This window comes from Planotetraspora thailandica, from assembly GCF_016863335.1.
Classification (GTDB): Bacteria; Actinomycetota; Actinomycetes; order Streptosporangiales; family Streptosporangiaceae; genus Planotetraspora; species Planotetraspora thailandica.
The window spans coordinates 115,344-230,686 of record NZ_BOOR01000007.1; the positions used below are offsets into that span (position 1 = coordinate 115,344).

Sequence of the window (115,343 nt, forward strand, 5' to 3'; positions counted from 1 at the left end):
CGTGGGCGACGGGGGGCGTGCAGGTCAACTTCCTGTCGGCGTACGACGTGGCGCCGGAGCGGGTCAGCGCCGCCTACGAGCCCGCCGCCTACGAGCGGCTGGCGATGCTGAAGCGGCGGTACGACCCGAAGAACCTGTTCCGCGTCAACCACAACATCCCGCCGCAGGCCTGACCACCACATGCGGCCGTGAGGGGGTCCGGCCACGCAGGCCGGGCCCCTTCACCGTGCGGGGGAGCCCGGCCGTCGACCCGAGAGAGGAAGTCTTGTCATGTTCGGATCCTTGGCGCTGGCCGCCGTCGCCGCGCTGGGGTGGGGTGTCTCGGACTTCGTCGCAGGGCTGTGGTCGCGGCGGCTGCCGGTCGTCACGGTGCTGGGCTGGTCGAAGGTCGCCGGCATGGCGGCGGCGGTGGCGGTGGCGGTCGTGGTGGTCGGCCGTGGCGAGGATGTGCCGCGTGACGGGCGGCTGTGGTGGGCGGTGGTCGCCGGGCTGACCAGTGTGCCGGCGATGGGGCTGCTCTATCTCGCCCTGCGCAAGGGGACCATGTCGGTGGTGGCGCCGGTCGCCGCGACGTCCGCGGCGGTGCCCCTGCTGTGGGGGGTGGCGCACGGCGAGCGGTTCTCCGCCGGGGACGTCGTCGGGATGGCCGCGGTGCTGACCGGGGTCACGTTGGTGAGCTGGCCGCGGCGGAGCAGGCGCCACGCCGTCGCGAGGCCGATGACCGCCTCCCTGTACGCGTTCGGCGCGGCCCTCGGGTTCGGCGCGTTCTACGTCATGCTGCACCAGGCCAGCACGGTGGATCCGGGCTGGTCGGCCGTCATCGTCCGCATGGTGGCCGGCGTCGTCGGCGCCGGCCTGCTCGTCGTGTTCGCCGTGGGGCGTTACGTCGCACGGCGCCGAGCAGCGGCGCCCGATCCGGGGGTCGCGACGCCCGTGCACCCTGGGCTGCCCGTGCACCCTGCGCTGAACGTGCGCCCGGGGCCGGAGCCGGCCCGCCGCGGCATCACCGCGGCGGTCGTCGCCGTCGCCGGTGTCGGCCTCGCCGACGCGTCGGCCGACGGAGCGTTCGCCTTCGCCTCGACGCTCGGATCGCTCGGATCGGCGGCGGTGCTGTCCTCGCTGTATCCCGCGGTGACCGTCGTCCTCAGCGTGTGGCTGCTCCGCGAGCGAATCGCGGGCGTGCACGCGTGGGGTGTCATGGTCGCCCTCTTCGGCGGTGCGTTCCTGGCCGCCGGGTGAACCGTACGTTCTGTGTTACGCGGCCCGGCCAGCGAGGTCCGCTCGGCGCCGGACGGCCGTCGAACGCTGTCCGGCTCCCGGAGTGGGGCCAGGGGCTTCGCCGTCGAGGATCTCGCGGTGGATGCGCTGGAGCTCGGGACCCGGTTCGACGCCGAACTCGTCGGCGAGGAGCCGGTGGGCGTCCCGGAACACCGCAAGGGCATCGGCCCGTCGGCCGGACCCGGCCAGCGCCAGCATGAGCAGTTGCCGTGCCCGCTCCCGGAACGGGTGCTCGCCGACCAGCGCCGTCAGTTCCGGTACGGCGTCGCGGTGGTGACCCAGGGCGATCGCGATCTCCTGCCGCCGTTCCATGGTCGTGAGCCGCACCTCGGCCAGCCGTGCGCGTTGCGCCTCGGCGTACCTGCCCGGCACACCGGCCAGTGCCGGCCCGTTCCACATGGCCAGTGCCTGGTCCAGCTCCTCCGCGGCCTGTGCCGCCCGGCCGGCATGCTCGGCGACCGCCGCGGCGTCGAGCCGCTGCTGGAAATCGTGGAGATCGACCGTACGGCTGTTGATCGCGTAGCCCCCGCCGGCTGAACGCAGCAGCGTCGGCTTCCCGGGATCGCGCTCCAGGACGCGCCGGAGCCGGTGGACGTAGGTACGGGTCGTGCCGACCGCCGTGCGCGGTGGCTCGTCGTCCCAGATGGCGGCGACCAGTTCGTCGAGGGTCACCAGGGCGCCGCCGTGGAACAGGAGCACGGCGAGGACCGCACGCTGCTGCGGTGAACCGAGGTCGAGCTCGGCGCCCTCGCGCCAGGCACGCACGGGGCCGAGGACGTTGAACCGGACCGTGTTCGTCATGACAGCCAGTGTTCGCAGCCGCCGACGTACGAGACATCGGCGACATGACGGCGGTTTTGGCGGCAGGCCATTCGGCGCCGCCGTCGGTGGGCGTCCCACCGGCCATTACCCTTGACCCACGTGGGTGGCGTGAGATCGCAACGACTGGTCGGCCGTGAGCGGGAGCTCGCCGTTCTCTGGTCACTCGCCGACGACCTGGCCGCCGGTAAAGGGCGGGCGCTGTGGATCGAGGGTGAGGCCGGCATCGGGAAATCGGCCCTCTGCGACGCCCTCGCCTCCGAGGTCGCCCAAGCCGGCATCCCGGTGGTGCGTGCGGTCGCGCAGGAGCTGCTCCAGCCGTTCCCGCTGCGGCCGGTGATCCAGGCGCTGTCCATCACGACGAGTTCCGCGGATCCGCTGCGCCGGGAGATCGCCGAGCTGCTCAGCGGCGGCGACGACCGGGTGTTCGACGCCGGACTGGCCGCCGCGGAACGCACTCTGGAGCTCATCGATCGGCACTGCGCGGCCGGACCGATGATGCTGGCGTTCGAGGATCTGCATTGGGCGGACCCGCCCACCGCGATGCTGTGGGAACGGCTGGCCGAGACGGTCGACCAGATGCCGCTGCTGCTCGTCGGTTCGTGCCGGCCGTACGCACAGCGACCGGAGCTGCAACGGCTGCGTGACGCCGTCGACTTCGGTGCGGCGACCGTGGTCAGGCCGCAGCCGCTCGACATGGACGACGTTCTCGAGCTTGCCGCATCCCTGCTCGGACGGGCGCCCGACGAGGCGCTCGCCGCCGGGCTCGCGGACACGGGCGGCAACCCGTTGTACGCCCAGGAACTCGTGGCGGGCTGGAATCCGGAGGCGCCGGACGCCCGGCCCGGCTCCTTGACCGCGGCGATCACGCGGCGGCTCGCCCTGCTCGGCGCGCCGACCCGGGAGGTGCTGCGCTCCGCGGCGTTGCTCGGCGAGGAGTTCGCCGTGCCGCAGCTCGCGGCGGTGATCGACCGCCGGCCCGCCGAGTTGGTCGACACCCTGGCCGAGGCGCTGGCCGACGGCACGCTGATCGCGGTAGACGACCGGCTGGCATTCCGCCACGAACTCGTACGCAGCGTGCTCGAGGAACAGCTGGCGCCGCCGCTGCGGGCGGGTCTGCACGCACAGTTCGCCGCCGTGCTCGCCGGTTCCGGCGCCGACGTCGATGTCGTCGCCCGGCATCTGCTCGCCGGTGGCGGCACCCTGGACCGGTGGGCCGTGCAGTGGCTGGCCGAGTTGCCGGAGGCGGCCCTGCTCGCGGCACCCGGGGCGGCGTTGGAGCTCCTCGGCCGCGCGCTGCGCAGTCCGGCCGCCGCCGGGTGGCTCACACCTCTGGGCGTACGGCTGGCCGTCGTGTCCTTCGCGGTCGGTCAGGACGACGAGTGCGAGGCCGCGGCGGCTGAGGTCGCCTCGGCCGACGACCCGGAGGTCCGTGGGCGGATGCTGCTGTACCGGGTCCGGGCGGCCAGCCGGCAGGGACGCACCGCCCAGGCTCTGGACGTCGCCGCGGCCGCGGTGAACGACCCGCGGATCCCCGCCCTGTGGTCCACCCGCATCCGCTCCCGGGCGGCCGGTGTGCTGGCCAAGGAGGGCCGGCACACGGAGGCGCAGGCCGCCGCGGTCCGGGCGCTGAGCGACGCCACCGCACTGGCCGACAGGATCGCAGTGGCGTACAGCCGGCTGGTGCTCGCCCACACCAGCGGCCCTGAAGAGGCGCTTTCACACCTCGAGGACGGGCTGACCGGTCTCGGGTGGGACGCCGAGTCCAACGATCTGCGGATGCTCCTGCTGAACAACAAACTGGCCTGCCTGAACAATCTGGGCCGGCCGGAGGCGTTCCGCGCGGCGGTCCACGAGAGCCTGATCGTGGGCGGCCGGGTCGGTGCGGGCCGGATCGGCCGCGTGGAGACGGCCGCGGCGATGGGTTCGTTCGACTTCGGTGACTGGGACGAAGCGATGGTGCACCTCGATGCCATGCCGCCGGCGCAGCAGCCTGGTGTGACGATGGTCCGGCACGGGCTCACCGCACTGATCGCCGCGCACCGAGAGGATTGGGTACAAGCGCGCCATCACATCGCCGCGGTCGCCGGATTGCCCATCACCGCCGGAGACGTCCGAATACTTAGCGGGTATCTCGTTGCCGCCCGTGCCATACGCGCCGAGGCCGACGGAGATCTGCCGGGTGCCGTCGCCGAGCTGTCGGTCTGGCTCGACCCGGACATGAGTTACGACGCGAAAGAACGGTACATGTGGCTGCCTGACCTGGTGCGGCTGGCGCTCGCCGTGGCGGACGCCGACACCGCCCGGGCGGCTGCCGACAGCGCCGACGCGGACGCGTCCGCATCGTCAGCCCTGCCACGCCAGATCACCGCTGCCGAACTCTGCCGCGCCCTGCTGGACGACGACGTCCCCGCGATCCGACGGACCGCGGAGGTCGCCGCCCAGCGCGGCTGGCTGCTGCTTGCGGCCGCGGCCCACGAGGAGGCGGCGGTGAGGCTGGCGGCCACCGGGGACCTGTCGCCCACCGGAGATCTGGCGGCCGCGCGGGAGACGCTGAACGAGGCCGCCAGGATCTATGCGTCGCTCGGGGCCACCTGGGATCTGCGCCGCGCCGACGCCCGGCTGCGCACCCACGGGATCCGCCGCGGTCCGCGCAGCCTGCACCGGCGGTCCGCCACCGGCTGGGACGCGCTCACACCGACCGAGCAACGCGTCGCGTCCCTCGTCGCGGACGGCCTGTCGAATCCCGAGATCGCCAACGAGCTGTACATGTCGCGGCGTACGGCGCAGACCCACGTCTCCCGTGTGTTGCGCAAACTCGACGTCTCGTCCCGGATGGATCTCATGCGCAGCGTGCACCGCACCAGGTAGCGAGAACCCCGCGCGAACGGTGGCTTGGCTAACCGGCCCGTCGGCGGGTCACGCGCTGTGGCGGTGCGCCAGGGTCGTCAGCCGCGAGCGGCCCAGGACCAGGCGTCTCGCCGGCACCGCGGGATGAAGCGCGTCCAGGCTCGCCTCGGCGATGGTGCGGCCCAGCTGGAGCGCTGCCTTGCGGCGGGCGAACCAGCGGATCAGGGAGTGGTACCTGTAGCGCCGGTAAGCCACCGGCTCCACGAAGTGGGCGTCCACGAGCTCCTCCATGAGGCGCTCGGCTTCCGGCAGCGGGAGCCCGGCGAGCCCGGCCACGTCGGCCGCCGTCACGTCGGCGCCGTCGGCCAGGGAGGCGAGGCAGAACGCCTGCGCGGTCTGCGGGTCGAGGTCGTCGTAGCGGCGTTCGAGGGGCGCCTCCACCAGGTCGCAGTCGGCGTGCAGCGGCACCGGCTGGCGGATCTCCACCCGGAGCCGGTCTTCGATCTCGGCGACACTCCACATCGGACGCGCCAGCAGCCGCTCCGCCGCGACCCGCACCGCGACCGGCACGTGCGAGCACGCCGCGGCGAACCTGCGGGCGGCGTCCAGTTCGGCGGCGATGCGCTCATCGCCGGCGACGCGGCGCAGCAGGTCGAGCGACTCGTCGGCGTCGAAGACGGGCACGGTGCGCCACGCGACGCCGGCGACGCCGGGCAGCCGCCGGTCGGCGGTGAGAACGGTCGCGCATCGAGACCCGACTGGGACGAGGTGGCGCACCTGGTCGGCGCTTTGCACGTGATCGAGCACGACGAGGACGCGCCGGCCGTCGGCGATGCTGCGCCACAGCGCGGCCCGCTCGTGCAGGTCTTCGGGGACGGCAGCGGGCTCGACGCCGAACGCCCGCAGAAACCGGCCGAGGACTGCGGCCGGGTCGACCTGCGCGCCACGGCCGCCGCGCAGGTCCGCGTACAGCTGCCCGTCGGGGAAGCGGTCGCGCAATCGGTGCGCCACGTGGATGGCGAGTGCGCTGGTACCGACACCGGGGAGGCCGGTCAGGCCGATCGCCGGAGCCGACCCGGTGTCGCGCTCGGCGCCGAGTGCGTCCGTCAGCTCCGCAAGAAGTGCCGCCCGGCCGGTGAAGTCGGTGATGTCCGCAGGCAGCTGGTGCGGCGGTGCGGCCACGACGGCAGGCGCGGTGACGGCCGGTGGTGCCGTTGCCGCCGGCGCCGCCGGCGCGGCCAGGGTCGGGTCGGCGACGAGCACCTGCTGGTACAGCTCCTGCAACGCCGCGCCGGGGTCGAGCCCCAACTCGTCGGCGAGCAGCGTGCGGATCTCGTGGTACTGCGCGATCGCCGCCGAGGGCCGGCCGGCCTGGTACAACGCGAGCATGAGCAGCCGCCGCAGCCCCTCGTCGAACGGTTGCTCCTCGACGAGCGCGGTCAGCTCCGCCATCGCCGCCGTGTGCCGCCCGATCTCGATGTCGAGTGTGAGCCGCTCCTCGGCGGCGAGTTGCCGTACGCGTTCCAGACGGGCGCGTTGCACCTCGGCGTACGGCCCCGGCACGCCGTTGAGCGGCTCACCTTGCCACATGGCGGCGGCCGCGCGCAGCCGGTCGGCGGCGGTGGCCGCGTCGCCCTGCTGCCGCACCTCCCGGGCCTGCGCGACGAGGTCGGCGAAGGCAGCGACGTCGAGCGCGCCTGGCTCGACCCGCAGCCGGTAGAGGCCCGCCGTAGACCCCAGCAGCGGCTCGCCGTCGGCCACGAGCACCTGCCGCAGTCGCGACACGTACGTGCGGACCGTCGCCCGCGCAGCCGGCGGCGGCTCGGCTCCCCACACCGCGTCGATGAGCTGGTCGACCGTCGCGGCGCCGCCCTCACGCAGCAGCAGCGCCGCCAGGACCGCGCGCTGCTGCGGCGAGCCCAGCGGCAGTTCGTCCTCGCCGTGCCAAGCCCTGACCGGGCCGAGCACCGCGAAGCGGAGCGCCCGCGTCATCGCCACCCCCTCCCAACCGGCGAAGCCTGCACGCGTAACAGAGCGCACACTGCGTCCCGGGTCACACACGGACATGCGGTTCGTGACACGACGTCAGGTAACAACTCACACCTTTCACGATCTTGGGTTGCCGGGATCGAGCCGGCATGATTGCCGCCCACGTGCGGGCAGCACGGCTCTTCGATGGAGGAGTTCGCCCTCACGGATGCCGGCCCCTTATAAGGCGCCGGACGAGGGTCCAGGGTGTTCCCGCGGGCTCAGGAGCCGTAGACGTGGACCAGTTCGGCGTCAGGGGAGTGCATGAAGGGGCTGTAGTGCTCGCCGAACAGCTTGGCCACCAATGCGCCGCGGCTGCTGACGTCCACCTTGGCGAAGACCGCCTTGAGGTGGTCGCGTACGGTGTGGGGAGACAGGTGGAGCCGTCTGGCGATCTCCGTCGTGCTGTGCCCGCGAGCCACGCATTCGGTGACCTCTCGCTCGCGCGGCGTCAGCGAGTACGCCTCCACGATGATGGGGACGATCTGTCCCGAGGTCGCCGGTTCGATCACCACCGAGACCGGCCCCGGCTGTTTCCGCCGGTCGTGCAACACCGAGGCGTGGATGCTGAACCAGCGTCCGCTGTCGCCGCGGAGCCGTACGACGGCGGGGCCGGACTCGCGTTCGGCGGCGACGGCCCGTGCGCGGGCCACCACCGAGTAGATGGCCGCCGTCCACAGCGAGTTCGAGGGCTTGTCCCAGAGGGAGCCGCACAACTCGCGGAACCAGCGCTCCGCGTGCGAGTCGGCGAGGGTGACCCGGTCGTCGTCGTCGAACAGAGCGGTTCCCGGCGGCTCGGTGGCTTCGCCTGGCCTTCCGCGCTTGCTGGTGACGGCAAGGCCGGCCAGGCTCGGGGCGACCTCGCGGGTCAAGCCTGTGACGTGCCGCAGGTCGCGTTCGTCGAAGGGCGGACGGTCGGCGAAGCGGTACAGATCCACCACGCCCCATGCGCCCTCGCCGATGCGGAATGCGGCGCGCAGGTTGTCGGCGTAGCCCTGCGGACGCATGAATTCCTGGTAGCGGGCGCTGCGGCCGAGGCGCCCGCCGGTGGCCTGGCGGAGCGTGCCCGCGGCGTCGGCTGAGCGCGCCACGTCCCGGAACGTGAGAACGTCCTCCATGCGGAATTCGCGGTGCCAGTAGGACTCGCAGTGCACCGGCTCGATGTTCTCCGCCCGGATCGGCGTGGTCGGTAGCACGGTGGCCGGATCGGTGCCGAACCACGCCGCCGCGTCGTAGGGCACCACCCGGCGCAGTCTGCGCGCGGTCGCCGCGAAAACCTCAACCCCCGTGCCCGCGACCATGTACCCCGGTGCGGACGGGCCCCCCTTGCCCTCCATGCCTCTAGGTTCTCACGCGGTTTTTGTACGGCGCATCCCCTCATTTGTGGGGGGTGGGCGGGGCGGAGAACCCCTTACGCGTGGGATGGGACCGAATGACGTCTCCCGGCACCCTCGATCGGTACGACGAACCCGATCTGGAAGGTCTATCGCGGTGCCTGTCACCTCCTCCGACGATTTGGTGTACCTCACCTCGCTTTTGGACGGCACGCTGATCCTGCCGGGCGATCCGGGCTGGAACGCCGGGCGATCCGCCTGGCAACTGGCCGTGGACCAGCGCCCGGCTGCGGTGGTGCGGGCCAGGTCCGCCGCCGACGTGGCCGTCACACTGGAGGCGGCCCGGGCGTACGGGCTGCGTGTGGCACCACAGGGCAGCGGGCACAACGCCGCCCCGCTCGGCCCGCTGGACGACACGATCCTGCTGCGCACGTCCGAGATGTCGACGGTGCACATCGACGCCGTCCGGCGGCGGGCGCGCGTGGGCGCCGGCGCGGTGTGGGCGGAGGTCACCGAGGCCGCCGCCAAGCACGGGCTGGCCGGCCTTAGCGGCACCGCGGCCGACGTCGGCGTGGTCGGCTACACCCTGGGCGGCGGCCTGTCATGGTTCGCCCGCTCCCACGGGCTGGCCGCCAACCACGTCACCGCCGCCACGGTGGTGACCGCGGACGGCCGCATCCTGCACGTGGACGCCGAACACGAGCCGGAGCTGTTCTGGGCGATACGCGGCGGCGGGGGCGGGTTCGGCGTGGTCACCGAGCTGGAGTTCGCCCTGTTCCCCATCACCGAGGTGCACGCCGGGGCGATGTACTGGCCCATGGAACAGGCCGAGGCCGTGCTGAGGCGGTGGCGCGACTGGACGGCGACCGTCCCCGACTCGGTCACCTCGATCGGCCGGCTCCTCCGCTTTCCGCCGCTGGAGGAGATTCCGCAGCCGTTTCGCGCCCGCGCCCTCGTGGCGGTCGAAGCGGTGGCGCAACTCGACCGGCAGGCCGCCGACGAAGTGCTCGCACCGCTGCGCGAGCTCGGCCCGGAGATCGACACCTTCGCGCCGACCCCGGTCACCAATCTGAACATGCTTCATCTCGACCCGCCCGGTCCCACTCCGGCGACGGGGGACGGGTTCCAGGTCACCGGACTGCCCGACGAAGCCCTGGCCGCGCTGCTGGCGGTGGCCGGCCCCGGCAACGACGTCCCGCTGCTGACGATCGAGGCGCGGCATCTCGGCGGCGCCCTCGCCCCGAACGCGCGCAAGGGCGGCGCGGTGTCCTCGTTGGACGCCGCTTTCGGCCTGTTCTCCGGCGGCATCACGGTCGACGCAGGCTCCGCCGCCGCGGTGCACGCCGCCCTCGACGCCCTTTCCGCGGCCATGGCCCCCTGGCGGGCACCCACCTCGTACCGCAACTTCACCGAACGGCGTACCGCGGGGCTCGCCTTCGAACCCGCGCACGTGCACCGCAGGCTGCGGGAGATCAAGAAGACCTACGACCCGTTGGACGTCATCCGGGCCAATCACCCGGTCCGGCCCTCCTGACGTGCCATCTGACCGAATGACCTTTGTTCTTTTTGGAGTGTGGAATGACGCATCATCAGGTGATCCACGAGGAATGGCTCGCCGGGCGCGAGGGCGACTGGACGGAGCACAAGTCCAAGGTCACCTACCCGTCGAGGGCGCAGGTCCTGGAGCTCGCGGTTGCGCTGGCGCGGCCGATCCCCGGCCACATCATCGAGTTCGGCACCTGGAAGGGCTACTCCACCAGGGTCATCCGGGATGAGCTCTTCCGGTCACGGGTCTGGGATCCGGCACAGTGGAAGAAGCGGATTTACGCCTGTGACTCGTTCGAGGGCCTGCCGGAGTCTTATGAGCACCTGTCCGCCGGCACCTTCGCCACCCCCGTTCCCCGGCTCCGGGGTGTCCGGATCGTCAAGGGCTTCTTCGAGGACTCCCTCACGCACGTGCTCGCCGCCGAAGTCGGCAGGGTCAGCTTCGCGCACCTCGACGCGGACCTGGAGTCGGCGACCACGTGCGCGCTCGACTGGCTGACGCCGCTGCTGGGCGGGGGCAGCCTGCTGTTGTTCGACGAGTTCTTCGGCGAGGACCCGGCCGAGTGCCGGGCCTTCGTCGACTGGACCGAACGCACGGGCATCCGCACGGCACTCGTCGCGGTCTTCGGCAGGGAGCCGAGCGGCAAGGGCGAGATGACGGACCGGCGAGCCCTGTTCCAGGTGATCGGCGACGAACGGTACACCAAGGCGCCGCCCCTGCTCCCCGTACGGCTCCGCCGCAGGCTCGCCTCGACCTGGTGAGCCGGAGCCTCCGCAGCAGGCCGTACGCACCGACCTGCGGGCCTCATGGAACGGCTGCGTTTTACCGCAGGTCAAAGGCCGCGGCGAATAGCGCCGCGGCTGCGCGGTGTCCGTATTTTCTGAAAATCCTTACTTGCGGTGGAGTGTCACGAGGGTTTAATCTCGCGGGAGCATCGAGATCATCCTGTACGGCGATTCAATTCTGAGCGTCTATGTAAGCCGAAGAGTGACGGGGGCGACATCCTCTTGGGGCGGAAGACACTTCTACAAGCACGTCGACGTACGGGGATGTCGCTGAAGAGCGGGTCCCTAAGGGAAAATCGGATCGTTGTCAACGGCGAATTCGCCATAAAAATCGACACGTAGATCCTGAATCTCGTCACCGCCGGATCGGATATGTCCGCCGGCGTGGTGAACGTTTCCTGAAAATAGGCAGTCGCCCCGCGCCGAGTCAAACGCATTCCACTAATTGCGATGACGGACGCCAGGTGGCCCGAGCAGGCTGTGCGATTCCCCCGGACCGCTCGACGAGGCCAGTACGGAAGGTCAGAACAGATGACGCTCGTCCCGATCAGTTCCCATGGCTGAGGTCGTTCTCACAGGCGGCCGGGTGTTCGGCCGCGACGATGCCGACACGGTCGTGTTGCGCGGTGGCCGGGTGCTCTCAGTGGGGGCCGTCGACGACCTGCGGAGCTTGATCACGCCCGCGACCACGGTGATCCGTACTAAGGGCCGGCTGGTCATGCCGGGGTTCCAGGACGGACACGTGCATCCGCTGGCGGGCGGCCTGCTCGAATCCTGGTGCGACCTCCGGGACGCGTCCGACGCCGCGGACACCCTGACCAGGGTCCGGGACTATGCCCTGCGCAACCCGGACCTGCCGTGGATCGTGGGAGGCGGCTGGACGTCGGCGTTCTTTCCCGACAGGTCTCCGACGGCGGTGTTGCTCGATTCAGCGGTCTCCGACAGGCCCGTCTATCTCATGGGTTCCGATCTGCACGACGCGTGGGTGAACACCGCAGCCCTGAGGCGCGCCGGCATCGGCTCGCATACCGCCGATCCGCCACGCGGGACCATCGCGAGAGACCACAGGGGCGATCCGGCGGGCACATTGCACGAGGCCGCAGCGGACCTCGTGGGGCGGCACCTTCCTCCACTGGACCAGACGATTCTGGAAGAGGCCCTGTGCGCGGCCCAGCGTCTGCTCCACCGTGAGGGCATCATCGCGTGGCAGGACGCCCTGGTGGGCCCGTATCTCGGGCTGCCCGATCCTTTGCCCGCCTATTTGGCCGTCGCCGAGCGGGGCGGCCTGACGGGCCGGGTGTCGCTCGCCCTGTGGTGGGACCCGGACCGGGGGCTCGAACAGCTGGAGGAGCTGCGCGAGCGACGTGAGCTGGCCCGCGCCGCGGGTCTGCCCGCCGACCACGTGAAGATCATGCAGGACGGGATCTGTGAGAACGGCTGGGCGGCGCTTCTGACGCCGTACCTGGACAGATCCGCTTCCCTGCCCAGCAGGCTGGACCCCGAACGGCTGCGCGAGGCCGTGACGGCACTCGACCAGGCAGGATTCTCCGTGCACTTCCACGCGGTCGGGGACCGCGCCGTACGCGAATGCCTGGACGCGGTGGAGGCGGCGGTCAGTGCCTCGGCCGATCACGGCAGGCGACGGCATCACATCGCCCACGTGCAGCTCGTCGCGGACGACGACCTTCCCCGGTTCGCGGAGCTCGACGTGACGGCCACCGTGCAGCCTCTGTGGGCGGCCGAGATCCCGGGGATGCGGAAGACGTACGAGCCGCTGCTCGGCGGTTCCCGCGTGGACCGCCAGTATCCGTTCGGCGGTCTGCTGCGCGCCGGCGCCCGGCTCGCGGCCGGCAGCGACTGGCCCGTCAGCAGCCCGAACCCGCTCTGGGGCTCCTATGTGGCCGCGACGCGGCTGCCCGCCCTGGCCAGTGCGCCCTGGCTGGGCCCCGACTTCCGACCGGCGCCGTTCAACCCATCCGAGATCATCGCAGTCCCGGAAATCCTGCACGCCTACACCGCGGGGACGGCCCATCTGCACGACCACCCGGCCACCCTCACCGAGGGCGCGCCCGCCGACATCGCGATCCTCGACCGCGACGTCCTCGGGGGGGATCCCGAATCGCTGAGCGAAGCGCAGGTCGACCTCACGATCGCCGGTGGGCGATGTGTCCACGACCGACACGGTGAGTGGGAGTGAACGATCCGCTCAGCGACCGCCGCGGCCCGTCGAGGCGGCGGCCACGCCATGCCGCATGAAGGAAATCCGAACCAGAACCGGTGAGAGGAAGCAGGCTATGTCGGACACCAAGGTGACGATAGTGAAGACTCCCGACTCGGCTGAAAGCACCCGGATCGAAAAGTGGGATTGCGCGGCGGTCACCCCGGAGAAGGTCTGGAAGGGCGTCATGGGCGCGGTGCGCGCGGTGCTCGCCGGAGACGATCAGCGTGAACTGGTGAAAATCACCGTGGGCGCGCAGGTACTCGCCGACACGTCTCTGATGCCCGCCCCTGAGGGTACGGAGACGCCCGAGATGTGGCTGAAGCGTCTCCAGGAGAAATACGGCGCCGGCACCCCGATCCTGCTTTACGCGCGCGAGTTGTCCGTGCACGACCGGGACATGTTCGAGCTGTTGCTCTCCGCGTTCGGAGAGGTGTTCGAGCAGCACGGCCTGGTCGCGGGGAACATCGATATCGAGGTCTTTCTCGGCGAATACAAGGCGACCCCGGGCGGCATCCATCGGGAGCAGTGCGGCAACAGCCATTTCGTGCTCCAGGGCAAGAAGTTCATGCATTTCTGGCACGGAGAGGACTGGATCCCCTCCTCGGTCGACCGGCGTGTGGCGGAGGGGATGACCGCCATCGACCCCGAGGAATATCTCCCCTCGTTGTCCGTGCCTTCCGTGGTTGATCGGGGTACGTCGTTCATCGCCTCAGCGGGCGAGTTCTTCACCTGGGATCCCGGCACCTGGCACGTGGCGGAGACCGTCGGGCCCGCTTTCGCGGTCAACATCGCGCGATACACGAAGTCGTTCGTCTCCGGTGAAGGCACCTATCCGTTCAGTGTGGGAACCGACGGCCAGGTGAGCGAAGAATGGCTCACCGGCTACCGGGACTTCCTCGGGGCCGGGGTCGACGAGGCCGACGCTCTGGCACGCGCCTCCGCGTATGGTCTGGACGGGCCGGATCCGGAGCGGTCGCCGGCGGACGACCCGAGCGCCGTCGTGGTCAGGAGCCACGCTCCCCGGCTCTGGTACGAGACCGACGGTGCCGTCCTGGTCGCGACGCACGGCAGAAGCCGCCGTTTCCCTCGTACGGTGCTTCCCTGGTTCGTCGAGCTCTCCGGCCTTCCCCTCGGAGTGCCGCGTGACACGCCCGCCGACGAGGACGCGCGTGACCTGACCCGGTTCCTGGTGGAGAACGGGGCCCTGGCGGCCGCCTAGCGGCGAAAGGATTTCCGTCAGGGATGAGAATGGCAAGCTGGTCGAGCTTCCGGCACCCGCCGGAGGGCTCGACCTTCTTGCTGCCGGACGTGAACGCCGGCGTCGTGGGCGTCGGAACGGATGTGGAGAGCGCGTTGGATGATCTGGTCGCGGCCCGCCGCAGCCGCTGGTGGTGTGACGGCCCCCCGTTGCGGGACATCGAGGAGGCGAAGGAATTCGTCGAAGACGTCGGGTTCTGCTTGTTGTTCGGCGGCAGGGAGGCGCGATATCCCTCGCTGCGGGAGGCGTCCCGGGACGATTCGCGTCCGCGGCTGCCGTCGGGGTGGGGGGACGACCTCGAGGCGATGTGGACGTGGAAGGACGAACTGCCGGTCCGCGGCGAGGCATGGCTGGGCAAGTACCTGTCCGGCAAGCAGACGCTGATCGCACCGGGTCTGCTGGCCGACCTGTACGAGTACGCGGGAGTTCCGGAGGACTTCCACGCGGCGCACGACCTGGGGCCGGTGGCCGTGAAGGTGGCGACACACCTGCTCCATGAGGGGCCCACCCCGACCCGGACCCTGCGGGCGATATTCGGTGAGTCTGCCAAGACGGTCGACAAGGCCGTCGCGGACCTGGGCCGCAAGCTGCTGGTGACCAACTACGGGGTCGAGGAGACCGGGAGCGGCTGGGCCAGCTGTGTGCTGGAGCTGACGGCGCGGGCATTCACGGTCCCGTCGCAGGGCAGCCGCGCGGAACGTGACGCCGGCGCGGCTGCCTGCTTCCTCGACACGATGATCACTACCAGGCCGGGCGACCTTCGCCGTGCCTTCGGGTGGCCGCGAGAGCGGGCCGACGCGGCGTTGCCGGCCCTCAGCCGGGAAGCGCCTCGAGCAACGCCGAGCGCGGCCCGCGCACCAGGCCGCTCAGGCTGAAGCCTCCACCGGCGAGCAGTTCCCGCCAGTCCTTCTCGGTGCGTTCCCTGCCGCCGAGCAGCACCAGCATGTGCAGGTCGAGGAGGGTCGCCGGGTCCGGCTCCGACGTCTCCGGCAGCACCTGTTCCAGGATGAGCAGCCGTCCCCCGGACGGCATGGCCTCCCGGAGGCGCCGCAGGATGGCCGTGGCCTGCTCGTCGTTCCAGTCATGCAGGATCTGCGACAGCACGTACACGTCGCCCCCGGCGGGCACGCTCGTGAAGAAGTCGCCGCCGTGCAGCCGCACCCGATCCGCGACTCCTGCCTTCTCGAGCACCGGCTCGGATCCGGCGAGCACGTGCGGCAGGTCGAAGACCACACCGGTGAGCTCCGGGAACTTCTCCAGCAACGTGGCCATGAGCACCCCGTTGCCGCCGCCCACGTCGACGACGGTGCGCACCCCGCTCCAGTCGCGGTCGAGGAGGGGGAGAAGCCGCAGCCGGACCAGACCGGCCTGAGCCCGGTCGAAGCGCTCGGCCGCTTCGGCGTTCTCGGCCAGCCAGGAGAAGTACGGCATGCCGTAGACCTGGTCGAACCCTGGTTCGCCGGTCCCCAGCGAGTGAACCGCGCCGCTCCAGGCCTGGTACGCCTCACCGTCCATCAGTTCCGCGAGGTGGGAAAGCGACCCGGGGACGTCGGTACGGAGCAGCTCGCCCATCGGGGTGAGCCCGAAGACGTCCGGCGTGGTCTCGGCGAAGACTCCTTCCGCGGCCAGGACCCGGAGGAACCGGCCGAGCGCGCCCATGTCCACGCCTGCTTCCGCGGCGAGCTCCGGGAGCGGTCGCGGGCCGTCGGCCAGCAGGTCAGGCACCCCTACCCGGCTCACCGAGAAGATCGCCTGGCTGACGATATAGCCCATGATCTTGCGGCGGAGCAGGGCGTTCATATTTGTTTCAGCAGACATCCAACGCCCCCTAGGCGGTCAGATCGGGGAACAACGAGATGTCGGCCCGTTCGCGGAGGTAGGCGGCACCGGTCGTGCCGCCCGTCCCGGGCACCGACCCAATGATCTTCAGGGTGATCCCCCAATGGCTGATCTTCATTGTCCGCCAGGCCTGGTTCAGGCGGTCCATGGCCTGGGTGAGTCGTGCCATCGCGTCGGAGGAGACGCCCAGTGTCTCGACGTTCTTCAACAGGTCCGGTCCCGCCGCCTCCACCCGCCGGAACTGGCGAGACTGGACGGCGCTGCGGCCGTGCGTGTAGTCGCGGATCACAGCGAACACCTCCTTGGGCATCGTGGTGAGGACGCGGTAGAGGACCGGCGTGGCCTCCAGCCTGGCGGAGGCCCGGTCGAACTCGGCGCACGCCAGGTCGGTCTTCCCGGCCGACACCGCGTCTCCCGCCCGGATCAGTGCCTCGGCGATCTGCGCATAGATGCCCTCGAAGATCTGGATGCACCGTATGAACATCTGCTCGTCGTGGAGGCGTGTGGTGGGCAACAGGGTGAACTGGACGGTCGCCCTGATCGGCTGTCGCACGTCCCTGAGGATCGCCGAAAGCGCCTGCCTGACTTCCTCCGGCGGCTCGCCGTCGTGGCTGAGGGCTTCGCGGAGTACGGTCAGCCCGCCCTCGGGCAGAGGGCAGCCGGGAGCCATCTCCGGCATTCGGGCCAGCACGCGGACGGCGGCTCTGGTCCGGACGAGCTGCGCCCGGTCAGGAGAGGCCGAGAGCGCGGTCAACTCCAGGATCGCGAGATCCGCGGCGGCCGCGACGATGAGCGCGTCGACGGCCGCATCGGGGTCGGCCGCGTGCTCCACCACGGCGGCCAGGGCCCGCGAACCGATGTACGAGTCGTAGTCACCTTCCCGCTGGTCGTAGGTGAGGGGGAGCCATTCCCGCAGGACCGGCGGCCAGCCGACCCGGTCGGAGTGGATGCCGCGGAGCAGCGACACCAGCATCGGGTTGGCCCGCAGCCGGCCGACGGCCTGGAAGTGCAGGAGCGTCTCCTCGTAGGGGAACAGACGGGTGTGCCCGAGAGGCGTCGCCTCCGACTGCCAGCCGGCCACCGCGTCGTAGGCCGCGGCACCGGAACGCTGGGCCGCGTCGGAGGTGTTGGCCTGGAGGTTCGCGCCGCCGACGCCGAGCCGGCCGCTGTCCACGATGGCGGCTTCCGCCGCGATCATCTCGGTCGTGCTCATTTCGGCACACCCACCGGGGCGCCCGCGCGTACGGGGACACCTCGGCCGACGATGCTGATGCGGTGTTCACACGGGCCGAGCGCGCGGATCAGCGTCTCCACGATGCGTTCGGGCTGACATCTGGTCCCGCACGTGAAGGCGTCGATGAACATCGAGCCGAATTCGGGATAGGTGTGCACGGAGACATGAGACTCGGAGAGCAGATACACCGCCGTCATGCCGGCCGGCGTGAACTCCTTGCTCTGCATGTCGCACAGCGTCGCGCCGGATTCGTCGATGCCGCGGCGGATGGCTTCCAGGATGAGTGCGTTGTCGGTGATGTAGGCATGCGACACGGCGGTTATGTCACAGAGAACGTGCGTGCCGGTGAAGGTGAATTCAGTCACGAAGTAGTCCACCTCAGTGCTTCTGCGGCCCAGCGGATACACGACCGCAGACTCCGCTCAACATGCTGGGAGGATTCGCCGCCCACGACGAAGGAGACGACGGCGTCGGTGCTCGCGTGTGCTCCGTCGAAGCTGTGCGGGGGCTGGAAATTGGCGCGATATTGGACGACGCCCTCGGGAAGGGGCAGGTCGTGGATCGCATCCAGGGTGCCGGCCTGCGGCGGGACGAGGAGCCAGCCGTATCGGTCGGTGCCGTGCCGGAACCTCGGCTCCTCCACCAGGCCGACCTGGTGCCTGTACCACGTCCTGACGGGGTTCACCCCGGTGACCTGGGTGAGCGTCTCGAAGACGTGGGCGCCGCCCAGCCGCGCGGCGATCTCGCAGAAGTACAGCTCGCCTGTGGCCTCGTGGAGGAACGCCTCCAGGTGGAAGGGCGTGAGTTCCGTCGGCGGCAGCGCCCCGATGACGGCCGGCACGAACGTCTCGAATGCGCGTGCGACCGGGTCGTCGGCGTCGAGCTGCACGCTGCCCAGGGGCCTTCCCTCCTGGAATGCCAGGCAGCCGTTGAGGTAGCGGGACGGTTGGGAGAGGACGACCTCGCCGTCGCGCATGAAGCCGTCCACGTGGTAGACATCGCCCGGAACGAACTCCTCGAGCAGCACGTCGTCGGCCGGTCGCGCCTCCACCTCCGCCCGCAGCATCGCCTCCGAGGTCGCGACGACCACGCCGCGCGAGCCGTACCCGAGACGCGGCTTCACCACGACGGGCCAGCCGGTCCGGGCGGCGAACGAGGCGGCCTCGTCCGGTCCCGGGGGAACGAGGTACGAAGGGGTGCGGACCGCCTCCCTGACGGCATCCTTCATCAGCGCCTTGTCCCGGTACGGAAGCGCTTGGGCCTCGCCGAGCCCCGCGATGCCGTACCGCGTCCTGACCCTGGCCAGGCGCAGGATGTCGTCCTCCGTGCCGTACACGATGCGGGTGACGTTCCGGGTACGGCACAGCTCGTCCAGGCGTTCGACGACCTCGTCGCTGCCGGAGTAGTCGGCGACCCCGATGACCTCGGGGAAAGCCCGGGCGTATTCGTCGGCGGCCTCCTTGCTGGTGATGAGCACCACCCGGTCGGCCACCTCGCCCAGCCATTCGCCGAGAGGGGTGACGGCCGAGGGGATGCGATGCGCCACGACGATGGTGTTGTCAGTCATCGGCCATCACCGGTCGCAAAGTCTGCTGGCGCACGTCGGACGGCGCGGAGAACTGGTGGATGAGCAGAGGGGCGCAGACGAAGATGAACAGCGCCATGACCCAGAAATAGAGCGGGATGCCGGCGCCGAGCAGGGTGCCCCCGACCACCGGACCGACGAAGAAACCGAGGTAGCGGATGTCGGCGAAACCAAAGTAAGCCCCCTTGCGTTCGTCGTCCGCGATCGAGTGCACCGCGATGTCGGGCGTGGGCAGCAGGATGCCCTCGCCGATGGTCCAGAAGACGATTCCGACGAAGAGCAGCGCGATGCTGGCCGAACCGGCCCAGAAGCAGAAGAACGCGATGGCGAAGTTCACGCAGCCCAACAGGATCAGCTGGTCACGGCTGAGCTTCGTGGAGATACGGTCGATCGGTATCTGGAAGGCCAGCGCGAGCACGGCGTTCGTCATGAAGAGGGCTGCGAAGTACGAATGCGCCTGCGTTTCGTACAGGCCCTTCATGTACAGCGGGATCATCGACTCCAGCTGGGAGAAGACGAAATAGATGGCGAGGCCCGCCGCGGTCGCCGCGAGCAGTCGCCGGTCGCGCATGGTCTTGCTGAGCGGAAAACGAACCGTGGAATGGGCGCCCGGCGACTCCAGTTCGGCCAGGAATCGCCGGCGGACGGCGAAGAGGATCAGGTAGGCGAAGTAGGTCACCGCCGGAACGCCGAAGAACCACACGGGGCTGATGCTGTACAACGCACCGCCGATGAGCGGCCCGAGTATTCCACCCAGGCACAGCGTCATGTAACGGAGCCGGAACACGCGCCCGCTCTCGTCGGCCGCCAGCGACAGGAGTTTTCTGGCGCCGGGGTTGACCAGGAAACCGGGCACGCCCAGGGCCAGAATCAGCACGACGATCAGCACGTCGCCACGCACGGTGGCGAGTAGGGCGTAGTCGACCGTGAAGAGCGTGAGGCCGACCAGCATGATGCGCACGGCACCGAAACGGTCGACGAGCATCCCGCCCAGAATGCCGCCGAAGGCTGCCGAGAAGGCGATGCCCCCGACGACCGCACCGATCGCCGGCTTGCTCAGGGAGGTCTCGTCGGCGAGGTAGAGCGAGGCGAACGGCAGCGCAGCGAAGAATGCGATCGCGTTGAGCAGGGCACCCGATTCGAGGACCTTCTGGTGGCTGTTCAACCTCCAGAGCGGTGGTGGCTTCTCTTCCGTCCCGGTCATCGCGCCGTCACTTGCAGCAGAGGAAGCATCCTGTTGTCGCCGTCGGTCAGCCCCTTCGTCCGCCTCTTCAGCGCGACGAAATCGTCGAGGATGGCCTGGTCGGTGGCCGGCGAAAGGTGGTACATCATGTTCACGTACCAGATCCACCCGAGCTCGGTGATTCGGTACTCCTTCTCATCTTCGATGAGCATTTTCTCGTCGACGAGTCGTCCGAGCTTGTCGACGATCTCCGAATCGATGTGCTCCCACCGGATTCGGCTCTTGTCCAGCCAGCCGAAGTACGGCAGGGCCAAGACGATGCCCCGCTCGTAAGGGATGTCGTCGCCGACGCTCAGGTTGATCTTGACGTCGTTGTTCTCCATGAGGTTCTTCACGTACGTGACGCGATTGTCGTCGTTCATCACGGTGTATTTGCCGACCTGCGAGACCGCGCTGTTCCCCAGCCCGATGAGCTCGTCGTCGTGATAGGACCACGTGTGGGTGTTGTAGATGTTGAGGTAATCGCGCGAGATGAAATCCGGCCCCGGCTGGGCGCCCTCGGGCAGGCGCAGGAAACCGTGCCCGTTGTGCTGCTGGAATCCCGAGGCCCGCAGATATTGGTTCAGATAGATGGTCATCGCCATCTTGTCGATGAAGCCGAGAGGCTGCAGCCCTCGTTTGGCGTAGCCCGCATGCAGCGGAGCCTGGGTCACGATGTTCGTGATCGGATAGAGCTCGATGGTCGGGGTGCCCATGCCGGTGGCGTACTCGATGTCACGGGAGAACTGCTCGAACGTCTGCCCGTGCATGCCGTAGATCATGTCGAAGCTGGTGTAGTCGAAGTAGCGCCGGAACAGTTCGACGGCCGCGTACTCCTGCTCGATCGTGGCGGTCACGTTGAACAGTTCGCGATAAAGCGGGTCGAAGCTCTGCAGGCCGAAACGCACCTTGTTGACGCCGATCTCCCGCATCGCCGCGCACTTCTCGTCGTCGACGCTCTTCACCTCGGCTTCGAAGGTGAACTCCTGGAGCGCGGACAGGTCGAAGTTCTCGCGGATGGCATGGCCGATCCGCAGAATCTGGTCCGCGGTGAGCGTTGTGGGTGTGCCGCCGCCGAAGAAGATCGCCCGGATGGGGATCCCGGTGACCGAGGCATACCGGCCCTTCAGCTCGATCTCGCGGAGCAGGGCCTGCACATAGGTCTCGATCTGCTCGTCCCCGGTGTTGCCCAGGCCGCGGTTCAGCGTGCAGAACGTGCAGATCGTCTCGCAGAAGGGGATGTGGAAGTACAGCGCTCTGGTCCGGACGCCCTCCGTGCCCACCCCCGAGTGGAACTCGTGGTGGGACACGGTGTCGAGCTCCTGCCCCTTCATGGGATAGAGCCAGTTGTAGAAGGGGAGCTGTCGGTCGAACTTCATGAGGGACTTGCCGGGAAGGAAGTTGATCACATCAGTTCCAATCGGACAGTGGATCGAACCTGAGAAAGAAGCCGGTCGACGGCCTCCAGATCCGGCCCCGAGACAAGGACGAACGCGACCAGTGAGCCCAGGTCGCGGGTCAGCGGCACGAAGTCGCCGGGAACGAGATCGGTGTAGACGTCGCCCACGCCCGGAATCCGCTTCACTTCGTCGAGTCCGCGGATGGACCGGAGCGTTCCCGGGCGGTCGTCGTTGCGTATGCAGCAGATCCCGAGCGCCGCATCGAATGCCAGGTCCCGGTCGAGCAAGCCGGGATCTTCGCCGAGAAAGACCGCGAGAGTGTCGTCGTAGGGACGGATGGCGCTGTGCGCCGCCCACTGGTCGACCATGTGAGCGCCGGGGAGCCGGGTCGCCATCTCGATGAGGCAGGGGCCGGCGGCGTCCACCTTGATCTCCGTGTGCCCGGGCCCGAGCTGAACCCGAAACGCGTCCAGGACGTCGACCACGAACTCGGCGGCCCGCGCCCAGTCCGGATCGGCGCGGGGGACCTGCACCACATCCCAGTACGGCTGGTCGTAGTCGGCCGAGGACGGCTGGCGGTACTCCCAGATGTCCAGGACCCGATGGCGGCCGTCCACGCTGAAGGTGTTCACGGCCAGCTCGCGGCCGCGGACGTACTGCTCGATCGTCCAGTTCTCCAGCCGATTGCCGAACAGGTCGAACGCGTCGAGCCGCTGTGTGGCCGCGACCAGGGCGGAGGCGTCCGGCAGCACCGTCACACCGTGCGACCCGGCGCCGGTGGCCGGCTTGAGGATCGCCGGATAGCCGATCCTCTCCGCCGCGGCGGCGAATCCGTCGGCCCCGACGACCTCGAACGCGGGCACTCGCAGCCCGTGCGCGGTGGCGTGCCGGCGCATCGCCGTCTTGTCGCGCCGCGCGCCGGACGTTTCCACCGGGTTGCCGGGCAGATCGAGCGCCGCGCCGAGCTGGTCGCCGACCAGCACCGAGGGTTCGGTGGTCGGGATGACGGCGCGGACCGGTCGGGGCAGGGCGTCCCGGGCGGCTTCCACGCTGCTCAGGTAGAAGGTGAGGGCGTCCCCACTCTCGTAGAAGGGATCGACGCTGGACAGGAAGTCGGGTGTGAGGGTGTAGAGGGCGATGACGCGCAAGCCGCGGCGTGCGCACGCGTTCTTGAACCCGCGACCCGTCATGGCGGGATCGACGAGCACAACGTCACCGCATGAATCCAGAGCGTGACCGGCGTTGCCCGCCGGAGGCACAGAGAGATCCATGGTGGTCTTCTCAGGAAGAGGACGGCTGGACCGAGATCACCAGTTCGTCGTGGATCCTCTTCCGCAGGCTTTCGAGGGCGACCCGATCGGCGGCACGGTAGATGACCATGCCGATCCGGTCCATCGAAGAGCGCAGGGGGTGGATCACGGACCCGGCGGCGACATCGATCTCGATGTTCACCACACCCTCAAGGGCCTGCACCCGGTCGACTCCGCTGACGGACGTGACCGTTCCAGGCTCGGGGGCCGGGAACCAGACCGAGGCGATGTGGTCGTCGGTGGCCGTGACCGAAGGGGTGTCGTCGCAGGCGACGGCGATGACGGCGTCGTAGAGATCGACGCCGGTGGCCGCCTGGACCACGTCCATGATGTAGTCGCCGGGAGTGCGGACCGCCACCTCCATGATGTGCGGGCCCGCGGGCTCCAATCGCAGTTCGAGATGCATGATGCCGCTGCGCATCCCCAATGCGCCGGCCACTTCGCCGAGGACGCTCCTGATGGCCGACTTTTCCTCGCCGCCGACCTGAGCGGGAACATGATGTTCGAGCTCAACAAAGTGAGGAGCCTCGGTAGTAATCTTCTCGGTGACGCTCCAGAAGACGATTTCCCCGGCTGACGCGACCGCTTCGACGCTGTATTCGGGCCCGCTCAGATAACCTTCCACAAGGAAGGATTTCGGAGAGTCATTCTCCTGACACCACGTGTGAAGCTCATTTTCATCGGTGACGATTTGCACACCCATGCTGCCCGAGCTGGACAACGGTTTCGCCACCACCGGGTATCGGCCCTCGGCCCAGGCCGCGGCGTCCTCCGCCGAGCGTGCGAGGTGGTATTCCGGCTGAGCCAGATTCCGCCGGCCGAACAGTTCACGCTGGACGAGCTTGTTCCGTGATGTGAGAACCGCCCGAAGACCCGGGCCCGGCAGGCCGAGTTCGTCGGCGAGCAGTGCGGCAGCCCTGACGTGCTGCTCGGAGAAGGCGACGACCCCGCACACGGGACCGTCGCGCAGGGCCGCGGCCGCGGCTACCAGCCATCCTTCGTCGTCGGCGCCGGCCACCGCATAACCTTGATCGTCTGGGCCCAACGCCGCCCGCGTCTCCGGCCAGGACAGCGCCTCCGCTGAGTCGAGAACGGCGACCCGTAACCCCCGAGCATGGGCCCGAGCCAGATACGGACGCCCCATCCATCCGCATCCAACCATGAGCAGTCTTGACATACGTGCGGCCCCCAGTCCGTCGATGTCCATAACTCACCATGACCAACGGTCCCGAATCGTCTCATGTGGCCTTTTTTACAGCAAGCCTTGACATTCCCGATTTGACTGGCAGACTCACTCGGGGGTGATCATTGCGTTCGGATCTCCGGGCGCGTTTCTGCCGAGTCGGCAGTCTGCAGAAAAGGGGGACGGGGCGCTTTTCTCCATATTTCCTGGGAGTGTGACAGGGGATTTCCCGGGGTTTCTTCATATGGCCGCGTCGTGACACGTTCGCGGACCATTCTCGACGGGTTCGTGCGTCTCGTACGGCTCAGCATTGCGCCGATCGGTGAGCGGTTCCGCTTCGCGAACGGTCGCCGGCGGTCGCGTACTACGCCGGGAGGGCGGCGACATGCCGCTCGGCGGTCGGGTGTCGAAGATGGTCCAGGTTGCCACCCACGGCTGGGCCGACGTCGGCACGGTGTTCAGCGGCTGCGCAGGTGATGGGGTCGGCACCGCTGCCGGGACGCACCCATGGAGAGTCGCGCCGATGGCTTCGACCAGCCCGACATGGGCGTGGAAGATGACCAGCGCCAGGTTCGCCCCCGGCAGGATTGGACCTGCGGCACCCGCCTTAGGAGAGTGTGGGCGGCACTGCTTATTCACTAGGAATGACCTGCAGAAACGCTAAGTGCGACACTCGCCATTTGTATGATCATCCCGCTCATGTCCCGCATCCGCCAAGACGACTACGAGACAACGGAACCAGCCGTCCCTGCACCGCCAGCTCACCAAGCTGCCCTGGCGTCAGGTCGACATGCACTACCGCAGCAAAGACCGCGGTCACGGCCGCGAGGAACGACGCACGCTGAAGATCGTCAGCGTCAAAGTCCGGGCTCCTGTTTCCCCATGCTGTTCAGGCGGTCCAGATCAAACGCCAAGTCCGAAGCATCGCCGCAGGAATTGAATGGCGGACCAACTCCGTCTACGCCATCACCAGCCTGCCCGAATTCCAAGCCGTCCCGCCGATCTCGCCGCCCTGGAGCCGCGGACGCTGGACCATCGAAAACAGGCTGCACTGGGTCCGTGACGTTACCTACGGCCAAGACCTCTCCCAGACCCGTACGTCAACCGACCCCGTGCCATGGCCACCCTGCGCAACATCGCGATCGGCGCCCTGCGTCTGACCGGCACCGACGGCAGTCGTGTCCACGACCGCTACCGCCTGATCACCACTTTGCTGGACCATCGCCGCTACCCGGCCCTGGAGGTGGTCAGTCTGTACCACGAACGCTGGGAAATCGAGATCGCCTATCTCGCGCTGCGGCACACGCTTCTCAACGGCCATGTCCTGCACTCCGGCGACCGGCCTGGCCTGGAGCAGGAGATATGGGCCCTGCTCACGCTCTACCAACTGCCGCGCATGGCCATGGTCACCGCCGTCGAAACCTGCCCCGGCACCAACCCCGACCGGGCCAGCTTCACCACCGCATTGGAGACCGCTCGCGATCAGCTCGCCGCAGCCCGCGGCATCTGCCCCGACGGTCCTGTCGACCTGCTCGGCGCCATCGGCCGAGGGATCCTGCACGCTCTCCTGTCGGCCCGCCGTCCCCGCTACAGCGCCCGCAAGGTCAAATGCGCCACCTCCCGCTTTCTGAACCGCGATGATGGCCGCCCCCACAACTCCACCACGATCACCGCGATCGACATCGCTCTCCACACCCCACCGCTCGAGCTTTCGGCCCACCGCCGCATCCGCAGTCGCGGCACGTCCAGCCCACCCCCAGTCCCCGACCCGCCGGCAGCGCGTCATGGAGATCGTGATCACCGACCCGCACGGGAGTTGGCAGGGCAGTCAGCTTGCCGAACAACTCGGGATCAAGCCCCGGAACCTCCTGACTCAGCTGGCCGAATGGGCCCGCCTGGGCTTCCTCATCCGGACAGGCGCCGGGACCTACACGCTTACCGCGCCGCTGTAGACCCTGGACAGCCCTGCCAAAGCCCTAACTACGAGGCATTGGATCGTGAAGCGACGCAGTAGGCGCCCTTGACTCGGTGTGCACGGTCGGGAGACTCAAGCACGAGGAGGACCGAGAGCATCGGATTGTGGGCACTCCTCGGCTCGCAGTAGCCCGAGACGCAAACATGACCAGGGAGACCCAATACTTCCCCCTAAAGGCCAATGCCGAGGTGCCCCACTCGTCGAGCCCAACGAAACCACCAGCCTCAATATGAAGGACGCGGACGTCCGTCGCGCCCTGGCTTCCTTGGCGGGCCAGCATTCCCCGTACTTTCAGTTCCAGGACACCACGAACTTCGACTCCCACGAACGCGAGATCGATGCTATTCACAGCCCCACCGGCGAAGCAGGCCGCGCGATCAACGCTTAGCCCGCAGAAAACGATGCCCTGTGGATCGTCCCCGACTCGAATTGGCGGTCGAAGCCGAGCCCGACGAGATGAAGTGCAGCCGGCTTGAGAAGTGCTGACTGGGTGGCGCAAAGTGGGGCGTCCTACTCGACATCGTTGGCTATACCCTCTCTAAGGAGATCGGACTGTGAGGGTCGAGTTGACACCAGTACCAAGCCCAGGGCAGCAGTTACCTATGCCCACCGTGACCGTGACGACGACGGTTACCATCACCCCTGTTCCCAAGCCGGACGATGTGCCGCTGACCGATCAGCTCCAAGGCTGGGGCACTGTTGCGGCTGTGCTCGTAGCCTTAATCATCGCCCTTGTTGGCTGGAAACGAGAAAAAAGTCAGAGAGAGCAAGGCGTGAGAGATGCCGATCATCAGCGTGCAGAGGATCGGGCTGACGCCGATCGGCGACTTCATGAGGAGCGAACTGCTGCAGATAGACGACTAAACCAACAGCTCAATGAGCAGCATGATAGAGATCGGCGAGTATTCCTAGTTGAACAGTTGTTACGGGTGGGCGAGTTGTATTCCGGCGCCGCATTTCTGAAAGGGCAAGACAGGACACAGGTGGTTCGGCAGCTTATAATTCATTTGCACGTTCTTCCGGACCCGTACGCATCACTTCTTAAGGTAATCCATGAAGTGCCTATTGGTGTAAAAGGAATGCGCATAACCAAGGTCAGATTGGCACAGGGTAACACTGATGTCCATGGCATAAATTCGCAAATGGTGCAAGACGAATTGGCGGATAACGTCAATGAGCTACTCGGCATAAAAGGAGTCAAACCGCTTGGGGGGCGGTCCATCTGGATGCCTGGCGATGACTAACCACCGCATGGGCCCGCCTTTACGAGGACACCGTCGTCCCCGTCTACCTTGACGCGACCGCCCGAGCGCTGCTCAGGGAGGGCCGGGCTGCCTATCGCAGGTTTGGGCTCAGCCGGAACTCGCTAGTCGGCTGGGGTGCGGACACGGTTCTCCTTCCGTTCCGTGGTGACGTCATCATGAACACAATCGCGCTGTCCCTGCTGGCCCAGGACGTCGCCGTGGAGCGGCAAGGCATCGGACTCCTGCTGGTCGGCGTCGGGGCGGGCGAGGCGCGCGATCTGCTGGAGAAGATGGCGGCCGGACCGCCTCCTGACGCTGGCGAGTTGGCACGCCTGGTGCCGGACAAGAGGGTGGAGAAGGACGACGGCTATCTGGGCGAGAGCCTGCTATCCCTGGCGTATGCCGCCCGCAGCCTCGATGTGGCCGCCGCCTGGCGGGCCCTGCGTGAGTTGCCCCGGTAGCACGTCTCGCCGCCGATCGCTGGCCACATGATCTCGTCAGCAGGGATCGCGCGAGGGGACGTCACCCCGCGCCGGAGCCTTGATGGTTCAGTCCCGCAGTAGGAGAGCACGGATTGAGTGCGTCCATAACTCGCTCGACCTGCATAGACGATAATCGTGGTCCTACGTCCTTCATGATCGTCCCGAGAATATCCCGCGTCGACGCTCTGCGCGAGGTCATGCTGCTGTGCTCCCAGTTCGCTAGAACTCTTATCAGGAGTTCGGGCTCAACCGTACGGCACCGAAGACGGTTCGAATGAGCGAATTCGTTCTGGGTAGTCATCACCAGTCGGAGAAAAGAGAGACCTGTATCCTCTATCCAGGAATGGGTCTTGGGTGGCGTCCGTTGGCAAACTCGAGAGGTATCACTTGCCAATATCTGGCTCCCGGATCGAGTCGCTAGACAATTTGGCTAGTGGACATCGAGTCCCAAATGAATCGGTCGCGCCGTTCGGCCAGGCAGTGCTAAGAATTTTATGATTACACAAGTTTAGATCAGGCCTCGGAGTGCAGCTATCGCGCTCGCTTGCCCAAGGTTCTCAAATCCCTCCGGGGTTAACATGAATCGATTCAAGGGCCTATCTCCGTCTGGATATGAGGCGGGCCTGAAAATCCTGCCGTCGGGTCGACGATTTGCTCCTATTTGCACGTCTATAAGACCGAATATCTTCAGGACTTCGTGTGCACCGTATGCATCACGACCGATGCCAAAGTGTGCGAGCCTTTCGTAAGTTTCCGCCTTTACCCAGAATTGGGTGGATATTGTCTTGTGTAAGTGAAACAGCATCAGGAGGAATGCTATTTCAGAGTCCTCTAGTACATAGATCCAGCCGTTCTCGAAGAACGATGTGGGTAACGCTATATGATGCTCGCCGCTTCTCGGGACAAGGTAAGGTACGGTCTCCCCGGCAGGCCTTGCTCCTCCTTCGTCTAGAATCTGGAACTGCTCGTACTTTGCATAAGACTCGTTATGTCGCATGAGAGTCGCAAGTTCAACATCTCGAGCGGAGAGGCGTGATAGGGCAGATACAATTGCGCGCCGTTTTCTCTCTTTAGTGTTATGCGGCCCTCTCTCTTGAGGTGTTGCCGGAGGGACTGTAACAAGATCGGTCCATCCGATTTGGGAGCCGCCAACGATTAGGGGTCGCCTATTTATAGGACGACCGCCTCCCCGATGGTACATCTGAGCTTCGTAAAGAGCAATAAGATATAGTTGTAGGGCTATACCGCGTGGCGACATAATTCGAGTCATAGGTGGCCGCTCATTAACGGGAGGAAGTCGCCGGTCGTCAGCATCAATGCTTGCGGTTATGTCCGAATAGACGAACCGTTGTCGTATCCGTATTGTGCTAGGTCGCCTGTCTGGACTACCTAGTCTCCTCAACTGCTCCTGGGCGCGGACCACCGTCTCAGCTGCTTCCATCGCCTCTAGGCGCTCAAGACGCTTCTGCAATGTCTGCCGCTGCTTACTTCTCATCCTTGCCCTCTCTCTGGCTGACTGCGCGAAGGAACTAGTCGGCTGTCGAGTACTGCGCCTTGACCCGCCCTCATTCCCTAGGGCCGTCATTACATGATGAGGCCATGATCAACCGGGGCAGGCTGGCGGGTCAAGGCGTTGATCGGTGGTCCGCAGAGATGGGGCGTCGGTGGCGCATGATGGTGGGCGACCTCAGCCGTGCGGGGCTCCGGATGCCGCCGGAGCCCCGCTTACGGCGATCTCTCTCGAGCGAAGCAGGAGAATGCCGTATGGGTAAGCCTAGTAAGACCCCCAACCCTCCCGAAGAGCCGCCACGGCTGTCTGTGCGGTGGGTTGTGATCCTTGCTCTTTCCGGGGCTTCGGCCATCTCTACGTACTCAGCAGGCGGTCCGGCCGTAGCTATCGGTACGGCGACTGCCGTTCTCCTTGCTATGCACGCCGCCGTTAAGTAGTAGCTGGAGCGATATGGGTCACGGGCGGAGGCTTGTCAGTCACCGGCACTACTTGTGGTGGCTTGCAATCCTCCGCTCGATCTCATCTCTGAAGTACTGATCGGCGCCGCCCCGCACCAACGCTCCAAGGCGCGCTCCACTCGCCGCAACGGCCACGGCGACCGGAGTTGCCCGGGCTTGACATGCCGATGTCGATTGCGTGAAGACTCGAGAGGGGAGAAGCGGCCTGCAGTCTTTGACGAAGATCAGGAGTAGGCACTTCTCAGGGTCGCCTCGCAGCGGACGACGGCGGTTGATCGCCACTGGTTGCAACTTCCGCCCGGTAGCCGTCTGCTACCTGCGGCGACGGTCCATCAGTCGTTAACTGACGGTCCTCGTGGACACCACTGGCGTGCAGTTTCGACATCCACTGATTGTGCTGAGCGTCGAGCGCTCCGCCATCTGCGGCTCTAGCCTGGTGTGTCACAACCCGTGGAGTGCGGTGCTGAAGGCTCCCAGAGTTCGAGGTGCCTGTGTGTCGGGAGGGCCGCTAGCTACGAGGTTGGCATCTGGTTCTCGCAGTAACTACGCTCATCTTGTCGGATGACAGTGCTGTAATTTCCCTGGACGCGCAGGCGAGCAGAGGGTGGAGAAGTGACTACAACCCAGCGCAAGGCCGTGGTGCTGCTAAGTGGCGGCCTCGACTCGACCACTGTTTTGGCGATCGCGCGCGAACAAGGCTACGAGACCTACGCCCTGAGCTTCCGGTATGGGCAGCGCCACACGGAGGAACTTGAGGCCGCCACGCGGGTTGCGGCTGAGTTGGGCGCAGCAAAGCATGTGATCGCTGATATCAATCTCGCGGTGTTCGGCGGGTCCGCGCTCACCGACGACGCCCTCGATGTGCCCCATCACGAAAGCGTCGATGACCTCGGTAGTGAGATCCCGATCACGTACGTCCCCGCACGGAACACAGTGTTCCTGTCCTTCGCTCTGGCCTGGGCGGAGACGCTGGGCTCTTCTGATGTGTTCATCGGCGTGAACGCTCTGGATTACAGCGGCTATCCGGATTGCCGGCCCGAGTACATCGAGGCCTACGAACGTATGGCGAACCTGGCGACGAAGGCTGGGGTCGAAGGCACACAGAAGTTGAAGATCCACACTCCTCTCATCGAGCTGACCAAGGCCCAGACGATCGAGCGTGGGCTGGAGTTGGGTGTCGATTACTCCTGGACCCACAGCTGCTACGACCCCATCGACGGGCGAGCCTGTGGGACCTGCGACTCTTGCCTGCTGCGCGGGAGGGGCTTCAAAGAGCTCGGTTTGGTCGACCCAGCCCTCAGCCCTGCAAAGAATTGATCCCGGCATGTACCGGGTGAAGGAAATCTTCTACACGCTTCAAGGTGAAGGTAGCCACGCGGGGCGGCCGTCTGTCTTCTGCCGCTTTACGAGCTGCAATCTATGGACGGGCCGGGAGAAGGATCGGCACCGGGCGATCTGCAAGTTCTGTGACACGGATTTCGTCGGAACCGACGGTCCGGGCGGAGGACGGTTCCAGACTGCCGCCGATCTGGCCGCAGCGGTAGCGAAGACCTGGCAGGGGCGTGCGCATGCTCGAAGCAGACCGTACGTGGTCTGCACCGGGGGAGAGCCGCTGCTGCAACTAGATGCGGAAGCGGTCGACGCTCTGCACGCCGAGGGCTTTGAGATCGCCATCGAGACCAACGGCACACGGCCTGCACCTGACGGTATCGACTGGATCTGCGTGAGTCCGAAGGCCGGCGCCGAACTGGTTCTGAAGGCCGGGCACGACCTGAAGTTGGTCTATCCGCAGGTCGGCGCTGAGCCTGAACGTTTTGAAGACCTTGATTTTGATCGCTTCATGCTGCAACCGATGGACGGCCCGGACGTCGCCGCTAATACACAGGCGGCGATCGCATACTGCCTCGAACATCCTCAGTGGCACTTGAGCATCCAGACCCACAAGACGCTGGGGATCCGTTGATGGAAATCTTTCGTGAGTTCATATTCGAGGCCGCGCACCGACTCCCGAACGTCCCGCCTGGCCATAAGTGCGCTCGACTTCATGGGCACAGCTTCCGCGTTGAGGTCCATGTGCAGGGCGACGTGGACCCGGCGACTGGGTGGGTCATGGACTTCGCAGAGATCAAGGCTGCGTTCAAGCCGCTCCTGGACCAACTTGACCACTACTACCTCAACGAAGTCCCGGGACTGGAGAACCCGACCAGCGAGGTACTCGCTAAGTGGGTGTGGGATCGACTGATCGGCGACCTGCCCTTATCGGCGATCCACGTACGCGAGACGTGCACCTCCGGCTGCATCTACCGGGGAGAGAACTGATGCTTGAGGACGTACAGGCAGCACCTGACACTCGTGGCATCCCTCTTGATGAAGTGGGGATTGAGGGCCTTCGCTACCCAGTGCTGGTCGCTGACGGCCAAGGAGCTAAGCGCGAGACCGTGGCCACGGCCTCCATGTCAGTCAGTCTGGGCCCTGAGGTCAAAGGCGCCCATCTGAGTCGCTTCATTGAGGTGCTGCACAACGCGCGAGAGCAACTCACCCCACACAGCGCTGCCAGCTTGGCCGACGACCTGCGGCAACATATGGGGAGCCCTTCCGCGCGTGTGCACCTGACCTTCCCCTATTTCCTCGAGCGCGAGGCACCCGTCACGCGGGCCCGGGCGTATGTCGAATACACCTGCGCCGTGTCCGCGGTGAGCAACGGCAACGGCACGGCAGTGACCTTGAGCGTTGAGGTGCCTGTCACCAGCGTGTGCCCATGTAGCAAGGCGATCAGTGATCGCGGCGCCCACAATCAACGTGGCCACATCACGATTGACATCAAGCCCGCCGATCATGCGACTGATCTATGGTTCGATGAGTTGATCAGCATCGCGGAAGATGCTGCTTCTTCTCCGGTCTATGCGCTGCTGAAGCGACCCGATGAACGCCATGTCACGATGGCGGGCTACGACAATCCTGTTTTTGTTGAGGACATGGTCCGCAACGTATGCCTGGCCTTGGATGCAGCCGAGCACGTCGCCTCCTATCGCGTTCGTGCCGTCAACGACGAGAGCATCCATAATCACGCGGCCTACGCCGCGGTCTCGTGGACCTCGCCGCGTGTAGCACCGTGAATGACATTGCGGGCCAGCACGGGCAGACCGTGCACGTCGTGGTCACCTGTACCAACCGCAAGCGTGGTGTCGCGCCTGAGCATCTGCGTGTCCGGAGTCTGGGCACTGGGAGCGTTGATGTGCGTTGCGAGGAGTGGGTGCAGCGTCTGTCTGCTGCGTCAGCGGCGAGGCCGGCCAGCGACATGTATGCCGGTGAGCATTGGCTGATTGCACGTGGGCTTGCTGAGATCGCCGGCGAGGATGCGACCTTGTGGGTATGTTCGGCAGGCTACGGACTAATCAGGGTCGATGCGCGTATCGCGCCCTACGCGGCTACTTTCGCAGCGGGTCATGAAGACTCTGTGGCGCCTGACATGGCTGGGGCACGCCGATGGTGGGAGCAGTTGGCTGCCTGGGACGGGCTCCAAGCAGGTCAGCCGCGTTCCTTCACCGCTCTGGCTCGCAGAGATCCGGATGCGGCAATCGTGGCGGTCTTGTCGGAGCCGTACCTTCGCGCGTGTGCAACTGACCTGCGCGATGCTGCAAAAGCGTTGACCAGCGAGGACAGTCTGTCCATCATCGGGCCAGGCGGACGAAGCTCCGAGGTCGACGAGTTCGTCATCCCGGTTACTGCTGCACTCACCCCCGTGCTGGGGGGGAGTCTGCTGTCGCTCAATGCTCGAGCAGCAGCCCATGTCTTGGAGGCGGGTCGGGCTAGCGGGGAGCCCGTTAGCCGGTCCATGCTCGCCAAACTCATGGCAGATGCCACCGCTGGAGCACCCCAGACAGCACCGAAGGCTCCGGGCATTCGCATGGCGGACGAGGAGGTCCGTGCCTTCATCCGCAAGCATCTTGTGTACGGCCCCACGTCGGCGACGGCGCTGTTGCGTGAGCTGCGTAGGTCGGGTCGGTCGTGTGAGCAGGCCCGCTTTCGAGAGCTCTTCCTGGCAGAGGCTCGCTCCGGAGGTTGGCGGTGACGCCCATGCCAAGGAAGCCCGCCACAACTGAAGTACGCGCGCTGCGGATTGTTCAAGCCAAGGACTATCCGCTGTATGTGTTCATGTTGCGGGCCGAGGAGGTCCTGCAGTTCGCGGATATTTCTCGGGTGAGCCGGGACGAGGCTGGCAAGCTGATTGGCTACCAGCGGCCTCAGGTGAAAAAGCACATCCAAGAGATTGTTGAGTACTTGGATAGCGACGTCCCGATTTTCCCGAATCCGATCATTATGGCTCTGTCGCCCAACGTGCAGTTCCGTAGTACGCGGGGTGGCAACAGGCACCCTTCTGATGGGATCTCCGATACGGGGAGGCTCACGATCCCTGTCCCGCAGGAGGGTAAGCCCAAGCCGGCGTGGATCGTCGATGGTCAGCAGCGAGCGTTGGCGCTCGCACAGACCCGTCGGAATGATTTTCCCGTCCCCGTCACGGCGTTCGTGGCGGACACGGTGAACCTGCAGCGCGACCAGTTCGTTCGGATCAACAACACCAAGCCGTTGCCTCGGGGCCTTGTCACAGAGCTTCTGCCAGAGGTCGACAGCCCTCTACCACCGCGCCTGGCGATCAGGAAGGCTCCGTCGCATCTGTGCGATGTCTTGAACGCTGACAAGAACTCGCCGTTCTACGGGTTGATCAGGCGGGCGTCGACCGCCGGCACCAAACAGCCTGATGCTGTGGTGACCGACACGGGCATCGTCGACATGATCCAAGAAAGCCTCCTGTCCTCCTCTGGATGCCTGTACCCGTATCGGCATATTGGCCGTGGTGAGACGGACTTCGATGGCATCATCCAGGCACTTTTCATCTACTGGACGGCGGTGCGCGACACCTTCCCCGTCGCATGGGGCAAACCGCCGGAGAAGAGTCGGCTCATGCACGGGGCGGGGATTCGGGCGATGGGCCGCCTGATGGATCGGATTCTTGGCGTAGTCGATCCCGCACGATCGGATGCCCCGGAGAGCGTGCGACAGCATCTCGAGTTGATCGCCCCCTATTGCAGGTGGACGGAGGGCTCATGGGAAGAACTCGGGCACCGGTGGAATGAGATAGAGAACGTAGGTAAGCACGTTCAAGAGCTCTCTAACTACCTCATCCGTGTCCACCAGATTGCCCGTAGGGAGCTCACATGAAGTTCTACTTTCCCGACAGCCAAGATCTTGTTAGCCCGACCTATGACTTCATCACCGAAGAGTACTCGCCGTATCGAGTCCGGCAACGCGATGACAAGTATGCACACGAGGTTCTCCAGCCGAACCCGTACGACGGCATTCTTGTCAGTAAGGCGATTGTGGACGGCTCCCTGAAGGGTGCCGGTAAATACAGCATGCCGCAGCGAGAGCGCCTCTACCGGCTTGGCGTGACGAAATTCTTCCGTCTTCCAGACAATGTCGCCACGCTTGGAGATTGCGGCGCCTTCAATTACGTCGATGAAGAGCTTCCCCCGTATACGGTGGATGAGGTTCTGAACTTCTATGAAGGTTGCGGGTTTGATTTAGGAATCAGCATCGACCATGTGATCTTCGGCTACGACGCGAAGGTCTCTGATGCGGATGTGAACCCAGCCTGGGCAGAAAGACGGAAGATCTCGCTCCACTATGCGGAGGAGTTCCTAGCCGGGGTCCAGAAGCGTGGAGACCAGATCGAACCCGTCGGGGCGGCGCAAGGCTGGAGTCCGGCGAGTTACGCCGATAGCGTCTATCGCCTGCAGGAGATGGGGTATCAGCGGATCGCTCTGGGGGGCATGGTGCCGCTGAAGACGCACGAGATCCTTGCTTGCCTCCAAGTAATCGATGAGGTTCGTAGGCCAGAAACGGAACTCCACCTCCTGGGCATCACCCGCGTCGGCTCGATGGAAGAGTTTGCCGGCCATGGTGTCACCAGCTTCGACAGTACGTCTCCCTTCCGGCAATCCTTCATGGATGATCGCAACAACTATCACACTGCTACTGAGTCTTTTACAGCGATTCGCGTCCCACAGGTAGATGCTAACCCGGCACTTAAGCGTCGAGTTCTCGCAGGTGAAGTTTCTCAAGCGAAAGCGAAGACGCTAGAGCGTGAGTGTCTTAAGCGGTTGCGTGCCTACGATCGAGGTGAAGAGACCGTAGACCGGGTCATCGAGGCGGTCTCAGAGTATGACCAGTTGGTTGACCCCAACAAAAAGAGTAAGGTTTCCGCCTACCGAGAGATTCTTGAAGCACAGCCATGGAAGTCGTGTTTGTGCACGCTGTGTGGCACGCATGGCATCGAGATGGTGATCTTTCGGGGCACTGAGCGGAACAAAAGGCGCGGATTCCACAATCTTGCTGTCTTCGCTGATAATATTCGGCACATCACGCGCCCCCTTGAACAGGAGAACTAATGGCCGACCGCCACACGCTTCGTCTTCCAGCGCTGGAGGTTCGGCAGGGAGCGCGCCGCATCTACTGCTTCGCCGTCGATGGGAAGAAACTGCATGAATTCGCCGCAGTCTCCCGGATTCGACGTGATCCGGAGGAGCAACTTCAGGGCTACCAGCGGCCAGAAGTTGCAAGTCACATCCGAGCGATTCAGCGTTACCTCGAGTCTGACAATGCCATGCTGCCCAATGCATTGGTGCTTGCGTTCGACAAGCGTGTCCGGTTCGAAGCTCTTGCATCTACGCAGGACAACGGCGTGCACTACTCCGTCCCTGGGGAGTTGGTGGTGCCGATCGACGAGACGTTGTCTGAGGATGAGAAGCCGGCGTGGTTAGTCGACGGCCAGCAACGCAGTGCCGCGATCAGGGAAGCAGACATCGGGGAGTTTCCCGTGGCAGCCGTCGGCTTCATCGCGGACGAGGCCGAGCAGCGGGCCCAGTTCATTCTGGTGAACAACACCAAGCCCCTCCCGAAGGGGTTGATTCACGAGTTGCTGCCTGACACCGCGGGGCATCTGCCGCCCGCCTACGCTCGCCGTCAACTTCCTGCGGCCCTCATGACTCGCCTCAACGGTACGTTCGGGGGGCCATTCTACGGCGTCATAGCCACTCCGACTTCGCCGGATGGATACATCAAAGACAACAGCATCCTGCGAATGATCGAGCACAGTCTCTTCGAAGGAGCGCTCTACCAGTACCGCAATCCGGATGACGGTAGCGGCGATGTTGAGCAGATGCTGCTGCATCTGAACACCTTCTGGAGTCTCGTTCGGGGCAGGTTCCCGGAAGCGTGGGCTCTGCCACCACGCCTCTCCCGCCTCACGCATGGCGTCGGCATCCAGGCCATGGGCTTTGTCATGGACGCTCTCACCGAAGATCGCCGTCCGCATGAGATCGAGGCCGCAGTCAGCAAGGCCCTCAGCAAGATCGCGCAGGGAGTTGCCTGGACCTCGGGTAGCTGGAACTTCGCCGGCGGCGAGTCTCGAAAGTGGAACAGCCTCCAGAACACTCCCAACGATGTACGGCTACTCACCACCGGACTGCTCCGCTTGATCGGTCAGGAACTCCTCTTTTGATATACAGAGGTGCCCGGTCGCGACAGTGACCGGGCCACCCGTGCCCCATCTAGACGAAATGCGTTCAAATCTGTTCTTGATCTAGTTCTGGCATGGACAGATTCTCGTAGAGCGTGCCGTACGTGGGACACGGAGTGTCTCAGTGAAGGTCGGGCACTTGAGCCCAGTGCTCTGCCAGGTACCGACCCGGGGCAGGGCAGGGCAGGTACGGACGACCTCGTCGGAGCGTTCGCGTTCGGCGTCTGCTAGTGGCCCCACAGGAGCAAATACACCCTCTGGCAGTCGGTCCTGTCTTAACCTCTCCGGCCAACTCCATTGAATCGTCATTGTGTCGGCGCAGGATCCGCGAGACGGTCCTGGCTGGTACCCCGGTGTGTTCGGCGACGGCGGCCGGGGCTTGCTGCATGATCTTGCGGCAGGCCAGCACGCCTTGTTCTGCCGCGGGTGTCGACGACGGCTGAATTCACCCGTCGTCGACAGAAGCATCAAACGCGGTGTGTCACCAACCCGTTGACTGAGTACAACTAGTCGGCCAAGACGTTGACTGCTGCGCGCAGGAGGGACGCAGAACCGCTGCCGTCGGCGAAGGCGATCTTGGCTTTCGTCCTGGCGGTGATTGCGCCGGTCGCTGCGTGCGTGGCGCACCTGGTGGCGAGGACGATCCTGGTGGCGTGCTGGGCCTTCTGTTTCAAGGAGGTCGTGGAGGTCTTGTCGCTGCTGATCAAGACTTTGATACCCGGGGCAAGGTTTTCGAGGGCCTCGGTGACGCGCATAAGGACCTGCTCGTCGAGGGAGTAAAGCAGGATGACCTCGCCTTTGCCGTTGATCTGTTCCTCCGCTGCCGAAGGCGAAGGGCTTTCAGCGGATGTCCATGGTAGAGGAACGTCAAGTTCTTTTGCGAGTTGCTTGGAAAAAGCTAGCGTGGAAGAGTCAAGCCGAGTTGAACGCCTTGAGAGGGGTTCGAGCAGGGCAATCGCAAGATTGAATCTCGCGCTCTCATCGGGGCACGGTGCCAAGACAAGTCGATCCGCGAAATCCAGCACGATTCGCGAATTGTCGATCGACACCCACTGAGAGGAAGTATCCCTTAGTTCGTCCAGTAGTTGGCGGTATTCGTTCGTTGAAGGCGATGAGCGGAGATATCCTTCTGTTAGCGCGTAAACTGCATTGAGATCCCCGGGAGCCAAGCGATTTCCACTGAGAGCATAGTTAATGAACTCTCTTGTGGATCGCGGCGCAACGTGCGTGTACTCGTCTGCCTCGATAAAGGGTCCCGTTAGTCTCCAACACCGATCCCATTCTTGGTCCGTCAGGTCAATCAGGAGTTCGGCAACCTCGTTATCCGAGTCTGCCGGGGGTGGCCACTCACGCCAGGTCGAATCGGTGAGAACTGCGCTCGGATCGGTGCCCTCCTTCGCCACAGCCTTGAACAGACCCATCCACGAGTTGATCGATCCCTGGAGTGATGCCTCGACCGCCGACGACTCTGCCGGTTGGGATTCGTCCGTTGCGTCGACTGCGCTGGCAACACGCTTCCGTGCAGCATCCAACAGAGTTACCGGGATCGACTCTGCCTGTCTCTGCTCATCAAGCGTGTGGAGCAAGACTCCGAGGTAGTCGTCGTCGCCTCGTCCAAGCGCCGCGGTGAGCAGGACGGTGAGCGCCTGTGGACCAAGGCGATGAGCATCCACTTTCACCGGCAGCGGAAGATCGAGCGTTCGAAGCCGCTCGTAGGCAGCCTCGAGGTCGCCCACGCTCAGCGACTCTTCGAGTACCGCCGACCGTACGGCGTTGAGCACGGCTTCACCAACCGGGAGGGGCGGATTCTGCTGGAGTACGTCAGAGAGATCCTGCATTTCAAGTAGTTGTGCACTGAGTCCGAGTCGGTCGAGACGTTTGATCTGTAGATGCGCGAGATTGGTGGGCGTCATACCGCCACGTGCCTGAATCTCTTGGAGAACCTGCAGCGAGCCGGCCTCGCCGCCGGCCGCGAGTTCCGCATCGAACTGGGCAATCAGGCGGCCCAAGGGCCTGGCTACGCTCCACGACCTGCGTGGACGTGCACTCAAGGTCGCCTGCATCAGTGCAAGGGATTCGCGAAGTTTCCTCCTCTTCTCCCGATTCTTACCGGCACGGAGAATGAAGGTCGTGTCTTCCGAGAAGAAGTCGATGACCGCTTTGTCGACCGGGTCGTTTCGATCTAGTACTGCCGGCGCTAGGTCTCCGGACACACAATAGGATGGTCCTGCGAAGGAAACGATCAAGCTTCGCGTTGCCGCGACCTCAGAGCGCTCCCTTGCGATGACGTACATCGCGAATTCGTCGTTAAATGCCTGGTATCGAGGGAGTGCGACAGGGAGGTCGCTTCTTGTGAGGGCATAGTCGACAAATGGGGCAACGTGGGGGGAGAGTTTCGGGTTGTCGACATCATTGCCCTCCCCCATGAACCTCGTAAGGAACTTCTGGATGAAGGAACCATTGGTCTCAGGCACTTCCGTGCTCACTCAGACTCCTTCCACCGTGCACGAAAGTCGATGTGTGCCTGGGCTACGCTTGGGTCCCCCGTGCGGTAGGTGACAGATTCTTCGTTGTTGCCCATGCCCGACTTCGTAAAATTCATCGAACCTGTCATGATCCAGCCGTTCCCACACAGTGTCTTCTCGTGCATGTTTGGGTCACGAATGATCCGGAGTCGGTTCTCTTTCCTGATCGCTTCGCTGATGTGCTCGAGGAATACTGTGTTGTGGGGGTTAGGCCTCGTAGCAATACAGACTCTCGTACCCGTGGCGGCTACGAGTGCGAGCATGTGTGAGAGCCTGCAGACGCTCGGTGGATCATCGCCGAGGATCGAGTCGAAGGCGCCCTGGCTGTTGTCGAGTACCTTGACGTCCGAGATCCACCCGGACACGATCCACAGAGTCTTGCCCGGATCGAGGAGTTCGCCGATCAGGGCGGTGCCAACAATGTTGTCGGCTCGGAGGCCGAGGTTGTTTCCGGTACGGACGGTGCGCTCCAACGGCATCACCGAGCGACCTCCTGCAGTTCGATCCTGACGATGAAGAGGCTGCCCGCACGCCGCACACCGGTCACTTCGCCGTACGTGCGCAGGACGTCGCGGTCCACGGGCAGTGCCGGTACTCGACGCAACGCTTCGCCGAGGCGTCGGGAATCGCTCGCCGGGCAGGTGAGCTCGACAGCACCAACGGGATCGCTCCCAAGCGAGCTTTGATACGTCCGTTCCCACTCAGGGTGCGTGAGGTCGATCTGCGGAAGGTGCTCGTCGACGATCCTCTCCAGGAGGACACGATCGAGAACAGGCGGATGCTCGTAGTCTACGTAGGGCTGGTAGTGCCTCAGGTGGTGGGATCGCGCGTCGAATCCCCGCGGCCAGAGCATGCCGAAGACCTGGTCCGCGCTGAGCCCGGACCGTCCCACGTCCATCTTGCCGGCGCCGACCGCATAGGCGATCACTCGTGCGTCCACCTCGATGCCCAGACGTGATTCCAGGTGGCTCCAAGCATCGAGGAGGCGCAAGGTGGTCATGTCTGTGTCCGGACTACTGCCAGGTCGGAGCAACCGGGTGGACAGAGTGGCGACCGCACTGTGGCGTGGAGTTCCATCAAGATCTGTCCACGCATCACGCAGGTTGCGTAAGGCACCTGCGGCCTTGTCAGCCGAGCCCGCGGACCGCAGTTCAGCTATCGCGGTAGCCCCCGGTCCGTGCGGAGCGTCCTCCACGATGTTCTTCAACAACCTGGTGACCGTGCCGTCGGTGTACTCGTATTCGTTCGGCCTCATCGCATTGAGGACCAGCGACCAGAAGGCTCCCGGGGCCGCGGCGTATTCGGTCACCAACTTCTCGATGATTCCCAAGCCACCGATCGACGTTTCCGTGATCCAGACGATGTCCGAATCCATCCCGGTCCCGGGCAGGACGTCAATGATCAGATCCTGTTCCTGAGCATCGGGACACGCGCGCAGGGTTGCGGCGAGGATCGCCGCCGCCAGAGTGTCCCGATAGGAGCGGCGTGCGAGGTCCGCGGTCATCGTAGCCACGTCATCTTCTGTGAGGAGATGAGAGGCCCGCTCCAGTGTTGCGATGACCGTTGGGTCGTGGCTCAGCTCGATAAGTTCGGCGACGAGTTTGCTGCTGACTTCGGCCGGGTTCTCGAGTTCATCCTCACGGTAGAGGACGCCGAAGATCTTCGATAGGTCGTTTCGCCAGGTTCCATCTGCGAGCGCGGCACGTACCTCCTTCGGAGTCCTGGTTTCGTCGAGGCCTGCGAGGGAGAAGGCCGTGATGTAAATGAGGGAGAGCCATGCCCGTTTGAAGGAGTTGGTGACCGTGGCCAGTTCTTGGTCCTCGGCGACGGCCCGGAAGAAGGCTTGGGATCGCCATGCTGGCGACGTCAGGTGCTTCCTGATGCTGTCCGTGTGCAAATCGATCGGTTCGAGTTCGATACGGACACCGTCAACCTCGAGTTGGAAGCCCAACGCCGCGGGCTCTCCGTCGAGGGTGTACCGCACCGTCCGCCGATCCGTCCCAGCACGGCTCTCCAGGGCGATATCGCATTTCGCGCCATAAGTCATGCGTCGGATCCCAACCGGGTTGCCGGCGGCATGGGTACTGAACGCGATACTTCTGATGCGATTGCGCCACGTCGCTGCGAGGGGAACGTCACCTGGGTATGGGTTCCTGCCTTCTGGCACCCTCACCTCGGTCGCCCACTGGGGGACGCCTTGCGAACGGTCGGCGATCTTGTTCGGTGGTTCACTCAGCTTCAACCGGTACGGGCGGACCACCGCTACGCCATCGGGGAAGACGTGGTCCTGAGGCTGCCAGATGCCCTCGTTGACGCGGGCAGGCACCAGAACTTCGGCCAGTTCGAGGGCGTCGCCGCTCTCTGGCACGGGAATCCATGTACGGTGCTCGTCCCGTTTTACTCCGTAGCGTCGGCTGACTCTCCCGGGGACCGCTTCCCTAAGCGCCTTTGCGATCGGCAGACGTTCCTCCGCTGATCCGGTGTCGAAGGGCAGATCGAACTCGACTTCGGGAGCGTTGAGAGGATCGAATAGAGAGCGAGTGACGAACTCCGGCAGCATGGAGCGGGGCGCTGTCCCTGGATCATGACGAAGGCCATCCCACCCGGTCTTGAGTCGCCGAAGAGAGGTAGGGACAACTGAGAGAAGCAGCGAGCGTGGTTCTTCCCAAAGCACTGCCTGGACCTCCTCATCCGTGATGTTCAACGCTGCCGCAAGGTGCTTGGCCAGACTGTCTTGTAGCCCTTGCTCGTGGAGGAGATTTTCGAGCAGATTGGCTAATTGCTCGACGGTGAGGGGGCTACGAACATCGCCTCGCTGTATCGGTGCAGTGAGGAGATACCTGGGGTCGTCCCAACAACTTTGCTTCCGAAGAGTGAAGGCAAGCCAGTCGAGCAGCGACTGCGTCGCCTGAATCTTGAGGACGTAGCGGTTGTTGATCGGAAGGCGGCGCGCGCTCAGTTCGGGGGCGAAGAGCGTCTCGTACCCTTGGTAGCTCAGGCGGTCCCGCCCGTAGTCGGATAGCGTGACGATGGTGATCGGCCGTGTCCCCCGAGTTCTGCCCGCGCGGCCTCGCCTCTGGATGAACGCCGCTGCGTCGTAAGGCGCCTTGTGCTGAAGTACAAGACCAACTCGCGGATCGTCGAAACCCACCTCAAGCGATGCCGTGGCGACCGTCAGGTTGGCGTTGAGATCCATGCCGGCGTCCTGGCTCGAGGTACGTCCGATCCTGAGGTCGCCTACATTCAGGTCTGCGTCGAGTGTGTGGCCGATCTTCTCGATCAGGTCCCACGATTGGCCGTCGCGTAGACGCTCGCTCCACTGCGGAATGTTGGGTGCTCTGAGCCCGGCGAGAACCGGCTTTCTACGGTTGCGGAACCCTGACCTGGTCTGGCCGCCTTCCGCATCACGGAGACTGTTGTAGAACCGGTTCGTCACGTCCAGGTCGTCTGTGAAAAGGAAGCCCGTGGAGCCGTAGAGTAGCGACTGTCCTTCCGTATCGAGTATTCGACCGAGCAGCATGGCGGTCTGAATCGAAGTTGAGAGATGGCTTGCTCCCGAGGTGGGGTCGCTCCGCAGCGCGATGGAGTATTCCCTGCCCTCCTCTTCCAGTTCGTCGTCGGCGGGTTCGACGTACTCGACCACGTGGTCGTGGAGGCCGGTCAGTTCCGAAAAGAACCGACCGGCGTCTTTCAGGGTCGCGCTTAAACCAACGAACGTGACGGGGCGCCTGATGGCGTGCCGCCATCGCCGCAGCAGCAGGGCGACCTGGGCGCCCTGGGTTCCCGCATAGGTGTGGACCTCATCGAGAAGGACGAACCGTGGGACGTCATGGCCGGTCCAACCTAGGAGTTTGCCGAGGCCGGCGTTTGAACTATTGCGGTTCAACTGTTCGGTGGTCGTGAAGAGCAAGTCCGGGGGTTGCTCCCGTAGCGACTTCCGGGTGAGCGCGAGAGTTCCGTGTGGAATCACATAAGCGCACTTCATGCACTTGAGGAGTTCGCGGCCGACCTTCCGGTCGGCATGGGCCCACAGGAGATCACCTTTCGGGCACTTTGGGCAACTTAAGTACGGGCAGACCAGGCCGGCGTCGCGTTGCTTCCAGGCTCTCCGCGCCATGTTGTCGGGCATGTCGAGAGCGTCCGCGTCCTTGGGGGTGTCCGCGTATAGGGCACCGAGCCTCAGGGGGCGGCGTTTCATCCGGGAAAGCGTCGATGTGAGGTCCAAAGCGGTGACAACCGCTGTACGGAGTTGGTCCCGGAGCAGTTCCTTGCGCGGGTAGAGAGCCAGAGTGTGGAGACGCCACGTATTCGGTCGCGCCGCATCAGCCATCGCCGCGAAGGCAGGGAGGTAGAACGACAGGGTTTTACCGCTACCGGTTCCCGCGCCAACGATGATGCCCGAGGACTGACCGTGGCTGAGGGAGGAGTAAACGGAGGATGTCGCTGCGACCTGGAAGCGGCTCAGTTGCCGGTTCCCAATTTGCGCAATCGCGATCGCGTCCTGCAACGCACCCCAGTTGGTGACCGAACGAAAGCGTTCGAGTGCCTGGCTTACCGGGACGTCGCGTCTCGGGTAGCGACGTTTGGCGGTGTGGATGCGGTAATCGGCGACGAGGGGACGCCCGCGACTCCACCAGTTGTGCGGGAATGATCCATCGCGCTGACGCCAGTCGAACAACTGGCGCAGGTTGGCCGTGAGCCGGAGCGCCTCGGCGAAGCGGCTGCGGTAGCGCGGGGGCGAGGTCGTGGGGAGCTTGAAGAGCAGGGCGCGGTCGACGAGTTCGTCGAGAACGTCGTCGACGTCCGCCTCCAGTGGTGGCTGCTGCTCGGCGAGAACCGTGAAGATGACGTCCCGCACTTCTCCTTCGGAAAGCGCCCGATCGGTGACTCCCCAGGCCAGGAGAGGGAGTTCTCGATCCTCCAGGGCGTTGAGAAGCTGCCCTGCGAACTCTCGGCTCAGGGCACCCTTCACGAGGTCTTCCTCCGAACTTCGATCTCATGGTCGATTGAGAACCTTCGTAGGAGGTGGATCTCCTCGTCCGCGAGGTCCTTAAGAGTCAGAGTCCGGCCGGTCAGCCGATCCAAGACTGACAACAACTCGGTTGGTACGTCGGACGCTTGTTGAAGATCGTCTGAGAGCTGCTGAAACTTGTTCGTGAAGATCCCGACGTCGGATGCCGTGAGGCTGGTGCTGGAACCGATCTTCCGCAGTTCGGTTAGGCGCTCTCTGGCCTGTGTCAGTTCCGTTTGCTTCAGCATGGGCAGTCTGTGGGTAGGCAGAGCATCGAGTTGTTCGGTGGCCCATGCATGCCAGGCCTCGTGCGTGGCCTCCCTGATGCTCGCCGTGGCCTTTTCAATCTTCTGCTTGGCCGCGTTGAACGCTGAGTCGGACGGGAGTGCACCACCCTCGGCCCTGCGAGCGAGGTCGTTGAGTCCGGCCGGGGCGCTGGAGAGATCGATCTCGCGGTCGGTCTCTTTCATTACTGCGCGGGCAACTCGGAGTTGGTTATCCAATTGGCCTAAGGAAGTCCTGACAGCCTGGAGGCGCTGCCGCACTCGCTGTGCTTGCTGCTCGCCTTGCTGGCCGAGTTCGAGGCGCCGGACTTCACCGCGCAAGGTGTTCGCCTTGTCCAAGACGGAGATCGGCTGTGTCATTCCTTTGTGCCCTCCGCCCCGATCAGAGCCGCCCACTCCTGGAGAAGCCTCTGCACTTCGTTGGTGACCGAATCGCCCATGGCGTCCTTCCGCTCACTGGCATCGGCGAGTGCTCGTGTCAGCCAGGCATCCGAAGCCACCAGGAAGTTGCGGATCGCCTGGAGACTTGTCCCGTGGTCACGAGCGGCTGCTACGAACGCCTTCTCGAACCGGCCCTCTGCCGATGTGGAGGCGATGGCTTCGAGATCCCGTTCAGCAATGGTTACTGCACGCCAGTCCGCGCTCTCGGCGGCTGCGGCCAGTTGAAGAATCCTTTGCCGCTCCACGAGGTTCGGCGACAGGCCGACGGTGTCAGCGGCTCCGAGACTGGCTCGGACAGCATCCACCGTGGCCTTGCCTTCAGCGCCACGCGGCGCGCGCGTTCTGATCTCCGCGACAGTCTCTTTGAGTTGGCTGGTCTGTTGGCCGACCACGCTATCGAGGCCGCTGAGTCCTGAGACGGTGGTGTTGCCAACCCATTTCGGCACTCCGCCCGAGGCGTCCCAACGCCAAGACCGCGCAGCTTCCAGGACGAGTGGTAGCGCCCGGGCAGCATCGATCATGCGTACGGCACCTGTCGCCCCTTGGCTGATCCCCAGGCGTGATCGGAGAGCCACCACCAGCGTTGGGCGTTCACGCAAGTGCTTTTCAAGTAGTTGGCGCCAGGCTGGAACCCGAGACTCCAGGTCCCTGCGGTTCCAAGTGCTGCCATCGTCGAAAGCAGCATCCGTGAGATCGGTATCGCTCATTCCGGGCCAGACTCGGCCGGCCAGGGCTGCACCCATTAGCGAAACCCTTAGACCCATGACGAGGCTCTCGTCAGAACTCTCGAGGGATTCTACAAGCGCTTTGGAGAAGCTTTCAGCGTAGCGTTCGGCGATGCTCGCCAGTCGCCAGGTCGCCTCCGAACGCGCGCCAGGGGCACCGGCTTGCGACAACAGCAGCGACTGGAAGAACTGGCTGTTGGTCGCATTTTTGGAGAAGGAGATTGGCGCCTTTTCAGCTCCAGCGACGTTCTCCGTTGCTCCCTTGATCGAAACAGTGGTCGCCCTGGCAGGCCAGACCTTATCGATCTCGCCCTTGCCTAACTCCTTCATGAGAGGAGAGGACCAAAGGTAACGGCGGGTGACCGCATCCACCACCATGGTGCGCAACTCCCGAGAGAGGTTTGAATCAAGTACCTTGTCGCGCGACGCCCAATCTTCGAGCGACTGAATTTTTCTCTTGAGCGAAGCCGAAACCGGGTCGCTAGGAGGCGACGGCGGCATGATCTTATTGATCGTCCCTGTGCCTCGACTAGTATCACCATCGCCACTCGTTGGGAGCGAATCCTCTCCGAAAGCAGGCAAACCGAACGCTTGCCGGATACCCTCCTCGATACGCCCGGGATTGGCTGGTGCATCCGCCCAGAACTCGAGAACAAGTCGGTGCCTGTCCGGGTCGACATGGTTATGGTTGCCGATGAACTCATCGACGCTTGTCGGCAGAGCAGGGTCGACCTCTGCCGTCTGGAACCGCTCGCGGAAGCGTTTGGTGGGGAAGGCGCCGTCTCGAATCTCGTCGGCCGAGTCGATCAGGACCGGTCGAATGACGTTGCCAAGGAAAGTGCGGGGTACGAACGCCCAGGGCCGGTCGGGTGGAGCAACCGAATGGACCATGCGGAGAAGCGAGGAACGGTTGAACGGGTAGAGGCCATACCCCTCGCTCGTCTGGCCGAATGACTCGTGGCATTCGGTCTTGAAGGAGCAACTCTCGCAGGCGTTCGAGAAGTCCTGTCCGCCAGTTCTTTCGAGCGCCTCCCGGCCGACGCGTGCGGCGTTGAGGTATCGGCCTGCGAACGAGGCGATCTCTTCTATCCCGGTGTTTGCCTTATCGAATACTCGATCGAGGTCATAGACGTAACCCGTGGTAGAGGCAGCTACCCGACTCATCACGGTTTCTGGAAGGTCCCGGAAGTAACCGGTAGTCACCGCCATCAACGTACGCATACTCGCATAACGTTGACGTCCCTCTCGGGTTGCCGCTTCGGTCAGTGCTTCCAGGAGTTCGCGCTGCACACCCTGAATAAGCGCGAAGTCCTCCACCAGGAGGATGATCTCCTTGCCCTGCTTTGCATAGGTCTCTCGAACCTCGAGCATCGCCTTGACAAGTCGACCAACCCCGATATTGGAAGCACTCTTTACGGCGCTTTCCATATGCTCATTTAGCATGTCGACGGCGTCCTGCTGAAGGCTCGGCGTGGACAGCAGTTTCGCCAGGAGTCGCTGTGCAATCACCGAGGCCTGCTTCACCTCTTGGACCTCCAGTGGAAGGTCTTCGACCGAGAAGCCCGGGGGACGCTCAGGATTTTCCAGATTACGATTGTTCAGAAGTTGGGCCGCGTACTGTGGGATGTATTTTCCGGACGCAAGGAGGTATTGCTGGATGTAAGGGTCTTGAAGGACTGCCGCGAGTCCTTTCGGGCCGGAAAGGATACGCGCCTGCTTGGATGGCACCTCATCTGGCCCGGTCTTCGCGAGTGCCTCATTCAGCGCATTGACAAGACGGCGCGACAAACTCTCCTCGGTCATCCCCTCGCTGAAAGATCGGACGTCCTTGCGGAGTTGATCGAGAGAATCTCCTTCGGCGCCCTCGAGAAGTTTCTCCACGACGGATTTGAGACTGGTCTCCGACTTCTCGAGGTAGATCATTCGCCGTCGCGCAGAGGGGGGAATATGTTCCCGCACCCACCGGACCAAGTGCGATTTTCCGGATCCGGAGTCACCGACCACTGGCATCAAGAGAGTGCCTGTGTTCGATTTGGCGTCCAGGAAGTCTTGCAGAACGGTTCGCTCGTCGACTGTCGCGTCCGTTGGCGTCAGAGAACGACCATTGATAAGCGAACGCCTGATTCTCAGTGGGGCGTGTGTCGCTAGGAAGACCCCAGCGGACGGGTTGACTGCCTCTGTGCTGACCGTCGCAGATGCAGTTCCGGGCACCCAGCAGAGGTAGTTGCGAAGGTCAGCCATTGTAGTCCTTGAAAACGGTGACCGAACTGAAGGTGTGCGGGGTCGATGGGCGTTCCGGGTCATTTATGCTCAGCAGCTGCTTGGCGTCGGCCTCTCGTCCGAACTTGAGCCATTCCTCATAGCCTCCACGCAGTAGAGCGAAGGAGAGGGCAGGACCGGCGGTCGTGTCACCGGGGGCTTCAACTCCAAGAGTTCGTGAATAGGCTCCACCCGGCAAGACCGGAAGTTGGTCACGCAGCGAGCGCACGAACTCCACTGCGTTGACGTTCGCTTTGTGCTCCCAGGTCTCCATCACGGTCTGCCTGATAGCCACGGTGCAGTCAGGTACGCAATGGTTGGGATCTCCCATGGTGGGAAGTGCCGGCGCGGCCAGGCCGATGGTGGTGGCCCATGACGTGAACCTGTTCCAGCGTGTGGGATTGGGGATGGCAGGACGAGCCTCGGCTATCAAGGCGCCGTCCTGCATGGCTTCGAAATTGTTCGCCCCGACCGTGACCGCTGTCGGGTCCAAGCTGAGGAACCAGCAAAGCGCTCGGTTGAGGTCAGCCGCACCGGTAGTCTTGTCGCCGTTCATGATTACTTCGTTCAGCTCAGGTTTGAATACTGATTTCCGCAGAACGGCGCAAAAATCTTCCCAGTTGGTGCCGTCGAGGGTCGCCGCTCGCCCCGCGAGCGAGACCCGTTCGTCCTCGGTCTTCTGAATAACGCCCAGGCCCAGCAGTGTGCCAATAGCCTGATCGAACATCTTATGATCATCGCCAGTAAGCGACGATGGGCTAAGCAACTTGCGTGCTCGGTCCAGGGTCATTGGCCGCTTCTCATGAACAAGAAGTCGCACTACAGTCCACATGGGCACGGGAAGGGAAGCATCGACATTGATCAGAGTCATCTAAAGCGCCCCCAACGCGCTTTGAATGGAGAAAGTGCTGCTATGAATGTCAACAAGACGGTGTCCCGGCTTCTTGGGGTGCGGCAGATCCTGATGGTGAAGTAAATAGGTTAAGTCGGTACTCCAGAAGCGATCCTTTACGTCATCTTCTATATTGTGTTGATTGGAGCCGAGTACCCAGACAACAGGACCTTGATAACTGTTGAGGAGATCCTCATCCCGATCTGCGATGACAACGCTAGGGCGGACCGACTTCTGAATCTTGCGAAAGATGCGGTCATCGATACCCGGACCCCCGATCACCCTGATACCTCGACGACATAGCGCCTCGAGGAGATCAGGAACAAGGCTTCTAGCTTCCCCCTCGTCCTTCCACCAGATGCTCACGTTCCTATCGCCCTCGGCCATATAGTTCCGCAGTGGAAGATTTGCGTCAGTCTGCCATTGAGCAAGTGGCGGGTGTGGTTGCCACCCGGTCCTATAAAAACCCCCTGGAGGCGGAAGCGCCCTCTTCTGGCGGCAATGATTGCATCCTCTGCAGTTCGGCGAAGTGCGGAGTGGGCCGTCACTAGTCGGCAAGGTGTAGTAGTCGACGAGCACGTCTGCCATGCACACGTCGCCGGCGACTGCGCTCTCAAGTTTCGCAAGTGCTTTCCTCTGGCTCGTAAGCATTCCACTCCGCGCATCCTCGATAGCTTTATTGAAGTATTTCCGGTTGTTAGTCGCGCCGTCGAGGATCACGACATCTACGCGGGTGGGCAGTGTCTCGTAGTAGGCCGCGAGTCGCTCCGCCCATTCATCTTCCAGTTCGTCTGCACTGCGGTCCGGTAACGCCGGAGTCCTCACCTCAACCAGTTTGGCCCGCACCATGAGGTTGAGTGTGCGGATGTTCCAGGTGCGGTTCGTCTCGGTGCTGATGGAGATGTTCGGCGGTCGCGTGTCCAAGTTGATCAGATAGCCGTTCTCTGTCTTGGCCACCTTGTTGTTGAACATGCTGATCCACCTAGGCCATGCCTGGCCCTTGATGATGACCGGATTGTTTAGGCTCTTGGCGATTTCACTGTCTCGCCGGGTCCTGGCCATGTAGGCAATGGACGGAGATCCGTCGCGTCCTCCGCGGCCAACCTCCTGGTAATACCGGTCTACGGTCTCCGGCAGGCAGGCGTGAACCACGCTCTTCACATCTGCCAGGTCGATCCCCAAGCCAAAGGCGGACGTCCCGACGATCACGTCGTAGCGCGTGGGGAGCGGCCCGGATGCTCCGTCACCGCTCCATCCCTCCATCCGTTCGCGCCGTTCGTTGGCGCTGGAGTCGCCCGTGACGGACGCCGTGCGGAGGAACCCTTCCTCCTTGATCCGAACCTCCCAGTTGTGGGCATCCTCGACCCTGGACACGTACAAGATCAGCGGTCGCGGCAACTTTGCCACCGCTTCCAGCACTACCTCTTCCCGTTCGTGCTCTGGCAAGGACTCGATGTAGTAACTCGGTTCACTCCTCAACTCGGAGGCCCAGACAACCTGGGTTGTCTCTGGTTCACCGTAGAGATCCTTAATTGCGTCGACCTGCTGTGCCGTAAGGGTGGCACTCATCGCGATCGTTCGCGGTTCCCGTCCCTTCGGTGAGCGACGGATCCATGCACGGCGCTGGCCCGCCATCGCCTGGAAGTCCGGCCGGAATTCATTGCCCCACTGCTCGATGAGATGTGCCTCGTCGATGACGAAATAGCGCAAGAACCCTGCTTCGGCCGCGTCGTCCAACGCCTTTTGGAGGCCGGTGGTAACTGACTCCGGAGCAGCGTAGATGACCGGTTGTCGGCCAGTGCGGATGTCTTCGCGAAGTTCACGCTTCAAATCGGTCGGAAGTTCCCCTATGTAGGCGTAGCGCCCACTCGGTGCAGCACGCCTACTCTCGCCCAGGAGTTGCTTCGTCCGCCGTTCCATGTCTAGTGCCAGTACGACAGTAGGCACGACGACGACTGATACGCCAACTCCCTTCTCGTTGAGCAGGATCGGGGCGAGTGCGACAGGGGTCTTACCGTGCCCTGTCGGGAGGCACAGGATGGTCGTGCTTCCCGGAGGTGCCATTGCGACTGAGCGGGCGACCTGACGCTGGCCTACCGAGTAGTAAGTGTCGTATCCAAGGGACGCGGCCCAGAACGGGTCAGCCGGCAGACCATCGAGAGTGCGTCGTTGCGGCGAATCCTGACCCCGGTAGACATCGCGAAAGTCGGCTTCGGCCGCCTCCTTCGCCACACCATCAGGAGTGGACGGGTGCCAGGGCACCGCGCTAACCACCAAGTGCTTCGGGCCTGTCTGCGCAGCCTGGCATCCGCTTTCCCACCACTGGTCGAAGGTCGGGAGGAGCGGATCAATCGGCACGGTGAGGGGCGAGCGATTTTCACGCGCGACGGACTCCAGGAGGATCTGGCGGGTGAGGGCAGCCACGTCACGACATCCTGCGGCCCCGAGGGGCAAGGCAGCTAGTGCATCCGCAAGTCGACGTACAGTCCCACTGGCCCCGTCAGGAACCATGACGTTCGGCCACTCGGCATAGATTTGTTTAGCTTGAACCCAGCTACTCGCGGTCATCGCATGCCGATCTGCTGGCCGAATCGGACGATGCAGGTCGCCGCAACAACCTTGACCGTTGGGCGCGTAAGGCTGTCGATCAGCGTCTGTGTAACGGTCACGTCCGTGAGCAAGCTCTCGGCGTCGCCCACGAGGTGCCCTGCTAGTTGGCGGGTGTGCGCCTGCGCCACGGTGACAGCGACGCGCTGCCTTGCCTCGTCCTGTGCTCGCGCACACCGCTCGGACAGTTCCTTCGTTTCAATCAAATGGGCTCTTGCGGCCGACTCCGAGGAGGAGCCCGAGGCCTGGTAGCCATCCCATCCGTTGAAGACCTCGAGTAAACCCGGTAGGCGCGTCGCGTTGAAGTTCTGGTCCGTCTTCTTGTCGTAGGGTTGGTCCAGCCACGCCCGGGCTTTCCCGTCGGTGACTGGCTTGCCAGATCCCGCGTCAACCCAGACCTTGAGCGTGAACGGAGCGAGAAGTTTGTCGGCCTGGCGCCGCAGTGCGCGAACCGCGTCGGGATGATCGCCCACAAGGGTGAGAGCATCGGTGAGATCTGCCTCGACCAGGTAGTCGAAGCCGAAGTACGCGCGCGGGTCCCCTCGGTACCCCCTGTCGAGTCGCCGGAAAGCGGCTGCCTGGCCACGGTCCTCCCGGTACACGGCTTCGGCCAGAACATTGACAAGGGGGTTACCGATGCGGAGCAGTCGCGTGCCTGGGTGCCTGAGGGCGACGTTGCGGTTGAATGTTCCTCGCGAAACCTCGGGCGTGAGCCACGGGCGCGCGGCACGCCACAGACGTGGCTCAACCTTCGGCGTCGGCCCGGATACGTCAAAGATCATATTCGGGGAACCGTCGACGGTCCTCTCCTCGTAGCGGAGTCCGATCCCACCCGAGGTGTCGACGTAGCCGGACAGGGCCTGGCCGGTGTCGCGCCAACCGGCTTCCATTTCCAACAGGGAGGTGGCGATGTCACGGCCCTCGATTGAGGTCTCGTGGATCGATTCGAGCATGTCCATCTTGTCGATCTCTCGTCGGGCCTCGGCGAGGTCGGCCTTGACCCGCGCAGCCATGGCCGGTAGGCCTTCGAGGCCATGCTCAAGTCCCGAAGCCCAGACGCCGTTCAGCCCTTCGGCGATGGCATCTTGAAGCGTCGAGACGGACACCGAGAACAACTCGTACCCGTTCACCAACAGTTCAGCCCATGCCTCGAGGTAGGAGGCACCGGTTTCCTCATCGGCCAATCGGTACTGCGGAGCGGGGGTCCGCTGGTCGGATGATCCGGGGTACCTGTCCACGCGGCCGAGTCGCTGCTCGAGTTGGTTCGGCGACCAGGGCAACCGTAGATGGATTACCGCGTCCGCCTCCTGGAGGTTGAGCCCTTCCTCTGCGGTGTCGTCTGCGATTAGTACGCGAGTCTTGGGGCCTTCCTTGGCAGACCACTTCACCAGCGAGCGCTCTGACGTCTCGGTTCCCACCCTGTCGGAGTGTTCAAGGGCGGCGATGTTTGGGAAGCGTCTGCTCATGCAGTCCGTGATCGCCCCTGCAAGCATCCCGGGTCCGCAGAAGATCACCGTCCGGCGACTCTTCTTCAGGGCTGGCAGCAGATCAGTCACTAGTGCGTTGACGATTTGAGACGGGTCGGCTTCCTGCCCCGCCGCCTGCCATTTGGTAAGCAAGGGGCGTTCCACGTCGAGGACTTCGGGCTCGGCCAGTAGAGCGCGCTCCTGGGCACTCAGCCCCGCCCGAACGGCTGCTCCTTCGTCTTGGTTGATACGCCAGGCGAGCGCGTCGCTCAGGTCGTTGGTCCAACCGCTCGCTCGGGGAGAGAGGACGGCGAGCACCATCGCGTACTTCGCCTTCTGGTCCTCCAGGTCATGGTCGAGAAGGTAATCCCAGATCATGGATCGCCAGTCCATGAGCATGGTCTGGGCGGCCTCGAGCGCATTGTTCGTCGTCGGAAGACTGACGGGAGATTGCCGTCCGCGGACCTCGTAGGGGAGGTACATGGCTTCGGGATCATCGACGGTGACGCTCAACCTGCGGTGTCTGATGACGCGGCGGTGGAGTCTGTAGGCCTCGCTGATGTGCGCCCGTAGCGCCTCGGTTCGCGCCTTGAGGTCGGCTTCGTCGACGCCTTCGCGGAGTTCGTCCTCCTCATCCAACAGGGCGAGGACCTCTTGGCTCAGTTCGCGGAACCGCTCGTCGGAGTCGGGGATGAGCTTTTCGATGTCTGCGATCGCGTCGGGAAGCAGGTAGGTGAACTCGCTGTCCAGGGCGTGAACGTAGCTCGCGAGTTCGGAGCGCAGTTGGTACTTGTGCTCGAACGCAGCGAGATCGGACCACTTGTAGAGGTTCGGGTCGAGGAGATGTAGCAGCGCAAGTTGGGTCACGTGGTTCGACATGACCGGAGTCGCGGTCATCAGGAGAACACGCGTCGAGGTGTGGACGATGTGCGCGAGTTGCCTATAGGGACTGGCCTCCTCAGTCGTGACCTGGACAAGGCGGTGCGCCTCGTCCACAACGACCAGGTCGCTGCCCTCCCAGCCCGACCATCGTTCAGGGGATTCGTGAGAGAGAATCTGGATTTTCGCGTAGGGGAAGTCCTCGATGAAGAACTTGTCGACAAGTTCCCGTCGCCACTGGCGTCGCAGGACGTCAGGAGCGATGACGCTGACCTTGGCGCGGGGGTTATCGATCAAAGTCTGGCGGATCACATAGCCAGCCTCGATCGTCTTACCTAAGCCGACCTCGTCGGCGAGTAGGTAGCGCTGCACGGGATCGGACAGCACGGTAAGTGCCGCGTGCACCTGATGCGGGAAGAACTCGACAGCCGAAGACAGCAGCGCCGAGGTGCTGGCGGAGGCTGCGCGCTGGGCGACGAGGTTACGGAGGAACGGCAAGCGAGCGTTGCGGAAGTAGCCAGACTCGTTGCCACCCGAGGTCAGGACCTGGACGGGGTCCGCGACAGGCCGGTCCCACCGTACCCGCAGTTCGTCCTCCCGGACAGGGAAGTCAAAGTCGGCGTTCGGAAACCGAACGAAGTACTCGCCGGGATCAGTCTGGTCCTTGACCCTGCCGGCCATCCACACCCCGGTGTCCGGGTTGCGCCGATACACCCGCGTCTCAGGGGCGAGGGTCACGTACTGGCATTCAGTTTCCGGAACACTGACGGAGTGGGCTACGGGTTTGGCCACGGATTCGAAGAAGTCGATTTGAACCTGCGAGCCAGAGACATGGCTAACTCGTCCGACACCGGGGGAACCGACGTACTCGACCAGGTGACCGACGGCAAATCGTTTCGGCAAGTGGGCGGCCTCTCTTCGCCTGCGCAAGGGACCATCGAAGTGGAACGGTCCCGCGTTTCTGCTGGTGCAAAGCTAACGGGTAGGGCTGACAAAATGCCGTAACCAGCCAGGATTTCGCGCAAGAACGGATACATATCACAATCCGCACACATCCTATTACGTATCGTTACTCACATCCTATTACGTATCGTTACTCATGGCAGACTCCTTGTTGATCTCCAGACCCTGCCGCAGCCCCCGCTCGTGACAGTTGGGTCTGACCCGAGAGAAGTTGGTGTAACTCGACCTTGACGACGCCGGTGTTGCTCATCAGGTGAGAACGCGGTGGTTGGATAGGTGGGCGAGTACGGCGTGGTTGGCTTCCCAGCCGTCGGGGAATTTGACGGGCACGTTGAGCTGGACGCGCCCCGTGGGCGGATGGTTGTCGAGCAGTTCGGCGATTCCCGCGCGGGCGACCACGACGAAGGCGTGGCGATGACGTGAGGTGAGCACGCACAAGCGGCCGGATTCGAGGTGGGACGCGGTGGCGTCGCGCCGTCCGGACAACGGGTGCAAGACGATCGTGAGTCGTATTCGTGGCCTTGGAGCCGGTTGGCGGTGTCGACCGTGATACCGGCTGGCACGCCGGCGGTGCGGATGGCGGCGACCTGGTCGTTGTGGGCGCAGCCGATGGCGATTCGGTCGGGCGTCACGTTGTGGGTGCCGTTCTCGTCGTGTGCGACGGCTCCGCGCTGCAGGAGGTATGGACAGCATGATCGTGACCCCACGCTCGCCCTTCTGGGGAACTCCACAGATGGTCGGCCCGGCGGCCTACAAGCCCGAAGATGCAGACAGAGCTCAACTACTACTGGTCAACGGCTTCTGCACCTGTACCTATAGGGGAAGGGGGACGCTCGCAGCCGCACATCCCGAGGCGGACGAGCGCTGCAGTAAGCAGCATGGCGTGCGGCGTCGTCCCACCCTGCTGCTCATGGAGCTTCTCCCAGTGGCGAAGTACTAACACAAGTCTGCGAACGCAGCCCCCGGTGGCGTCGGCCCGTGAAGCGGAGCGGGCTTCTGGAGCCGTACACGAGCACGGCTGAGCAATAGCAGGATCCCATGTGCCGAGGTCGCAAAAACGCTTTGCAACGCAATCCCCGAAGAAACGAGCAACAATCTGAGGATATCCGCGAAGGGTTTCATTCAGCCGTTCGGCATCCCAGAGTTCCAGGACGAGATCAGGATTCTGCTTCTGGTAAGCAGCGAGTTCCTTTTGTACCTGCGTCCCAATCGAGCACGCAGTGACGATGACTAGTCGCTTCACCCCGAATGGGCGTGACCCATCGATGAAGGTGTCCAATGCCTTGATGAGGTCTTTCTTTTGGAACTTGCCCACCTTCTTGGCCTGATATCCATGCCATGCACCGGCGGACTCGCCGATTACATCCAGACCATCCTGTCGTTGACCCGATATGCCGTAGAGCTGAGCGCCGCGGAGCTTGTCGACTTCTCGGGCAATGGATCGAACGAGCCTTTCGAAGTTCTTCGGGGACAGGCTCTGAAAGGGCAGCTCGTCAAGCTTCGGTAGTGCTACATATGGATTTATCGGCGGGTCGTCGCCGTCGTCACTTGCCGTGTATGTGGACATGGAGTTGAAGCCTTCTCTCGTCCCCCGACGTTTTCTTGGCTTGTGCTACAGAAGGGTGTCTGTGTCACACGACGTCCGTCTGACGGGTCTCCTTTCTGCGCGTCCTCGGAGGTCAACGGCCATAGACTTCGGGCGATGTCGCTTCAGCGACGCGATTAACACTGGAATGCGCCCTGACCAGATCAGACCTTTGAGTGAGGCACCATGAGCGCTCCTCGGTTGATGTCTGAGTTTCTCTCTTCTGGCGCATGTGCGCCCTAGCGCCGTGTGGATCCTCTTGGTGTCGACTCGTCAACACTAGCGCCTTCTTTCGCCTGAAGGAAAGAGAAGGGCTTGTGTATATATATCTATTATGGAGAAGGTCCGATTTGCGGCTATATGGTCCCCGGCGGGCGAGTTGTCAGTCGAATTTGCAACGTGTAGCATGCGAAACTCGCCAGAGCTGTCGGCTGCAGCTGAAATTATCTGGGAGACTTTCTGAATATACACAGAGTAGCGATAAATGTGCGGAGAGCGACGACCCGTATTGACTTGGTAGATGTATTTGCTACTTCGGTTGAAAGAAGTGCATCAGGTGCAGGGGAATGTTGGATCGGAACCGGCGCGTCGTGCTAGTCTCCCGTACTAGGAATGGCCGCGCGCCAGGAAAAGAAGCCGACCGAGTTATTCTCGTGTAGGCCCGTCAGCAGTGCTCTGTCCAGCAAGGTGTTGTATTCTTCGCAGCTTGTTTCCGGGAGTAGCACACAGGCGTGGCAGGCTGCGCGGTTGAGGTTGTCGACGCCCGAGGTCTGGGTCTCGATGCAAAGCGGGTCTGCGGAACACCATGAGACGCGCTCAATGGCCCGTCGGATCGATCCGTCGAGGTCGCCCGATTCGACTTGAGCGACGATTCCGCCGAGGCTTCCAGCTGAGTCGCTTGTCGCCGTATAGATCAGCAGTCCGGCCATGCTGTTCGAGGTGTACAGGCGTTCCCGCAGTGCCGCGGCCGGATAGCCGGAGTCGAGACTCCACTCGTTGATGATGGCATGGGCAAGGGTGTGAATGAGGACCAGACGCGGGGTGATCACTCGGTCTGGCTCGGTGCCCCTATCCCAGAAGCGTTGACGATACCCTCGGTCTAGAGGAGCCACGCGCTCCGTCACTTCGGGACGCGACTCCCATTCGGCCAGCCGTTCCTGGTCAAGACGGAGGAATACTCCTTCCCCGATGACCTCGATGGCCGGCAACCAGTCGGGCCGTTCGTCCTCGCGGTACAGCGAGGCCAGCCGCTTCCTGTCATCCGCTGGGCTTGGGGGCTCGATGCGGGTGAACGCTTCCAGTACACGAACCTCGCGAAGGCGCTTGACGCGCATCGTCTGGGCTACGGCGAGAGCTGGATCCATCTCCAGGTTCTCCGCGGGAACACATACGAAATCTTGGTCGCGTGCCGTCTCTGGCGTGGTGCGGATGAGAGCCTCGTACTCTTCCGCCTTGAGATCGGCATTGGCATAGTCCTCAAGTCCCGCCTCGATGCGGCGTCGCTGTTCGACAGCCTTCATGATCTCGTCGATGCCGAATGATTTGCCCCTGGCCAGGTCCATGTCTTCGATCGTGTCCCGAAGGTGGCGAGTCTTGCCAAGAGCCTTCCAGTGCTTCTCGATCAGCTTGTGGATCGCCTCGGACCACGGTGGGATGGAGATGGCGGACCGGACCTCGGAGAACCAGACTCCGGAGGCACCTCGTTGCATCCCGCGGGGGACCTCGTTGCACTCCTGGTTCTGGTCGCTGCCGAGCCAAGGGCGTCGGCCGGTGCACCTGGCGATGCCCTTCAACGCGCCCCTGCTGAGTGCCCCTTCCATGGAGACTCTCTTGCCGCAGCTGCAGGCGATGACGATGTCTCGGAGCGCGGCACTGCGGCCGGCGGACTCGATCGTCATCTCGTGCTCGCTCGCTGATCCAGGGGGCGATCCTGCGTGGACCCAGCGGAAGTAAGGGAAGTCATCGATGTGACCATTTGTGCAACACACCACAAAGCGAGAAGGAACGAGTTCTCGGTCATGGACCTTGCACTTCGCGGTGCCCCGGTGGTTCCCCCACTTCCAGTGCTCCTTGAGGGTGCCGGATTCTGGGCAGGAATGGAAGACAGGGAAGCGAATCACCGGCACGTCGCCGCGCCCGTCGTACTGCGACGAGGGAGGCAGCCGGAACCCGCTGACCCGGAGTTGCTGCTGGAGCCGCGGTTCGTGGACAACGTTCTCGTTACCGTCCATCGCATCAGGCCAGCGGTCGATTCCGGCGATCATGTATGAGTTGCTCTCGACCGCGATCAGAGCGCCGACGCCGTACGTGGTGATCAGTTGGGCGCGTCGGACACCGCCGATGGAATTGCCGCTCATCGCAGTCCCCTGTCTAGGTAGAGCTTGGATTCGACATCGACGTCCCGCAGACTCCAGAGAGTCGGCATGGTGTCAGCGACCTCATCGTTTGATTCGTCGTAGCGCCCCGCGTCCATCAGCAGGCCGTTGCCAGGCCGTTTGAAGTCGTCGTAGACGAGGTCCGGCTCATTCTCCGCGCGATCAACCCATTGTTGGATGATCTCGTCGATCTGCTTCTCCGCAGCGGTGCGCTCAGCCTCGCCCGCGATCTCCTGCACCCGATCTAGGACGGTTTCGCAGATGCCTCGAAGGCGGTCTTCGAAATCAAGGATTAAGGCAGCGGCATGCTTGGGGCGCGCTTCCGGGATGAGCAGTCGCGCCAGACCGATGACAACCGCGTGCATGCCGCGATCCCGCGCCCGAGCGGAGAAAGGTGTGACACTCGTCGCCTCCACTTGTCGGTACAACGCCGAGTGATAGGAGGTGAAGTTCTCGTAGTGCGAGCGGTCGCGGGACCGAGCCGAGTTGAACAGCGTTATTACCAGCCCCGGCCACGACCGGCCAACTCGACTCGTCGCCTGGATGTATTCAGACGTCGACTGGGGCTGTCCCATAACGACCATCAAGCCGAGGCGGTCGACGTCCACACCCACGGAGATCATGTTGGTTGCCAGGATCACATCGATAGCCGCGTTTGGGTAGGACTTCGCCATGTCCTGAAGGTGTTGAGGGATCGCGCTGGACGGCTCGCGACTGGTGAGTTCGATATCCCAGAGGATTTCGCGTTGTTTCTGCTCAAGCTGTTTGGCGAGTAGGCCTAACCTGTCGGTCACGTCGTCCTGGACCTGGAGTTTGGCGCCGGCGAGCAGTCGGAGGCTGTTGAAGTAGCCGAGCAGCGTCCAGTAGGTGTCGCGTACCTGATCGGGACCATCCAGGGCATTGCCGTGATGAAGAAGCGAAGCGTACGACCTGACCAACAGAGTTGTCTGACTGGTGGCCGGTGCCATCAAGCCGACGTACAGCCGGCTCGCCTTGTCCTTGGGTGGCGTCTCCACAGAGAAGTATGAGTCGCGTGCGTCCAGTCCGGGGGGCGGGAACTGGCTGACCTTCCGATCGAACAACGCCTTGCCCTGTCGTACGGCACGGCGGATCGTGGCGGTTGACGCCACCACTTTTGGATGGCCAGCCGCAAGATCCACAGCTGCCTCATACAAGCCGGCCAGTGTTCCCAAGGGCCCCGAGATGAGATGGAGCTCGTCCTGAATGATCAGCTCGGGTGCCGGTTCGTCCGTGGTCAGATTGAAGAGCTTGGCAACCTGATCTTTCCAAGGGATGCTAGCGAACTTGTCCGCAGTTGCGATGATCAGAGTCGGTCGGGCGGTGTAGATGGTCTCGTCGACCACATGAACCGGTAGCCCGTCCTCGAAGACACACCCAGCGGTTCCACAGGCGATCGTCAGGCGATCGATGCTGATCACGTAGTTGCGGTAGTCCATAGCGTGCCCACACCACGGGCAGGAACGGAGCTGGACGGGGTTCTTCTCTTGAAGATCCTCCCTCTTGGCCAGCTTCCGAAGTGCGGTCCTCGCGTCGTCGAGCTTGTTTGGCGTGGATCCCTGGCCCACCCACATCCCAATGGAGATCTCCGTCGTGCCGAGATGCGAGGGGTGGTTGCGACGGAGCTTTTCCATACAGCACATGAGCAGGGCTGCGCGCTCGAACTGCTGCACCGTCAGCAGACGCAATGTGTAGCGCATGAGCACGGTGACCCCACCGCCGTTTCGTGGGTCCCGGAGTCGCCGCAGGAACACGGTGAAGGCGATGAGACCCAGGTATGCCTCGGTCTTGCCACCACCGGTAGGGAACCACAGCACATCGGCGATCCCTCGATCATCGGAGTTCTTGTCGACCACACCGCCGAGGGAGAGGAGAATGAAGGCGATCTGGAAGGGACGCCATACACCTTTCGACTCATCTGGTTCGGGAGTCGAGCGTCCCTTTTTCAGCCACTCGGTTCGTCCTCGCTGCATCGCCATTGCACGGTTGGCCAGTCGGAATGCCTCCATAACCGGGCCGTTGAGCAGGCCGATGCCCGCATCCATGCGGGCGCATGCCTTGGTGCAGGCATCCAGGTGATCGATGGCGATCTTCTGCAGGTCCGGCTCCGCGAGATTTACGGCCTCGTTTCGACGGTCCTCGATCCACTGCCGGTATCCGCCGGTGAGGCCGCGGAGAGCTGACAGGACTTCCGAGTCCGGCGCCTTAGCCAGGTGCAGCATTCCCAACGCACGCGTATCGATCTTCGGATTGGAGTCGGCGAGTCGTAGGTCATATGTGGGCACGAAGGTCGTCCGGATCCACCGAGCTGCCCTCGTCGAGGACACATCGTTGATTTCGTCTGGCGTGTGTTCCCACTCAACTGCGCAGCCGTGCCCGGCAGCGAAGGTGGGGGCGTGGCGATACAGGAGTCGGTAGGAGCTCAGTTCCTCATCGCTATCGGATGCTCCTGGCGCCGTACGTTCGACGAACGGTGAACGCTCGGTCGAGGAGGATACCGTGATCCGCGGCTGGAAGAAGGACGCCGCATCGCGATCGGCCCCGAAGGAGATTTTGCGCGTGTTGATCAGTGCCACGGTGACGGCGACGATGCCTCGTCCGTCCTGGGGCCGTACGCGCGCGAACAACTCCAGGCTATCTGCAATGGAGATCCGATGTTGGCCAGGCTCGCCGACGGGGAGTTCCTGCGGGTCGATCTGGATGGCCTCGCGCCGCCACCGCTCGTCGGTGTCGTCGGTAGACCTTTTGCGCACGCGCTCACCGGCACTCTCCTGCACATAGGAGGCCGCTTCGATCGTCACGATGATGACGTCTGTGACAGTGCTGTCTACTGCGAAGGTCATCCCTATAGAGGAGGGGTAGCGGACGTTGGCCATCGTGACCGCGGGGTCGGGCGAGGAATCCCGATCGGCGTGTCTCCCCTCTACCCCCTCCTCGGTTGACGTCTCTTCCTCGATGGAGTCCTCGCTCTGGGGGAAGAGGATGCCCGCTGCGTACTTGGTGATTGGGCGGTCGGTGATGATCTCGTTGTTGTCGAGATCGGTTGGCCCCACCAGGTCGAGCTCGACCTGCCGAACCAACTCGCGCCGAAACTCATAGTGCTCCGCGAACGTCATTCCCGCTCCTTGGAACCCCAGTTGAATCTTCCTAACCCCACGATCCGCGGACGGAGCCAAACTCCGGACCAGCCCAAGCCGTGATTCTGTCCGGCGGCTTCGCTTCCGACCACGGTTTCGACGCAGTCCACATGGACGTCTTCGATGGACTCGGGCCACTTACGACGGTCATGGCCAGGCAGCACCTCCCGGAGTCCCCAGGCGAACACCTTGGAGGTGATCCCGATGTGGGTTCCATGATGTTCCACGATGTAAGGGGGAGGCTGGCCAGGACCTGTGGCGAATCCTTCGATGAGGGACACGGTGTCGCCGGGGAGGACCTTGGCCGCGAGATACGCCTGCACGTGGGAAGGGTCGGCCGTGAAGCCGACGGCTCCGGCCGGGTCCTCTGCGAGGACGTCTTCGCCGCGCAGTTCCATACCGAAGCGTGAGTTCTTGAATCGTCCGAAGCCGCATTCAGCCCAACGCTCAGAGGGAAACTTCTTCAAGTACGTGTTCTTGAGCTTCGCCACTGGCTTGATGTGCATGAGGAGATCGCGGGGGCGGGTCATCGCCACGTAGAGAGTCCGCGCGTTCTCAGCCTGCTCCACGGGGTCGTCGCCAGCGGCCTCGCCAGGGTCGACCACGATCACCTGATCGAATTCGAGCCCCTTGACGCGATGGATGGTGGAGACCACGAGTCGACTCATCGGTTGACGGGTCAGTTCGTCGGGGACGTTCCCTTTGGCGAGATGGTCGCGAACATCGGCGAGATTCAGGCCCGTGCTCCGACGGTTGCCGTCCATGCGCTTGAGCAGTGGCCATACTTCGTCGATCACTACGCCGTACTCGTCAAGGACCGCGGCTACGTCAGCCTGTGATGGGCGTGAGTCGAGCCGTCGGAAGATCTCGGCCACCCAGGCGGGCACCACCCTGTCTTGAGCCGACCTCTGTAGTCGATGGGCAACTCCAACTTTGTGGAGTTCGCGAGAGACCAGTAAGGCATCTCCGTTGGTACGGCACAGGAGCGCGGTCGGCGTCGTCAGGTCGGTGAGGAGGGGGACGGCCTCGCTTAGGGTCCCCAGCGGCATGCTGGCCAGCAGTTCTGTGCGGAGTCGATTCTGGATGCTCGCGTAGTCTGCGTGCTCCCGCCCCAACTCTGGGCCCATCATCAGTGCTACCCGGGCCTCGGGTTGGCGAGCACGGAAGTTCTCCGTCAGCTCCTTCTCGGTCAGACTCTCCGCGAAGCGGGTGCTGACCCAGGAGTAGAGAGCCGCCGCGCCGCGGATTCTCTCCCGCGGGTCGTCGAGCTGGAACCCGTAGATGCCCTGAGCCGGGTCTCCCAACAGAGTGAACCCGCCAGAGATTTTCTCCAACAGCGCTTTGACCAGCTCGGCGCGTACGCCGACCAGGTCCTGTACTTCATCGACCACGAGATGCCGGATCTCAGCCACCAGGTTGGCCGCGTATCCATCGTCGTGGATGAGGCGAGTTGCTTCGCGAATCCGCTGGTCATAGGACGCGTACTGCCACGAGCCGTCCGGTGTCACCTCGGAGAGCAGCAGAGTGGCATATGAGTCGAACGTCCGCACATCGACGTGTTGAGCCGCGTTCCCGTAGGCGCTGAGGCGATCCCGCACTTCCCGGACGGCGGCACGGGAGAAGCTGAGCACGAGGATCTCGTCTGGCCCAAGGTCGTCATCCTCGATCAGTGATCCCAGCCTGTGGATCAGTGTGAAGGTCTTTCCCGTCCCAGCTCCGGCGGTGATGAGCAGACGCGCGTCGCCGGGCTGCTCAGCGATGTCAAGCTGTTCTGCGGTGAGCTCCTGCACGTCACTCACTGCTCTTCCACAGGTACTCGAACTGACGGAAGGCGAGTTCCTCGCCGTACTGAGCGATGTTGTCGGCCACGTTGATGATGAGACACTCTTCTTTGCCGCCGTTCTTCGGCCCGCGCAGGCCACGGCCGATCATCTGCTGGTACACATTGGGGCTGTATGTAGGTCGAGCGACGATGACGGCCCGTGTTGCCGGGGCGTCGAAGCCCTGGCTGAGGACGCCGTAGTTCGTTAGGACGCGAATCTTCCTCTGTCCGAACTGCTCGATGGTGTGGCGCCGTACACCCTCGTCGGTACTCCCGGAGACCGCCGCCGCCTTGATACCCCTGCGGACCAGCAGAGCGGCCATGGCCTGGGCGTGGCTCACGGAAGTGGCGAAGAGTAGAACTTGCCAATCCGCGGGAAGAGAGCAGATTTCGTCAAGCAGCATGTTGTTGCGGTCACGGTCTGATCCGAGTCGCTCTTCGGCGCTGGCCGGAAGACGTCGAAGTTGTTCGAGGTTCTCCCGCTCGCCCACGGTCAGCTCCAGCGTGGAGCCTTTGAGGACCTTGTGCCTGACCCGCGCTAGAACGCCTAAGTCCTGGAGAGTCAGATACGGGTTCTCGCCGAGAATCTCGACATCGTCGCGATCGTGGTCGATTCGGTTCTTCCCGTAGCGTGCCGTCAGACGCTCCGTCTCCGCGACGCTGACTCCACGGAACGGGGTGGCGCTGAGGCCGATCAACGGGCAGCGTGTGCGGTACGCCGTGAGCCCGAGCTTTTCCAACATCTGCGTGTATCGAGGGCTTATTGAGGTGTGGGCTTCATCGATGATCACTACCTGAGCATCGCGTAGCCACGCGTACTCATCGGTATCGATCACGACTTCCAGCTTCGCATCGGTGGCGACGACCAGGTGGAACCCCTCCGCCACCGCATCGGCCTCATTGGCAGACCAGAGGCGACTGATCGTAAGTCGTTGGGCCGGTCCAATGTTCTTCCAGACGAAGTGCCAGGTTTGGACGGCCTGCTCGCACAGCTCACCCGACTGGGCGATCCACAACACCGGCCGAGAAGCCCTCTCGGGCGGAAGCGTGCGCAGCGTGCGCGTCACAGCCTCAACGGCGACACGTGTTTTGCCCGCGCCGGTGGGCAGGCTGAGCATTCCTCGTTGGCGTTGCGGATCTAGGCTCTGCAGTACCTCGCACATTCGCTGGACCATGCGCTCCTGGTAATCGTGGAGAGGAGGGAAGTCGACAGGTCCTTCGACCGTGACGACCGGCTCCAACGACGGGCGCCTGAAGCCAGCGAACTCGGCCGGGAAGCCGAGATCCTCGGTGAACTTACGAGCCTCGTGGCCACCGGCGAGCTGGGAAGGCAGAATGAATCCGTTCTTCTCCAATTCGGGGCGGTACTCGCGGAGAACAGCCGTGCCGTGTACGGAGATCGCGAGTTCGGCCGTTGTCCGATCGTCGATCTTTCCTTCCTTGGCCTCGACGGCATCGATGACGATCTGTGGAATTTTCTCCTTGATGGTCTTGGCCGGCAGCATGGCAAGGAGCTTGTCGGCGGCGTCCCTTTCCCTACGGACCTTGACGACCCTCTCGCTCCGCCGGGCTTCCTGCTGCTGGTGCAGCACCTTGCGACACCACTCCTCGGAGAATCCGAGGTTGAGTAGTCCGCTGAGCTGCCGCAGAAGTTCTAGATCGTCCTCTTTTTCTCGCCAATACACGATGTCATCTTGACGGCCGATGTCCAAGGGCTGAGAGATCTGACCGGAGGGAGTGCGGATCAACTCGTCGAGATCCTGGCAACGAACCAGAGCGAGACGCTGCATCGGGCGGCCCGCGACCAACCGCAAAGCAGGGAAGACATCCTCCAAGGGCGTCGCCCCGCCGAGAGGCGTCATGCGAAGCTCCGTCACCAAGGCTTCATCGAAGGACTTCATCCCCCAGCCCTCGACCAGCCGTATGGCCGTCTCGGAGTCGGGTGCCAGGATCGCAGGCACGTCGTGGAAGAGAAGGCGTTTGTACTGCACGTCATCAGATGTGACGGCGGCATCAGTGGTGGGACACATGGTCCACCCGTCACGGCGTTGGCAGCGAACCTCGGCGGGTGCTGACAGGACAGTCTCTGCCAGCCCGTAGAACGCACCCACATCTGTGGATGTTTCACTGGCTGCGATGCCTTCGAACAGTACGGACCAGACGGACCCGGGGATCTGATCAAGGCGCTCAGGGAGCTTGAGCGCGGCGGAAAGGGCCGGATCGATCTCAGCTACCGGCAGGACCCGTGAATGGGCTGCAAGACCGACTCCGATGCAGTGCCGTACAGGCATGAGGCCGCGCGAAGTCGGCAGCACGCCGTGCTTTCTCACCATATAGATCAATGGTGAGGTCACATTCACCGGTGAGTCGCGGCGGGTTTTGGCGAGAACATGCCACTGAGTGGTCAACCCAACGGAGGGCATCGCCAAGAGGTACTTGGCGCATGCCTCTTTACTGAGGCGGGGAAGAAGCCCCAGAGGGCCAGCCGGGTTTACACCCTTGACGATGAGGCTCTGCTCGCTCGGCCTTGCGACATTCGGTGGAAGGTTCTTGTAGTAAAGATCGAGAACCTGCTGGCGGTAGGCGGCGAACCAGCTCTCCTGTGACGGATCGACGGAGGCGCGAGGGCCGTCCGACATGCCCAGGGCACGGAGCATCCCGATGTCGGCATGATGGAAGTCGGTGTCGACGACGACATCGTGATCCGAGCTCGACCCTTCGGGGATGACGCGGCCCGGGAGGAGACAGTCCCTGAGTGGAAGGAAGCGGTTCGCTCGTACGCGGACTCTAATAAGTGCGGACACAATACCGCGCTGCTCAAGGAACTCTACGGCGCGCTCGGCACCGGCCTGACGCGCCAGGAGCCAGAACCTTTCCCAATCGGCATCGCGGTAGGCCCTGAATCCCTGCTTGATGACGGCCGCGAATCGTCCGAGTGAGTCGGCCTCGCGGATACCGAGAATGGTCAGTGCTCGTGAGGTGGCCGGATCCTCCTCAAGTTGTGGATCGACGAAGATCAGTTCGTCTGCCGAGAGATCAAGTGCAGTCCGACGGAAAACGGTGTCGGCCAGCGGAGGGACCATGGTTCCCGCGTCGGTCCGTAGCACGCTCGCTTGTCGGGCCTGCTCTGCATAAGGATGCTGCTGGTCAACCATGTCGGCAACGACGGACAATGCGACTGCCGAAGCCGCGGCACTGCCATCTGAAACGAGGGCCTCAAGCCACACCTTGACGCTGCTTGCCCCCTTGCCGGCACGCTCCAAGATGATCTCCGCGCGCGATCGGCGCACGGTCTCCTCGATAAGCGGATGACACCAGTCTTGGGGACGTCCGGGGTAGGCCGCCCAGCGGGCCAGCCACTTCTTGTCTAGCTTTTCCGGGTGCAGCTTAACCTCGGAAGGCTTTCTGAGCCGACCTGTCTGATCGGGTAGTGAGGGGCTCTTTGCCGCTATCCCGTAGACGAGGTTGGTCAACATGGTGTCTGCCCAGTTACGAGCTTCTCTTCCACGCGCAGTGATGAGAGTCAGATGGCGGGCCGGATCCTCAGAGGTCGACAGCTCAGGGAGAGCGCTCACGATGAGGTTGGCTGCGACCTCCATGAGTTCCTCGTTGAACGCGTTGTGCTGGAGCAGATTCTGTCGATCTTCATTGGTCTTCCAAGGCGCGTTGAGCACACCACGAAGCGTGGTTTCGTAAGTCGTCGGAAAGAACGCCCAGAAGCTGCCGGGTCCGTGCTGTCCTGATGTGGGAACGGCCCATGCAAGCGGGACCTGCTCCCGGTCGTGGTACTCACCCGCATCCTGCTTCGCCTTGTCGGTGGGAAAGTGCACGGTCGTAAAGACCAGCCACTCTGACTCGTGTCTACGGTCAGCCTCACTGGTGACCAGGCTTCTGCGGTTCCCGTGGCCCTGAACCACAATCTGGCGCCGTATCACGGCATATGGGTTCCGGCGGTCATCCAGCGTCAGCTTGCCAACGTGGGGAGAGAAGAGGATGAACTCCGGAGGGAACATCCACACATCACTCATAAGGCGGTGAACGTGGTCTCCTGTTAGCGGAAGTTTGATCACAGTGGTTGCCCACTGCATCAGCTCATCAAGGATTGGGTCCGCATGTCGCTCCTCGTTCGGATCAAGGAGGTGAGCGATCCTCAGGACCGGAGTAGGTCCGCTGAACTCGACTCTGCTCGTAATGCGTTGGTGCGCCTGAGCCGCATCCCATCCGAATGACCCAGTCCGGCTGAAGAACTGTGGACGGTCGGAGATGCTGAGGACGGACTTGAACCCCAGACCGAACCGGCCGATCTCGGTGCCACGTTTACGTGATAAGTGGGAAGCGAGGATCGTCTGGGCGCCCTGAGGGGTCACGGGGGTTCCGAGGTTGGCACAGTAGAGGGCCTCATTGGTGAGGATGACGTGGATACCCCCACCAGGCTCCGTCTGGAGTTCGTCGGCGCCGTTCTGTACGAGTTCGTAGAGCTGACGGTGACCGTATCCACCCTGTGTGATGGAGCGCTCGATGTTGGCATGTTCCTCGATCAGCGTCGGGTTGGCCTCGTAGGAGCGGAGACACATCTCCGACTGGCGGAGTACGACCTGTGACACCGGAGCGTCCACACCGGCCCAAGTGCGTGCGTGAGTGGGGTCAGCGGCGGAAGGGTCGACGGTGGTCACTGTCTCGACTCCTTGGGGGTGGAGCGGAAGTTCATGAGCAAACTTAGGGGAGGGTACTGACACTTCTAGCAACGCCAGAGAAAGCGGGTTATTTTACTTGATCCGACAGATGGTATTTCAGCTTGCATAGACCCATCGCGAGCGATGGCCTGATCGTTAGCCGCCGAGGAAAGTTTCTCCAGGTCATCCCGGTCGGGGTCAGGCCAGGTCTAGCATTTCGTTCGAATTTTCGAGGGCTGTATCGAACGTTTGAACCAGAAGCGCACTTGGGCTAGTCCTCAAGTTTCGCCAGCCGATAAAACCCGGGGGCGAGCTCGGGGTCGTCGTCATGTGTGCGGATGAGCCAGCCGTCCTCTACCAACTCGCCGATGGCCTGCCGCCACGCATGTGTGCCGGCTACTCGCTCAAGCTGCCGGGGACTGGCAGCCCATGGACTGAGGTGGACGAGATACTCGATGATCCGTTCCTTGGCCGTAGCTCCCTTGATTGAGTCGATGATCTGGTCGCCTTGGGCGGTGTCCTCGTCCAACTGGTCGGTGTTCAGCCGGTAGCCCGATCCTGTGCTGACGATGTCCCAGCCGATCTCTCGCAGTTCTCGGATGCGCCGCTCCCAGGCCCGGATGGCCGAAACTCCTTCAAGCGCGCTCGTGGGCACCGTCTGGCCAGCATGGGTACGGAGGTAAAGGAGTAGCGCGCCACGCGCACCACCGACCAGGGCCTGGCGCACCCCGGACGAGGCATCGCGAGACGCTGCGGTGAGCTCGCTTATCCTCGCCGTCGTCTCCAACCATTCAGTGGCCGTGATGCTGTCTCGTGGTGTCGATCGAACCACCTCAAGCGCCCCTTCGAGTGCGCGTTCCATCCGCTTCAGCTCCTGGTGGTGCCCACGGAATGACGAACTCATGTGACCTCGCTGTCCAGCCTTGGGAGGCGTTCACGGTCTCGTATTACTACACGATTGTGGGTGACATGGTGATTCGGAAGGTCTGAACGTCAACCTACGCGCAGCGGGCCGGGAGGTGCTGAAGATGCTCGGGCCACGAACCCGCGGCCTTGGCTGCCACCCGAAGGCCGTTGACAGCATTCAAGAGCTATGCCACCCACCCTGGTGACCCTGTCCGAAGGCGAACGAATCACCTGGCTTTCGGCTTTGCTCTCGACCGTCACGCCGTCGAACGGGGTGTCGACCCCCCGAATGAGGCGGCGGTCACGCTACTTGTCTCACTCAATTCCGCCCACGACTGGGGGATGATCGGCGAGTTGCCGACGATCGAAGAGGCTGTTGAGCGTCGGATCTCCGCCACGATCACCCTCGCAGAGGCCACGCGCCTGGCAACGACCTAGCCGCTCGACCCGGCAGACATCCGGTTGTGCCGACGCCTGCACAACCAGATCCACGACATCCAGCCGTGCCTTCCCAACATGACATCCGCTGCTTTGGCTGGCGAAGTGCAGGCCTGGATGGATCTCAAGCCCGCGCTTCTCCGGCGGTCAGGGTCCAGAAGTCGGCGGACGACCGTGACTACGCGTTCGTGCTCCAGGCGAAGGTGAACGGCGAGCAGGTCCACGGCTGCGACTTCCTCCACCTGCAGCTGAGAGCTACCAGGAATGGCTCACTACGCGGTACGCGCATGCCGGATCGCGCACATGAATTCGTCGTTCTTGCCCGGGAACAGACTCTGAAAATTGCATACCTCTTGTAACGATGAGGACCGACTGCCCGAAGACCAGGAGATGGCGGGTCACCCTCTGGTGGCCGGTTTCGGGATGTTCATTGGATGGCGGCGATATGGACAAGAACAGCCTGATTGGAGATTTCCGGCTCCGTGGTCGCGCGCGGCGGTGTCTGGAGGACGGCCGTCTGGTCCCATACTTCGATCGAGGTCTAGTTCAGGCGGACAAGGTTTTCGACGAGCTTATGAACGGTGATTTCATAAAAGCTTCAAAAAAGCTCGACTCCTATGCCGACTATCGTTTGGCCTGTGAGGCGGAGGCCGAATCCGAGCGCTCCATAACGGAGATCATTGATTCTGGTGCGGTGAACCGCAAGACGGTCTACCTTGTGGCCAGCGTGATCGCCTGGATTCTGATACTGATTACGGAGATATTCAACGAGGGAACGCCTTGGAGCTTCCTAGCCTTCGCGGTCGGGGTGGCCCCTCTGTTCCTTGCTGGAGTGGAGTTCCGTAAGGTTCTCGAAAGAAGGGGTGAAGCGAGCACGCTGCGGACCACGCTGTTTTTCGGTGCAGGCCTCTTGGTGACCCTGTCGCCCTATGTGTTCTTTGATATGGAGTGGCGCCTCATCAAGCTACCCGTCGTGTTAGTGACCGCATGTTGGAGCGGGTTTCTTCTCGGGAGCGAAGCGACACTTGGGCAGTTCGCGAATACGATCTACCTGCCGGTTGCGATATATGAGCGTCAAAACGATCGGAAGAGAGTGGACGAGACAAGAGAGGATTGGCTCGATGACGCCATCGAGAACGCGATCCTTCCGCACGCAATATATGTCATAAATACTTTCTTGGGTGACGACCATGACAAACTGCTGGTCGAGCAGGACTCTGAGGGTCTGAAGAGGCTTCATGATCCGGAACTGACCGTGTCCACCGGTTCTCAGAGGCGCGTCGAGGCAGCTCTTTCGAGGGTGGATGGCGGCAGCATAGCCATTTCTGGACCCCGCGGTGCGGGTAAGTCCACGCTGCTGCGAGTGGTCTGCGGATCTCAGGAGGGACTATGCGTTTATGTCGCGGCCCCGGCCGAGTATGTGCCGCGAGACTTTCTCGTCGAACTGTTCCAACGGATATGTGAAAGCTATATTGAAGATCAGGGGTATGACTCCACCATATCCTTGAGCCGGGCTGGCATCCGCAAGAAAAAGGCGTTTCGCGTTCTACGTGACACGTCGTTGACCACCCTGCGGTCGGTGATCGCAATCGGCCTGATCGGCCTCGTGATGTGGTCGCTCTACGTGGAGTTCCGAGTACTGCTAGAGGATGTGATGGCGACGTCACTTAAAGAGCTTCGCGAACTGTGGACTCGGGTGCCGGCGGCGTGGGAGGAATATTGGGTGGCAGTGCAAGTGATCATATTCGTCCTTGCGCTGATTCTTTGGCCTGGACGTCGCAGGTGGCGCGACCTGAGGCGTCATTCTGAGCCACCTCTGGTCAATAGGGCGAGACAGAATCTTTTCCGATTGCAGATAGACCGGACGACGACGCTCGGCTCCAGCGCCGGACTGAGTGGTCCCATGGGTGCGAGTATCGGATTGAGCAAGAGTGCGTCCTTGAAGTACCTTCCCTGGACCTTTCCGGAGTTGGTCGGCAACCTGCGGCGTTTCATGGAAGCCGTCAGTGAGGAGCAGAGACAGGGTGGGAAACGCCTGGTCGTTGCCATCGACGAAATCGATCGGATCGGCTCGACGGAGAACGCGGAGCGTTTCATAAGCGAAGTGAAGGCGATCTTCGGCGTGGACAACTGCTACTTCCTTGTGTCGGTCGCCGAGGACGTCGGTGCGGCTTTCGGCCAACGATCGATCCTGGGCCGCTCCATGTTCGAGAACGCGTTCGATGAGGTTGTCAGCGTAGAGGCGCTGTCTCTCGAAGAGTCGCGCGAATTACTCCTGCGCCGGGTTCCCGGGTTCACCACGGCCTTCGTGTTTCTCGTCTACTCCTTGTCGGGTGGGCTCCCGAGAGAGCTCATTCGCGTCACCCGGCGCTTGGTCGAGATAAATCAGGACCTGCGCTCTCCCGGGTACTCCCCTCACATTGAGGAGTTGGCGAACGCTCTCTTCAAGGAAGAGTTGACCGAGGTGCTGATCGGCGCGCGGAATCAGTTGTCTAAGCTCACACCCTCCCCGCGGTGGGCGCCCGCCTTCGATCTCATGAGGACGACGATAAATTCCATACGGGCCGAGCGTGAGGGGTCTCTCGATTCGTCTATCGCACACATTTCAACGCTTGCTCATCTGAACATGGTTCCGCACGAGGTCATGGCTCCGTATGACGGCTCCACGGAGGCGGATGGAGGCGGGACGAGGGAAGTTGATCAGAGGATCCATGATGGAATCTCGCGAGTGTCGTCGTTCGCCTTCTTCGGATTGACTTTCGCGGCGTCGTTCTCTCGCGGATGCTTTGACGTGGACAAGGCGGAGCGGGAGTGGCGGAACAATGCATTCGGCTCGCACGAAGAATTGGCTTCGGCCAGGCGTGAGCTCAGCATTTCGCCGTCGGCGGGCAGGCTCGTGGTCGAGCGGTTTCGTTCTGCATGGAACATCACATAGAGAACCGCTCCGCATGTCCCGCTTACATCGAAGCGGTGAGGAACCTCGCGACGGATCAGTAACTCGTGAGGGGGCTCGGGGCATGGACACTCTCTCCTGCACGCACCACCGAGTAGCGATTACCCCCGAGCAGCGTGCTGGGGCGAGGGTCGTCGCGCTCCACGGGCACCACCTGAACGCTAATCCACTGTCCCTGCTGGGGAATCGGGACGTTGAGCTCGCGCGCGATATGGGGGTGGCGATCCTGATGACCGAGGATGAGAATTCCCTCGGGCAGAAGACTCTTGCGAGCGTCGCGAACACGTTTAGGTCCGTCGTCCTGTTGGGCCACCGTCAAGACGACCTCGCGACGCACGATGCGCCGTTGCACCAGGCGGAACAACTGGTTCACGCGCTGCTGGCCGCTGTTGCCCCGTCCCTTCACTCCGGGTGGGTTGAAGATCGCTTGGCGCGTAGCCTCTGGAAGCTTGAGAAGAAGGTTCTCGGGAAGCCGTCCGTGGTGGACAAGCCAGCGAATTCTGGAGCGCGCCGCAGCCAGGATCTCTCTCTTTCCGTCCTGGTTGCCCTTTCCCGGACTGAGAACATCAGGCGTGGTACGCAGTAACCCCGCCGAAAAAGTTCCCCGGGTGTCGTCGGCATGCATGAGTAGACAGATTTCACCGACCGCCTCGCGGGGAATGGACTGCTTGACCAGCCCTTTCCCGGAGAACTTCGCGTCTACCTCATGTCCGTCGATGAGATAGTCCATGTGGCGACCGCGTTGGAGATTGAAAGCCGCCTGGCAGATGATCTCGACCTTGGTGCCGAGGTAGGTTCTTTCGGTCTTGACGACGGTCTTAGCGGCGAGGTCGAACCTCCCTGTGCGTTGACCGTCGAGCACCTCGTCGATCGACTGGCGGAGGATCTCACCGAATCGGGCCTCCAGATTCGAGTGACCCTCGAACCATGACGCGACGGCATCGAGCGCATCGTCCCCAGTGCCTATGGCGGCGGTTTCAACGACCGACCGCGAGCGCTCGGGAAGCTCGAAATCAAGGGTGTCTGCCATGGCTGGAGTTTAGGAGGCCGCCGAGTCAGCGATCAACAACATGGACCCGGGTGTCCCATTAGGCCTCTTCTGTCACCGGTGTGGCGAAGGCAAGCCTGTAAACGAACTCCGCAAGCGCCTTGGCGAGGTTCGGTGGGACGGCGTTGCCGATCTGTCGAGCCACCTCGATCTTGCTACCCTCGAAAACGAAGTCGTCCGGAAAGCTCTGGATTCGTGCTGCCTCCCGATGAGTGATCGGGCGGTCGGCGGTGGGGTGAAGGTATCGACCCTTCTCTGGTTTGTAGAACTCAGTTCGGATCGTGAAGCCGGGGCGGTCCCACCAGAGCCGTCCCATCACGTCCGTGGTGCCAGTCGGCTTGTTGGCCCAGCAGTTCGGAAGGAGATCGGGCCGGTTGCGAGCCAGATCAAAGCGGTTGCCGCCTTCTGGAATGGCGCGATACCGCTCCAGGGACTTCTGTGTTGGATTGCGGCGGATGTGTAGATCCTGACCCCCATCGGGGCGTGTTCCGATCTCTGTGATCTCTGGTGTCGGCGAAAGATCTGCGATCACATCGCGCAGGGTGGCGTACGGCGTCCCGTCCTGGGACTCAGGCCCATGCGTGGGAGGGGGAGGCCAAGGCACTTCCTTGAGTCCTCGGATCGCAACGAGGATGCCACGTCGCCTTCGCTGCGCGACGCCGTAGTCGGCGGCGTTCAGCACACCGTAGTTGTAGCCGTACTCCTTGAGTTCCTCGTCGGTGTCCAGCAGTTCAAGTAGCTTGGCGAACTGCGCAGACTTCTGGAACTCAGGGACGTTCTCGATGACGAATGCCTTGGGCCGCACTTGGCGGACGGCCTTGAGGTAGTGCTGCCAGAGCTCATTGAGCTGAGCACGACTCTCATCGTCTCGGTCCCGACCAAGAGGACTGAATCCCTGGCATGGTGGGCCCCCGATGATGATCTCAGCCGGTGGGTAGTCGTGGACTTGCTCGATGGGGCCGTCGTGGACGCGACAGTCGAAGTTCAACTTGAAGGTGCGTGCGGCGGCAGGTTCGATTTCGACCGCGAAGATCGGTTCATAGCCCAACTCGGCTTGCTGGAACCCGAGAGCGAGACCGCCGGCCCCTGCGAACAGGTCGATCGTCCGGATCTGCTCGGTCATCGATCTCCCCCTGTTGGAACCCACAACCACGCAACTATAGGGGTCGCCTCTCCTGCTGGCACCTGTGAGGCCTGAGTCTTCCACGTGCCGGAGGATCACGGAGGTGACTTGAGAGACAGTGAACACCCTTTCGGCTAAAAAATCGAGCAACTGTTCGCACAAGGTGTGGACTGGAGTCCGTAGTACAGACGCGAGCCGAGGCCGTACGGTTGACCTTGTGACCAGATCCGTGGTGTCGTGGGCCTCAACTGAGGCCACGAGGGCGAGCATGCGGTCCAACAAAGGCCGTGATACCAAGCCTGAGCTGGCGCTTCGTCGTGCCGCACACGCGCTCGGACTGCGTTACCGAGTCGCGTACCGCCCGATCAAAACCGTGCGCCGTACGGCGGACCTGGTGTTCACGAAAGCGAGAGTCGCTGTCTTCATGGATGGCTGCTTCTGGCATGGGTGTCCCGAACATCACACTGTGGCCGTCACCAACGCGACTTTCTGGGCGGAGAAGGTCCGGCGAACGCGAGAGCGCGACGCGGAGACTGACCGCCTGCTTGAGGAGGCCGGCTGGCTGGTTGTCCGGATCTGGGAACACGAGAACAGCGCGCGGGCCGCCGAACGTGTGGCCGAAGTAGTGGCCGCTCGCCGGTCCGGTTTCCCGCTACAGGTAACCACAGGCGTGTAGGTCTCCGGGACGGCTTTCACAACGACCGATGGATGGGGCTCGTGGGATTCCGTTCTCCACAGGTTTATGGGCGCCCCCGCTCAATCCGACCTCTTCTGCACCTACAAGTTCTGGGCGATCACCTCACGTACCACCCGCTCGGCGGCGCGGTGTCGAAACAAGACCGATGAAGACGGCGAGCCATGGTGTGGACGCCGTCCAGCAGAGCCTTGCGCTCCGCGCGGATCCGCTTGGCCCGTCGTAGGGAGTCGGTGATTTCGACTCTGCACTCGCTCGAACGCAAGCCGTGTCCGTCGGTGCTCCGCTTTGTCATCCTCCCCAACGCCTGACTGTTGCCCTTCTACTGGGATCCATCGGGACTGCCGGCGGTGGTGAGGACACCTGACATGGACGAGATGAGCGCGAAACAGGCGGTGCGGCTGCTCGCATTGCGGTTGCCGCTCTGGACCGTCTGGTACGGCCAGCACACCGGCTACTTCTGGGCGGTGCCAGTGCGCGAGATCTTACAGCGGCTTCGCACATCGAGTCGCGCACGGCCGATCAGTTGGAGCGGCAAGCCCAGGCGATCGAGTGGCAGGTCAGTGCTCGGGGCCGGGTTGTGTGACCTCTGCTCGCCGGTCGGATGCCGAGGCCAAATGCGCGACCGTCCGGAGGGATTCGATCATGATGCAAGATGAGGCGCTTGCGGACCTCCGGCGCGAACTGGATGCCCTTGGGGTCTTGACCGAGGATCGAGATGTTCTCTACTTGAGCGAAGGAGACCCAGTCCTCAGTCTTGCTCCGGCACTCGTCGTCTGGGTGAGTCTCCGGCACGGGTTTCGCTGGGTGGGCCGGGGTTGGTCATGGGAGTCGCATCCGCTGGACGACGCGGCTGGCGCCGCTCGCTTGCTTGCGCCGCTTCGCCAGGAACGCATTCGCGACCTGACCCAGTGCACTCCGACCGAACGCCGCCCAGAAACCGCGCCCGCGGAAGGGTGAGATGACGAGGGGCCGAGGGGCCGTGTCCTCGACCCTTCAGGCCAACGCTCCACAGTGCTACCAAGCGCCTTTTGGGCGTGCCGCGTTGTTTTAGTCGGATCAAAAGCCATATGAATTGGCGAAAGTCTTATTTGTAGAGGAGGCCGCACATACATATTCGCCTAGCTCATAAGATGGGCGGCTGGTTATAGACCTGTAGCTCGAAAGATAGGTCGACCCGTCCAGAGGTCCAATCTAATCTGGCAACCTTACGTAGCGAGTTGATTCCCCTTAGTAAGGATTGCTGGTCAGTGAGGATCGTTCCGCCGTGCCAAAAATGGATGTTGCGCCGGGTAGGGGCCCTCGCTGCTGCAGCCATCGCTGTGACCGCATGCCAGGCAGGCGACAACGCATCTGAGCCCGTTCGTACGTCGGCGCCTTCCGTCACGCCTTCGCCTACGCCGTCTCGCTCTGTGGGTGAGGCCACGGTCGTGGCCGCTTACCGCGATCTCTATCCCGCCGGTCAGCGCGCCGAACATGCCCCGCCCGAGGAACGCAGAGCCATCCTGGATGATGTCGCCACGCAGCCGCTGCTGGACCGGATGCTCCGCGGGATTGCGGCGCTCCGAGTGACCGGACGCGTCACCTGGGGCGCACCCGTCATCCACGCATTTGAGGTAAGGATCGAGGAGGACCGGGCCACGCTCCACGACTGCCAGGACGGCTCCAAGGCCGGCCAGGCGGACGACAAGACGGGAAAACATCTCACCCGCGGCTCGACCGGCACTCACTTGATCGCCAACCTGTCCAAGGGAACGGACGGAGCGTGGCGGATCTCCAAGGTGGAACAGGTGGATGAGCCTTGCTCGCCGGCATCCTGAGTCCCGTTCTCGTGGTGGCGCTGAGCACAAGCCCCTTGGGGGACGGGGACGAAGTGAAGGTGCACACACAGTATGCGGGCTACATCATTTCTGGAAAGCAGGTGTCTCGCCCGGCGGTCGCGAGTACGCACGCTAAGGGGTCACGTGTCACGTGCAAGTACAGCCGCTGGTTTGCCAGTGGCAGGGTGAATGGTGGCCTTGAGTTCGTGGACCCCGGTAGTAACCCCTCCGGGAGTCCCACGGACAGGGGAGCCTACTACCTGGTCGAATGTTCGGACGGCTACCGCGATGTCGTGCGGATTCCGAAGGGTCGCGACGCTGGAGTTACGCCTGAGCAGCTCGCTCGCCGGGCATACAGGCTCATCCCCGTCACATCGCCGAAAGTCCTCACCGCGCCGCCACGCGGCCACGATGGTCTCGTCGGCCTTCCGCACTGGTTCTACCTGGCGAAAGGGGAATGGGCAGCCAGGTCAAAGCGGCTGAGGATCGGCGGCGTCTGGGCGGAGGCCACCGCAGCACCACAGAGGATGACCGTCAGCCTCGGCGACGGAAAGACGATTACCTGCGATGGTCCCGGCGCCGCATATGACCCAACCAAGTCGGCTGACGAGCAGCATTCCACCTGCTCTTACCGATATCTCCACCCACGGAGTGCCTACCAGGCGACTGTGAGCGTGACGTGGGGTGGCACCTGGCACGGCTCCGGTGGAACGGGAGGCACGCTACCGCCCATCACTCGATCGGTCACGTTCCAGATTCGCGTCGTCGAAGCGCAGGCCCTCGTCACGAAGGAGTAGTTCCATGCTCCACCGGCTTACGCCGAACCTGGAACAGGGTCACGTCTCGCACGTACGCCCACTCCCAGGAAGACGCCGCCCGATGATGCTCGTGGCGAGCGTCGCGTTGACCGCTTTGGGTGCGCTGATCGCCTGGGAGGTGTACGGCGTCGCCGGCCATCAGACGCCTGTGCTTGTCGTCGCTCGTGACGTTCCCATCGGTCAGCAGCTCCAGGTGCAGGACCTGAGAACCGTGGCCCTGGGCATGGATCCCGCGGTCCGCTCGTTCAACGCCGCCGACAAGAGCACGGTGATCGGCAAACGTGCCGCCGTGGATCTAAAAGCCGGCAGCCTCCTCTCACCCGATCAGGTCGCCGAGACTCTCACTCCGGCACCGAACCAGGTCGTCGTGCCCCTCGCGATGAAGGCGAGCCAGCTTCCGGCCAGGGGTATCCAGCCCGGCGATCGGGTGGTTGCCACCGCCGTGCTTGCCGGTGCGCAGGAAGGGCAGAGTGGCAGGTCGTCCGTGGATCATTTCGCCCAGGTAGATCGTGTCGGCCAGGCAGACGCTGACGGGTTCATCGTGGTGGACCTCGTCGTCCCGGCACAGGACGGTACGGCTCTCGCCCGCCAAGCGGCCATGGGGAAGATCGCTATCGTCCTTCAATCCAGGGCGGAGTGACGCCATGCTGATCGTGCTCTGCTCGGGCGGACACAGCCCGGGCGTAACGACGACCGGGCTCGCCATGACCCTCGCCTGGCCGCGAGAGATCCTGTTCGCCGAATGTGACCCCGCTGGCGGCAGTCTGCTGTCCGGATACCTTCTTGGCCAGCCTCGAGAGCGCGGGCTGGGCGAGTGGGCGGTTCAGCTGCGGCGTGGAGCCGATCCCGAAGCCGTGCTCGGTGAGCAGGTTTACCACCTGGCCGGCGGCACCGAGAGTCGACGGATCCTTCCCGGCCTCGCCGAGCCAGCTCAAGTTGCGTCGGTCCAGCCGCTCTGGCCGGGCATCGCCGACACCCTCGCCGCGATGCCCGGTGACGTCATTGCGGACATCGGAAGGGCCGGCGGTTCCGATACGCCCACGCCGTTGCTGACTCGCGCGGACCAGGTGCTCGTCGTGGCACGCCCCACCCTCATGGACCTGTCGGCGGTGGCGCCGCGTCTTCAGGAGATCAAAGCGTTGCGCGGTCCCCGGCTTGATCCGCGCGTTTTGCTCGTGGGCGCCGGGCCGTACAGCAGGAAGGAAGTGGCCAGAACGCTCGACGCGGAGGTAGCCGACCACCTCCCGCATGATCCGCGGGCGGCCACGGTTCTGTCCCACGGCACTGGCAACGAACGGTACGTTCCGCGTTCCCTCCTGCTGCGGGCTGCCCGCTCGCTCGCTGAGGACCTCCGAGCCCAGTTGGTACGGGATGAGGTGGCGGCGCGATGAGCTTCGATCCGGTGAGTGCGGTGCGGGAAATCCTGCCCAGGGTGACCGAGGCACTCGACGGCGCGGGCGTGACCGGTGACGACGCCATACGTGAATACGCGAAGGCGGCTATCACCGAGCTGGTTCGCGAGTATGTGGACAGACATGCGTTGGCGGGCAAGCGTGTGCCGAGCTTGGTGGAGGAACGACTTCTCGCTCAGGCTGTCTACGACGAGATCTTCGAGCTGGGACGCCTGCAGCCGTTCGTCAACGATCCCGACGTGGAGAACATCGACGTCAACGGCTGTGACCAGGTGTGGATCACCTATTGCGACGGCCGCAAGGTTCTCGGCCCGCCGTGTGCCGACAGCGACGAGGAGCTCGTGGAGAACGTCCGCAGGTGGGCCGCGTACCAGGGGCAGACCGCTCGGGACTTCTCCATAGCCAGGCCCCGCCTCCATCTGTCGGTCGGGCACCGGACCCGCATGGCTGCCCTGATGGGCGTCACGCCTCGTCCCTCACTGTCGATCCGTCGGCACGGCATGCTCGACGCCGATCTTGACGACCTGGTTCTGAACGGCACCGTGGACAAGGGGCTCCGCGCGTTTCTCGGAGCCGCGGTGCGTGCCCATAAAGACATCGTGATCACCGGTGGTATGGGGGACGGTAAGACGACCTTCGCCCGTGCCCTCGCCGGGGAGATAGACCCAGACGAACGCATCGCCACGGTGGAGAAGGAGTACGAGCTCTTCCTTCACCTCCAGATCGACCGCCACCGCGACGTGCTCGCCTTGGAGGCCCGCGAGGGCAACACCGAGGGGCTGGGTGCGATCACGATGCACCAGCTCATCGAGGACGCGCTTCGGTTCAACGCCCGCCGCATCATCGTCGGCGAGGTGCGCGGCGATGAGATGGTGCCGATGCTGGAGGCGATGAACACCGGCGGCAACGGTTCGATCTGCACCATGCACGCCGACTCGGCCGACCAGGTGTTCGCCCGGATGCTGATTCTTGCCGGGTCGGGTGGTCTGGCCATCGCTCCGGACACGTTGTTTCGCACGATCGGCATGGCTGTGGACTTTGTGGTCCATCTACGCCATGAGCTGTGCCACGGCATGGACGGGCTGGTCAACCGCCGCTACGTCGCTGAGGTCAACGAAGTGCTGCCGCCGGGCGACGGCATGGAGCCCGCCGTCAACCATGTCTACGTCCCCGGACCGGACGGGCGTGCCGTACCCAACACGATCCCGCAGTGCATGGACGAGCTCGTCGCCGCGGGATTCGACTCGGACATGTTCGTGTCCCGCGCCTGGAGCGGAGGCTTTTCATGATGCAGTGGCTCGCGGCGTTCGCTGGGGCGGCGCTGGTCGCGGGGCCGCTGCTTGCCATCGCAGGAGCTCGCCGGGCGCCGGTACGGCCGCCGCGCCCGTCGCGTCGTCGGCTACTGCGGATTCCGCCCATCCCAGCGGTTTCGGCTCTGGGCGCGTTCGCCCTGACGTTGTGGGTGACGAGCTGGCCGGTCGCTGCGGCCGGGGCTGCGGTGGGCGCCGTGGTGTTGCCGCGCATGCTGACCAGCCGTGAGACCGCCCGGAGCATCGAGCGGCTCGAAGCGCTGGAGGCATGGACCCGCCACCTCGCTGACGTCCTTGGAGGCAGCGCGGGCATCGAGGAGGCGTTGCAGTCCAGCGCGGATAAGCCGCCGCAGGCGATCTCGGCCGAGGTTCGAGCACTGGCGCGACGGCTCGCATTCCGCACTCCGACCGAGCATGCTCTTCGGGCGTTTGCCGATGATCTGAACGATCCGACCGGAGACGTCATCGCCGCCGCGCTCATCCTGGCAAGCCGGGCGCGAGGCAGGGGGATACGTGAGGTATTGCAGGGACTGGCGCGTACGGTCGCCAAGGACGTGGCGGCGCGGCGAGAGATCGACGCCGAGCGCTCCACCCACCGCACCACCGCCCGATGGGTCATCGGCGCACTGCTCGGCTACACCGCCTTCGCGCTGCTCAATCGAACCTACGTCGCACCTTTCGGCACCCTCAGCGGACAGCTCGTGCTCGCCATCGTGATCTCCCTGTACGCGGGCGCCTTCGCGTGGCTGTACCGCCTGGCCAGGCCACCGAAGGGGCATCGGTTCCTTAACCCGTCGGGAGACCCTTCGTGATCGGACTCGTGCTGGCTTCCGGCGCTCTCATCGGTCTCGGTGCGTCACTCGCGGTCGCCGTGGTGTTTCCCGCTCCTCCCGCTCTCGCACCCGCGATGGAACGGCTCAGGTCGGGTGCGAGCCGTCGGGCATCGGAATCGGACCTGCGTACGCGTGCGGCACAGCGGCTGGCACGAACAGTGGTTGGTGCCCGTGTCCCGCGTGCGGATCTGGCGTTGCTCGGCAAGACAGCCGAAGACTACCTCGCCCAGAAGGGCATGATGCTCCTGCTCGGGGCGGCCGGTCCGGTCGTGTTCTGGGCGTGGTGCGCGCTGCTTGGTGTCGTCCTGCCCTGGACGGTTTCCTGGGGAGCGTGCCTGGCCTTCGCCGTAGCGGTGTTCTTTGCTCCGGATGCATCGGTTCGCGGCCAGGCCGCTGAAGCCCGTAAGGCATTCAGGCAGGCGATCGTCGCGTATCTGGATCTCGTGGCACTCGCCCGCGCCGCTGGCGCGGGACCCGCTGACGCGCTGGAGTCCGCGGCGAAGGTCGGTGGCGGGTGGACGTTTCGGCGGCTCGGTCTCGCGCTCGATCCGGCACGACGCGGCACCGGTAGTGCGTGGGACGAGCTGACCAAACTCTCGGAGGAAGTCGGGGTTCCCGAGCTCGCCGACCTGGCGTCGATTGCGGGGCTTGCGGGCACTCGGGGAGCGAGCATCCTCGACACCCTCATGGCCAAGGCCCAGTCCTTGCGTGAGGTGGAGTTGTCCGCCGAGGTCTCCAGGGCCAGATCCCGCACCGAGACGATGACCGTTCCGATGGCGTTGTCCGTCATCGGGTTTCTGCTGCTGCTCGGTTATCCCGCGTTCGCGCGTATGGCCGGTGGCTGACTTCCGGGGGGTAGTCATGATGATCAATCGACGCGTGCTCGCCATGTGCGTACGGCTCAGGGAGTGCGTGTCCGTCGTTGAGCGGCATGCCGCCCGGCGCGGTCTGAACCCTGAACGGGGCGGTTCCACGCTGGAGTGGGTGATCATCGCCGCGGTCGTGTTTCTTCTAGCTATCGCCGTCGGAGCGAAGATCACAGGGGTCGTCAACGAACAGCTGGACAAGATCGGATGACGGGGCGCGAGCGTGGGTCGGCGACGCTGGAGGCCGCGGTCGTGTACCCGGTGGTGTTGCTGCTGATCATGCTCGCGGTGAACACCGCGCTGTGGTTCCACGCCCGGAACATCGCCCTTTCGGCGGCGCAGGAAGGGCTGCGAGTGGCCCGCGTGTACGGCTCCAGCTTGTCGGCAGGGCAGGCGACGGCGGAACGTTTCGCCCAGGAAGTCGGCGGATCGTTCCTCCAGTCGCCGGTGGTGAACGTCGGCCGCGCCGAAGACACGGTCGTGGTGACGGTTCAGGGCCAAGCGGTCAGCCTGGTCCCGTTGCTCGATCTCACGGTCGACCAGGTCGCCAGAGCCCCCCTGGAGAAGTGGACCTCCGAATGACGCCGCATATTGACCGAGGTTCCATGGCATTGGAGACCACGATCATCGCGCCGGCCCTGCTGACCATGCTGGTGATGATGATCGCGGTAGGGCGTATCGCCATCGCACACGGTGCCATCGACGCCGCCGCCAGGGACGCGGCCCGGCAGGCATCCATCGCGCGGGATCCGAGCGCGGCACGTTCGGCAGCATTGTCCAGCGCACGCGAAGCACTCGCTCGCGAGGGGCTGAAATGCGCACCTTCGGTGACGCTCGACACCAGCGGGTTCTCCACGCCCGTGGGGAGGCCTGCCAGCGTTGCCGCGACCGTGACCTGCGAGGTCGGCCTGGCCGACATCGCGGTTCCGGGAATACCGGGCTCCAAAACGCTGACCAGCAGCTTCGCCAGCCCGATCGATCCCTTCCGCGCGAGAGGGGATCGATCGTGAAACCGTCCGACGACCGCGGTTCCGTCACGGCCTTCGCGGTGGTGTTCGCTCTCGCGCTGCTGATCTGCGCCGGACTCGTGGTGGACGGGGGAGCGAAGATCCAGGCATACCGCGAGGCATACGCGGTCGCGGAGGAAACCGCGCGTGCCGGAGCGGGACAGATAGACGTCAACCGTGCATATGCGCACGGCGGCCGATTTGAGGTCGATCCCTCCAAGGCAGTGGCCGCCGCGCGGGACTACCTCGGCTCCAGCGGTCACTCCGGCAGCGTCGCGATGACCGATAACCGGACAGTGCACGTCACCGTCACCGTCTCCAAGCCGACGAAGCTCGTGTCCCTGATCGGTATCGGCAGCGTGACCGCGACGGCGAAGGCGTCCGCGCGGATGTTCCACGGCATCGAGCAAGGAAGACCATGACGATGAACGGGCTGCGTCACCCCATCCTCAGCAAGGTCACGGCGGCCACAGTGCTCGCGGCGCTGTTGGCCGGCATTCCTGCCGTCCTGCTTGTCTTCTTCTGGCCCGTGGAACTGCCCACCGTCGACGACCTCGTCACTCCCGCCGAACCCGTTGTCATTAAGGCGCTGTTGCTCGCGATCGTGTGGACATGCTGGGCGCTGTTCGCCTGCGCGGTCCTCGTCGAGGTGGTCGACACGTTTCGCGCGACTCAAAGCCGAGTGCGCATGCCGTTCCAACGGTTCGCGGCCAATCTGATCACCACGATCACCTTGGCCGCGACCGCCCCGGTCGCCGCCACACGCGGAGTCGTTCCAGCCGGGCCAGTCTCCGTCACGCCTGCGGTACTGCCTGAGCACTCATTGGCCGCGGCGGAACCGAGCATCACCGAGACCGCGAAGCCGTACAAGACCTATGTGGTCAAGCCCCGGGACACCCTCTGGGAGATCGCCAGAAGACATCTCGGCGAGCCGATGCGCTACCAAGAGATCATCGCGCTGAACCAGGGACGCGTCATGGACGACGGCCAGACCTTCACCAGAGGGGACTGGCTGAGACCTGGATGGATTCTGAGACTGCCCACTGACGCCGCCACTCTGAACACGGAACACAAGACATCTGAGCAGGTTCACACCGTCGGAACTGACGAAACTCTGTGGGGAATCGCTGAGGAGCGCCTCGGAGACGGCCAGCGGTACAGAGAAATCTTCAAGCTGAACAAGGGCCGCGTGCAGCCGGGGAAAGTGCGGCTCACCGACCCGGACATGCTCGAAGCCGGCTGGCACCTGATCCTCCCGGAACGGGAACAGGACACGCGGAAGCCCGCATCGCATCGCCCGACTGTTTCTCACCGTTCAGACCCTTCGCCCCCGTCTACGCCTGAGCCCACGCCGAGCGACGAGGCACCGGCCTCATCGAACGTGGTCACGCTGCCTGGCGGTGGGATGGTGGCGCTGTCCTTCGCCGCCGGGGTCGCGATCGCACTCGCCTCAGCCAGGCTCCGTCAGCGGCGACGAGTGGCCGTACGCGATGTCGACGAGCCCGTCAGCGTGCTCGCGCCAGAACCAGAGATGCCAGCCATACGGGCACTGGAGAGGGCGCACCACCGAAGCTATGCCGAGTCTGATGAGATGCCGCCGGACGACTTCGAACTGGTCACGTCATCCTTCTCGATCGTTCCCCCCATCTCGCTGAAGGTCGGAACTCGCGAAGAAGATCCGGTGTCGCTGGAGCTGTCCGGCTTGAACCTGGCACTGAACGGGCCGGGAGCCGACGACTGCGTCAGGGCCCTCGTTCTCGACCTCCTGACCCAGGCGGACCAGCACCGCTCTGAGATCGTCGTGCCTCGTGAGGACGCTGTCCGGTGGTTCGGCGAGTCCATCACCGCGTTGACCGACTACCTAGCCGGGCTTCGAGTGGTACCCGCGCTGGACGATGCGATCGATCATCTGGAGGCACAGTTCGTCGCCCGGCGTCGCATCCTGCGTGACTTCGACGCAGGAGACATCCCCGAACTGCGTGATTCAGAGCCCGACGAGCCGTTGCCCGCGCTGCTGCTGACCGCCTGCTCCCAGGACGGCAACGCCTATTTGGACACGCTCATGGGGCTCGCGTCCAGTTTCGGCATCGGAACTCTGCTGGTCGGACGATCAACTTCAGGTACGACCTGTGAGGTTGGCCAGGACTACCGCGTGACGAAAGCGACCGGTGCGCTGGCGAAAGAACTCGATGACGCCACACTGTTCCATCTGCCTGAGGAAGCAGCGAGCGCGGTGCTCCACAAGCTCGCGGCCGGGAACGGCATGGCCACGGAAGAGCCCACCAGGAACGCTGACCTTGTCGTTCCCCCGCCGGGTGCGGCGGAGCGGCGAGTGCGGCTCAGCATCGTCGGAGAGCCTGTCATCGAGATCGACGGCCGTGTTCTGGACATCTCCGGGCGCACCAAAGCTCTGGAACTCTTCGTTCTGCTCGCCCTGCATCCCAACGGCTTGGACCGCGAGGAGATCTGCGAATACCTCTGGCCAGACGTAGAAGAGACGCTCGCCGGCTACCGCTTCCACAGTGCGCTCAAGGATCTCCGCGTCGCCCTGCGCGACTCCACTGGCATGGGGGACAAGGAAGCGAACTTCGTCGAACGGAGCGGCAAGTCGTACCGCATCGAGACACGACACGTTGACGTCGACCTGTGGACCTTCCACCGCGCACTCGCCGACGCGCGGACAGCGCCGGGCGAGGACACCAAGGTGGTCGCGTTGGAAGCAGTCGCCGGCCTGTGCCGCGGACGGCTGGGGCAAGGCCTCAAGTACGACTGGCTCGATCAGGACCACCGCTGGCCGCTCACCGTGGCAAGCGTCAAGGCACTCCTGCAGCTCGGAACGCTCCACGAGCGGGCAGGCCGGAACGAGCGGGCACTGGAAGTCTTCGACCAAGCGTGCATGCTCGACCCTGACATGGAAAGCGCGGTGACGGCGACCGTCCGCCTCCTGCTCCAACTCGGCCGCATCGACGAGGCCCGCCTACGCGTCCGCCACTTCAAGAGCCGTCTCGACGCCTTGGGTGTGCCTGCCTCTGTCCAGGCCCAAGCTGTCTTCGACAAGGTGATGCGTCCGTCTCAGCAGTGAGGAGTTCGTCAGCTCGCCGTCGTGTGTTTCACACCCACGAGAGCGCGACTGCTCCTACTTCGGGATAGTGGTTGCGGCGCGGAGAACCTGAGCCAGGCTGTTAGGTGTTTTTCGGCGAAGGACGAGACGTCACTGGAGTTGCGCACGTCGGGGATCGAAACTATGCAAGTTCCAGCGACACGATCGTGACTACGGCATGACGTTGCCGTACGGATCTTGGTGCCCCAGTTCGCTGACTGACCGATCTGCAAGGGTCAGACCCGAGCTGTCGTCCTCTTCTGCCGATGAGAGTGCGCTATGTTGCTGCGTTATGTCCTACGAGCAGCCCCGTTACTCTTCGGGTCGGTTTTGGTATGCAGACAATCCAGGTCGAATCGTGCCGGGCAGACTCGACCTAGGAGACACGTGGCCTCGCGTTGAACTCTTGGGCGCGCTAACCCGATTTGAGGATGATTCGCCCAGCGAAACTCCCGGCATTATACTTTTCGGGCCGCCAGAAATGGACAATCCGCGAACGCTTCACGGCGAAACATTGCAGCCGTACCGCAAGATCACAATCATTAATGCGGTAAGCCGTAGACGGACCGGGCAGATCTTTTCTGCGTCGGCAGTCGTTGGTGACGAGGTCCTACAGGAGGAGACCGTCGAGGGTGCCTACGCTATAGTTGGAGCGCACATTACCAATGAAGACGCCATCTTCCCGTCTGTGCGATTCCGCATTGTTCGTCAAGACGCCTGGGCTAACTTGAGTGGCTTGATGATGGAGCACGGTATCGACGGCCCCAATAAGGGGCAGGTGGCGATTAGATATACCCTTCCCGACCGATTAACGGTGCCGCTAGCGGGAGAGTCGGGCACCGTTTCCCTCGTTCCCGAGGCGGTCGTCTCGCCACCACGAGTTGCCGGTGCCTACATTTTGACAAAAACGTGGTTTGAGGTCGAGGCCGCCAATGGAGTGACAGTTCGCTCCGCTTCCACGAAATTTATCACTTCCGCCAGTTCATTGCTTACAATGTTGTTCGCAAAGGACTGCCCACCCAGCGCCTTCGAGGTCAAAGACCCAGATTCCCGGCGGTGGTGCAGCGTATACATGCCGGGGTTCGCGCTTGACTCGACTGACGTGTGGTCGCCAAAGGCGGATGATCGACCGCTAATGACCCGCGAGGAGTTGGGCTTAGAAAGTATCGCGCTGTGGTTCAGTGTCGTTGAGCGCTTGACACCGCTTCCCCAGATGATTGCAAATTCCGTCGACGCGGGAGATAGGACGGTTCAGAACCTTCTTCTAGAATTGGCCACCGCGGCGGAAGGAGTGCATCGCAGGCTTTACCCGGACCGGCGAGTGCTCAGCGATGAGGAGAGGGATCAAGCCCTCAAGGCCATTGATGGACTCGATGTTGTGGCATCGGCACGACAGGCACTGCATAACGCGATGCGGACGTATCTGTGGGAACCCAGCTATCCGCAAAGAATTAAAGCGTTAGCGGCTGATGTGGCGGCAGTGGTACCAGGCGTCACCGGTAAGACGAGTCGCTGGTCCAACGCGATCGTCAATGCACGAATTGGTTTCGCGCACGGTATGACTCGCAGTTCGTCGGAAGACGAAATCATCACATTCCATATTCTTCACGGATCGCTCCGTTGGCTCTTGACCGCCCGTCTACTGCTCGAAGCGGGTATTTCACCTAACGACCTTTCAACTAGCTTCGCCCGCTTCGAGCGGTATAGTCAGTTTCTCAGGCAGTCGCGGCGAAGCCTGCCGCGAATTTATGGCGATGAGACAAAGTGATACTTAGGCCGCCGGAGGTGCTATTGCGCTTTGCGGCGCCAGCCCTCATTCGACTCAACGTCGGCAGACGGCGCATTCTCATGCCGCGAGTCGCGTGGTCTGGCCGGCCGACCGGATCTGCCGAGTTGAGGGCGTTCCGATTCGTTAGCGCTAGGTTCGAATCACGGATGGCCTTTTATCGGTGGCGGCGCGGCAGCTCCGTCGTGTCTCCGGTGTGCACCGGGCCAGCTCTGAACGGCAATGATGGCTACTCGCGCGGTTGATTGGCCCACTGGACTAGAGATGCGAACCACCCGGGACGACGGGTGCGGCCTTCGCACACGGCGATCTCGTCTTTGAAGCAGTTGATGACTGGATGCGGATATTCGAAGAATTGCGATTGCTCGGGGAAGCCTTCCTCGAGCCACTCGTAGCGAACACCAATGGAGCCGATATACGCGACCAGTACGTAACGCACGAACCGACTGATGTTCTTGTCGGCCTCCACGAAATCCGGGCTAATGGAAAGTCCGCCCTTGTAGAGCTTATGGACCGTGTCTGTGGTAATTAGAGCCATGTGGGCGTCCGACATATCTGTGGCACCATCCAAGAACTCGCGGAGGGTGTCGGGCACTGGAAGGCCTGCACGCACCATGCGGCAGCCGAAGTGTTTGCCATAGTACCGTGCAAGGTTGATCGTGGGTGTCTCCCAGTCGGTCCCGAAAATCTGTCGGAAGTCGACTCCAGGCATGATGCGTAGCCAGGTGCGGCTGACATGCTGTGAGTACACATCGTAGGCATTGTCGAAGGGCTTGGACCGCTTGGTGTTGCATGATTCGCACAGCGACTTGGGAAACTTGATCACTCCGTAGCGATCTCGCTTGACTCCGCTACGGCCTCTGATCTCGCGCGTTTTTCCTTCTCTGTCCCCCCAGAGCAAAGGACCCCCATTTGCCATTAGCCGAGTCAGGTCCGTGCGTTTGAACTTGTGTTCGCCGGTAGTGGCCGGCCGTTCCTGACACCACCAGCAAATTCCGGTCGGCGGGACTCGGAGATGCGCGAGCGCGTCGGGCCCCAGTATGGGGCGACCATCAGAGGTTCGATCTGACATGACCTCATTGAACACCCAGGCAGGACAGCCCTCCTGGGCGTTGCGGATCTCAGTCCAGGTCTCCATGCGATGGGAGGGGCGGAACCCCAGTTGCGTTGCGACTCAAGCGAAAGCGTCCGCGAGGGTCGGCGCGGCGCACGGATCTGCCGCCCTGCGCGCGTCCGGGGGACGTCCCTAACTGCCGCGGAGCGCCGTTCCCGCTCGTCCACGCGTGCTCAGGGCGAAAGCATGTCAACTGCGACGACCGAGCGAGGCACGGATCTCCTTGCGGATGTAATTGCGGATCTCCCGATACCGCTCCTGGAGCTCTTCGAAAGTTGCAAGGGGGACGCCCCCCGACGCCTCCGTGACGTCGGTCCCGAGCGTGCCGGAGGTGGTCTCGTCAGCTTGTTTCGTAGTCTGACCGTCCCCGAAGGTGAGTTCGCCGATCGTGGGGAACTTCGTGCTGGGAGCGGTCAGCAGTTCTTCTGGTGCGAGGGCGAGAAGGGCGCTCAGGCAAGCGGTGACCTGCATCAGGTCCCGGTACCGGGTCTGTTGGGGCTCATCCAGCTCCGGCCATTCCCGGACCGGCTTGCCGGACGGTGAGGCCAGACTCTCTTGCCATGCCTCGAAGGACCACGAACCATGGGTCGTAACGGTCTCGAGGATCTCAGTCGATTCGGTCATGTGCGTGATGACGGCTTCGAAGCGTTCCTCGGTGAGAGCCAAGAACTCCTCGGCAGCGGTCACCTTGACCTCTTGTACGCGTCGACTCGCAATCAGTCCGATTGCGAAGACACCGCCTAGGGCGATTGCTGTCGGCAGCGCCGCAACGGTACCGAGTACGGCCCTGCCGCCGGTGATGCCCCACCCGCCAGCCGCTCGGGGGCCGCCACCGAGTCGTGCCATCGTGGCGTTCCATTGGGCAATTCCTCTGAGCTCCTTGATAGGAGCCCCTGTGGACGCTCTCCCGAGGTTACTCACGGCGGTGAAGAGACTGCGGGCGCTCCAACGGCCGACAGTGTTAAGGTCCCAGCTCAGCGCACTGGCCAGGGAGGAGACGACGGCAGACCCCAGGGTTTCCACCCGGACCGTGGCGTCGTCGGTCCTCGCGGGCCTGACCGCTGCACCGCGGAGAGCCCACTCGAACTGCTCTTTGATCCAAAGCACGCGCTGCGCAGGATCTTCACCGGTCTTCGTGGGGGTCGTCGGCCCCTCGGGGGTCGATGGCATGTTCACGAACTCTTGGCAGACCGTGATGAACGGCGTGGCCATGTCGGCGACGGAGCGGTTGGCCGCTCCAAAGTACGCTGCTCCGACTTGCGACAACGTTTCCGAGCGTTGCAGAAACTGGGCCTCGACGCCCTTCCTGCGCGCCTTGATGGTCTGACCTTGGCTAGAGGACGCGGGCTCGTCACGCACCATTCCTGCCTCCTGTTGGAGCGCTTCGACGGTCGTGTTCAGTGCTCTGGCGATCCCGCGGAGCTTCTCGGGCGTCGGCTTCACGGTGCCGCTCTCTATTCGGAAGATCGACACGCCGGCACCCGACTTGTACCCCGCTCTTTTTCCCAGTTCTTCCTGGGTGATGTTCCCACCAAGGCGGCGCCGTCGGATCACACCACCGAGGGCTGTCGCTTCCGCGCTAGTCATGAGAGGAGATTAGCATGATCACTGGATTTAGCAATACTAGGAGCGTGCATAGTTGCTAATTTCGTTGAGCCGACTCGGGTGGTGGCTACGGGGACATCAGGACGGCCCCTGGGGGGCTCATGGATCTTTCTGGGTCCGGCGTTCAGACTCGAGGAACCGCTGCTCGTCGGGCCTGCAACACCTTCCGCGGCCATCAACAACACGGAGCGCCCCTGACCATCCCGCAACAACCGCTATTGCCGATCCGGCCGGTGAGCGGATGCCCGGCTGGCAGGACCACGACCTGGTTCTCCGTGCACAGCTCCTCGGTGTCGAACCCGGCGGTCGAGTCGAACGGCGGTGCAGCAGCGCCACGTCGGCCCGCCCGTCGCGCAGCAGCCGCTCCTGCTCGCCGGGCCCGCGCAGAGGGACATCGACCGTGACCGCATCGGGTTCGACGGCGGACGCGTCGAGCAGCTTCGACAGCAGTTTCGCTGGACGCTCCGGCCTTCGTGACGAGGACCGCGCCGGCGTGGCTGGTCGCGGCGAGGGCAGGGCGGCGGGTACGGCGGTCAGCGGCCTCGACCGCATCCAGCGCCGCCCGACCTCCCGCAGAAGCAACGACCCGGCTTCAGTCAGGGTGACCGCGCGGCGGGTGCGGTCCAGCAGCGCCGCCCCCGCCGTTCGAGCTGCTGGATCGCCCGCGACAGCGGCGGCTGCGCGATCCCGAGCCGCCTGGCAGCGCTCTCCGACTCCATGTTCGACAACTCCAACGACGACTGGTTCGACCTCGGTATCGAGATCATCATCCGCGGGATGGCATCGTTCGCTGAGGAGACTGGAGCCGGAGGATCTTCCGGGAGGCCAGCACGGGTAGATGAGCGACCGTGACGCCGACCGTGGCGACCCACAGCACGGTGTGCGCGTTGAAGATCTCTCCCAGCGCTCCGCCCAGCAGGCCGCCGATCGGCATCGCGCCCCACATCAGGAAGCGCATGCTGGCGTTCATGCGGCCGAGCAGGTGCTCCGGGGTGATCCGCTGGCGGTAGCTGAGCTGGTTGATGCCGAACACCGCGGCGCCGATGCCGCTCAGTAGGCAGCCGAGCGGGAACAGTGCCAGCCGCCAGCCCTCGGCCGCCAGCGGGGAGATCAGGATGACCAGGGCGGCCATGGCGGCTCCGCCGTACAGGGCACGGCCGACGCCGAAGCGGTCCGCGATGCGCGGCGCGAGCACCGCGCCGATCAGCCCTCCGACGGCGCCGCCGGAGAGCAGCAGACCGTAGATCCCCGGACCCACACCGAGCGTCTTGATCAGAAAGATCGGCTGGGCCACCGCCCATATGCCGTTGGACAGCATGGTCAGCGCGCCGACCCACGCGATGCGTCGGAGCACCGGATGACCCGCGACGTGGCGGACGCCTTCGCCGATCTCCTCTCTGAGCCTGCGACGCTCCGCGACCGGCGCGATCGTCTCCTCTGCGCGCACCCCGCCGAGCAACAGCGCCGAGACCAGATAGCTGACCGCGTCGGCGAGCAGCGCGACCGGCGCGCTCAGCGCGTGCACCAGCCAGCCGCCCAGCGCGGGCCCCGACAAGACAGCGGTGTTACGCAGCGTCTCCAGGGTGCCGTTCCCCTTCAACAGGTCGTCCTTGCCGACGAGCGAGGGGAGGAAGCTCATGTGCGCGACGTCGAAGAAGACCGCGCCTATACCCATGAGGAGGGCGACGGCGTAAAGGTGGGGCAGGGTCATCGCGTCCAGGGCGACCGCGATCGGGACCGACAGCAGTGCGGCGGCGCGGAGCAGGTCACTCCAGATCAGGATCGGACGGCGGCGCAGCCGGTCCACCCACACGCCCGCCGGCAGCCCGATGAGCAGGAACGCCGCCATCTCGGCCGCGGTGAGCACCCCGATCTGGAAGGGGCTCGCGTCGAGGGTGAGCACCGCCACGAGAGGCAGGGCCACGAGCGTGATCTGGGTCCCGAACTGGCTGATCGCGTCGGCCCCCAGAAAAAACCGGAACGACGTGTCTCTCCACATGCCGGCTCCGCCGCCCTCTGAACGCATGGTGAGGCATCGTCGCGGTCCTCCGCGAAGCCGGTCAATCGCTTTTCCGGCGGGTTACCGCTGATCGGGTGCAGGCAACAGTGCGAATCTTTGACACGACGACCCGATCGGTGTCGGTGTTCCTGGACGACGGGAGCGAGCTCCCGTTCGGCACGGCGGCGTTCGACGCGGGGCCGCTGAGACTGAACTTGGTCGCCACGACCTTCGGCTGGTCGGTCGTTTCGACGTTCATCTCGCCGACCTTACGAGGCTGTTGCTCATGTCGGCAGCGGATTACGCCGCCTCCTGATCTGGGATGACCAACGATTCCGTGCCGGGACTGCGCGGAGATGAGACGGCGAGTCCGCCCCCGCTGGCTGGGGATCGCCATGTTCAGCCAACTCGGCTCTGGGCCGCTTGCCCTGTTTCTTGGCGCCGTGGTTGCTGTGCGCGAAGGAACTCGGCCAGCTTGGCGATGCGCCGCAATGGGGCCAGGTCAGGTGGGGGAGCCGTCACGGGGCCTGTCAGCATTACGATGGCCTGTCGGATGGCGGTGTGAAGAGGCGAGTCCTCGATCACCTCGTCGTGGAGGATCTCGCCCCCTCGTTCGACGGTCACGCGATGCAGGTTCCTGTTCAACTGCCAGCCGTCTGGGGCGGTCACTGGGTCGAGATGGGCGGTGAACCGGGTTCGTCCTGCATGCACAGTTATGTGCCGATGCCGATCGTCGGTAGGCCGCAGACTTCGTTGCCACCTGCCCAGGCCGTCGTCGCATCGGCGAGGTGTGCTGCCGAGCACGACCGTGGGACTGGTGATGCTGGAGGTCAGCTCGACGCGGAGGTGAGTGTCGGCGGTCGTCACGCTGGCCCGCTCGGTCAGGGCGGACACGAAGAGGCGTTCGTCGTAGGTAGCCCACAACTCAGACCGTCGCGGACTGGCCGTGAGGTAGGCGTTCAGTGACTCGGTTGGCATGAGTCGGCGGAGTACGGCGAGCATGTGGAGCCATTCGTAGCCGAGAACACCGTAGAACCGGTCGATGAACCGTCCGTGGGCGATGTCGTCGGTGCGGTCCTTCGTGAAGGTGATTCCGATGTGGTCGATCGGGGCCTCCGGTTCGAAGCGCATGACCAGGGTGTTCAGAACATCGAGGACGCGAGCGTGCTGATACTGGTCGGTGACCGCGACCCGCGCATTGCGGTGGCTGTCGAGAAGGGCTTCCAGGGCATCGATCTCGTGTCCCTGGCAGGCGGGTTTCTCCAGCAGGACGCGCGCGTCGGGCGTCTGGGCCAGGATCGAGCGGAGAACCGGGAGATGATCTGCTGTCGGGCAGCATATGGACCATAGACCGATGCCGGAGCTGACAGCGTGCGGGAGGTCGCCGATCCCCTGGTGAAAGCCGCGGTAGGCCCTGGGCAGGTCCTGATGTTTCGGGTCGAGCACCGTAAGCTCCGCACCTTCGGCGGCCAGTATCTCCGCGTGCAGTCGGCCGGCTGCGCCATAGCCGACCACGCAGACAGAGACACCCGCCAGAGCTTTGCCCGAATACGACTTGGGGGTGCGCGTGTTCGCCGGTGCGGTGCGTTCGGCCGCCAGGTAGGTGTCGTAGTAAGCCTCGTACAGGCCGGATTCTCTGATGATTTCGTCGACGAGTTCAGTGTGCACACCGGGCGGCAAGTGGTCGGCTTGCTCGCACAGCGCTACCGCGGCGATGAGAGTGCCGGCCCGGTAGGCGTCGTATCCCTGGTTGGGAATGGCGTCGGCTTCGAAGAGATTGAGCGATCGCCCGTCACCGAGGACGGTCGCGTAGTTGCCGGAATTGAGTTGGTAGCGACGTCCGACGCCGGGTAGCTGCTTGGAACTGCGAGTGCGCTGCGGGTCGGCAAGGACGCTGAAGTCACGCGTTGCGAACGGAGCGAGGAAGACACCATCGGGCAGCAGGTCGAGGTCTTCTGGAAGGAGGGCGTCCCCACCCGTACAGCCGGTGATCAGGAACGGTGTGACCCTCTGCAGAGCCTCGCGCACGCTTCTGTATGTCAGGTGTCCCTTCTCCGCAGCAGCGATGAGGTTGACGGGGTCGGAATCCACGACATGGACGTGGCAGCCCTGTGCCTGGAGCGTCATGGACAGGCGTGATCCGAGCGTGCCGTAGCCGATGACGATCACGGGCCGTCCCGTCACCTTGGTAGCGGGAAGGAGCGCTCGTAGGCGGCGTAGGCAGGAGTCGGCGATCTCTGGATAGCCCAGTTTGGTCTTCAACTCAGATCTGGCCAGGTTGAACACCGGGATGCTTAGCTCGGACGCGGCGATCCGTTTCAGTCCGGAGACCGTCAACTCCAGCGCGGCGTCGATGCGCCGGAGAGCGTCGGCCCTGCCGTACCCCTGGGCGATGAGCCCTCCATCGTCGATGACCAACACGCGCCGGCCCGCGGAGCGCGCCGCGTCGATGAAGTTGTCGATCTGGTTGAGGGATTCGGCCAGTTCGATGGCGTGCGTCTCAGGGGCGTTGACAGCCGTGTTGTCCAGCAGCCCGCTGGCGCATCCTCTGTCGATGAGAGTCGCATGGATGCGGTCGCGATTACGAGTGCGGTCGCCCTTCGACAAGGCGTAGATCCATTCGGCCGGTATGCCCGCCCGTTCGATGGCGAGTAGAAAGCCGAGGCTGTTCTCGACGTAGTGGTCCCGGAAGATGATCGCCCAGCCGTCAAGCACACCAGAAGGTACGGCGTAGCGGTCGAGCACGGGCATGCTCTCGACAATGTGCGCCAGCTCAGCTTGATCGAGGCGCCGGAGTTTGCGGGTCAGCCATGTCTCGATGCGGTTCGCGGCAACGGCTCCCCCCGACGACTGATCGACGAGGATCTCCAGATGGGGAGCGTCTGGCAGAACATGGCTGAGGGTGTCGGGGCACTTCGGCGTGAACTGATGCCAGCGCAGTGTGACCCGGGGCACGTCGTCGCCCGGAGAAGTCAGGACCAGGGTGTTCTGAGTCGGGCTGAAGATGGTCAAGCCGTGCTCGGCGGCGATGTTGGAGACACCCGCGCGTAGGTCGGCCGCATGAATCGGCCCTCGTAGCACCTTCCACGTCTCCGGGGGCTGAACGGTTCCTGTCGTCATAGCTCCTCCCGGCCGGAGGACGGGCGGCGGGTGGTCAGGTCGTCGAGCAGCGCGTCAATCTCCGGAAGATGCCGGAGCATGCGGGCGACGGCCTCGTGCCGGAGGAGCCAGAATTCGTCGAGATCGTCCTGGAAGAGGCCTGGCTTCATGTAGTGCTGCTTGACCCCGTAGAGGCTGCGCATGAGCTGCAGTAGCGCCACACGGCCGCAGGCGCGGATGTCGATGTCTGAGACGGCGGGGTTGGCGGCGATGTAGGCCGTGATCAACGTGCGCGCCGCGTGCAACCATTGTGGGTCTCCGGTGACCGTGTTGGGATAGAACGCCATCCGTCCCAGGTCGTAGGCCAGCAGGAATGGGTCGGGCGGGCTGAAGTCGATCACTGCGGCGAGTTCGTCGCCGGTGAACAGCAGGTTCACCGGGCTGTAGTCGCCGTGCAGGACCTGTACGGCGAGACTGTCAGGAAGTTCGGCGAGAAGCTCGGGGATCAGGGGAAGCATCTGGCGCCGTTCGAGAAGGGTGCGTTCCGCGACGGTGTCGAAGGCGTCCAGGACTCTTTCGGCCTTTCTCGATGCGATGATCGAGAGCAGGCCGTTCGCGGTCGCGGCCAGGTCGTTGAGATCGATGTCACGCCATTCATCCACCTTGCGGTTGGATGTCGAGTTCGCGGGCAGCTTCGCGAAGAGCGCGTGGATGCGGCCGAGCGCGTCACCTGCCTGCTCGTACTGAGACGTGTTGAGCTCCGTGACGACATGACCGGGTACCCATCTCCAGATCGACACGGCCAGAGACGTTGTTCCGTCGATGGTCTGGCCGTCGCGATTGCGCAGAACGGCGGCCGCGGGAATGCCGTGACGGCGGGCGAGTTCGGACAGCTCGATCGCGCCTGCTTCACCTTCGAGGTCCGTGCCTGCCGGGTAGCTCTTGACGAAGACGTCGCCGCCTGCACAGGTCACCCGGTAGTTCACGGTTCCCTGACCGATGGGCAATTGGACCAGGCCGTGTACCGTCAGACCGTATCGCTCGGCCAGCAGGCCGGGCAGGAGGGTTGGGCCGAGGTTGTCCCGCATCTGGTGAACCTCCATGTCGCAGGGGTGATCGGTGATCAGCTATCGGTGCCGCTCGTGTCTGTGACGACCGTTAATCGGCCCGTCGGGGTGTAGAGAACGTCCGCCAATCGCTCGTAGGCGGCGAGTATGCCGTCCCAGCTGTGGTCTTTCCTTACGGGCGCGCGAGGCAGCCGAGACTCCTCGGCCGCCGCCATCGCCTGCCCAGGCCCACTCTGAGGCGGATAGAGCCGTCGAGGGTGGCCCGCCGTCATCTCCGTCACGGCGGGTACGTCCGGCGCGATCACGGGGATGCCGTGGGCGACAGCAGTACCGACCGAACTGGGATAGAGAGCCTGGGTGAAGAACTCCCATGGCCCGTCTGTCCGGTAGGGGCAAAGTGCCACGTCCGCTGCTCTGTACAGCACGTGAGTGTGCTCAGGTTGGACTCGTTCCAGATGGAGATGGATGCGGTCGTGGGCTATCACCTGGGCCACGCTCGGGTCTCGCGGAGGTCCGATCACGAAGAGATGGGCGCTTCGAGTGTGAGAGACGAAGGCTCGTGTGACGGCGGGCAGATCCTTGTACGCGGTGAGATTGCCCAGGAGCAGGATCGAGGTGCCGACGTCTGCGATGTGCTCGGCGAGCTCACGTATGGCTGGGGGAACCTCGTGGGCATCGGTCGCGGGCGCTGCCCAGCCGGCGACGATGATCGGTGCGTCCGTGAGCAGCTCCAGATGGCGAGCGTCGGCGTGGGTGTGCGTGATGATCGCGTCGGCCAGATGGAGCACTCTGTAGGCGGCATGGTGGTCGGCCGCCGTGTGCGCCCCATCGATGGGCAGCAGGTTGTGGACGGTCCATACGATGCGCCATCCGATTCGTCGCAACTCTGTGAGCTGGGCGAGCATGGTGTCGGCCGCGGCAACGGTACGGCCGCCGTCTGGCATCTGGTAGAGCCTCTTGAGGCGATGCAGGTTGATAACGCCCGGAGGGCCGGGCCGGTGTTCGAGGGCCTCCAGGCTGCCGATGAATTCCAGCCCCAGCTGGGACGGCGCGTGCCGATACAGTTCGGCGAAATACGGGCTGGGCCAGGCGGGATAGTCGCTGACGACCATCCATGGACGGTTCTCGGTCATCGTGGCTCCCTGGCGCGCCACCACGCGCAGGCCGACCGATAGCGATCGCGACATGCCTTCGGGCTTCGGTCTGGCCCGGTCCATTCAACGGCGACTTCGATCGATTGGCCGGCTGCGATCCGGCGAGCGGCGAGATTGGCCACGATCGTGTCGAGTCCTTCGCCTTGATCGGACAGGTGGAGCACGTCCGCTCGCTCGACGGCTGGGCCCAGCATCGTCGGCTGGCCTGCGAGTTGCCTGGTGTCCGCGAGTAGCCGCACGTGGGGGAGGGCGGCGAATCCCGCCGGCGTCAGCCAGCCGGGATGGTGGGGTTCGATCAGAAGTGGAACCGCTCTCGTCGGCAATTCACCGCGAGCATCTCCGGGTGCGGGCGGGATGCGTGCGCAGAGGCGTAGCCACTTCGCGCCCAGTTCGGCAGCCGCCTCGGCGAGCCGAAGAACTTCCTCGCAGGACTCAGGTCTTCTCGCGAGGACGTCCATGAGGTCGACGTCGGCGGTGACCCCCGTGACAGGAACCGTGTCGCGGATGATCGGTCTCCAGCTACGCAGGGTCGAGCGATCGACGCTGGTCAGGCAATATCCGCGCGAGCCGCCGCGCAGATGGATGAAGGGGATCCCAGTGGCGGTGGCCCAGCGCAGCAGGGAGGGGACGTCGAAGCCGCGTACCGAGATGCTGTAAAGCCCCACGTCGTCGGTCACGTCAGGCCTCCCAGGAGAAGATGATGACGGGTTCCTCCGGCCGGTCTGGCCCGGCGAGCGACGCGAAGACCGAGGGCGCGAGGTGCCCAGGCACGATGCGGCACCAGGTGTCCAACTGACGGGGGGTGACCTGGCCGCATAGCCACGTCACCACCTCCGTGTACGTCGCCTGGTAGCGCCGTGGATGGTGGTCGGCAAGCTCGTGCATGCCGACCACGGTCAAGGCCCGCCGGTGGATGGACAGCGTAGGGATGACGTCATGGCCGTCGGGTGTGCCCAGCACGCCCAAAGTGCCGCCGGTCCTGACCAGTTCTGCGGTTCCTTGGGGCGACCCCGTTGCGTAGATAGCCAGCGGCACGCTCTGCGGCGTCACCTCGCGTACGCACTGGACCCCTGGGGCCTGGGCGATTGCAGCGTTGGGCCGTCTGGTCAGAACCCGTATGCCCACGGCGCCTCGGCGTTGTAGCTCCAGAGCGCATCCGAGTGCGACGGGACCAGACCCGATCACCAAGGCGCCTGTGAGATCCCTTGCACCGGACAGGTGGGTCAGCCCCAACGCCGCCATCAGCTGAAACCGTCCCAATGCGGCGATGCGGACCGGTGTCCCAGCCGGAGCGGAGAGAGTCCCCTTCCCCTGCGGGTGGAAGGGCGCTCCGTGAGGAACCGGGGCCAACCGCCATCCGAGCGTTTCCTCGCCACCGATGGTCATGTAGCCACTGGCTTTGTCCCGGCCCATCACGGTGGCCGCAAGGTGGCGTTTTTCGGTGCCGGGGCTCAGCACGCTGAAGCTGGCAGTGATCCAACCCTTCGGGGTCGGCAGAGCGGGCAGCAGGCTCGCGCGTCCTCCGGCCAGCCGGATACGCGCTCCATCAGGGGGCATCCAGCGCCTCCAGGTACTCGGGCAGCATGGAGAAGTGCTCGATGACTCCGATGGACTCCTCCAGCCCAGCGGGGCGTTGGGTGGCGATGAGCACCGATCGCATACCACGCGCGTGTGGTGCGATCGCGTCCTTGGCAGGGGTGTCCCCGACGAAAAGGATCTCCGAGACCGGGCATCCGGCCGCCGCCACCACAGCGTCGTAGAACCGTGAGTGCGGCTTGCGGACGCCGATCTCGCTCGACAACACGAGAGCGTGGAAACAGTTCAGGATTCCTGCGGATTGGAGAGTCGCACGGCGCGTGGTGGAGGGGCGTTGCGTGTCGCACGCCAAGACGCAGGTCATCCCCCGGTCGTGGAGCAAGCGCAGCGTCTGGGCAGCCGCGGCGTCGATTTCGCCGTCCGGGATGGCAGTAAAGACCTTCTCCACGATGGTGTCCACGTTCTCGGGCAGTACGGTGCCGCTCTCGATGGCGGCCTGACATAGTCGCTCGGCGAAGGGAGTCTGCGTTCCGAGATCTCGGTCGGTGCGGCGCAGTTGCCCTGTGATGGAGTCGAAGACGGCGGCGAAGCCGTCGCTGACCGTCATGCCGGGAAGCGATCCCAGGATGCCGGCGACCTTGCTGCCGTCTGGACTGGGGCCAGGGTTGGCCAGAGTGCCGCCGAAGTCGATCGCCAGCGCGCGTACTGTGCTCATGTCCCTGTTCCTCTCCATCCGGCAGTAGCCAGCAGTTCGATCTGTGCGGCGATTTCCGCCGGCGGTCCCCATGCGGCGTGGATCGCCAGTCGCCTCGAGAGCGTACGGACGAGTTCGACGCGCCGCCGGGTGGCAGCGGCGCTCTCCAGCAGTCGCAGTACGGGGCCGTCTTCCCGATCCAGCATGCGGTCGAGCAGGTGCCCGCTGGCACGCAACCACATCGTCCGTGTGGTGTGTAGGTCGATCAGGCGGAGCGGGCCCCCGACAGCATCGACATGAACGGATACGGCGGCGACCACCGGCACTGGTCTTTTGGGAAGGGCGGGCCGTCGGGACCACAGTTCGACCTGACTCAAATGGAGGTCCGGGAACCATCGAAGCGCAGGACCACGTCGGACGACGAAGGCAGCGGTGCCTCCGCGCACTGCGACTGTGCCATCCGCCTCCACGTCCAGTAGGGCGACGTCGCCGGCCAGCACATGCCAGTCGCGACGCGTCATGGCGATGGCGACCAGAGTCTTTCCGGTGCCATGGCAGCCCAGCAGCAGTACTGCGCCGTAGCGCTGGTGGTGGACCGCAACCGCGTGCGGACAGAGAGAGCCGTGCGCGAGGTGCAGCAGGTGAAGGTGCGCGTTGACGATGCGCCGGCCGTCGTCAGGGCCAATCGACGGCGGCAGATGAAGATCGACCGATCCGCTCTCGGCTTCGGGCGCCCTACTCGGATCGACGCCGGGCAGGTGTGGAGCGACGCGCGACCAGGAGGAGAGGAAGGCAGAGTGATCGGCGACGCACAACGTCCTTCCCGCACTGTCGATGTTCACGACTCCTCCAGATACGACAGGAGCCCAGACAGAGCCGCCCATACCCCGGCCGTGGGGAGCGCCGCCATGTCGCCGATGCGGAGTTCTATGACGGGAGCGTCGCCGAAGCCGTCGAACTGCAGCCCGGGACATGTGACCTGCGGCCGGCCCATCAAACCGAGCAGGTCACTGGTGTGGAGCCGCTGACCGGGGATGTCGGTTGCCAATCCCAAGGCCTCACGTTCGTCCGTGTGCGCGGCTGAAGGCGCTTCTCGCCCACCCGGTTTGATGATTACGACTGCGCCCAGCGGGGCCGGGCCGGAGCAATCGGTGCCAGACCGAAGGTCGGAGGGACTGAAGATGATTCTCCGGCGCTCGGATTCCATCGCCGGTACACCGGTGATCAATTCTTCAGGGATCGCGATACGCGTCGGCCAGCCCACCACTGTTCGGCCCGGGCCGATCAATACCAGGTCGTCGGCTAGGAACACCGCCCCAAGTTCGCTGCGGGCTCGGTAGGCGAGCGTCGACTTCCCCCCGCGGCTGCCCGCCACGAACAACAGCGCTCGTCTGTTGATCACGACGGCAGAGGCGTGCAGCATCTGCCAGCCCGACGCCAGCATCCGCGAGGCGAAGAACGTCCTCGCGAGCCAGTCCGCCCATCGGCCGCCGAGCTCGTCATTCGCGGGCAGCACCACATGCGTGGTCATCCGGGCGGCGTCCACGTCGATCATCGCGGCACCGGTGTACGGCCGATAGCGTCCTATCGCTCGCAACCATCCGTCGCCGGCGTCCAGCACCGCCAGCCGTGGCCCGCCGTGCGGGAGAACAAGGACCGGCCGGTCCGCGAAGATCGCGCCAACCTCCTCCTGCGGTCGGGAGTTGGCCTCCTCGAGCCGAAGAATCCAGTCGGCTCCCGGATGGGCTGGCTGCGCCTCGCAAGGCGGCACCATCACCGACGTCACTCGCTCCAGAAGAGTCGGGCGACTCGTTTCTGTCCTCAGCCGGAACCCACTGAGCACGAGATCGGCTTCAGGGCTGGAGCCAGGCATCGCCCGCGATCTCGAACATCTCCGCAGCTCCACGAGCGCCGCCTACCGATCGACTTCGGCGAGGACACGTTCGATCCGGTCAGCGGCGACAGAGACGTCGTGAACGGGGGCGATCAACTGGGGCCAGGGAAAGTGGAAAGCCCAAATTCCGTCAGAGCCAGGGGCGGCGAACACCTTCTCCGTGAGGACGGGAGCGGCGACATTGATGACATTCAGATGCGGGGTGAGGCCGGGGAGAGCATGGACCCGTACGGCGAAGCGCCGGGCCTCCAACTCGCCTGCGAGCTTTTCCAGATGTTCGATGGCTTGCTCAGGATCGGTTGCCATGAGATGAAACTCCGGGTTCGGAATCCGTTCAGGAACTCTGGGTACTTGTCGGGATTGCACATCCCTATTTGACTGATCACAGGCAGGCTGCGAACAGCTGACAAGTAAGGACAGTGGAGGACACGAGCGGATAGCCTCATCTGCCCGGAGGTGTGTCGATGGTCGCGGAACGTGTTCCTGCGTGGGCTGAACGGTTGCGAGCTGAGCGGCGTAGGCAGATGTGGAGCCATTCCGATCTGGCTCGAAAACTCGTCGAAGCGGCCGAAGATCATATTCGGGCACATCTGCCGCAACGAGACTCGATTCTGCGTCGCATCAGAAGTTACGAAGCCGGCGAGCATGAACCGCGCGACCCTTACCGGATATTGCTCTGCCGGGTATTCGGCATTTCGGAAGCCGTGCTCTTCAGCGCGGGGCCCATCGTCGGTGTCCCGAGCGAGGGTGCCGATCAGAGCGAAAGTCGTGATGCTCTTCCCGGCGAAGATGGGGCGTTGATCAGGGCTGATGCATGCGAAGAAAATTCGTCCGCCAGACTGGAGGGCATCCTCACCTCCTGGGACACGCTCATGCGACGACGCGATCTGCTTCCACTCACCGGAGGCCTGGCCGCTGCGGCTGTGATCTCCAACCTCTCGACGGTGCCACCGCCGTACAGCCGCGAACTGTACGAAACGTGCGGCCAGCTGACGGCCAACTATCGCAGGCTGGACAACCTGCTCGGCCCATACGCGGTATTCGCGCAGGCCATTGACCACCACAATCAGCTGACCATGTGGGTACGCCAGGCGCAAAGCGCGGCGCAGCGATCCCAGATGGCCGCGCTGGCCATCGATTCGGGCGGTCTGGTCTCTTGGCTCTATCTCGACCTCGAACAGCATGATCAGGCGTTCACTGTGGCCCGGCAAACGGCCGAGATCGCCCGCGAGAAGGGCGACCTGGCCAGGCAGGCGTATCTGGTCGGGCGAATGAGTCGCATTCTGTGCGAGGGCCGGCACTTCGAGCGCGCCTTGCAACTGGCCGATGAGGCCCTCAGGTTGGCCGGGACGCGATTGAACTACACCGTTCGTTCATGGCTCACCGTCATGCGGGCTCATGTCCATGCCTGCCTGGGTCATGACCGGGAATGCCGAACCGATCTGGAGACCGCCGCCGACCTGCTGAGCCGTGCGCCCGGCCCGCCCGAGGATTACATCGCTTTCCACGACATCGGCCACCTGTACAAGATGGTTGGCCTCTCCCTACTCAAACTCGGAGCGCACAAGGCAACAGCGCTGAGTGAGGGCCGCCGCGCGATCGACACCGCATTCGAGGTGTGGTCGCAGGGAGCGGTACGCGCGTCGGCTGAAGTGCTGGCGACCCAGGCCGCAGCGTGTCTGGCGCTACATGAGATCCCCGAAGCCGCACGGCTGACCGGGGAGGCGTACGTCATCGCCGTACGGACCAGATCGCCCCGCAACCTCCGTCACGTCGGCGATCTCCGCACCGGGCTGCGCCCCTACCGGGATACGTCAGCCGTACGGGCGCTGGAGGAACAGTTCGCCTTGTGAACAGACGCGACGCGGGCCTGCTGTTATTGCTCGGTGCCATCTGGGGAGCCATCTATCCCCTGACCAGCGTGGTGTTGCGCGAGATGCCCCCGGCTGCGATCGTCGTCGCCCGGACCGGGTTGTCCGCCATGGTGCTGATTCCATTCGCCGCACGTAGCGGTGCATTGAATGCCGTACGTGCTCGGGCTGGGGCAGTGCTGATCGCCGCACTGCTGCAGGTGACGGTACCGCTCCTCCTGCTGACCATTGGCCAGCAGTACGTCGGAGCGGCGCTGGCGGCCATCTTGGTGGCGACCCAGCCGGTATGGGCCGCGGTCCTGAGCACGGTCCTCACACGAACGATTCCGTGGCGTCTGCTCGCCGGAGTCATACTCGGCTTGACGGGTGTGGCTCTCCTCTTCCTGCGAAATGTCGATGTCGGTGGCACGAGCGGATGGGGTGCCGCCGCACTGGTGGCCGCGGCGGCCTTCATAGCCGCAGGCTCGGTATGGGCTGAGCGGGCCATTCCCGAGGTCCCCCCGTTGGGGACAGCCACAGCTGCCATGACCATCAGTGCACTCGTGCTGGCACCGGCCGCTGGTATCGCTGGTGTACGTCTGCCGGGATTGCAGACGATTGAGGCTTTGCTGGTCCTCAGCCTTGTCTCCACCGCCGGGGCGCTCGTCCTGTTCTATGTGCTGATTCAGCGCATGGGCGCCGCGCGCGCGAACCTGGCGGGTTACCTGGATCCCGGGTTCGCCGTCGCTTACAGCATGAGCCTTCTCGGAGAACGAGTCTCGCCCGGGGCGCTCGTCGGCCTGGTGCTGATCATTACGGGTTCCTACATCGGGGCAACCCGCTAACCGGCCGAATTGGTCCTGGTCGGAGACTCAACACCGGGCGACGGACAGACTGGTGTGGCGAAGATTCTCATCGACCGTGCATTCGCCGTGGAGGGTACAGCGATTGCGTTCCAAGGGGGAGATCTGCGACCGACTCCCAGCGGTAGAGGTGCTCATCCCGACCGAGGGCGATGAGCTGGATTCGCTGAATGGTCACGGTCACGGGATCAGCGGTCACGCTGGCAAGCGCATCACGGTACGGCTTCGCCGGGCCATCGGTGTCGCTGTAGGCGATGCTCATGTGAGGTGTCCAGACGTCGGTCTCGCCAACTGCGCCACGGACGTCGATGATGCCCTGACGCACGGCCCGCCGTACCCGATCGATGCCATCAACAGGATGCGGATGGAACTGAGGGGCTTCGGGATCCAGGAGTGGCCGGTCGAATCTCAGGGTCACCGCCTCGATCGGGGAGAGACGCCGCTGTACGGCTTGGGCGATGGCATCTACGTCATCGACTTCGTCGGCGAAACCGATGCCCTGCATCGTGAGATGGAGCCATTTGAGCGGGATGATGTCGAGGCCGGGCAGGTTGTGAAGCGGTTCCTGGTATGCGCGGACGAGGTCGTGTAACTCGTCCTGGTCCTCGAAGGTGGTGTGGACGGCGTACATGCGCCGTCGGAGCCGCCAGCCAGGCCGCCACCACCAGTGGTTCCGCATCTGCTCGGTCAACGTGGCTCCCGTTGGTCAGCTCGCTGTGATCGCTCGGTACTCCCTGATCTCTGAGCGCAGCGTACGGGCCTCGGTGCTGGTCTGGAAGCGGGGTCCCTCCAGTACTCGGCCGAGATGAGAGAGCCGGGTCGCCAGGGTGGAAAGCCGTTGTTCAGCTGGCAGGCCCAGCACCGGACGCAACGCCGATGCGGCGCCGTCGAGCTGCTGTTTGGCGATGCGGGCCATGGCCATGCCGATGTGAATCTGACCCCACGTGCCGTACGCCCACTCCTCGCCGTGGCTGTAGGCGTCGAGACCTCTTTCGGTCTGTCGTAGGGCCCCGTCGGGGTCGGCGGCGCGCAGGTGGACGCCGGCCGTGTAGTTGCACTGCCGGGCGACGCCGCAGCTGAAGACGCCGCCGACCGAGTCTGGCTGGTCGATGTTCTCGCGGGCGGCTTCCGCGTTACGCAGCGCTTCACGAGCCCTGGGGATGTCGCCGAGGGCCTGCCAGGCGTCGGCTTCCTGGCAGGCGAGGAAAACCTTCATGGTGTCGTTCACGGACAGGTCGTAACCGTGCCGCGCGAGCTGTGCGGCCAGTTCAAGCCGCCCGTCCCAGAAAGCGAGCTTCGAGCGAGTAGAGAGCGCCAGCGCCTGCGCCGCTGGGTCTCCTGCCTGATGCGCGAGGCCCCACGCGGTGCCGGCGTGGGTCTCGGCCGCCGCGGGCTGGCCGAGATCGCCAGAGATCCAGCTCATGAGGGCACAGATCTTGGCGGTTGTGATGAGCAGTTCCCGTGTCTGGTCCAGGCGTTGGTGGCCATTTTGAAGGAGGCGGAAGACCTCTCGGGCCAGCGTGGCCGTCCGCTGAAGGATCAGAAGAGGCGGCTGCTGAAGGTAGTCCCGGGCCAGCCGACGTACCGCGTCGTTGTGGTAGGCCAATGTGTGCTCGCCCACATTGGAAGACTCCGCCCACGCGCCCATCCGGGCGATCTCATCTGCCACTCCCGCCACATCGACCGGTTCTTGTACGGACTGGGCCTGGTAGGGGGCGGTTTCGAAGAGCACAGTGCGCGCGATCCCGAGGGCCCGGCTGTACAGAAGTTGGTAGCGCTCACCTGGCAGGTGTTTTCCTGACTCCCACTTCTTGATCATGCGGCTCACGGTCTCGATGTCCGGTAGCCGCGCATTTCCAGCGGTGTGACGGAGTTGGCGGGCCATTTCGGCGATATCCCACAGCCGTTCCTCGCGTTCGACGCGGAGGCGGACGGCCCACGCCGGTCGTGTCTCTGAGCCAGGCATCGTCCACGACCCTTCGGCGGTAGGGCGGCACTCACGTGTCCGTGTCTGACCGCCATTGTCGTCCTGCCCCGCTCCGTATGCAGGACATCTACTAAACGTGACCAACGTTTCTGGGCCTCGTACATGGAGAGGTTGCCATGGAGCTCCCCGCGCCTTTCCACGGCCCGCATGTCCCGGTGCCCGCCGAGGACGCGACACGCATCACCTGGATGGCGCCGACGCCGCGCTGCGCCCGGATCATGGTCATACGACACACGTGCGAGTGCCGTATGACCATCTATGAGCTGTGCCAGGCAGGTGGGTTGCGGTTCATCCGGCGCACGGCCCGGAAGGCAAGCGGCATGGCGGTGCACGAGACGACCTGGATGCAGACCGCCAAGGCGGCGCGGCTCTGGACGCTTCTTCTCGAAGGCAGAGCTAAGTGATGCCTGGGGGACCGATCGTCCAGAACGGCCGCAGTTCCATCCCAGCTGGCGTTACCGTGTCGCCGTGTCGACCGACGACTATCTGCGTTCTCTTCCTCGCCGCCCGACTGCGTCAGGCGTGTTGATCACTGACGATACGGCGCGAGCTCTGCTGGTTCGGCCCGTCTACAAGGATGGCTGGGAGTTCCCCGGCGGGTCGGTCGACGATGGTGAATCCCCCTGGGACGCCGCAGTCAGAGAAGTCAAAGAAGAGCTCGCACTGGCCCTGGCTGGGCCCCCGGTGCTGCTCTGCGCCGACTGGATGCCCGCGAGCGACACCGACGCAGGCGGCTTTCGGCTCATCTTTGACGGCGGCGTCATGAGCTCCGAGGAGTTGTCGGCGATCCGGCTGCCCGCTGAGGAACTGAGCGAGTGGAAGCTGGTCGACCCCGCTGACGCCGGAGCCTTCCTGCCGCCGATCCGGGTGCGGCGAATCCATGCGGCTGTAGCTGCTCGCCGTACGGGTCGGGTGGCCTACCTGGAGGATGGATACCCCGTCGCCTGACAGTCGGTGATCGCCAGTGAGCCGTGCGGAATTCGACGTCTACATGAGGCGCCGGAACCACTCGCCGGCCGAGGCCTTCGCGGCGCTGACGGGCTGGTCATACGGCTATCCGGCGTTGGTGTGCGAGGACGTCGCACCCTGACCTGCTTAGTTTCTCGACCGAGTCCGAGAAGGGCCAGTGGGGCGGCCAATGCTCAGCTAGTGGTTCACCACTTATGACTGGCCTTGATCGTTAGGGCATATTCGCTGGTCAGCGAATTGCGGCGCGGCCACCCGCCAGCCCGACTCTATGGGGAACTCCCATGATCGAAGGGTCGGCAGAGGTCGTGTTCGATAATTGGCCATCACGCCAGGAATTGAATTCGCCTAATAATGTTTCTCCGGTTTATGTTTTCCAGGCCGCTGGCTTCGATTTCGCCGCCTTTCTTGACTTTTCATATCTCCCACTCACTCCTGGCGACCATTCTCTATGGTCTCTCCTCTGCTCTTGGCTAGGGAAAACTTCGTAAAGACACGCGGGAATTCATTGTGTCGACCTCCTTTCTGCGATTCAATTGTATTGAGAAAAGGCGAGACGGCGTCATCGGGACGTCGCAGAGATCGGAGGGGGAAACATGTCGAATGGAGTTCCCGGTAAGTGCGTTCCTTCCAACATTCCGGGGGAGACGCTCACGCCTGAAGACATGGCGCGCGTAACGCCTGACGATTGGGCGGACATTCGTAGGCTCGCACGCGGCTACTGCCGTACGGTCGACTCGACCCGTTCCCGCAAGCGAATGGACGGGAGCGCGACCATAATCAAGGAAGGGCACGCGCCGTACGGGACGGATGACGTGTCTGACGACGTCACGCAGGACGCCGTTCTTCTATTCGCGCAGCGTCTGCGCGATGTCCTGGCAAGGTGCGCCCCTGCCCCTGACAGCGGCCCTGCTCGCGAGACTCAGGCATGGGTCTACGTCCGTAGGGATGGTGGGGAGATGACCATCACGCGTACGACGCTGCAGCGGTGGGCGGTCAGGGATGCCGCCGCGAGGAACGGCTACAGGATCGACGTTCCGGCGGCTGAGGTCGACGTCACGCCGGGGGCTCAGCTGATGCGCGGTGTCCCGCGCACTGAGACGGTCACGGGGGCGGCTGTGGCGTTCTGCGTCTCGCAGCACAGTACGGAGATGTTCCGGGCGGCGTTCGGCGACGGTCAGGACTTCCCGACCATCGGTCGCATGATCGATATCGCGTCTCAGGCTGAGGACCTGGGGCGCGCGGGGATCCTCAGCACCGTTGCCCAGGCTCGTTACGGGGGCGCGTACGGGTCCCGCCGGAACGTGATCCGAGTGCGCGATGCCGCACGGGCGGAATGGCGGGAACTGTCGGAGCGCCTTGACGACGCCAGAAGCACGATGGTCTACGGCGGCACCTCCACCGCAGAGGAGTAACAACAGCTCGTGAAAGAGCCCCAGAGAACGCTCTGGGGCTCTTTATTTATGGGTGACAATGCTTGTCACCGCGCTACCGGGGCGACAAAGCTTCTGGGAAAGTGCGGACGCTTGGACCGCTGCGCTCCCCGTATTTATATGAGAACGGAATTTGCCGGTGCGTGGTCGACATGTTCGGCGCGCAGTCCGCTCTCGCCTGCTGTTCTGCGGCGTGTTGCGGTGCCGTAGGGCGGCAACGGGGCCGGAACGGTCAATCGTCGGTGCGGCGCATGCGGTAACGCTGCGGAAATGTTGCCGCGTGCGGACGGTCGGGCCGTTCCGGTCACCGTATTTAAGTGAGAGCAGTTCGCGGCGCGAAAGCGCGCTGCGCGTCACGCTCCGCTGCGGGGAAAGCGCGCCACGCATTTCCAGTGTGCGTTGCCCGGACGGGTAACTGTTTGAAGGGGGCGTTTCTGTGGAGGTGAATTCTGCCGTCCCGTCGGCCTGGTCTGCGGGGGATCTGACGGTTTCCAGCGGAGGCCGCGTGATGCAAGTGATCGCGTTGGGTGAGGTTCGCGCGGATACCGCAACGATGGTTCCCGCCGCCGATCCCGACGGCGAACGCGAATACGTGGTGATCGCCGCGCTTGACCCGATGCCTACGGACGCCGAGGTGATCACCTGTCTCGGATGCCTGGCCACGACCCATCTGTGGATTGACGCCACGCAAACGAACCGGGCATCGGGGGCGCGTATGCGGTTGCTGCGCTGTTCTCGCTGCTTCACCGATGCGCTGGATTTCCGGGACTGCGAGATTCATGCGGTGAGCTCGACCGTGCAAGCGCATCACTTGGGCCGCCGTCGCCCGTGACGGCGGCTGTTCCATCCGACTGGACCTCATTGGAGTTGCCATGGCGATGACGCATGCCCTGACTCTGCCGCCGGGGTGGATCATCAACTCACGGTTGGTGCCCGGCTGGCAGATCGACGCCGATCACCTGCTGGAGATAGACGCTGCGGACCGGACCGATGAGGGCCGGATCCGCTGGCGCTACCGGTTGTCGCGCCGCCGCCGCACGATCTTCGCCGCCTCGGACGTCTGCTCGGGCGTCGGTGCGGTCCTCTCCGGTGAGGAACTGATCAGCGCGGCTCGTACGGTGCTGCGCTACCTCACGCTGCAGCCGGGGGACACGGACGCCGAGTATTTCGATGCCTATACCCGGACTCAGCGGGATTGGCGGGACCGCTACGCCGAGGATCTGTCGATCTACGCCATGGACGGCTGGTGCGGCTATTGCGGGGGCGATCACCTATCGCCCGGCTGCCCGTCCCGCTGACCGACACCACCGGCTATTCGAAAGGAGATGATCATCATGGGGCGCTGGTTCGGGTTCTGGTCCGGCGGCAACGGGTACGGCCCGCCGGATCCTGACGATCTTGAGGAGTTCGCGTCCCTGGCCGATGCCCGGAGCAAGCTGATCGACCGGCACCGGTACGGCTACTGGCAGCGCTCGCACTTCGCGTTTACACACCGCGATGCCGCCGACGTGCTCACCCCATGCGTGGGGGATGACTGCGAGATCACGCTCTACGGCTCTCGCGACGGGCTGGACTACCCCGATCAGCGGATCTTCCTTGGACCGCGCGGGGGCGCCCGCATCGAACGCTGCTGACCCGCTCTTTTTCTTCCATTCGTTCGCCCCTGGCCGATCGTGCCGGGGCTTTGTCATGTTCAGGAGGACTCACATGACCTCTCCCTTGGATCACACCGTGCGGCTGAGCCGACCGGCGGATTTCATCGCGATCGTGCCCTACATGCTGGGTTTCCACCCGGAGCGCAGTGTGGTGGCGATGGCTTTCGAGCCCGGCGAAGACTCTGACAGCGGGGTGCGGTCGCTGCGCTTCAGCGTGCGTGTCGACCTGCCGGGGCAGTCGGAGGACACGCCCGACGTGGCGCGAGGCTTCGCCGAGTTGCTGACCCGCAACGGCACCGAACGCGTGATGCTGATCGGGTACGGTCCCGGCTGGCATGTCACGCCCGTGATGGACGCCGTACGCGGCGCCCTGTCCGATGCGGAGATCGACACGATCGACGCCCTCCGTGTTGAGGACGGCCGTTACTGGTCGTACATGTGCCTCGATCGCGAATGCTGCTCACCGGACGGCACACCGTACGACTCGGCGCACAACCAGGCCGCAGCGGCGGCGGTCTTCGCCGGGCACGTCGCGCGGGCGGACCGGGCGGCGCTGGCGGCCACGATCGCCCCGGCCGGCGGACAGGACCGGGAACAGGTGCAGGTGGCAACCCGTACCGTGTGCACCCAGGTCCGTAGCGCGCTCGCCACCGACGGCGGTCACGGCTGGTATCAGGCGGGCCTCACGCAGGTTGCTGCCGCCCTCGACCACATCGAGGCAGGCAGGGAACTACCCGCCGACATGGTCGCCTGGCTCGGCGTACTCCTGACCTCGATCATTGTCCGGGATGGGGCGATGACCTTCATCGGCCGATACGACGATGACACGCACCTCAAGCTGTGGACCGAAGTTACCCGCAGAGTAGAACCGGAGTTCGCCGCCGCCCCGGCCGCACTGCTGGCGTTCGTCGCCCTGCGCATCGGTGACGGGCCGCTGGCGCGCCTTGCGGTTGAGCGGTCTCTGTCCGCCGATCCCAGATACAGCCTTGCGGGACTGGTCGCGTGCGCCCTCGATCACGGGCTACCGCCGGAGATGACCTGCGGAGTGGATTGTGCGGAGATGGCCGACGAGATCGGCGCCCAGGCCGCCAAGCATCCCGCCGCGACCCGCCCGGTACTGCCGGAGGGGTGGTGACCAGCTATGACCTTGTACGCCTGCACCCGATCGGTGGTTCTGGTCGGCCTCAGTCCACACGTTGTGGATATCGAGGCCGATGCAGCACCCGGCGGAGGTAAGTTGCATCTGATCGGCCTGCCGGAGTTGTCGGTATGGCCGGCCCGCGCCCGAATCCGCGCCGCGATCCTGAACAGCGGAACGGATTGGCCGGACGCCCGGATCACGGTGAGCGTGAGCCCGACGATTCCCCGGGCCTTTGAAACGGCGGCCGATCTGGCGTTGGCCCTGGTGACCCTGGCCGCCGCGGGAGTCATCCCACCCGAGCGGATTGCCGGGCGGGTGTTTCTGGGGGAACTGGGGCTGGACGGCCGAATCTGCCCGATCAGGGGCATTCTGGCCGCTGTGGGCGCTGCGGTGCAGGCCGGGATGAGAACGGTGGTGGTGCCCGCCGAATGCGCGCCGGAAGCGGCGCAGGTGCCCGGTGCCGTGGTGATCCCCGTCACTCGGCTGGCCGAGGTAGTCGACCGGCTGCAAGCCGCGACGTTGGACGGCGCCCGTTACCGGGCGGTCGGGCCTTCGGCGTGCCCGGCGAGTTCCCTGGATCTGGCCGAAGTGCCGGGCAATGAGGCTGCCCGCCGCGCCCTGGAGGTGTGCGCGGCAGGAGGGCATCACCTGTTCCTCCTGGGGGACGGCCCGGCCACGATGCTTGCCGAACGACTCCCGGGCATCCTGCCGCCGCTGGATCCGGGGGCCGCTCGGGAGGTCGCTGAGATCTATTCGCTGGCCGGACGGTCCGACCAGGCGCCGGGGACCAGCCCTCCGATATCCGCACCGCACCATACGTCCACACCCGCGACCCTCTTCGGCAGCGTGGCCGGAAACCGCCCGGGTGCCGTCTCGCTCGCCCACCGCGGCGTGCTGCACCTGGCCGACGCGCCCGAGTTCAGCCGTCAGGTGCTAGACGCGCTGCGCGGGCCGATGGGCAACGGGGAGGTACGCGTCGCCGGGCTGGGCCGTACCGTCCGCTATCCGGCGCGGTTCATGCTCGTGCTCGATGCCCGCCCGTGCGCCTGCCCGGAAGGAGGGGACTGCATCTGCACACCTGTGACCAGACGCCGCTACCTGGACCGACTGGTCCCGCTTCTGCCCCGCGTTTCTGTGCGCGCGCCGGTTGCGTGGGAGGCCCGCCGCGAGGGGGCGGGCGAGTCGAGCGCGGTGGTAGCGGCCCGTGTAGCCGCGGCCAGGGAGCGCGCAGCTGATCGGCTAGCGGGCACGCCTTGGCGGACCAACGCCGTGGTTCCCGCGCTGGAACTACGGACTCGCTTCCCCGCAGAGCCGGCGGCGGTCGAGCTGCTGCGATCCACCGTGCAGACCGGGCAGCTGACCTCTGAGGCGTTGCCCCAGGTGCTGCGTGTCGCCTGGACGGTGGCGGACCTGCGCGGCGCCGATCGGCCGACAGTGGAGGACGCCGTAGAAGCCCTGCACCTGTGGACGGGGGACAGCAGCGATGGAGGGCGGTAACCGCGTCCTGGTCCGGCCGTTCTTCCAGGTCCCGGTACGGCCGTGGTGGTGCGAGCTCTATGAGTCGCCTTTTTACTACCCGGGCACCGTCGTTGAGATCGGCCGGAACGGGCGCGATCGGGTTGAGCTCGACGAATCTCTCTACCCGGTCCCGTGGGGGAGCCGCGTCCAGTTGTTCCACACCTCCGAGATCCACCCGTACGGCTGTCACTGCCGGGAGTGCGGCACGCCTGGCCGCGACATCTACCGGTTCCGCGCAGACCAGGAACGGCACCGCGAGGGCGGCCAGGCGTAGCAGACAGGAGAGCGGACGGCCTGCGCTCAAGGCCGCCTGACATGGGCTCGCTCAACGCGGATTGCCATCCTGTCTTTTTGGAAGGCGCTATATCTCGGCGGACGGTCGAACGGTTCCCGTACCCGCATTTAATCGACGGCATTTCGCGAGCGAAGATCGCAACGTCAACGGCGGCTTATTCGGGGTCGAGCTATGCCCCTATTTCTTTTCCATTCCCACGACCAAAGGAGAATTCCTATGAACGATCGCGACCTCTATGAGCTGGTAGCCAAGGCAGCCGAGCACCTGGACGGCTTCGAGCCGCTGATCCGGCCTGGCCATCCGGCGTACCTCGTAGGGACGGGCGGCGCCCGGCTCGTCGTGCACCGGCTCTGGAACCGGGCGGGACGTATCAGGGTGCAAGGCGTATACCCAGACGGGATCCGGGGCCTTCTTCCGGACCTGCCTCGCCATGAGATCACGGTGCTGTCCGCCTGGGGAGCCAAGTTCGTGGCGAAGAAAATCGAGCGTCGGCTCCTTCCCGGTTACCGACGGGATCTTGCGTCTTGCCAGGACCGACTGGTGAGCAGGGAGGCCGA

91 protein-coding genes and 1 pseudogene (2 of these 92 cut by a window edge) are annotated in these 115,343 nt (G+C 64.2%); 47 read left to right on the top strand and 45 right to left on the bottom strand.

The genetic code is table 11. From position 1 onward, the window contains the following. Positions 1-173, top strand: the end of a protein-coding gene (locus Pth03_RS05580; protein ID WP_239118821.1) for an FAD-binding oxidoreductase. Its footprint begins 1,327 nt before the window's first position; the window shows 173 of its 1,500 coding nt (coding positions 1,328-1,500); its start codon lies off the left edge, out of view; it ends in the stop codon at positions 171-173. Positions 174-270: 97 nt separating this feature from the next. Beyond that, a complete protein-coding gene (locus Pth03_RS05585; RefSeq protein ID WP_203943038.1) occupies positions 271-1,239 on the top strand; it encodes an EamA family transporter in 969 nt (322 codons plus the stop codon). Positions 1,240-1,254: 15 nt separating this feature from the next. Here the strand turns inward: Pth03_RS05585 and Pth03_RS05590 are convergent, their stop codons facing one another. Continuing rightward, entirely contained in the window at positions 1,255-2,079 is an 825-nt protein-coding gene (locus Pth03_RS05590) for an AfsR/SARP family transcriptional regulator (RefSeq protein WP_203943039.1), read from the bottom strand. Positions 2,080-2,199: 120 nt separating this feature from the next. On the opposite strand from Pth03_RS05590, the gene Pth03_RS05595 reads away from it, so the two are divergent. After that, positions 2,200-4,968: a helix-turn-helix transcriptional regulator gene (locus Pth03_RS05595; protein WP_203943040.1), complete on the top strand. Its 2,769-nt coding sequence runs from the start codon at positions 2,200-2,202 to the stop codon at positions 4,966-4,968. Positions 4,969-5,016: 48 nt separating this feature from the next. On the opposite strand, the gene Pth03_RS05600 is transcribed toward Pth03_RS05595, so the two are convergent. Further along, entirely contained in the window at positions 5,017-6,939 is a 1,923-nt protein-coding gene (locus Pth03_RS05600; protein ID WP_203943041.1) for an AfsR/SARP family transcriptional regulator, read from the bottom strand. Positions 6,940-7,196: 257 nt separating this feature from the next. Then, positions 7,197-8,312 (bottom strand): helix-turn-helix transcriptional regulator, encoded by a 1,116-nt coding sequence (locus Pth03_RS05605; protein ID WP_203943042.1) that lies wholly within the window; start codon positions 8,310-8,312, stop codon positions 7,197-7,199. 154 nt (positions 8,313-8,466) lie between these two features. Here Pth03_RS05605 and Pth03_RS05610 point away from each other — a divergent pair, with 154 nt between their 5' ends. From Pth03_RS05610 to Pth03_RS05630, 5 genes are all read left to right on the top strand, one after another. Next, complete coding sequence (locus Pth03_RS05610) at positions 8,467-9,843, top strand: FAD-binding oxidoreductase (RefSeq protein WP_203943043.1); 1,377 nt, start codon at positions 8,467-8,469, stop codon at positions 9,841-9,843. Positions 9,844-9,887: 44 nt separating this feature from the next. Continuing rightward, positions 9,888-10,616 carry a TylF/MycF/NovP-related O-methyltransferase gene (locus tag Pth03_RS05615; protein WP_203943044.1) on the top strand — a complete coding sequence of 243 codons (729 nt, stop codon included), beginning with the start codon at positions 9,888-9,890 and terminating at the stop codon, positions 10,614-10,616. Positions 10,617-11,196: 580 nt separating this feature from the next. Then, positions 11,197-12,837, top strand: coding sequence for an amidohydrolase (locus tag Pth03_RS05620; RefSeq protein ID WP_203943045.1), 1,641 nt, complete (start codon positions 11,197-11,199; stop codon positions 12,835-12,837). A 97-nt stretch (positions 12,838-12,934) separates the two neighbouring features. Continuing rightward, positions 12,935-14,080, top strand: a complete 1,146-nt coding sequence (locus Pth03_RS05625) for a hypothetical protein (RefSeq protein WP_203943046.1) — start codon at positions 12,935-12,937, stop codon at positions 14,078-14,080. 23 nt (positions 14,081-14,103) lie between these two features. Beyond that, complete coding sequence (locus tag Pth03_RS05630; protein WP_203943047.1) at positions 14,104-14,994, top strand: AlkZ-related protein; 891 nt, start codon at positions 14,104-14,106, stop codon at positions 14,992-14,994. Here the strand turns inward: Pth03_RS05630 and Pth03_RS05635 are convergent. The 9 genes and pseudogenes from Pth03_RS05635 to Pth03_RS42750 form a co-directional block, all read right to left on the bottom strand. Next, a complete protein-coding gene (locus Pth03_RS05635; RefSeq protein WP_203943048.1) occupies positions 14,933-15,937 on the bottom strand; it encodes a methyltransferase in 1,005 nt (334 codons plus the stop codon). The two genes, Pth03_RS05630 and Pth03_RS05635, sit on opposite strands and share 62 nt — an antisense overlap. A 10-nt stretch (positions 15,938-15,947) precedes the next feature. Beyond that, positions 15,948-17,171: a tryptophan 2,3-dioxygenase gene (locus Pth03_RS05640; protein WP_203943049.1), complete on the bottom strand. Its 1,224-nt coding sequence runs from the start codon at positions 17,169-17,171 to the stop codon at positions 15,948-15,950. Continuing rightward, positions 17,168-17,569: an adenosylmethionine decarboxylase gene (gene speD, locus Pth03_RS05645; RefSeq protein ID WP_203943050.1), complete on the bottom strand. Its 402-nt coding sequence runs from the start codon at positions 17,567-17,569 to the stop codon at positions 17,168-17,170. Before speD ends, Pth03_RS05640 begins: the two co-directional genes overlap by 4 nt. Further along, complete coding sequence (locus Pth03_RS05650; protein ID WP_203943051.1) at positions 17,554-18,759, bottom strand: ATP-grasp domain-containing protein; 1,206 nt, start codon at positions 18,757-18,759, stop codon at positions 17,554-17,556. Before Pth03_RS05650 ends, speD begins: the two co-directional genes overlap by 16 nt. Next, on the bottom strand, positions 18,752-19,981 hold the full coding sequence (locus tag Pth03_RS05655; protein ID WP_203943052.1) for an MFS transporter: 1,230 nt from the start codon (positions 19,979-19,981) through the stop codon (positions 18,752-18,754). The genes Pth03_RS05650 and Pth03_RS05655 overlap by 8 nt, the downstream gene beginning before the upstream one ends. Next, complete coding sequence (locus Pth03_RS05660; protein WP_203943053.1) at positions 19,978-21,408, bottom strand: coproporphyrinogen-III oxidase family protein; 1,431 nt, start codon at positions 21,406-21,408, stop codon at positions 19,978-19,980. Before Pth03_RS05660 ends, Pth03_RS05655 begins: the two co-directional genes overlap by 4 nt. Further along, positions 21,405-22,670 (bottom strand): ATP-grasp domain-containing protein, encoded by a 1,266-nt coding sequence (locus tag Pth03_RS05665; RefSeq protein WP_203943054.1) that lies wholly within the window; start codon positions 22,668-22,670, stop codon positions 21,405-21,407. The genes Pth03_RS05660 and Pth03_RS05665 overlap by 4 nt, the downstream gene beginning before the upstream one ends. Positions 22,671-22,680: 10 nt before the next feature. After that, positions 22,681-23,727 (bottom strand): ATP-grasp domain-containing protein, encoded by a 1,047-nt coding sequence (locus Pth03_RS05670; protein WP_239118776.1) that lies wholly within the window; start codon positions 23,725-23,727, stop codon positions 22,681-22,683. Positions 23,728-24,297: 570 nt separating this feature from the next. Next, positions 24,298-24,453, bottom strand: a pseudogene (locus tag Pth03_RS42750) (transposase); the annotation flags it as partial. A gap of 556 nt (positions 24,454-25,009) precedes the next feature. On the opposite strand from Pth03_RS42750, the gene Pth03_RS05675 reads away from it, so the two are divergent. The 3 genes from Pth03_RS05675 (at position 25,010) to Pth03_RS05685 (ending at position 27,572) form a co-directional block, all read left to right on the top strand. Then, complete coding sequence (locus Pth03_RS05675; RefSeq protein ID WP_203943056.1) at positions 25,010-25,906, top strand: hypothetical protein; 897 nt, start codon at positions 25,010-25,012, stop codon at positions 25,904-25,906. 515 nt (positions 25,907-26,421) lie between these two features. Further along, positions 26,422-27,111: a hypothetical protein gene (locus tag Pth03_RS05680; protein WP_203943057.1), complete on the top strand. Its 690-nt coding sequence runs from the start codon at positions 26,422-26,424 to the stop codon at positions 27,109-27,111. Between the two features lie 176 nt (positions 27,112-27,287). Beyond that, the gene (locus tag Pth03_RS05685; protein WP_203943058.1) at positions 27,288-27,572 is read left to right on the top strand and encodes a hypothetical protein; all 285 of its coding nucleotides are present in this window, start codon (positions 27,288-27,290) and stop codon (positions 27,570-27,572) included. 529 nt (positions 27,573-28,101) lie between these two features. Here the strand turns inward: Pth03_RS05685 and Pth03_RS05690 are convergent. Further along, positions 28,102-28,590: a hypothetical protein gene (locus Pth03_RS05690; RefSeq protein WP_203943059.1), complete on the bottom strand. Its 489-nt coding sequence runs from the start codon at positions 28,588-28,590 to the stop codon at positions 28,102-28,104. Between the two features lie 1,583 nt (positions 28,591-30,173). On the opposite strand from Pth03_RS05690, the gene queC reads away from it, so the two are divergent. The 7 genes from queC (at position 30,174) to dbpB (Pth03_RS05725) (ending at position 37,122) form a co-directional block, all read left to right on the top strand. Then, positions 30,174-30,878 carry a 7-cyano-7-deazaguanine synthase QueC gene (gene queC / locus Pth03_RS05695; RefSeq protein ID WP_203943060.1) on the top strand — a complete coding sequence of 235 codons (705 nt, stop codon included), beginning with the start codon at positions 30,174-30,176 and terminating at the stop codon, positions 30,876-30,878. A 7-nt stretch (positions 30,879-30,885) separates the two neighbouring features. Further along, a complete protein-coding gene (gene queE / locus Pth03_RS05700; protein ID WP_203943061.1) occupies positions 30,886-31,524 on the top strand; it encodes a 7-carboxy-7-deazaguanine synthase in 639 nt (212 codons plus the stop codon). After that, positions 31,524-31,880, top strand: a complete 357-nt coding sequence (gene queD / locus Pth03_RS05705) for a 6-carboxytetrahydropterin synthase QueD (protein ID WP_203943062.1) — start codon at positions 31,524-31,526, stop codon at positions 31,878-31,880. Before queE ends, queD begins: the two co-directional genes overlap by 1 nt. Next, the gene (folE2, locus tag Pth03_RS05710) at positions 31,880-32,677 is read left to right on the top strand and encodes a GTP cyclohydrolase FolE2 (protein ID WP_203943063.1); all 798 of its coding nucleotides are present in this window, start codon (positions 31,880-31,882) and stop codon (positions 32,675-32,677) included. The genes queD and folE2 overlap by 1 nt, the downstream gene beginning before the upstream one ends. A 961-nt stretch (positions 32,678-33,638) precedes the next feature. Continuing rightward, a complete protein-coding gene (gene dbpB / locus Pth03_RS05715; protein ID WP_203943064.1) occupies positions 33,639-34,781 on the top strand; it encodes a DGQHR domain-containing protein DpdB in 1,143 nt (380 codons plus the stop codon). Beyond that, the gene (gene dpdA, locus Pth03_RS05720; RefSeq protein ID WP_203943065.1) at positions 34,778-36,010 is read left to right on the top strand and encodes a tRNA-guanine transglycosylase DpdA; all 1,233 of its coding nucleotides are present in this window, start codon (positions 34,778-34,780) and stop codon (positions 36,008-36,010) included. The genes dbpB (Pth03_RS05715) and dpdA overlap by 4 nt, the downstream gene beginning before the upstream one ends. Then, positions 36,010-37,122 carry a DGQHR domain-containing protein DpdB gene (dbpB, locus tag Pth03_RS05725; protein WP_203943066.1) on the top strand — a complete coding sequence of 371 codons (1,113 nt, stop codon included), beginning with the start codon at positions 36,010-36,012 and terminating at the stop codon, positions 37,120-37,122. The genes dpdA and dbpB (Pth03_RS05725) overlap by 1 nt, the downstream gene beginning before the upstream one ends. Positions 37,123-37,646: 524 nt before the next feature. On the opposite strand, the gene dpdD is transcribed toward dbpB (Pth03_RS05725), so the two are convergent. From dpdD to Pth03_RS05800, 15 genes are all read right to left on the bottom strand, one after another. Then, complete coding sequence (gene dpdD / locus Pth03_RS05730; RefSeq protein WP_203943067.1) at positions 37,647-39,626, bottom strand: protein DpdD; 1,980 nt, start codon at positions 39,624-39,626, stop codon at positions 37,647-37,649. Continuing rightward, positions 39,623-40,144: a phospholipase D-like domain-containing protein DpdK gene (gene dpdK / locus Pth03_RS05735; RefSeq protein WP_275413042.1), complete on the bottom strand. Its 522-nt coding sequence runs from the start codon at positions 40,142-40,144 to the stop codon at positions 39,623-39,625. Before dpdK ends, dpdD begins: the two co-directional genes overlap by 4 nt. Beyond that, on the bottom strand, positions 40,144-44,637 hold the full coding sequence (gene dpdJ, locus Pth03_RS05740) for a protein DpdJ (protein ID WP_203943069.1): 4,494 nt from the start codon (positions 44,635-44,637) through the stop codon (positions 40,144-40,146). The genes dpdK and dpdJ overlap by 1 nt, the downstream gene beginning before the upstream one ends. Beyond that, positions 44,634-45,320, bottom strand: a complete 687-nt coding sequence (locus tag Pth03_RS05745) for a hypothetical protein (RefSeq protein WP_203943070.1) — start codon at positions 45,318-45,320, stop codon at positions 44,634-44,636. The genes dpdJ and Pth03_RS05745 overlap by 4 nt, the downstream gene beginning before the upstream one ends. Continuing rightward, positions 45,317-48,430, bottom strand: coding sequence for a protein DpdH (dpdH, locus tag Pth03_RS05750; protein ID WP_308442334.1), 3,114 nt, complete (start codon positions 48,428-48,430; stop codon positions 45,317-45,319). The genes Pth03_RS05745 and dpdH overlap by 4 nt, the downstream gene beginning before the upstream one ends. Beyond that, positions 48,360-49,256, bottom strand: a complete 897-nt coding sequence (dpdG, locus tag Pth03_RS05755) for a protein DpdG (protein WP_275413035.1) — start codon at positions 49,254-49,256, stop codon at positions 48,360-48,362. The genes dpdH and dpdG overlap by 71 nt, the downstream gene beginning before the upstream one ends. Next, on the bottom strand, positions 49,257-51,845 hold the full coding sequence (gene dpdF / locus Pth03_RS05760; protein ID WP_308442335.1) for a protein DpdF: 2,589 nt from the start codon (positions 51,843-51,845) through the stop codon (positions 49,257-49,259). Beyond that, a complete protein-coding gene (gene dpdE / locus Pth03_RS05765; protein ID WP_203943074.1) occupies positions 51,842-55,132 on the bottom strand; it encodes a protein DpdE in 3,291 nt (1,096 codons plus the stop codon). Before dpdE ends, dpdF begins: the two co-directional genes overlap by 4 nt. Positions 55,133-55,441: 309 nt before the next feature. Further along, complete coding sequence (locus Pth03_RS41275; protein WP_239118777.1) at positions 55,442-55,678, bottom strand: hypothetical protein; 237 nt, start codon at positions 55,676-55,678, stop codon at positions 55,442-55,444. A gap of 298 nt (positions 55,679-55,976) precedes the next feature. Beyond that, positions 55,977-56,759 carry a restriction endonuclease gene (locus Pth03_RS05775; protein WP_203943075.1) on the bottom strand — a complete coding sequence of 261 codons (783 nt, stop codon included), beginning with the start codon at positions 56,757-56,759 and terminating at the stop codon, positions 55,977-55,979. A gap of 611 nt (positions 56,760-57,370) precedes the next feature. Next, a complete protein-coding gene (drmB, locus tag Pth03_RS05780; RefSeq protein WP_203943076.1) occupies positions 57,371-59,134 on the bottom strand; it encodes an MrfA Zn-binding domain-containing protein in 1,764 nt (587 codons plus the stop codon). Continuing rightward, positions 59,131-62,286, bottom strand: a complete 3,156-nt coding sequence (locus Pth03_RS05785) for a helicase-related protein (RefSeq protein WP_203943077.1) — start codon at positions 62,284-62,286, stop codon at positions 59,131-59,133. The genes drmB and Pth03_RS05785 overlap by 4 nt, the downstream gene beginning before the upstream one ends. Next, positions 62,283-64,106, bottom strand: coding sequence for a UvrD-helicase domain-containing protein (locus tag Pth03_RS05790; protein ID WP_203943078.1), 1,824 nt, complete (start codon positions 64,104-64,106; stop codon positions 62,283-62,285). The genes Pth03_RS05785 and Pth03_RS05790 overlap by 4 nt, the downstream gene beginning before the upstream one ends. Then, positions 64,099-68,802, bottom strand: a complete 4,704-nt coding sequence (locus tag Pth03_RS05795; protein ID WP_203943079.1) for a DEAD/DEAH box helicase — start codon at positions 68,800-68,802, stop codon at positions 64,099-64,101. Before Pth03_RS05795 ends, Pth03_RS05790 begins: the two co-directional genes overlap by 8 nt. 271 nt (positions 68,803-69,073) lie before the next feature. Then, positions 69,074-69,664: a KpnI family restriction enzyme N-terminal domain-containing protein gene (locus tag Pth03_RS05800; protein WP_203943080.1), complete on the bottom strand. Its 591-nt coding sequence runs from the start codon at positions 69,662-69,664 to the stop codon at positions 69,074-69,076. Between the two features lie 927 nt (positions 69,665-70,591). Here Pth03_RS05800 and Pth03_RS05805 point away from each other — a divergent pair. Then, positions 70,592-73,081, top strand: coding sequence for a P-loop NTPase fold protein (locus tag Pth03_RS05805; protein ID WP_203943081.1), 2,490 nt, complete (start codon positions 70,592-70,594; stop codon positions 73,079-73,081). Positions 73,082-73,136: 55 nt separating this feature from the next. Here the strand turns inward: Pth03_RS05805 and Pth03_RS05810 are convergent, their stop codons facing one another. Then, positions 73,137-74,129, bottom strand: coding sequence for a NaeI family type II restriction endonuclease (locus Pth03_RS05810; RefSeq protein ID WP_203943082.1), 993 nt, complete (start codon positions 74,127-74,129; stop codon positions 73,137-73,139). Positions 74,130-74,187: 58 nt separating this feature from the next. Continuing rightward, positions 74,188-75,270, bottom strand: coding sequence for a DNA cytosine methyltransferase (locus tag Pth03_RS05815; protein ID WP_203943083.1), 1,083 nt, complete (start codon positions 75,268-75,270; stop codon positions 74,188-74,190). Between the two features lie 232 nt (positions 75,271-75,502). On the opposite strand from Pth03_RS05815, the gene Pth03_RS05820 reads away from it, so the two are divergent. The 14 genes from Pth03_RS05820 (at position 75,503) to Pth03_RS05885 (ending at position 88,898) form a co-directional block, all read left to right on the top strand. Then, a complete protein-coding gene (locus tag Pth03_RS05820) occupies positions 75,503-75,946 on the top strand; it encodes a very short patch repair endonuclease (protein ID WP_275413044.1) in 444 nt (147 codons plus the stop codon). A gap of 1,430 nt (positions 75,947-77,376) precedes the next feature. After that, positions 77,377-77,784 (top strand): hypothetical protein, encoded by a 408-nt coding sequence (locus Pth03_RS05825; protein ID WP_203943085.1) that lies wholly within the window; start codon positions 77,377-77,379, stop codon positions 77,782-77,784. Continuing rightward, positions 77,766-78,581: a hypothetical protein gene (locus Pth03_RS05830; RefSeq protein ID WP_203943086.1), complete on the top strand. Its 816-nt coding sequence runs from the start codon at positions 77,766-77,768 to the stop codon at positions 78,579-78,581. The genes Pth03_RS05825 and Pth03_RS05830 overlap by 19 nt, the downstream gene beginning before the upstream one ends. Positions 78,582-78,663: 82 nt before the next feature. Beyond that, positions 78,664-79,242 (top strand): SAF domain-containing protein, encoded by a 579-nt coding sequence (locus Pth03_RS05835; RefSeq protein WP_203943087.1) that lies wholly within the window; start codon positions 78,664-78,666, stop codon positions 79,240-79,242. A gap of 4 nt (positions 79,243-79,246) precedes the next feature. Continuing rightward, a complete protein-coding gene (locus tag Pth03_RS05840; RefSeq protein ID WP_203943088.1) occupies positions 79,247-79,993 on the top strand; it encodes a MinD/ParA family ATP-binding protein in 747 nt (248 codons plus the stop codon). Then, positions 79,990-81,303, top strand: coding sequence for a TadA family conjugal transfer-associated ATPase (locus tag Pth03_RS05845; protein ID WP_203943089.1), 1,314 nt, complete (start codon positions 79,990-79,992; stop codon positions 81,301-81,303). Before Pth03_RS05840 ends, Pth03_RS05845 begins: the two co-directional genes overlap by 4 nt. Then, complete coding sequence (locus tag Pth03_RS05850) at positions 81,300-82,136, top strand: type II secretion system F family protein (RefSeq protein WP_203943090.1); 837 nt, start codon at positions 81,300-81,302, stop codon at positions 82,134-82,136. Before Pth03_RS05845 ends, Pth03_RS05850 begins: the two co-directional genes overlap by 4 nt. Next, positions 82,133-83,002: a type II secretion system F family protein gene (locus Pth03_RS05855; protein WP_203943091.1), complete on the top strand. Its 870-nt coding sequence runs from the start codon at positions 82,133-82,135 to the stop codon at positions 83,000-83,002. Before Pth03_RS05850 ends, Pth03_RS05855 begins: the two co-directional genes overlap by 4 nt. Positions 83,003-83,018: 16 nt before the next feature. Continuing rightward, positions 83,019-83,234, top strand: a complete 216-nt coding sequence (locus Pth03_RS05860; RefSeq protein WP_203943092.1) for a hypothetical protein — start codon at positions 83,019-83,021, stop codon at positions 83,232-83,234. Next, complete coding sequence (locus Pth03_RS05865) at positions 83,231-83,605, top strand: TadE family protein (protein ID WP_203943093.1); 375 nt, start codon at positions 83,231-83,233, stop codon at positions 83,603-83,605. The genes Pth03_RS05860 and Pth03_RS05865 overlap by 4 nt, the downstream gene beginning before the upstream one ends. A 23-nt stretch (positions 83,606-83,628) precedes the next feature. Continuing rightward, positions 83,629-84,033 (top strand): TadE/TadG family type IV pilus assembly protein, encoded by a 405-nt coding sequence (locus Pth03_RS05870; protein WP_203943094.1) that lies wholly within the window; start codon positions 83,629-83,631, stop codon positions 84,031-84,033. Beyond that, on the top strand, positions 84,030-84,452 hold the full coding sequence (locus Pth03_RS05875) for a pilus assembly protein TadG-related protein (protein ID WP_203943095.1): 423 nt from the start codon (positions 84,030-84,032) through the stop codon (positions 84,450-84,452). Before Pth03_RS05870 ends, Pth03_RS05875 begins: the two co-directional genes overlap by 4 nt. Then, positions 84,449-87,112: a LysM peptidoglycan-binding domain-containing protein gene (locus tag Pth03_RS05880; protein ID WP_203943096.1), complete on the top strand. Its 2,664-nt coding sequence runs from the start codon at positions 84,449-84,451 to the stop codon at positions 87,110-87,112. The genes Pth03_RS05875 and Pth03_RS05880 overlap by 4 nt, the downstream gene beginning before the upstream one ends. Positions 87,113-87,422: 310 nt before the next feature. After that, entirely contained in the window at positions 87,423-88,898 is a 1,476-nt protein-coding gene (locus Pth03_RS05885) for an ApeA N-terminal domain 1-containing protein (protein WP_239118778.1), read from the top strand. Positions 88,899-89,145: 247 nt separating this feature from the next. On the opposite strand, the gene Pth03_RS05890 is transcribed toward Pth03_RS05885, so the two are convergent. Then, the gene (locus tag Pth03_RS05890) at positions 89,146-89,742 is read right to left on the bottom strand and encodes a hypothetical protein (RefSeq protein WP_239118779.1); all 597 of its coding nucleotides are present in this window, start codon (positions 89,740-89,742) and stop codon (positions 89,146-89,148) included. A gap of 477 nt (positions 89,743-90,219) precedes the next feature. Further along, positions 90,220-91,617, bottom strand: a complete 1,398-nt coding sequence (locus tag Pth03_RS05895) for a helix-turn-helix domain-containing protein (RefSeq protein WP_203943098.1) — start codon at positions 91,615-91,617, stop codon at positions 90,220-90,222. Positions 91,618-91,956: 339 nt separating this feature from the next. Between Pth03_RS05895 and Pth03_RS05900 the strand changes: the two genes are divergently transcribed. Continuing rightward, a complete protein-coding gene (locus tag Pth03_RS05900) occupies positions 91,957-92,112 on the top strand; it encodes a hypothetical protein (protein WP_203943099.1) in 156 nt (51 codons plus the stop codon). A gap of 119 nt (positions 92,113-92,231) precedes the next feature. Here the strand turns inward: Pth03_RS05900 and Pth03_RS05905 are convergent, their stop codons facing one another. The 11 genes from Pth03_RS05905 to Pth03_RS05955 all read right to left on the bottom strand — a co-directional run bounded on the left by Pth03_RS05905 (position 92,232) and on the right by Pth03_RS05955 (position 103,444). Then, positions 92,232-92,405 carry a helix-turn-helix domain-containing protein gene (locus Pth03_RS05905; RefSeq protein WP_203943100.1) on the bottom strand — a complete coding sequence of 58 codons (174 nt, stop codon included), beginning with the start codon at positions 92,403-92,405 and terminating at the stop codon, positions 92,232-92,234. Then, positions 92,402-93,661 (bottom strand): MFS transporter, encoded by a 1,260-nt coding sequence (locus Pth03_RS05910; protein ID WP_239118780.1) that lies wholly within the window; start codon positions 93,659-93,661, stop codon positions 92,402-92,404. The genes Pth03_RS05905 and Pth03_RS05910 overlap by 4 nt, the downstream gene beginning before the upstream one ends. Before the next feature lie 372 nt (positions 93,662-94,033). Then, the gene (locus tag Pth03_RS05915; RefSeq protein WP_203943101.1) at positions 94,034-96,754 is read right to left on the bottom strand and encodes a Rossmann-fold NAD(P)-binding domain-containing protein; all 2,721 of its coding nucleotides are present in this window, start codon (positions 96,752-96,754) and stop codon (positions 94,034-94,036) included. Continuing rightward, entirely contained in the window at positions 96,751-97,836 is a 1,086-nt protein-coding gene (locus Pth03_RS05920) for a phosphotransferase enzyme family protein (protein WP_203943102.1), read from the bottom strand. Before Pth03_RS05920 ends, Pth03_RS05915 begins: the two co-directional genes overlap by 4 nt. A gap of 20 nt (positions 97,837-97,856) precedes the next feature. After that, the gene (locus Pth03_RS05925) at positions 97,857-98,933 is read right to left on the bottom strand and encodes a glycosyltransferase (protein ID WP_203943103.1); all 1,077 of its coding nucleotides are present in this window, start codon (positions 98,931-98,933) and stop codon (positions 97,857-97,859) included. After that, positions 98,930-99,631 (bottom strand): hypothetical protein, encoded by a 702-nt coding sequence (locus Pth03_RS05930; protein ID WP_203943104.1) that lies wholly within the window; start codon positions 99,629-99,631, stop codon positions 98,930-98,932. The genes Pth03_RS05925 and Pth03_RS05930 overlap by 4 nt, the downstream gene beginning before the upstream one ends. A gap of 1 nt (position 99,632) precedes the next feature. Further along, the gene (locus tag Pth03_RS05935) at positions 99,633-99,989 is read right to left on the bottom strand and encodes a hypothetical protein (RefSeq protein WP_203943105.1); all 357 of its coding nucleotides are present in this window, start codon (positions 99,987-99,989) and stop codon (positions 99,633-99,635) included. Positions 99,990-100,500: 511 nt separating this feature from the next. After that, positions 100,501-101,205, bottom strand: a complete 705-nt coding sequence (locus Pth03_RS05940) for an HAD family hydrolase (protein WP_203943106.1) — start codon at positions 101,203-101,205, stop codon at positions 100,501-100,503. Beyond that, a complete protein-coding gene (locus tag Pth03_RS05945; RefSeq protein ID WP_203943107.1) occupies positions 101,202-102,026 on the bottom strand; it encodes a hypothetical protein in 825 nt (274 codons plus the stop codon). Before Pth03_RS05945 ends, Pth03_RS05940 begins: the two co-directional genes overlap by 4 nt. Then, positions 102,023-102,970, bottom strand: coding sequence for a hypothetical protein (locus Pth03_RS05950; RefSeq protein ID WP_203943108.1), 948 nt, complete (start codon positions 102,968-102,970; stop codon positions 102,023-102,025). The genes Pth03_RS05945 and Pth03_RS05950 overlap by 4 nt, the downstream gene beginning before the upstream one ends. A gap of 129 nt (positions 102,971-103,099) precedes the next feature. Continuing rightward, the gene (locus Pth03_RS05955) at positions 103,100-103,444 is read right to left on the bottom strand and encodes a hypothetical protein (protein ID WP_203943109.1); all 345 of its coding nucleotides are present in this window, start codon (positions 103,442-103,444) and stop codon (positions 103,100-103,102) included. A gap of 98 nt (positions 103,445-103,542) precedes the next feature. Here Pth03_RS05955 and Pth03_RS05960 point away from each other — a divergent pair, with 98 nt between their 5' ends. Both Pth03_RS05960 and Pth03_RS05965 read left to right on the top strand, forming a co-directional pair. Then, positions 103,543-104,931 carry an NsdA family TPR-like regulatory protein gene (locus tag Pth03_RS05960; protein WP_203943110.1) on the top strand — a complete coding sequence of 463 codons (1,389 nt, stop codon included), beginning with the start codon at positions 103,543-103,545 and terminating at the stop codon, positions 104,929-104,931. Continuing rightward, on the top strand, positions 104,928-105,773 hold the full coding sequence (locus Pth03_RS05965) for a DMT family transporter (RefSeq protein WP_203943111.1): 846 nt from the start codon (positions 104,928-104,930) through the stop codon (positions 105,771-105,773). Before Pth03_RS05960 ends, Pth03_RS05965 begins: the two co-directional genes overlap by 4 nt. A gap of 67 nt (positions 105,774-105,840) precedes the next feature. Here Pth03_RS05965 and Pth03_RS05970 read toward each other — a convergent pair whose 3' ends face one another. Next, the gene (locus Pth03_RS05970) at positions 105,841-106,482 is read right to left on the bottom strand and encodes a 2'-5' RNA ligase family protein (protein ID WP_203943112.1); all 642 of its coding nucleotides are present in this window, start codon (positions 106,480-106,482) and stop codon (positions 105,841-105,843) included. A 15-nt stretch (positions 106,483-106,497) separates the two neighbouring features. Then, positions 106,498-107,757 (bottom strand): NsdA family TPR-like regulatory protein, encoded by a 1,260-nt coding sequence (locus tag Pth03_RS05975; RefSeq protein WP_203943113.1) that lies wholly within the window; start codon positions 107,755-107,757, stop codon positions 106,498-106,500. Between the two features lie 137 nt (positions 107,758-107,894). Here Pth03_RS05975 and Pth03_RS05980 point away from each other — a divergent pair, with 137 nt between their 5' ends. The 11 genes from Pth03_RS05980 to Pth03_RS06025 form a co-directional block, all read left to right on the top strand. Next, positions 107,895-108,182, top strand: coding sequence for a hypothetical protein (locus tag Pth03_RS05980; protein WP_203943114.1), 288 nt, complete (start codon positions 107,895-107,897; stop codon positions 108,180-108,182). A gap of 64 nt (positions 108,183-108,246) precedes the next feature. Next, on the top strand, positions 108,247-108,726 hold the full coding sequence (locus tag Pth03_RS05985; RefSeq protein ID WP_275413036.1) for an NUDIX domain-containing protein: 480 nt from the start codon (positions 108,247-108,249) through the stop codon (positions 108,724-108,726). Between the two features lie 16 nt (positions 108,727-108,742). After that, on the top strand, positions 108,743-108,868 hold the full coding sequence (locus Pth03_RS41985; protein ID WP_275413037.1) for a hypothetical protein: 126 nt from the start codon (positions 108,743-108,745) through the stop codon (positions 108,866-108,868). Positions 108,869-109,703: 835 nt separating this feature from the next. Further along, positions 109,704-110,159 (top strand): hypothetical protein, encoded by a 456-nt coding sequence (locus Pth03_RS05990; RefSeq protein WP_203943116.1) that lies wholly within the window; start codon positions 109,704-109,706, stop codon positions 110,157-110,159. 523 nt (positions 110,160-110,682) lie between these two features. Continuing rightward, positions 110,683-111,009: a hypothetical protein gene (locus Pth03_RS05995; RefSeq protein WP_203943117.1), complete on the top strand. Its 327-nt coding sequence runs from the start codon at positions 110,683-110,685 to the stop codon at positions 111,007-111,009. Positions 111,010-111,049: 40 nt separating this feature from the next. Beyond that, positions 111,050-111,475, top strand: a complete 426-nt coding sequence (locus Pth03_RS06000; RefSeq protein ID WP_203943118.1) for a hypothetical protein — start codon at positions 111,050-111,052, stop codon at positions 111,473-111,475. Between the two features lie 36 nt (positions 111,476-111,511). Then, positions 111,512-111,811: a hypothetical protein gene (locus tag Pth03_RS06005; RefSeq protein ID WP_203943119.1), complete on the top strand. Its 300-nt coding sequence runs from the start codon at positions 111,512-111,514 to the stop codon at positions 111,809-111,811. Between the two features lie 73 nt (positions 111,812-111,884). Beyond that, positions 111,885-112,967 (top strand): DUF4192 domain-containing protein, encoded by a 1,083-nt coding sequence (locus tag Pth03_RS06010; protein ID WP_203943120.1) that lies wholly within the window; start codon positions 111,885-111,887, stop codon positions 112,965-112,967. A 6-nt stretch (positions 112,968-112,973) separates the two neighbouring features. Beyond that, complete coding sequence (locus tag Pth03_RS06015) at positions 112,974-114,470, top strand: YifB family Mg chelatase-like AAA ATPase (RefSeq protein WP_203943121.1); 1,497 nt, start codon at positions 112,974-112,976, stop codon at positions 114,468-114,470. Beyond that, positions 114,457-114,765: a hypothetical protein gene (locus Pth03_RS06020; RefSeq protein WP_203943122.1), complete on the top strand. Its 309-nt coding sequence runs from the start codon at positions 114,457-114,459 to the stop codon at positions 114,763-114,765. The genes Pth03_RS06015 and Pth03_RS06020 overlap by 14 nt, the downstream gene beginning before the upstream one ends. 237 nt (positions 114,766-115,002) lie before the next feature. Next, positions 115,003-115,343, top strand: the 5' portion of a protein-coding gene (locus Pth03_RS06025) for a hypothetical protein (protein ID WP_203943123.1). Its footprint extends 223 nt past the window's final position; only the first 341 of its 564 coding nucleotides appear in the window; the start codon lies at positions 115,003-115,005; the stop codon falls past the right edge of the window.

Coding starts and splice junctions, on each gene's coding strand:
- Pth03_RS05585 (WP_203943038.1), top strand. CDS start 271: ATGTTCGGATCCTTGGCGCTGGCCGCCGTCGCCGCGCTGGGGTGGGGT.
- Pth03_RS05590 (WP_203943039.1), bottom strand. CDS start 2,079: ATGACGAACACGGTCCGGTTCAACGTCCTCGGCCCCGTGCGTGCCTGG.
- Pth03_RS05600 (WP_203943041.1), bottom strand. CDS start 6,939: ATGACGCGGGCGCTCCGCTTCGCGGTGCTCGGCCCGGTCAGGGCTTGG.
- Pth03_RS05605 (WP_203943042.1), bottom strand. CDS start 8,312: ATGGAGGGCAAGGGGGGCCCGTCCGCACCGGGGTACATGGTCGCGGGC.
- Pth03_RS05615 (WP_203943044.1), top strand. CDS start 9,888: ATGACGCATCATCAGGTGATCCACGAGGAATGGCTCGCCGGGCGCGAG.
- Pth03_RS05620 (WP_203943045.1), top strand. CDS start 11,197: ATGGCTGAGGTCGTTCTCACAGGCGGCCGGGTGTTCGGCCGCGACGAT.
- Pth03_RS05625 (WP_203943046.1), top strand. CDS start 12,935: ATGTCGGACACCAAGGTGACGATAGTGAAGACTCCCGACTCGGCTGAA.
- Pth03_RS05630 (WP_203943047.1), top strand. CDS start 14,104: ATGAGAATGGCAAGCTGGTCGAGCTTCCGGCACCCGCCGGAGGGCTCG.
- Pth03_RS05635 (WP_203943048.1), bottom strand. CDS start 15,937: ATGTCTGCTGAAACAAATATGAACGCCCTGCTCCGCCGCAAGATCATG.
- Pth03_RS05640 (WP_203943049.1), bottom strand. CDS start 17,171: ATGAGCACGACCGAGATGATCGCGGCGGAAGCCGCCATCGTGGACAGC.
- Pth03_RS05650 (WP_203943051.1), bottom strand. CDS start 18,759: ATGACTGACAACACCATCGTCGTGGCGCATCGCATCCCCTCGGCCGTC.
- Pth03_RS05655 (WP_203943052.1), bottom strand. CDS start 19,981: ATGACCGGGACGGAAGAGAAGCCACCACCGCTCTGGAGGTTGAACAGC.
- Pth03_RS05665 (WP_203943054.1), bottom strand. CDS start 22,670: ATGGATCTCTCTGTGCCTCCGGCGGGCAACGCCGGTCACGCTCTGGAT.
- Pth03_RS05675 (WP_203943056.1), top strand. CDS start 25,010: ATGGCCACCCTGCGCAACATCGCGATCGGCGCCCTGCGTCTGACCGGC.
- Pth03_RS05685 (WP_203943058.1), top strand. CDS start 27,288: ATGAACACAATCGCGCTGTCCCTGCTGGCCCAGGACGTCGCCGTGGAG.
- Pth03_RS05690 (WP_203943059.1), bottom strand. CDS start 28,590: ATGCGACATAACGAGTCTTATGCAAAGTACGAGCAGTTCCAGATTCTA.
- queE (WP_203943061.1), top strand. CDS start 30,886: ATGTACCGGGTGAAGGAAATCTTCTACACGCTTCAAGGTGAAGGTAGC.
- queD (WP_203943062.1), top strand. CDS start 31,524: ATGGAAATCTTTCGTGAGTTCATATTCGAGGCCGCGCACCGACTCCCG.
- folE2 (WP_203943063.1), top strand. CDS start 31,880: ATGCTTGAGGACGTACAGGCAGCACCTGACACTCGTGGCATCCCTCTT.
- dbpB (WP_203943064.1), top strand. CDS start 33,639: ATGCCAAGGAAGCCCGCCACAACTGAAGTACGCGCGCTGCGGATTGTT.
- dpdA (WP_203943065.1), top strand. CDS start 34,778: ATGAAGTTCTACTTTCCCGACAGCCAAGATCTTGTTAGCCCGACCTAT.
- dbpB (WP_203943066.1), top strand. CDS start 36,010: ATGGCCGACCGCCACACGCTTCGTCTTCCAGCGCTGGAGGTTCGGCAG.
- dpdK (WP_275413042.1), bottom strand. CDS start 40,144: ATGCCGTTGGAGCGCACCGTCCGTACCGGAAACAACCTCGGCCTCCGA.
- Pth03_RS05745 (WP_203943070.1), bottom strand. CDS start 45,320: ATGACACAGCCGATCTCCGTCTTGGACAAGGCGAACACCTTGCGCGGT.
- dpdH (WP_308442334.1), bottom strand. CDS start 48,430: ATGACCCGGAACGCCCATCGACCCCGCACACCTTCAGTTCGGTCACCG.
- dpdG (WP_275413035.1), bottom strand. CDS start 49,256: ATGACTCTGATCAATGTCGATGCTTCCCTTCCCGTGCCCATGTGGACT.
- dpdF (WP_308442335.1), bottom strand. CDS start 51,845: ATGACCGCGAGTAGCTGGGTTCAAGCTAAACAAATCTATGCCGAGTGG.
- Pth03_RS05775 (WP_203943075.1), bottom strand. CDS start 56,759: ATGTCCACATACACGGCAAGTGACGACGGCGACGACCCGCCGATAAAT.
- drmB (WP_203943076.1), bottom strand. CDS start 59,134: ATGAGCGGCAATTCCATCGGCGGTGTCCGACGCGCCCAACTGATCACC.
- Pth03_RS05785 (WP_203943077.1), bottom strand. CDS start 62,286: ATGACGTTCGCGGAGCACTATGAGTTTCGGCGCGAGTTGGTTCGGCAG.
- Pth03_RS05800 (WP_203943080.1), bottom strand. CDS start 69,664: ATGGAACGCGCACTCGAAGGGGCGCTTGAGGTGGTTCGATCGACACCA.
- Pth03_RS05805 (WP_203943081.1), top strand. CDS start 70,592: ATGGACAAGAACAGCCTGATTGGAGATTTCCGGCTCCGTGGTCGCGCG.
- Pth03_RS05810 (WP_203943082.1), bottom strand. CDS start 74,129: ATGGCAGACACCCTTGATTTCGAGCTTCCCGAGCGCTCGCGGTCGGTC.
- Pth03_RS05815 (WP_203943083.1), bottom strand. CDS start 75,270: ATGACCGAGCAGATCCGGACGATCGACCTGTTCGCAGGGGCCGGCGGT.
- Pth03_RS05835 (WP_203943087.1), top strand. CDS start 78,664: ATGATGCTCGTGGCGAGCGTCGCGTTGACCGCTTTGGGTGCGCTGATC.
- Pth03_RS05840 (WP_203943088.1), top strand. CDS start 79,247: ATGCTGATCGTGCTCTGCTCGGGCGGACACAGCCCGGGCGTAACGACG.
- Pth03_RS05845 (WP_203943089.1), top strand. CDS start 79,990: ATGAGCTTCGATCCGGTGAGTGCGGTGCGGGAAATCCTGCCCAGGGTG.
- Pth03_RS05850 (WP_203943090.1), top strand. CDS start 81,300: ATGATGCAGTGGCTCGCGGCGTTCGCTGGGGCGGCGCTGGTCGCGGGG.
- Pth03_RS05860 (WP_203943092.1), top strand. CDS start 83,019: ATGATGATCAATCGACGCGTGCTCGCCATGTGCGTACGGCTCAGGGAG.
- Pth03_RS05865 (WP_203943093.1), top strand. CDS start 83,231: ATGACGGGGCGCGAGCGTGGGTCGGCGACGCTGGAGGCCGCGGTCGTG.
- Pth03_RS05870 (WP_203943094.1), top strand. CDS start 83,629: ATGGCATTGGAGACCACGATCATCGCGCCGGCCCTGCTGACCATGCTG.
- Pth03_RS05880 (WP_203943096.1), top strand. CDS start 84,449: ATGACGATGAACGGGCTGCGTCACCCCATCCTCAGCAAGGTCACGGCG.
- Pth03_RS05885 (WP_239118778.1), top strand. CDS start 87,423: ATGTCCTACGAGCAGCCCCGTTACTCTTCGGGTCGGTTTTGGTATGCA.
- Pth03_RS05895 (WP_203943098.1), bottom strand. CDS start 91,617: ATGACTAGCGCGGAAGCGACAGCCCTCGGTGGTGTGATCCGACGGCGC.
- Pth03_RS05905 (WP_203943100.1), bottom strand. CDS start 92,405: ATGATGATCTCGATACCGAGGTCGAACCAGTCGTCGTTGGAGTTGTCG.
- Pth03_RS05910 (WP_239118780.1), bottom strand. CDS start 93,661: ATGCGTTCAGAGGGCGGCGGAGCCGGCATGTGGAGAGACACGTCGTTC.
- Pth03_RS05915 (WP_203943101.1), bottom strand. CDS start 96,754: ATGACGACAGGAACCGTTCAGCCCCCGGAGACGTGGAAGGTGCTACGA.
- Pth03_RS05920 (WP_203943102.1), bottom strand. CDS start 97,836: ATGGAGGTTCACCAGATGCGGGACAACCTCGGCCCAACCCTCCTGCCC.
- Pth03_RS05925 (WP_203943103.1), bottom strand. CDS start 98,933: ATGACCGAGAACCGTCCATGGATGGTCGTCAGCGACTATCCCGCCTGG.
- Pth03_RS05940 (WP_203943106.1), bottom strand. CDS start 101,205: ATGAGCACAGTACGCGCGCTGGCGATCGACTTCGGCGGCACTCTGGCC.
- Pth03_RS05960 (WP_203943110.1), top strand. CDS start 103,543: ATGGTCGCGGAACGTGTTCCTGCGTGGGCTGAACGGTTGCGAGCTGAG.
- Pth03_RS05975 (WP_203943113.1), bottom strand. CDS start 107,757: ATGCCTGGCTCAGAGACACGACCGGCGTGGGCCGTCCGCCTCCGCGTC.
- Pth03_RS05980 (WP_203943114.1), top strand. CDS start 107,895: ATGGAGCTCCCCGCGCCTTTCCACGGCCCGCATGTCCCGGTGCCCGCC.
- Pth03_RS05990 (WP_203943116.1), top strand. CDS start 109,704: ATGACCATCACGCGTACGACGCTGCAGCGGTGGGCGGTCAGGGATGCC.
- Pth03_RS06000 (WP_203943118.1), top strand. CDS start 111,050: ATGGCGATGACGCATGCCCTGACTCTGCCGCCGGGGTGGATCATCAAC.
- Pth03_RS06005 (WP_203943119.1), top strand. CDS start 111,512: ATGGGGCGCTGGTTCGGGTTCTGGTCCGGCGGCAACGGGTACGGCCCG.
- Pth03_RS06010 (WP_203943120.1), top strand. CDS start 111,885: ATGACCTCTCCCTTGGATCACACCGTGCGGCTGAGCCGACCGGCGGAT.
- Pth03_RS06015 (WP_203943121.1), top strand. CDS start 112,974: ATGACCTTGTACGCCTGCACCCGATCGGTGGTTCTGGTCGGCCTCAGT.
- Pth03_RS06020 (WP_203943122.1), top strand. CDS start 114,457: ATGGAGGGCGGTAACCGCGTCCTGGTCCGGCCGTTCTTCCAGGTCCCG.